Annotated in this window: 93 protein-coding genes and 1 pseudogene; 64 read left to right on the top strand and 30 right to left on the bottom strand. The window is 58.3% G+C overall.

Annotation, left to right across the window (positions count from 1 at the left end; all coding sequences use genetic code 11):
* Positions 1-123 precede the first annotated feature (123 nt).
* From glgD to HOP44_RS17405, 5 genes are all read left to right on the top strand, one after another.
* Positions 124-1227 carry a glucose-1-phosphate adenylyltransferase subunit GlgD gene (glgD, locus tag HOP44_RS17385; RefSeq protein ID WP_172255580.1) on the top strand — a complete coding sequence of 368 codons (1104 nt, stop codon included), beginning with the start codon at positions 124-126 and terminating at the stop codon, positions 1225-1227.
* A 249-nt stretch (positions 1228-1476) separates the two neighbouring features.
* Positions 1477-3930, top strand: a complete 2454-nt coding sequence (locus tag HOP44_RS17390; protein ID WP_172255582.1) for a glycogen/starch/alpha-glucan phosphorylase — start codon at positions 1477-1479, stop codon at positions 3928-3930.
* Between the two features lie 279 nt (positions 3931-4209).
* A complete protein-coding gene (locus tag HOP44_RS17395) occupies positions 4210-4731 on the top strand; it encodes a GNAT family N-acetyltransferase (protein WP_172255584.1) in 522 nt (173 codons plus the stop codon).
* Positions 4732-4752: 21 nt separating this feature from the next.
* Positions 4753-5943 (top strand): GGDEF domain-containing protein, encoded by a 1191-nt coding sequence (locus tag HOP44_RS17400; protein WP_172255596.1) that lies wholly within the window; start codon positions 4753-4755, stop codon positions 5941-5943.
* Between the two features lie 143 nt (positions 5944-6086).
* Positions 6087-7508 carry an MATE family efflux transporter gene (locus HOP44_RS17405; RefSeq protein WP_172255598.1) on the top strand — a complete coding sequence of 474 codons (1422 nt, stop codon included), beginning with the start codon at positions 6087-6089 and terminating at the stop codon, positions 7506-7508.
* 23 nt (positions 7509-7531) lie between these two features.
* Here HOP44_RS17405 and HOP44_RS17410 read toward each other — a convergent pair whose 3' ends face one another.
* Positions 7532-7909: a hypothetical protein gene (locus tag HOP44_RS17410; RefSeq protein ID WP_172255600.1), complete on the bottom strand. Its 378-nt coding sequence runs from the start codon at positions 7907-7909 to the stop codon at positions 7532-7534.
* A gap of 340 nt (positions 7910-8249) precedes the next feature.
* Between HOP44_RS17410 and HOP44_RS17415 the strand changes: the two genes are divergently transcribed.
* From HOP44_RS17415 to HOP44_RS17425, 3 genes are read left to right on the top strand one after another with little or no spacing between them, the layout of a single operon-like run.
* Positions 8250-8903: a ThuA domain-containing protein gene (locus HOP44_RS17415; RefSeq protein ID WP_172255602.1), complete on the top strand. Its 654-nt coding sequence runs from the start codon at positions 8250-8252 to the stop codon at positions 8901-8903.
* Positions 8904-8929: 26 nt separating this feature from the next.
* Positions 8930-10093, top strand: a complete 1164-nt coding sequence (locus HOP44_RS17420) for a Rossmann-fold NAD(P)-binding domain-containing protein (protein ID WP_172255604.1) — start codon at positions 8930-8932, stop codon at positions 10091-10093.
* A 16-nt stretch (positions 10094-10109) separates the two neighbouring features.
* Positions 10110-10859 carry an SDR family NAD(P)-dependent oxidoreductase gene (locus HOP44_RS17425; RefSeq protein WP_172255606.1) on the top strand — a complete coding sequence of 250 codons (750 nt, stop codon included), beginning with the start codon at positions 10110-10112 and terminating at the stop codon, positions 10857-10859.
* A gap of 123 nt (positions 10860-10982) precedes the next feature.
* Here HOP44_RS17425 and HOP44_RS17430 read toward each other — a convergent pair whose 3' ends face one another.
* The 3 genes from HOP44_RS17430 to HOP44_RS17440 all read right to left on the bottom strand — a co-directional run bounded on the left by HOP44_RS17430 (position 10983) and on the right by HOP44_RS17440 (position 15520).
* Positions 10983-13337, bottom strand: coding sequence for a M13-type metalloendopeptidase (locus HOP44_RS17430; protein WP_172255608.1), 2355 nt, complete (start codon positions 13335-13337; stop codon positions 10983-10985).
* Between the two features lie 250 nt (positions 13338-13587).
* Positions 13588-14535: a mannose-6-phosphate isomerase, class I gene (gene manA / locus HOP44_RS17435; protein ID WP_172255610.1), complete on the bottom strand. Its 948-nt coding sequence runs from the start codon at positions 14533-14535 to the stop codon at positions 13588-13590.
* A gap of 82 nt (positions 14536-14617) precedes the next feature.
* The gene (locus tag HOP44_RS17440; protein WP_172255612.1) at positions 14618-15520 is read right to left on the bottom strand and encodes an ROK family protein; all 903 of its coding nucleotides are present in this window, start codon (positions 15518-15520) and stop codon (positions 14618-14620) included.
* Between the two features lie 128 nt (positions 15521-15648).
* Here HOP44_RS17440 and HOP44_RS17445 point away from each other — a divergent pair, with 128 nt between their 5' ends.
* Together HOP44_RS17445 and HOP44_RS17450 are read left to right on the top strand one after the other, a co-directional pair.
* Complete coding sequence (locus tag HOP44_RS17445; RefSeq protein WP_172255614.1) at positions 15649-16689, top strand: LacI family DNA-binding transcriptional regulator; 1041 nt, start codon at positions 15649-15651, stop codon at positions 16687-16689.
* A gap of 223 nt (positions 16690-16912) precedes the next feature.
* Complete coding sequence (locus tag HOP44_RS17450; protein WP_172255616.1) at positions 16913-17407, top strand: copper amine oxidase N-terminal domain-containing protein; 495 nt, start codon at positions 16913-16915, stop codon at positions 17405-17407.
* A gap of 185 nt (positions 17408-17592) precedes the next feature.
* On the opposite strand, the gene HOP44_RS17455 is transcribed toward HOP44_RS17450, so the two are convergent.
* On the bottom strand, positions 17593-19164 hold the full coding sequence (locus HOP44_RS17455; protein WP_172255618.1) for a serine hydrolase domain-containing protein: 1572 nt from the start codon (positions 19162-19164) through the stop codon (positions 17593-17595).
* Positions 19165-19476: 312 nt separating this feature from the next.
* On the opposite strand from HOP44_RS17455, the gene HOP44_RS17460 reads away from it, so the two are divergent.
* The 11 genes and pseudogenes from HOP44_RS17460 (at position 19477) to HOP44_RS17510 (ending at position 32166) form a co-directional block, all read left to right on the top strand.
* Positions 19477-19761, top strand: coding sequence for a hypothetical protein (locus HOP44_RS17460; protein WP_172255620.1), 285 nt, complete (start codon positions 19477-19479; stop codon positions 19759-19761).
* Between the two features lie 149 nt (positions 19762-19910).
* Positions 19911-20117 carry a hypothetical protein gene (locus tag HOP44_RS17465; RefSeq protein ID WP_172255622.1) on the top strand — a complete coding sequence of 69 codons (207 nt, stop codon included), beginning with the start codon at positions 19911-19913 and terminating at the stop codon, positions 20115-20117.
* A gap of 159 nt (positions 20118-20276) precedes the next feature.
* A complete protein-coding gene (locus HOP44_RS17470; protein WP_172255624.1) occupies positions 20277-21236 on the top strand; it encodes an oxidoreductase in 960 nt (319 codons plus the stop codon).
* Positions 21237-21466: 230 nt separating this feature from the next.
* Positions 21467-22990 (top strand): beta-N-acetylhexosaminidase, encoded by a 1524-nt coding sequence (locus HOP44_RS17475; protein ID WP_172255626.1) that lies wholly within the window; start codon positions 21467-21469, stop codon positions 22988-22990.
* 138 nt (positions 22991-23128) lie between these two features.
* A pseudogene (locus tag HOP44_RS17480) lies at positions 23129-23797 on the top strand (response regulator transcription factor); the annotation flags it as partial.
* Positions 23798-23940: 143 nt separating this feature from the next.
* A complete protein-coding gene (locus tag HOP44_RS17485) occupies positions 23941-24945 on the top strand; it encodes an ATP-binding protein (RefSeq protein ID WP_172255630.1) in 1005 nt (334 codons plus the stop codon).
* An 88-nt stretch (positions 24946-25033) separates the two neighbouring features.
* Positions 25034-25804 (top strand): ABC transporter ATP-binding protein, encoded by a 771-nt coding sequence (locus tag HOP44_RS17490; protein WP_172195007.1) that lies wholly within the window; start codon positions 25034-25036, stop codon positions 25802-25804.
* Positions 25779-27737 carry an ABC transporter permease gene (locus HOP44_RS17495; protein WP_172255632.1) on the top strand — a complete coding sequence of 653 codons (1959 nt, stop codon included), beginning with the start codon at positions 25779-25781 and terminating at the stop codon, positions 27735-27737. Before HOP44_RS17490 ends, HOP44_RS17495 begins: the two co-directional genes overlap by 26 nt.
* A gap of 144 nt (positions 27738-27881) precedes the next feature.
* On the top strand, positions 27882-28949 hold the full coding sequence (locus tag HOP44_RS17500; protein ID WP_172255634.1) for a hypothetical protein: 1068 nt from the start codon (positions 27882-27884) through the stop codon (positions 28947-28949).
* A gap of 173 nt (positions 28950-29122) precedes the next feature.
* The gene (locus HOP44_RS17505) at positions 29123-30163 is read left to right on the top strand and encodes an ABC transporter substrate-binding protein (protein ID WP_246369892.1); all 1041 of its coding nucleotides are present in this window, start codon (positions 29123-29125) and stop codon (positions 30161-30163) included.
* Between the two features lie 218 nt (positions 30164-30381).
* A complete protein-coding gene (locus HOP44_RS17510; protein WP_172255636.1) occupies positions 30382-32166 on the top strand; it encodes a helix-turn-helix domain-containing protein in 1785 nt (594 codons plus the stop codon).
* Positions 32167-32264: 98 nt separating this feature from the next.
* On the opposite strand, the gene HOP44_RS17515 is transcribed toward HOP44_RS17510, so the two are convergent.
* Positions 32265-33320, bottom strand: coding sequence for an ArsR/SmtB family transcription factor (locus HOP44_RS17515; RefSeq protein WP_246369893.1), 1056 nt, complete (start codon positions 33318-33320; stop codon positions 32265-32267).
* 159 nt (positions 33321-33479) lie between these two features.
* Between HOP44_RS17515 and HOP44_RS17520 the strand changes: the two genes are divergently transcribed.
* From HOP44_RS17520 to HOP44_RS23295, 3 genes are all read left to right on the top strand, one after another.
* Positions 33480-35261, top strand: a complete 1782-nt coding sequence (locus HOP44_RS17520; RefSeq protein ID WP_172255638.1) for a glycoside hydrolase family 2 protein — start codon at positions 33480-33482, stop codon at positions 35259-35261.
* 380 nt (positions 35262-35641) lie between these two features.
* Positions 35642-37522: an amidase family protein gene (locus HOP44_RS17525; protein ID WP_172255640.1), complete on the top strand. Its 1881-nt coding sequence runs from the start codon at positions 35642-35644 to the stop codon at positions 37520-37522.
* Positions 37523-37738: 216 nt separating this feature from the next.
* Positions 37739-39583 carry a GNAT family N-acetyltransferase gene (locus HOP44_RS23295; protein WP_172255642.1) on the top strand — a complete coding sequence of 615 codons (1845 nt, stop codon included), beginning with the start codon at positions 37739-37741 and terminating at the stop codon, positions 39581-39583.
* A 219-nt stretch (positions 39584-39802) separates the two neighbouring features.
* Here the strand turns inward: HOP44_RS23295 and HOP44_RS17535 are convergent, their stop codons facing one another.
* Positions 39803-40225: an RrF2 family transcriptional regulator gene (locus HOP44_RS17535; RefSeq protein WP_172255644.1), complete on the bottom strand. Its 423-nt coding sequence runs from the start codon at positions 40223-40225 to the stop codon at positions 39803-39805.
* A gap of 207 nt (positions 40226-40432) precedes the next feature.
* Between HOP44_RS17535 and HOP44_RS17540 the strand changes: the two genes are divergently transcribed.
* Together HOP44_RS17540 and HOP44_RS17545 are read left to right on the top strand one after the other, a co-directional pair.
* Entirely contained in the window at positions 40433-40852 is a 420-nt protein-coding gene (locus HOP44_RS17540; RefSeq protein ID WP_172255646.1) for a GNAT family N-acetyltransferase, read from the top strand.
* Between the two features lie 153 nt (positions 40853-41005).
* Entirely contained in the window at positions 41006-41500 is a 495-nt protein-coding gene (locus HOP44_RS17545; protein ID WP_172255648.1) for an HXXEE domain-containing protein, read from the top strand.
* Between the two features lie 127 nt (positions 41501-41627).
* On the opposite strand, the gene HOP44_RS17550 is transcribed toward HOP44_RS17545, so the two are convergent.
* From HOP44_RS17550 to HOP44_RS23030, 4 genes are all read right to left on the bottom strand, one after another.
* Positions 41628-42839, bottom strand: coding sequence for a CynX/NimT family MFS transporter (locus HOP44_RS17550; RefSeq protein ID WP_172255650.1), 1212 nt, complete (start codon positions 42837-42839; stop codon positions 41628-41630).
* Positions 42840-42889: 50 nt separating this feature from the next.
* Entirely contained in the window at positions 42890-43600 is a 711-nt protein-coding gene (locus HOP44_RS17555; protein ID WP_172255652.1) for a FadR/GntR family transcriptional regulator, read from the bottom strand.
* Positions 43601-43789: 189 nt separating this feature from the next.
* On the bottom strand, positions 43790-44410 hold the full coding sequence (locus HOP44_RS17560) for a lipoprotein BA_5634 family protein (RefSeq protein ID WP_172255654.1): 621 nt from the start codon (positions 44408-44410) through the stop codon (positions 43790-43792).
* A 241-nt stretch (positions 44411-44651) separates the two neighbouring features.
* Positions 44652-44777 carry a hypothetical protein gene (locus tag HOP44_RS23030; protein WP_281358077.1) on the bottom strand — a complete coding sequence of 42 codons (126 nt, stop codon included), beginning with the start codon at positions 44775-44777 and terminating at the stop codon, positions 44652-44654.
* Between the two features lie 304 nt (positions 44778-45081).
* Between HOP44_RS23030 and HOP44_RS17565 the strand changes: the two genes are divergently transcribed.
* Positions 45082-46041 (top strand): cation diffusion facilitator family transporter, encoded by a 960-nt coding sequence (locus HOP44_RS17565; RefSeq protein WP_172255656.1) that lies wholly within the window; start codon positions 45082-45084, stop codon positions 46039-46041.
* Between the two features lie 182 nt (positions 46042-46223).
* On the opposite strand, the gene HOP44_RS17570 is transcribed toward HOP44_RS17565, so the two are convergent.
* Positions 46224-47129 (bottom strand): DMT family transporter, encoded by a 906-nt coding sequence (locus HOP44_RS17570; RefSeq protein WP_172255658.1) that lies wholly within the window; start codon positions 47127-47129, stop codon positions 46224-46226.
* Between the two features lie 225 nt (positions 47130-47354).
* Here HOP44_RS17570 and HOP44_RS17575 point away from each other — a divergent pair, with 225 nt between their 5' ends.
* Both HOP44_RS17575 and HOP44_RS17580 read left to right on the top strand, forming a co-directional pair.
* Positions 47355-48734: an aminotransferase-like domain-containing protein gene (locus HOP44_RS17575; RefSeq protein WP_172255660.1), complete on the top strand. Its 1380-nt coding sequence runs from the start codon at positions 47355-47357 to the stop codon at positions 48732-48734.
* 79 nt (positions 48735-48813) lie between these two features.
* On the top strand, positions 48814-50856 hold the full coding sequence (locus tag HOP44_RS17580) for a Na+/H+ antiporter (protein WP_172255662.1): 2043 nt from the start codon (positions 48814-48816) through the stop codon (positions 50854-50856).
* Positions 50857-50968: 112 nt separating this feature from the next.
* On the opposite strand, the gene cydC is transcribed toward HOP44_RS17580, so the two are convergent.
* From cydC to HOP44_RS17605, 5 genes are all read right to left on the bottom strand, one after another.
* Positions 50969-52717, bottom strand: a complete 1749-nt coding sequence (gene cydC / locus HOP44_RS17585; RefSeq protein WP_172255664.1) for a thiol reductant ABC exporter subunit CydC — start codon at positions 52715-52717, stop codon at positions 50969-50971.
* Positions 52714-54504, bottom strand: coding sequence for a thiol reductant ABC exporter subunit CydD (gene cydD / locus HOP44_RS17590; RefSeq protein ID WP_172255666.1), 1791 nt, complete (start codon positions 54502-54504; stop codon positions 52714-52716). Before cydD ends, cydC begins: the two co-directional genes overlap by 4 nt.
* 14 nt (positions 54505-54518) lie before the next feature.
* Entirely contained in the window at positions 54519-55532 is a 1014-nt protein-coding gene (locus HOP44_RS17595; RefSeq protein WP_172255668.1) for a cytochrome d ubiquinol oxidase subunit II, read from the bottom strand.
* Positions 55529-56911, bottom strand: a complete 1383-nt coding sequence (locus HOP44_RS17600; RefSeq protein ID WP_172255670.1) for a cytochrome ubiquinol oxidase subunit I — start codon at positions 56909-56911, stop codon at positions 55529-55531. Before HOP44_RS17600 ends, HOP44_RS17595 begins: the two co-directional genes overlap by 4 nt.
* 386 nt (positions 56912-57297) lie before the next feature.
* Complete coding sequence (locus tag HOP44_RS17605) at positions 57298-59361, bottom strand: S9 family peptidase (RefSeq protein WP_172255672.1); 2064 nt, start codon at positions 59359-59361, stop codon at positions 57298-57300.
* A gap of 270 nt (positions 59362-59631) precedes the next feature.
* Here HOP44_RS17605 and HOP44_RS17610 point away from each other — a divergent pair, with 270 nt between their 5' ends.
* Positions 59632-60408 carry a hypothetical protein gene (locus HOP44_RS17610; RefSeq protein ID WP_172255674.1) on the top strand — a complete coding sequence of 259 codons (777 nt, stop codon included), beginning with the start codon at positions 59632-59634 and terminating at the stop codon, positions 60406-60408.
* Positions 60409-60508: 100 nt separating this feature from the next.
* Here the strand turns inward: HOP44_RS17610 and HOP44_RS22875 are convergent, their stop codons facing one another.
* The 3 genes from HOP44_RS22875 to HOP44_RS17625 all read right to left on the bottom strand — a co-directional run bounded on the left by HOP44_RS22875 (position 60509) and on the right by HOP44_RS17625 (position 65684).
* The gene (locus HOP44_RS22875; RefSeq protein ID WP_246369894.1) at positions 60509-61954 is read right to left on the bottom strand and encodes a GNAT family N-acetyltransferase; all 1446 of its coding nucleotides are present in this window, start codon (positions 61952-61954) and stop codon (positions 60509-60511) included.
* 33 nt (positions 61955-61987) lie between these two features.
* Positions 61988-62956: a GNAT family N-acetyltransferase gene (locus HOP44_RS17620; RefSeq protein ID WP_172255676.1), complete on the bottom strand. Its 969-nt coding sequence runs from the start codon at positions 62954-62956 to the stop codon at positions 61988-61990.
* 376 nt (positions 62957-63332) lie between these two features.
* A complete protein-coding gene (locus HOP44_RS17625) occupies positions 63333-65684 on the bottom strand; it encodes an FAD-dependent oxidoreductase (protein ID WP_172255678.1) in 2352 nt (783 codons plus the stop codon).
* Between the two features lie 228 nt (positions 65685-65912).
* Between HOP44_RS17625 and HOP44_RS17630 the strand changes: the two genes are divergently transcribed.
* From HOP44_RS17630 to HOP44_RS17680, 11 genes are all read left to right on the top strand, one after another.
* Positions 65913-66878: an AraC family transcriptional regulator gene (locus tag HOP44_RS17630; RefSeq protein ID WP_172255680.1), complete on the top strand. Its 966-nt coding sequence runs from the start codon at positions 65913-65915 to the stop codon at positions 66876-66878.
* Positions 66879-67105: 227 nt separating this feature from the next.
* Positions 67106-69019 carry a cache domain-containing sensor histidine kinase gene (locus HOP44_RS17635; protein WP_172255682.1) on the top strand — a complete coding sequence of 638 codons (1914 nt, stop codon included), beginning with the start codon at positions 67106-67108 and terminating at the stop codon, positions 69017-69019.
* Positions 68991-69947: a response regulator gene (locus HOP44_RS17640; protein ID WP_172255684.1), complete on the top strand. Its 957-nt coding sequence runs from the start codon at positions 68991-68993 to the stop codon at positions 69945-69947. The genes HOP44_RS17635 and HOP44_RS17640 overlap by 29 nt, the downstream gene beginning before the upstream one ends.
* A gap of 216 nt (positions 69948-70163) precedes the next feature.
* Entirely contained in the window at positions 70164-71522 is a 1359-nt protein-coding gene (locus tag HOP44_RS17645) for an ABC transporter substrate-binding protein (protein ID WP_246369896.1), read from the top strand.
* Between the two features lie 216 nt (positions 71523-71738).
* On the top strand, positions 71739-72620 hold the full coding sequence (locus HOP44_RS17650; RefSeq protein ID WP_172255686.1) for a carbohydrate ABC transporter permease: 882 nt from the start codon (positions 71739-71741) through the stop codon (positions 72618-72620).
* A 123-nt stretch (positions 72621-72743) separates the two neighbouring features.
* The gene (locus HOP44_RS17655) at positions 72744-73529 is read left to right on the top strand and encodes a carbohydrate ABC transporter permease (protein ID WP_246369914.1); all 786 of its coding nucleotides are present in this window, start codon (positions 72744-72746) and stop codon (positions 73527-73529) included.
* A 143-nt stretch (positions 73530-73672) separates the two neighbouring features.
* Positions 73673-74698: an AraC family transcriptional regulator gene (locus tag HOP44_RS17660; RefSeq protein WP_172255690.1), complete on the top strand. Its 1026-nt coding sequence runs from the start codon at positions 73673-73675 to the stop codon at positions 74696-74698.
* A gap of 208 nt (positions 74699-74906) precedes the next feature.
* The gene (locus HOP44_RS17665) at positions 74907-75350 is read left to right on the top strand and encodes a DUF6376 family protein (RefSeq protein WP_172255692.1); all 444 of its coding nucleotides are present in this window, start codon (positions 74907-74909) and stop codon (positions 75348-75350) included.
* Between the two features lie 353 nt (positions 75351-75703).
* Positions 75704-76972, top strand: coding sequence for an MFS transporter (locus HOP44_RS17670; protein ID WP_172255694.1), 1269 nt, complete (start codon positions 75704-75706; stop codon positions 76970-76972).
* A gap of 347 nt (positions 76973-77319) precedes the next feature.
* Complete coding sequence (locus HOP44_RS17675) at positions 77320-78831, top strand: methyl-accepting chemotaxis protein (RefSeq protein ID WP_172255696.1); 1512 nt, start codon at positions 77320-77322, stop codon at positions 78829-78831.
* Positions 78832-79029: 198 nt separating this feature from the next.
* Complete coding sequence (locus HOP44_RS17680; RefSeq protein WP_172255698.1) at positions 79030-79827, top strand: formate/nitrite transporter family protein; 798 nt, start codon at positions 79030-79032, stop codon at positions 79825-79827.
* Between the two features lie 116 nt (positions 79828-79943).
* Here HOP44_RS17680 and HOP44_RS17685 read toward each other — a convergent pair whose 3' ends face one another.
* A complete protein-coding gene (locus HOP44_RS17685; protein ID WP_172255700.1) occupies positions 79944-82244 on the bottom strand; it encodes a S8 family serine peptidase in 2301 nt (766 codons plus the stop codon).
* A gap of 362 nt (positions 82245-82606) precedes the next feature.
* Between HOP44_RS17685 and iolE the strand changes: the two genes are divergently transcribed.
* From iolE to iolI, 4 genes are read left to right on the top strand one after another with little or no spacing between them, the layout of a single operon-like run.
* Positions 82607-83512 (top strand): myo-inosose-2 dehydratase, encoded by a 906-nt coding sequence (iolE, locus tag HOP44_RS17690; RefSeq protein WP_172255703.1) that lies wholly within the window; start codon positions 82607-82609, stop codon positions 83510-83512.
* A 16-nt stretch (positions 83513-83528) separates the two neighbouring features.
* On the top strand, positions 83529-84986 hold the full coding sequence (locus HOP44_RS17695) for a sugar porter family MFS transporter (protein WP_172255919.1): 1458 nt from the start codon (positions 83529-83531) through the stop codon (positions 84984-84986).
* Between the two features lie 49 nt (positions 84987-85035).
* A complete protein-coding gene (gene iolG, locus HOP44_RS17700; RefSeq protein ID WP_172255706.1) occupies positions 85036-86070 on the top strand; it encodes a bifunctional inositol 2-dehydrogenase/D-chiro-inositol 1-dehydrogenase in 1035 nt (344 codons plus the stop codon).
* Between the two features lie 44 nt (positions 86071-86114).
* A complete protein-coding gene (gene iolI / locus HOP44_RS17705) occupies positions 86115-86963 on the top strand; it encodes a 2-keto-myo-inositol isomerase (protein ID WP_172255922.1) in 849 nt (282 codons plus the stop codon).
* 265 nt (positions 86964-87228) lie between these two features.
* On the opposite strand, the gene HOP44_RS17710 is transcribed toward iolI, so the two are convergent.
* Both HOP44_RS17710 and HOP44_RS17715 read right to left on the bottom strand, forming a co-directional pair.
* Entirely contained in the window at positions 87229-87618 is a 390-nt protein-coding gene (locus tag HOP44_RS17710; protein ID WP_172255710.1) for a tautomerase family protein, read from the bottom strand.
* Between the two features lie 49 nt (positions 87619-87667).
* Positions 87668-88417, bottom strand: a complete 750-nt coding sequence (locus HOP44_RS17715) for a DeoR/GlpR family DNA-binding transcription regulator (RefSeq protein ID WP_172255713.1) — start codon at positions 88415-88417, stop codon at positions 87668-87670.
* Positions 88418-88800: 383 nt separating this feature from the next.
* Here HOP44_RS17715 and iolA point away from each other — a divergent pair, with 383 nt between their 5' ends.
* From iolA to fba, 6 genes are all read left to right on the top strand, one after another.
* Positions 88801-90264, top strand: a complete 1464-nt coding sequence (gene iolA / locus HOP44_RS17720; RefSeq protein ID WP_172255925.1) for a methylmalonate-semialdehyde dehydrogenase — start codon at positions 88801-88803, stop codon at positions 90262-90264.
* Between the two features lie 25 nt (positions 90265-90289).
* Entirely contained in the window at positions 90290-91108 is an 819-nt protein-coding gene (gene iolB, locus HOP44_RS17725; protein ID WP_172255716.1) for a 5-deoxy-glucuronate isomerase, read from the top strand.
* Positions 91109-91157: 49 nt separating this feature from the next.
* Positions 91158-92144 (top strand): 5-dehydro-2-deoxygluconokinase, encoded by a 987-nt coding sequence (gene iolC, locus HOP44_RS17730; protein WP_172255719.1) that lies wholly within the window; start codon positions 91158-91160, stop codon positions 92142-92144.
* A gap of 95 nt (positions 92145-92239) precedes the next feature.
* Positions 92240-94153 (top strand): 3D-(3,5/4)-trihydroxycyclohexane-1,2-dione acylhydrolase (decyclizing), encoded by a 1914-nt coding sequence (gene iolD, locus HOP44_RS17735; RefSeq protein WP_172255722.1) that lies wholly within the window; start codon positions 92240-92242, stop codon positions 94151-94153.
* A gap of 261 nt (positions 94154-94414) precedes the next feature.
* A complete protein-coding gene (locus tag HOP44_RS17740) occupies positions 94415-95281 on the top strand; it encodes a sugar phosphate isomerase/epimerase family protein (protein ID WP_172255726.1) in 867 nt (288 codons plus the stop codon).
* A 33-nt stretch (positions 95282-95314) separates the two neighbouring features.
* The gene (gene fba / locus HOP44_RS17745; RefSeq protein WP_172255729.1) at positions 95315-96229 is read left to right on the top strand and encodes a class II fructose-1,6-bisphosphate aldolase; all 915 of its coding nucleotides are present in this window, start codon (positions 95315-95317) and stop codon (positions 96227-96229) included.
* Between the two features lie 212 nt (positions 96230-96441).
* On the opposite strand, the gene HOP44_RS17750 is transcribed toward fba, so the two are convergent.
* Positions 96442-97194, bottom strand: a complete 753-nt coding sequence (locus HOP44_RS17750) for a DeoR/GlpR family DNA-binding transcription regulator (RefSeq protein ID WP_172255732.1) — start codon at positions 97192-97194, stop codon at positions 96442-96444.
* Positions 97195-97530: 336 nt separating this feature from the next.
* Here HOP44_RS17750 and HOP44_RS23035 point away from each other — a divergent pair, with 336 nt between their 5' ends.
* Positions 97531-97662 carry a hypothetical protein gene (locus tag HOP44_RS23035; RefSeq protein WP_281367809.1) on the top strand — a complete coding sequence of 44 codons (132 nt, stop codon included), beginning with the start codon at positions 97531-97533 and terminating at the stop codon, positions 97660-97662.
* A 35-nt stretch (positions 97663-97697) separates the two neighbouring features.
* Positions 97698-97934, top strand: a complete 237-nt coding sequence (locus tag HOP44_RS17755) for a hypothetical protein (protein WP_172255735.1) — start codon at positions 97698-97700, stop codon at positions 97932-97934.
* Positions 97935-97956: 22 nt separating this feature from the next.
* Here HOP44_RS17755 and HOP44_RS22880 read toward each other — a convergent pair whose 3' ends face one another.
* Positions 97957-98421: an MGMT family protein gene (locus tag HOP44_RS22880; protein WP_172255738.1), complete on the bottom strand. Its 465-nt coding sequence runs from the start codon at positions 98419-98421 to the stop codon at positions 97957-97959.
* A 39-nt stretch (positions 98422-98460) separates the two neighbouring features.
* Complete coding sequence (locus HOP44_RS17765) at positions 98461-98676, bottom strand: monothiol bacilliredoxin BrxC family protein (RefSeq protein ID WP_246369897.1); 216 nt, start codon at positions 98674-98676, stop codon at positions 98461-98463.
* A gap of 201 nt (positions 98677-98877) precedes the next feature.
* Between HOP44_RS17765 and HOP44_RS17770 the strand changes: the two genes are divergently transcribed.
* The 8 genes from HOP44_RS17770 (at position 98878) to HOP44_RS17805 (ending at position 107692) form a co-directional block, all read left to right on the top strand.
* Positions 98878-99765: an S-layer homology domain-containing protein gene (locus HOP44_RS17770; RefSeq protein ID WP_172255741.1), complete on the top strand. Its 888-nt coding sequence runs from the start codon at positions 98878-98880 to the stop codon at positions 99763-99765.
* A gap of 687 nt (positions 99766-100452) precedes the next feature.
* Positions 100453-101610 carry a YhgE/Pip domain-containing protein gene (locus HOP44_RS17775; protein ID WP_172255744.1) on the top strand — a complete coding sequence of 386 codons (1158 nt, stop codon included), beginning with the start codon at positions 100453-100455 and terminating at the stop codon, positions 101608-101610.
* A 181-nt stretch (positions 101611-101791) separates the two neighbouring features.
* Complete coding sequence (locus HOP44_RS17780; protein WP_172255747.1) at positions 101792-102487, top strand: TetR family transcriptional regulator; 696 nt, start codon at positions 101792-101794, stop codon at positions 102485-102487.
* 9 nt (positions 102488-102496) lie between these two features.
* Positions 102497-103093: a restriction endonuclease gene (locus HOP44_RS17785; RefSeq protein WP_172255750.1), complete on the top strand. Its 597-nt coding sequence runs from the start codon at positions 102497-102499 to the stop codon at positions 103091-103093.
* A 271-nt stretch (positions 103094-103364) separates the two neighbouring features.
* The gene (locus HOP44_RS17790) at positions 103365-104597 is read left to right on the top strand and encodes an ATP-binding cassette domain-containing protein (RefSeq protein ID WP_172255753.1); all 1233 of its coding nucleotides are present in this window, start codon (positions 103365-103367) and stop codon (positions 104595-104597) included.
* Complete coding sequence (locus HOP44_RS17795) at positions 104594-105307, top strand: ABC transporter permease (RefSeq protein ID WP_172255755.1); 714 nt, start codon at positions 104594-104596, stop codon at positions 105305-105307. The genes HOP44_RS17790 and HOP44_RS17795 overlap by 4 nt, the downstream gene beginning before the upstream one ends.
* A 4-nt stretch (positions 105308-105311) precedes the next feature.
* Complete coding sequence (locus tag HOP44_RS17800) at positions 105312-106736, top strand: GldG family protein (RefSeq protein ID WP_172255758.1); 1425 nt, start codon at positions 105312-105314, stop codon at positions 106734-106736.
* Positions 106733-107692 carry a DUF4340 domain-containing protein gene (locus HOP44_RS17805; protein WP_172255761.1) on the top strand — a complete coding sequence of 320 codons (960 nt, stop codon included), beginning with the start codon at positions 106733-106735 and terminating at the stop codon, positions 107690-107692. Before HOP44_RS17800 ends, HOP44_RS17805 begins: the two co-directional genes overlap by 4 nt.
* Positions 107693-108221: 529 nt before the next feature.
* On the opposite strand, the gene HOP44_RS17810 is transcribed toward HOP44_RS17805, so the two are convergent.
* Positions 108222-109478: a cation:proton antiporter gene (locus tag HOP44_RS17810; protein ID WP_172255764.1), complete on the bottom strand. Its 1257-nt coding sequence runs from the start codon at positions 109476-109478 to the stop codon at positions 108222-108224.
* 246 nt (positions 109479-109724) lie between these two features.
* On the opposite strand from HOP44_RS17810, the gene HOP44_RS17815 reads away from it, so the two are divergent.
* Both HOP44_RS17815 and HOP44_RS17820 read left to right on the top strand, forming a co-directional pair.
* Positions 109725-110108, top strand: a complete 384-nt coding sequence (locus HOP44_RS17815; protein ID WP_172255766.1) for a TSUP family transporter — start codon at positions 109725-109727, stop codon at positions 110106-110108.
* A gap of 40 nt (positions 110109-110148) precedes the next feature.
* Positions 110149-110739 (top strand): TetR/AcrR family transcriptional regulator, encoded by a 591-nt coding sequence (locus HOP44_RS17820; RefSeq protein WP_172255769.1) that lies wholly within the window; start codon positions 110149-110151, stop codon positions 110737-110739.
* A gap of 5 nt (positions 110740-110744) precedes the next feature.
* Here the strand turns inward: HOP44_RS17820 and HOP44_RS17825 are convergent, their stop codons facing one another.
* From HOP44_RS17825 to HOP44_RS17835, 3 genes are read right to left on the bottom strand one after another with little or no spacing between them, the layout of a single operon-like run.
* Positions 110745-111524, bottom strand: coding sequence for an ABC transporter permease (locus HOP44_RS17825; protein WP_172255772.1), 780 nt, complete (start codon positions 111522-111524; stop codon positions 110745-110747).
* Complete coding sequence (locus HOP44_RS17830; protein ID WP_172255775.1) at positions 111525-112292, bottom strand: ABC transporter ATP-binding protein; 768 nt, start codon at positions 112290-112292, stop codon at positions 111525-111527. It abuts the gene before it with no gap.
* Positions 112293-112305: 13 nt separating this feature from the next.
* Positions 112306-113184, bottom strand: a complete 879-nt coding sequence (locus tag HOP44_RS17835) for a pentapeptide repeat-containing protein (protein ID WP_172255778.1) — start codon at positions 113182-113184, stop codon at positions 112306-112308.
* A gap of 303 nt (positions 113185-113487) precedes the next feature.
* Between HOP44_RS17835 and HOP44_RS17840 the strand changes: the two genes are divergently transcribed.
* Positions 113488-115257 (top strand): oleate hydratase, encoded by a 1770-nt coding sequence (locus HOP44_RS17840; RefSeq protein ID WP_172255781.1) that lies wholly within the window; start codon positions 113488-113490, stop codon positions 115255-115257.
* Positions 115258-115343 lie beyond the last annotated feature (86 nt).

Consider the following 115343-nt stretch of genomic DNA (forward strand, 5'->3'; position numbering starts at 1 on the left):
ATGGATCAAATCATTGATCACGAGCGGAGCTTATTGCCGGAAACGGCGATACGCCTTATTGACCAATCGAAAAGACAAGCCGATTTTTCGGAATAAAGAAAGCAGAAAAGGGACGGTGGAACCATGAAACTTATGGGTGTAATCAATTTGGATCACGAGCTCGACCAGTTAAAAGAACTGACGTATTTCCGCGCGGGCGCGGCTGTTCCCTTCGCGGGACGTTACCGGCTGATCGATTTCGCCTTGTCCAATATGATGAGCGCCGGCGTTCAGGATATCGCGCTGTTCGTGCGGCGGAAATACCGTTCGCTGCTCGATCATCTGGGCGAAGGACGTCCTTGGGACCTCGACCGCAAGCGCGGCGGACTGTTCGTTCTGCCTCCGGACTGGAACGATCCGACCGATATCTCGTCCGGCGACCTGCAGCATATGCACAATAACCGGGACTTCTTCGATCGCAGTTCGGGCGAGTACGTGGTGCATGCCGGCAGCCAGCATCTGTCCAAAGTGGATTTCTGCGACCTGGCCGAGCAGCACAAAGCGTCCGGTGCGGACGTTACGGTCGTTTACAAACACGTGGATCTGCTCGAACCCGAACACGACGCCTGCTTCCGGGTGGATGTGGATGAAAACGGCTTTGTGAACGGTATCCATAACGAGAAGGGGCACCATAACCTCTATATCGAGCTTTTCATTATGGAAAAAGGACTGTTTATGCAGCAGATGGAATACTGTATCGCTCATGGAGACAGCTACTTTTTCCGCGATGCGATCCTGCGGAATCCGAGCGGCCTGAAAATCGCGGGCTACGAGTACAAAGGCTACCATGCGGTCATCAATTCGGTCGAAAGCTATTACAAAAACAGCCTTGAGCTGCTCGATCAGGAGAAATACAAACAGCTCTTCTCGCCCGAGATGCCGGTGCATACGAAGATCAAGTATGAAGCGCCGACCAAATATCTCGAAGGAGCGGACGTCAAAAACTCGCTCGTGGCCAACGGCTGCCTGATTGCGGGCGAAGTGGAAGGCAGCGTTCTGTTCCGCGGCGTCAAAGTGGAAAAAGGCGCGAAAATCATCAATTCCATCATCATGCAAAAATGCGTGATCGAAGCGGGAGCGATCGTGGAGAATGTCATTATGGACAAAGACGTGCAGCTCTCCGAAAATCGTACGCTTGTCGGCGATTCGCGCAAACCTTACGTCATTGCCAAGCGCAGCATTCTGTAAGGATTTGCTGTAAAAATTCGACATGATTCGCAGCGAGCCCCTATTAAAAATTCTCCGAATCTGCCGATATATATCAAAACCACGGGTCTTCTAGACCGCTTCCTTATCGGAAGGCGGTTGTGGAAGGCCTTTTTCTGTCCTGTTATACTCATAACGATGCCATATGGCTGAGTCGTTTGTAGATAGAACCATACTTTATTCGTCCGCCGCCGGACGAAAGACCGGCGAAACGGGAAAGGGGCTCAATCCATGTTCACAGATAAAGAGCTTTTCAAACAGGAATTCAAGCAGCGGCTGATCGGTACAAGCGGCCGCCAAATGCACGAGGTTACCGAAGACGACATCTATGCCGCGCTCGGAAGCATGATTCGCGAGCGGATCGGCCAGGATTGGGCGGCAACGAACCGCACCTATAAAGAGCAGGGCGAGCGTCAGGTCTATTATTTCTCCATGGAGTTTCTGATGGGCCGCCTGCTCGGCAACAACCTGCTGAATCTGGGCGTACTGGAAATGGTGCGCGAAGGACTCGGCGAGCTTGGCTGGGACCTTGAAGAGATTGAAGAATACGAAGCGGATGCGGGACTCGGCAACGGCGGTCTCGGCCGTCTGGCGGCCTGCTTCCTTGATTCGCTGGCTTCGCTCGGCTATTCCGGGCACGGCAACGGCATCCGCTATAAATACGGATTGTTCGAACAGAAGATCATCAACGGCCACCAGGTCGAACTTCCGGACTATTGGCTGCAAAAAGGCAATGTCTGGGAAGTTCGCCGCGACGACAAGAAATTGAACGTTCGTTTCTGGGGCAATGTCGAAGTCGTCGAAAAAGAAGACGGCAACTATGTGTACGAAACGAAAAACGGCGAGGACGTCTGGGCGGTCCCTTACGACGTTCCGATCGTGGGCTACGAAAATTCGGCCGTCAACACGCTGCGTTTGTGGAGCGCGGAATCGGCGGCCGATCCGACCAAAGGCTTCGGCGGTCCCGATGGCAGCTACTACAACTTCCTCGACTATAAGCGTTCGGTCGAGACGGTATCGGAATTCCTCTATCCGGACGATTCCCAATACGAAGGCAAACTGCTGCGCCTGAAGCAGGAATATTTCCTGTGTTCGGCCGGCGTGCAAAGCGTGCTTCGCACATTCGACAAACTCGGCCTGCCGTACGACCGTCTGCCCGAGAAAGTCGCGATCCATATCAACGATACGCATCCGACGCTCGTGATTCCGGAGTTGATGCGCATTCTTTTGGACGAAAAAAGTTTCGGATGGCAGGAATCGTGGGATATCGTATCCCGGGTCGTATCGTACACCAACCACACGATCCTGAGCGAAGCGCTCGAGACCTGGCCGGAACAGATGGTTCGCGATCTGCTGCCGCGTCTTTACATGATCATCGAAGAGGTGAACAGACGCTTCTGCGCTTCGCTGCTCGAAGAGAATCCGAAAGATCAGGACCGCGTTTCCCGAATGGCGATCATCGCGAACGGGCAGATCAAGATGGCGCATCTGGCGATCCACGGAAGCCACAGCGTCAACGGCGTCGCCGCGCTGCATACGGATATCCTGAAGAAACGCGAGATGAAAGATTTCTACGAGCTGTATCCGGATCGTTTCAACAACAAGACAAACGGCATCACGCACCGCCGCTGGCTGATGCATGCCAACCCGGACCTGATGAACGTGATCGACGATACGATTGGTTCCGCCTGGAAGACGCAGCCCGATCAGCTGAACAATCTGCTCAAGTATTCCAAAGACGCGGTTGTCCAGGAAAAGATCCGCAGTGTCAAACGCAAGAACAAAGAGCGTCTGGCTTCTTATATCTATAAAAAGCACGGAGTGGCCGTCGATACGAATTCGATCTTCGACGTGCAGGTCAAGCGTTTGCATGCGTACAAGCGCCAACTGCTGAACGCTCTGCACATTATGGACCTGTACAACCGGATCAAAGAAAATCCTTCGCTCGACCTGACGCCGCGTACGTTTATTTTCGGTGCCAAGGCGGCTCCTGGTTATTATATGGCCAAGCAGATTATCAAGCTGATCAACAATATCGCCGATACCGTGAACAACGATCCGCAGACCAAAGACCTGCTGAAAGTGTTCTTCCTGGAGAACTACTCGGTGTCCCTGGCCGAGAAAATCGTTCCGGCCGCCGACGTCAGCGAACAAATTTCGACAGCGGGCAAAGAAGCTTCCGGTACCGGCAATATGAAGCTGATGATGAACGGAGCTCTGACGATCGGTACGCTTGACGGAGCCAACGTGGAGATGTACGAATCGCTGGGCGACGAAGGCATGTATCTGTTCGGACTGCGGATCGAAGAAGTCGAGCAGTACTATCGCGAAGGCGGATATTCCGCCCAGTCGTTCTATCAGGGCGACGAACGGATCAAGCGCGTACTGGATCAGCTGATCCAGCCGGGGCCTTTCTGCCAGAACGGTCAAACTTTCGATTCCATTTACCATTCGCTGCTCAGCCACAATGACGAATATTTCGTGCTGAGAGATTTTTCCAGCTATGCGCGGTCCCAAGATCAGATCGGACTCGATTACCGGAACTCCAAACTTTGGACCGAGAAATCGATTCTGAACATTGCCAAGTCGGGCCGTTTCGCAGGCGACCGTACGATCCACGAGTATGCGACGGAAATCTGGGACATCCAACCGGTCGGTATCGGAAGTCCTTCGCACACCCGCTGATCGCCGAATAGCCGGACCGTTTTGCCTGACAGCCTGCAGGCCGCTCCTTTTGGGAGCGGCTTTTTTGGCGTGCCGTGCCCGAAAGATCCGTCCAGCGCTCAGGAAGGGTTGGAAATAACTTGCTTCTATCGGCAGGAATTTGAAGAAGCGCGCCGAATCCTATACGCTTAACCTATTCGTTTTTGAAGCTTATCGACCGCTTACGAATCGTCCCGGCCGCCACAATGCGGAGCGGGTCTGCCTTGTCGACTGAATTCTTTTGCAGAGGAGCTATCCCACATGAAGATAAGATTCGCCAGACCTGAAGATGCCGCAGGCATTGCGCAAGTTCACGTCGACAGCTGGAAGACCACTTACAAAGGTATCGTTGCCGATGCTTATCTCGACAGACTGTCCGTGGAAGAACATTGGAACCGTTGGGAGAAAAGATTGAAGCATCCCGAACCCGGGGAAGGCGTTATGGTAGCGGAGAACGAGCGCGGACAAGTTTGCGGATTTCTCGATTATGGAGTGGATCGCGAAACCGGGCGGGTGCATGAAGCCGAATTGTACGCCGTGTACCTACTGCAGAGCGAGCAGCGCAAAGGCATCGGAAGCGAGATGTTCCGGCAGATGCTGGAAGAACTCCGGACCGCAGGGTACCGTTCGCTTATGGTCTGGGTGCTCGAACAGAATCCGGCCGTTCACTTCTATCGCAAAGTCGGCAGCGAAGAATTTGAACGCAAAGAGATTCGGATCGGGGAAGAAACGTTTACGGAAATCGCTTTGCGTTGGAACGATATTGCCCGGCTGACGATCTGAAGGGAAGAGTGAGAACCGGCCATGATTTTTCATCTGGACCCGCAGACCGTCTATATTTCTTTGATCTGCGGGCATGTGTTTACCGTCGTGCTGCTGAGCGCGTATCACCGAAGCGAGAGCCGGGACCGCTCGATCTCGATCTTTTTCACGGCCAAGCTGGTGCAGTCCGCCGCCTGGCTGTTAATGCTGCTCAAAGGAAGCCTCGGCGAATGGGCGGTCATCTCCGCTTCCAATACGCTGATCTTTCTCGGGACAGCGCTGGAAGCGGCGGCGCTGCTCCGGCTGCAGGGCACACTGACTCTCCGGGTCAAAAAGATCGGCGCCGTGCTTGTGCTGGCCGCCGTTCTGACATTCGATACGGTCATGCTTCTTCGCAATACGGAAGAACTGCGCATCGTTGTGGCTTCCGTGTTTGCGGCTCTGCTAATTGCGCCTCCCGCACTGGGCCTGCTCATGTTGAAGAACGCCACGATGCTGCGCAGGATGATGGGAGCGCTGTATACTTTTGTGGCGGCGATCCTTCTGATCCGCGCGCTGGCTGCGCTGTTCGCCGGCGAAACGGCCGCTCTGCTGTCTGCGGGGGTGACCGATACGCTGTTCTCGATCTCGGCTTATATGACCATGATGCTGGGCAACACCGGCTTCGTGCTGCTCGCCAAGCAGAAATCGGACGAAGAATTGTTCAAGCTTGCCAGCCTCGATGATCTGACGCAGATCTGGAACCGGCGCGCTTTTCTGGTCAGAGCCGGGGCGGTACTGGACCGCTTTGCGAAGACCGGCCGCCCGGTTTCTTTTTTGTTGTTCGATATCGACGGGTTCAAAGGAATCAACGATACATACGGGCACGATATCGGCGACCGCGTGCTGCGCGAAATGAGCGATACCGTGTCGGGGCAGCTCGGTCCGGAAGACCTGTTCGGCCGCTACGGCGGCGACGAATTTGCGGTGCTGCTGCCCGATTCTTCCCGGGCCGAATCCACGCGGCTGGCCGAGCGCATTCGGGCAGCGGCGAGAGGCTCTTGCACGCTGAGTATCGGCGCGCTGACTTTTATTCCCGAACATCGTTCCGATCTGGAACGGATCTACAAATGCTGCGATCTCGCTTTGTACGAAGCCAAGCGTGCCGGACGAAATCGGGTGCAGCGTGCCGAAGCCCACTTTGATTCGCCCGACCCTGCGTCCGTGAGCGACCTGGAACGCGTAAGAGGATAGGGAAAAGATATTCAAAAAGGGAAATCGCTGTGATTTTCATATAATTTTCAGGAAATTTCAAAAAAGGGGCTGCATTTTCATCCTTGCCGTGCTAAGATACGTTTTGTTTTTAATAAAACAAACGATCGAAGGAGGGTGAAGAGATGAAAACGAAAAACGGGACCGCTGCGGCAAAACTTCCGCTGGAGCGTGAATTCAATCTGTTTCGTTTGACCTGGCCGATATTCCTGGAAGTGTTTTTGTTTATGTTAATGGGGATCACCGATACGATGATGTTGAGCGGAGTATCGGATGATGCGGTAGCGGCCGTCGGCGCGGCCAACCAGGTCATCTCGATCGCCATCCTTATTCTCGAAGTCGTGGGTAACGGCGCCGCTATCGTTATCGCGCAGTATCTGGGGGCACGCAACCATTACGAGGCCGCCAAGATTTCCGGATTGTCGCTGACGCTCAATCTGATGCTGGGCCTGACCATGAGCGCGTTCTTCCTCGTGTTCGGCCATCATATGATGGTTGCCCTGAACCTGCACGGCGATATTCTCGTCTACGCCAAGTCGTATATGCATATCGTCGGCGGAGCGATCTTCCTGCAGGCTCTGATCAATATGCTGTCGGCTACGATCCGGACCTACGGACAAACGAAGCTGACCATGTTCGTGGCACTTGGCATGAATATCCTCAGCGTGGCCGGCGGTTACGTGATGATCTTCGGCCATATGGGCTTCCCGGCCATGGGCGTCGAAGGGGCCGCGATCTCGACGGTCATCAGCCGCGCCGTTGCGGCAGTCGTCTTGTTCTGGATGCTGTATCAGGTCATGGAAGTCCGGATTCAATTCAAGTTTTATATCAACCTGACCCGTGAATATATCATGAAAATTTTGCGTATCGGCGTACCGTCCGCACTGGAGCAGATTACGTACCAGTCGTGCCAGATGATCTTCTTCTTCTACGCGACGTTCCTCGGCGCCCAGGCGCTGGCCGCGCGTCAGTACGCGACGAACATCTCGATGTTCATCTATCTGTTTGCGGTCGCCGTGGCGATCGGAACAGGTATTATCGTCGGCCGTCTGGTCGGCGCGAACCGCAAGGAAGACGCGTACCATCAAGTATGGAACAGCGTCAAACGGGCGCTCGTCATCACCGTGATCGTCGATCTCGTCGTGATCCTGCTGCGCCATCCGCTCGTGGGTTTGTTCACCGACGACGCGGACATCATCCGTATGGCGACGCAGGTTCTGGTACTGAGCATCGTGCTGGAGACCGCCCGCACGTTCAACATGATCGTCATCGGTTCGCTCCGCGCCGCCGGCGACGCCAAGTTCCCGGTCTATGTCGGACTTGTCTCCATGGTCGGCATCAGCCTTCCGCTCGGGTATGTGCTGGTATTCCAGATGAATATGGGGCTGCCCGGCATCTGGCTGGCGATTGCGGCGGACGAATGGATTCGCGTTGCCGTCATGTATATGCGCTGGAAAAGCCGGGTCTGGAAAAAGCACTCGCTCATCCAGCACAATGAATCGGAGCAGGAAGAGAAGCTCGCTTCTCCTACCGCTCCATCGGCCTGAGCGCCCTCTCCAAACCGCAAGCTTTATTCCATACAAACCCGCCGCATCTCCCGGACAACCGGGAAGTGCAGCGGGTTTTTCGGTTTGCGCAGCCTGGAACCCTGTTCTTCCGAAAAAGCCGTAACGCCAAAAAATCCGTACGCATACTCGGTGTAACTGCGAATCGCTTCTTCCGGACTGATCGGCCGCAGATGGACGGCCCGCCGGGCCCGGAGATCGAGAAATCGCCCGCAGTGGGCCAGCATCGCAGACTCCAGCGCCTGCCGATCGAGATGTTCCGAAGGAGGATAGACTTCGAGGGCGGCGGCTCCCATTTCCAGAATATCGCGCAGACGCTGTCGGAACCGACGAAGGTTTTGGCCAGCCCTTCGCCCCGGTCGTCCGGCCGATCGTAAATCCATACGCAGTCGCCGTTCTCCGATTCGTCCAATCCGTAGAAGCCCCACCACAAATTCAACGATGTCGTCACGATATATACCTCGGAGTTTGTCATCGCGTTCTCTCCTTTTTTTGGACTGCCGTATCGGATTTCCTTCATTATTCCCCGGGAATTCTTGAGAATTCAAGCTTTTTTGCTTGTTTTTCTATCGGGCAAGAAAAGAAATCCCGGCTGCGCAGAGATAATCCGGTCATTCAAGTGTAATAACGTTACGTATACCCGAACTTACATAGCGGACGGTCGCGATTCGAACGGAAAGCGTATACGCTTCGGCCGCTGGATCAAGGAAAGGAGCAAACGAGATGGAAGTATGGGTCATTTGCGAAGATCGCTGGCATCCGGCGGAAACGATCCGGCAGGGGTTGGAGAAGCTGGACCGGACGGAATTTCGGTTTACGATAACCGACCGTGCGGAGGATTTTGATCCCGCGCGTCTGAAGGATTACCCGGTTGTGCTGGTCTGCCGCTCCAACAGTCAGTCCAAGCAGGAAAAAGAATACTGGATGAACGAATCGGTTCAACAGGCGTTCGAGCATTACGTGGAGCGGGGAGGCGCGCTGCTGGCCGTGCACGCGGGCACGGCCGGATACGACAAGGAAGAAGGGCCGTTTCGCCGTCTGCTCGGGGGCGTCTTCACGCATCACCCCGAAGCGTGCAAAGTCACGGTTCGTCCGGACAAGCAGCATCCGATTGCCGAAGGGATCGAAGAATTCACGGTACACGACGAGCATTATTTTATGGACTGGGACGATCCGATCGCGGACCTGATTATGACGACCGTATCGGAGCACGGTGCGCAGCCCGGCGGCTGGACCCGAACTTACGGCCGGGGCCGCGTAGCGGTGCTGACCCCCGGACACGAGCTCGGCGTATGGACGCATCCGATGTATCTGCGTTTGCTGCGCAATGCGCTGTACTGGTGTGCCAAGCAGGCCGAGCCCGGAAGCGAGAATTGAGCCGATAAACGAAGGAGGCAGCGATCATGAACAGAACCGCATGGATTCTCAATTTGCACGAGCCGTTCGGAGCCGCGTTGGGACGGGAATTGATGTCCCGCGGCTGGAACGTGATCGGCGGCGAACCGACCGATCCGGACACGCGGGAAGAACGTTCGGCAGCCGCGAAGAACGGAAGCGGCGAACTGCCCGAACCAAGGGCGGCCGACGACGGTTGGGGAAGCACGATTGCTCCGGAATCCGTGTCTCCGCCCGTTCCGGGAGGCGACCTTTCGGATGAAGAAGAACGGCCGAGCGGATGGACGCACGGCGCCCACATCGGAGAGAATCGCGATATTCCAACGGGAACCGGCAGTTCGGGGCTTGAAGATTTCGAAGGTTCGGTCGCTTTTGGACCGGAAAGCAATGCGAGGCCCAAAGCCGGGACAACGGACCCGGCCTATGCCGAGGAAACGCAAGCTCCGTCCCACGGGGCAGATCCGAATGCGTCGAACGAAGCCGGAGCTTTCGTCCCGGCGGAACCGGAAGACGGGAATAGCGATCGAACCGGCGGCTCCGCTGCGGCTTCCTCCGAGGCCCGCACGTCCGGTGCGGCAAGCCGAATCGACCTGCTGGTATTGAATGCGGGCGAAATGGCGCCCGTATTCGGCCATCCGTCATCTCGTTCGATTGAAGGGAAGACGGATGAATCTTCGGTGCCGGGTGGCTGGCCTGCCGACAGCGCCGGACAGGAGGATACCACGGCCGGACGTCTGCAGGACTACGAGACGTACGCGCTGACCCCGCTGCGCGCCGTCGAGCGGCTGCTGCCGCGGATGAACGCGGAGGGCGGGCTGAAGCGGATCTGCTTCATCTCGTCCCGCGAAGGCAGTATCTCGGTAGGCGAGGCCCATATGCCGATCGGCCGTGCCATGGCGCATACGGCTTTGCATATGCAGGCCAAACTGCTGTTTAACGACCTGCGCCGGGAAGGTTACACGTTCCGGCTGTATGATCCCGGTTTGAGACCGAAGCTTTCGGGCGGTTCGAATCCGCAGACGGGGTCATCGGCTTCCGATTCGCCGATGACCCCGCTGTCGGCTCCGATCGCGGAATCGGCGCGATTTGCCGCCGGACTGTTTGCCAATCCGCATGCCAACGAAGACAGACTTGTGCTGACGGGAAGCCGCGGCGAAGAATGGCCGTTCTGAGAGGAGCTGAACAGAGATGAGTACTTATCACGCTGTGATTACAGGCGCCGATCGGGGATTGGGTTTCGCATTGGCCGAAGGCCTGCTGGAGCGGGGCTGGCGCGTGTTCGCGGGCAGCTACCTGCCCGACTGGCCGCAGCTCGGCGAACTGCAGGAACGCTACCCCGATCTGCTGATCGTTCTGCCGCTCGATGTCTCTTCCGATTCTTCCGTGCTGGCGGCTGCCGCCGCCGTGGAAGAACGGACGCGAAGCCTCGATCTTCTGATCAATAATGCGGGCGTCATTACGGACAAGAACGAAGATTCCATTCGCACTTCGCAGGATTACGACGAGATGATCCGTCTTTATCAGGTGAATGCGCTGGGGCCGATCCGAACCAGCGAAGCTTTCCTGCCGCTGCTCGAGCGGGGCGAATTAAAGCGGCTCTGCTTCGTTTCTTCCGAAGCCGGCAGTATCGGCAAAGCCGAACGAACCGCCTGGTTCGCCTACTGCATGTCCAAAGCCGCGCTGAACCGCGGCGTCCGTCTGCTGTTTGACCGGAGGCGTCCGGAAGGATTTACGTTCCGGCTGTATCACCCGGGTTGGATGCGCACGTACATGTCCGGCGAACGCAATACCGAAGCGGAATTGGAACCGTCCGAATCGGCGGCGTCTGCACTGGAATATTTCCTCGGCAGCGCGCTGCCGTGGGACGACAAGCCGCACGCGATCGACGAAGACGAGCTGGTCATGCGCGATTGGCAGGGCCGGGAGTGGCCGTGGTAATCGTCGGTATCCTTCGCAGCTCCGCGCTCGGAGCCGCAAGCCGGATTACAGGTCCCTGTGCATAAAAAGAAACACCGAAGCCCCGGGGCTTCGGTGTTTTTGGATTGCGCCAAGCTTCTCTGTTTACCAAATGCTTACGCGATCTTCCGGAGCGACGTACATCGCGTCTTTCCCCGTAATTCCGTAGGCTTCGTAGAATTCCGCGAAATTGGCGATCGTGCGGTTGACACGGACCTTGTTCGCCGAATGTGTGTCCACGGTAGACATGTAAGCGGCGGTTTCGGGGCTCATTGTGGTGCGCCAGATGGTGGCATACCCTTCGAAATACGCTTTGTAATCCGGGCTTGGCATCTGCGAGAGCACCTGAAGCGAAGCGGCCATACCTCCGAGATCCGCAACATTCTCGCTTACGGTCAGCGTTCCGTTGTTCATGACGCCCGGCATAACCTCGACGCCGTCGTAATAACCGACCACCTGCTGCAGCTTCTGTTGGAACTGTTTATAATCGGCTTCGGTCCACCAGTTGGCCGCATTGCCCTGCTCGTCGTAGGCCGAACCCAGATTGTCGAACGCGTGGCTGATCTCGTGGGCGATGACCATACCGATCGCTCCCATATTCGTTTCGCGTTTGGCTTGGATATCGTAGAACGGAGCTTGCAGGATGCCGGCAGGGAAGACGATCTCGTTGTTCAGCGGATTGTAATAGGCATTGACGGTATATACGCTCATGCCCCAGGCCTCTTTGTCGACCGGCTTATCCAGCGATTCGATTCCTTTCTGCTTGCCCGCTTTGCTGATGGCGATCACATTGTCGAACAGCGACCCTCCGTTTTTAATCGACACGATCGGGACGTTCTTCAGGCTGTCTTCCGCTTTTTCCGGATAACCGACTTTGACCTTCATCGTATCGAGCTTCTTCAGGGCTTTGGTTTTGGTCGTTTCGGACATCCAGTCCAGCTTCTCGATCCGCTGCTTGTAGACGCCGATAAATTGATCCACCATTTTCTCTACGTCCTGCTTGGCCTCGGGACTGAAGTAACGGTCTGCAAACTGCAGACCCAGATAGTCGCTCATGACGCTTTGGGTCAAAGCGACCGCTTTCTGCTGACGGGTCTTCTCGCCGGTTACCCCGTACATTTGCGCCTGGAAGTCCTGGGCCGCTTTCTCGAATTCTTCCGTCAGCGTACCTCCCGTATTACTGAGCAGGAGGGCTTTGGCATAAGCTTTGAGCGCCTCCAGATTCTTGTCGGTCAGCATGCCGGACAGTTTCTGTGTCAGCTTCACGTCCGTCACGATCACTTTGTCGGCTTTTTCGAGTCCGAGTTGGCTAAGCATTTTGTTCATATGGATCGTTGGGAACAGCGCTTCGAAATCTTTTTTCGAATAGGGATTGTAGTATTTGGCCACGTCGCCCTGATCCTGAATGTCCATCGACGCGGCGGCAAGTTCTTTTTCAAAAGCGTACATCGTCTCGGCTTCCGTCTGCGCGGTTTTATCGTCGCTGCCGCCAAGCTTGAACAATCGCTTCAGATAAGCGGTATACACTTCTTTGATCTTGGGGTCTTCGGACATATAGCTGTTTTTGTCGAGCGAGAGAGTCAATGCGCCGAAATAAAGCGAGTTGGCGCTGCTGTTCTTTGCGTCGTTGGTGATGCCGAACGACAGGAGCGAGCCGGTTGCCAGTTCGGTTTCCGTTTTCATGGCCGCATCAAAAAGCTGCTGGACCGTAGCCGCGTCGTCGATCGATTTCAGGTAGCCTTTGATCGGCGTGATTCCCTGTTTGTTGCGATGTTCCACATCAAGCGCATTGCCGTAGAAATCCGCGATCTTCTGTTCGACGGAACCTGCGGTCTGCGGACTGGCGGCAATCTTGGCGATCATTTCGCTGAGACGGACTTCGTTGGCCTTGGCCAATTCGTTGAACACGCCGTTGGTCATCTCGCCGGCTTCGACGGAAGAAGCGTTCAGCCAGTCTTTGTTTATGTATTCGTAGTAATCGTCACGCGGATTGGAGCCTTCGAGCGCCATGGCGCGCCGGGTAAAGGCCTGAAGCTGCTCGTAGGTCACGGGATCCCCGGCCCCGAGCTTCCCGTCCGCTGTTCCATTGACGATGCCCGCCTGTGCCAAGCGCTTCAGTTCGCTCTGCGCCCACGCCGGTACGTCGCTGAAAGTCGGCACCTTTCCGATCTGGCGCAGATCGTTGCCGCTTGGCTGCGGCAGATTCGGGAACGCCCGGCCGAGCATAAGCAGCGCTTCGATCCGGGAGATGGAACGCGCTTCGTCGGGATTGCCTGTTCCGTCGCCTTTCAGAATGTCGGACTTGACGATGCCCGGCGCGTAGTCGTCGGTGATGCCGAGCAGATACTCGACCGCCTGGGCGCGCGTGAGCGTGGATTCTTCCGCGGAAACGAGGCTCGGAGCAGGCAGCGCGGACAGCAGCAGGGATGAGGCGAGAATGATTTTTGCAGATTTTTTCACTTGATATCCTCCTAGAAAACGATGAAATGGGACGAACGGGAAAAGCAGGCCGTGCCGGGATGTTCGCTGGCCGGAATTTGCTTGCTTTCTGTCGTCTATACGCTTTGGAGAAATAGGAGGTTTCGAAAAAATTGACCGCCAGCAAACAAGAGAAGGGAGAAATGGAAAACCCGTCCGCTTATGCGGACGGGTTTCGGTGAAAAAGAATAAAAATGAAAAGGCGTTCGACCGTTTGGTCTGCCGGATTCTTCTATTCCCAGGACGTGATCGTCGTCAATGTGCCTTCGATCGTATAAGGTCCGAATCCGGCCGGCAGGATGAAGTGATCGCCTTTGGCCAGCTGGGATTCGCCGGATTCGCTTTGCAGTTTGCCTGCGCCGTCCAGAATGCTCACGATCGTGTAGCGCTCGCGGGCGTCGAACTTGGCGCTGCCGTCGACTTCCCATTTTTGCACGGTGAAAAAGTCGTTCGAGACGAACTTGGTCACGGTCACGCCGTCCAGACGATCGGTCTCGTACGCGCCGCCGGCGTAGGACTGCGGCACGGTGGTCACTTCGATCGCTTTTTCCAGATGCAGCTCGCGGCCCTGGCCATTGGCATCTGTGCGGTCATAGTCGTACACGCGGTATGTTGTATCCGAACTCTGCTGCGTTTCCAGCACGACGATGCCTTTGCCCAGGGCGTGAATGGTTCCGCTCGGCACGTAGAAGAAATCGCCCGGCTTTACTTCGATCTTCGTCAGCAGCTCGTCCCACCGACCGGCTTCGATCATCGAACGCAGTTCTTCGCGGGACTGCGCGTTATGGCCGTAAATGATAGACGAACCCGGCTCGGCATCGACGATGTACCAGCACTCCGTCTTGCCCAGCTCGCCGTTCTCGAACTGGCGCGCGTACGCATCGTCCGGATGCACCTGGACCGACAGATCGTCGGAAGCGTCGAGAATTTTGGTCAGCAGCGGGAACACGTCGGACTGCGAATCGCCGAACAGCCCGGGATGTTCGTTCCACAGATCGCCGAGTTTCGCGCCCGCGTAAGGGCCGTTATGTACGAGACTTTGTCCGTTCTTGTGGCCCGACACCGCCCAGCATTCGCCGGTCTTATCGTTGGGAATTTCGTAGCCGAACAGCGTGTTCAGCTTGGTTCCGCCCCAGATGCGTTCCTGGAAAACGGGAGTAAGGAAGATCGGTTCGTTCATGGTTTTGACACTCCTTTTGGATAATGGATTCGGGTTGAAAATTCGCTTCGTCTGCCGCCTTGTTATTACCCACGAAAAGGGATCAATACGCCTGATGCACCAGCGAAGCCGCGCCGATCAGTCCCGCATTCTGGTTCAGTGCCGCGGGAACGATCGCCGTGCGGCGTCCGGCCGGGCTGAGCGCATGCTCCGAGACATAAGAGCGAATCGCGTCAAACAGCGGTTCGCCGATCTGCGACACGCCGCCGCCGATGACCAGCAGCTCCGGATCGAGCGTGTTGATCAGCGAGACGCAGCCCATACCGAGACGCCGGTACGTGACTTCGATCAGCTCCTTCATCCGCGCGTCGCCGCCCGCGGCCAGGTCGAATGCTTCCTTCGTGCCGACCGGACGGCCCAGCAGCTCCGAGGCTTGGCGCGCGATAGCCGTACCCGAGGCGATCTGCTCCCAGTAACCTTCGGTGCCCGCCGCGCCCGGTTCCACCATAATGAAGCCGACATCGCCGGCATTGCCGGACGCACCCGTGATGAGCCGTCCGTGCATGTAGATGCCGGCGCCGATTCCCGTGCTCACCGTGATAAAAATAAAATTGTCCGCCTCCCGCGCCGCGCCCAGCCACTTCTCGGCCAGCGCCGCCGCCGTCGCGTCGTTCTGGAAATGGACCGGCCATGCGCCGAAATGCTTGCGCAGTTCTTCGACGACGCCGAAGCCGTGCCAGGAAGGCAGGTTGGGCGGGCTGTCGAGCCGACCGTGTTTGGCGTCAAGCGGTCCGGGCGCGCCGACCCCGATGCCTTTGACGTCGGACGGGAGGATCCTGCACTGCTCCAGAAGTCCGTTTACCGCCGCCGCCGTTTCTTCGATCAGCGCCGTCGGCGTCTTGGCCGGATCCGTCTTGAGCGATTGCTGCGCGAGTACGTTTCCTTGTTCACCGATAAGCCCTACCGCGATCTTGGTCCCGCCGATATCGATTCCGATTGCAATCATGCGTGTGCCTCCCAGAAGTTCGAATAACTTGACAAAACTTGACGAAATTAAATGTTGTAAAGTAACCTGAAATCAGCATAGCATATCTGCAGGCGCGGGAATAGGGTATTTATCAAGGAGGAATCGTCATGGCCAGACCGAAAAAAATCTCCATGCAGGATATCGCGGATCGGATCGGCATTTCCAAAAATGCGGTCTCGCTGGCTTTGTCGGGAAAAAGCGGCGTAAGCGAGCATGTACGGCTGATCGTTCGGCATACCGCCCAGGAGATGGGTTATAAACCGCCGGCCGCTGCCAAGCAGGCGGAGCAAAAGATCAAAAACATCCTGCTGCTTGTACCGGAAAGAGTGGTCAGTCACGAGGACACCGAACATTTCCGTTTTTTCCATGACATGCTGTGGATTCTGGAAGAGACGGTCAAGGCGCACGGCTGCAGCGCTGTGATCGTCCGGATCGATCGCGAAATGGAACAACGGTTGGAGCTGCCGCCTTTGTACGGAGACCTGCCGCATATCGGCGTCGTCTTGTTCGGTATTATCGCCAAGCCTTATGCGCACATGGTCTGGGAGACGGGAGTGCCGCTGGTTATGCTCGATTCGTATTATAGGGACTTGGCCTGCGCGGCAGCCGTATCCGCCAATACGGAAGGCGCTGAATCGATCGTGCGTCTGCTGATCGAACAAGGGCACGAGCGGATCGGATTTATCGGACCGGCCAATCTGACGACGAGTCACGAGGAGCGCTGGTTCGGCTATTGGCGGGCCATGCGGGAAGCGGGACTTCCTATCGACGATCGGCATGTGCTGCTGGAAGCGGACGATTTCGACGAGGTGAAAAACGAACGCGGGATCGAGATGTTTCTAAAAGAAATCACTGCTGGAGGTGCGCTGCCCACCGCTTTTTTCTGCGGGAACGACCGGACTGCGCTGCTGCTTATTCGCAGGCTGCGCGCGCTTGGGATCTCCGTGCCGAAGCAGGTGAAGGTGACCGGTTTCGACGGATTAGAAGAGGCCTGCACACCGGATTCCGGATTGTACGCGACCGTTCGAGTGGACAAGAAACGAATGTGCCGGGCGGCGATTCGGCTTCTGCTGGACGGATACGGCGATCATCGACATGCGGTAAGATGGACGGTACAGGGCACAAGATTACTTTTGGAAGATTTTTGAGAGTAGTCCATCAAAAAAATGATGATTTGGCTTGAGAAATCGAAGAGGTGAAAATGTCGACTTAAAGCGGCCGCAAGACCGGAGAGAAGCGAGGGATTTACAAAAGTTTTCCCGGAGAGTATCAGAACTGCAACTAAATGACCCCGGGAAAGGTTTATATATAGAAGGTAGGGTGTTTTTTGCCGCATCCCAAATTGTACTTATAATGAGGAGGACGTTTGACATGAAAAAAATTCTGATCGCATCGCTGCTGGGTTCCGCCGTATTGGGGGCATCCGCTGCACAAGCCGCTCCGGCGACAACACCGGCAGCCGCGCCTACATCCCAACCCGCCGCCGCAGCGACCGTATCCGAACCGGCTGCCACCATTTACGGCAACAACGGTGTCGTAAAACCGAGCGCCTATCCGTTCTTCATCAAGAGCACGCTGTATGCGACGTCCGACGTCATCAAGCAGCTCGATATCGAAGGTCTGAGCATCTCGTGGGACAAAAAAACCCAAACGTATACGTATACTCGCGGCGACCATACCGTCAAAGTCATGGCCGACAGCAATATCGCCTGGGTAGACGGCAAAGAAGTGAAGCTGCAGGGGTCGCCGACATTCAAACGCGGCGTGCTGCGCGTTCCGGTCGGCATCATCGTCAGAGGCGTAGGCGAGTCGATCAAATGGGATAAAACGACCCAAACGCTGTGGGTCGGCGATTCGATCAAGTAAACTCCGGCGTTTCGCAGCCGCCGCCGCGTAAACCGAAAACAAGCCCGCTTCCGCAAACTGCCACAGGGCAGAACGGAAGCGGGCTTTTTCGTCGAGAGAGAATTAAGCATCGCGCTAATTTTAATACCAATTCCAAATACCTGCACAGTACCGCTTATTTGACCTGGATTTTTCTGTGCGATACTTCACGCTGCTTGGCCGGCTGCGGACGAAGACGCCGGGCGCTTGGCCGTCAACATGGCCCGGACCATAAGCGCCAGCTTGATTCCGCCGGTAAGGAACAGCAGCCACGGGAGCGCGATCATGCCCCAGCCTAGGCCCGGTGCCCAGGCGACGACGACATCCCACGGAGCCAGTCTCGACACGAAGCGGATCAGCAGCAGCGGGAAAGCGATATTGCAGAAGAACAGCAAAGCGAAGTTCAGCGTGATTCTGCGTCCGGTCGGACGGAACGCTTTTCTCCAGCGCAGCAGGCTGAGCAGCGACCATAGAAACAGCAGGGCGACCACGGCCGCGACCCCGTCGGCGATCGCGTACAATTTGACGAAATCCGGCAGGCTTTCCTGGGAAGGCATACGTCCGTGCAGGATATCGTCGATACCCGGCACGATCCCGCTGTAACCGACGATCAGGGGATCGACGGAGTTTGCGAGTACGAAAATGCCGTAGCCGTCGCGGATACGCATTTCCGAGTACGTATTTTCGGTGGTTCCGTTATGTCCGGCCGTATCGCCCGTGACGACCCAACCCATGCCGTAAAAGGAACCGTCCCGCATATCGGCGGCAGGCTTGCGCATCTGTGCGACGCTATCGGCGGACAGCAGGCGTTCGCCTTCGAACGTGCCGCCTTCCGTCTGCATGATCAGATACTTCGACATGTCTTCGGCCGTGGAGACGAGATAGCCCGACGGAATCGTTCCCGTATGGCCCGCCGCCCGGGTAGGTACGGCCCAGCCGAACAGGAATTGATGGCCGGAAGCAGGGCGCAGATCGGATCGCTCGGCGGCGGCCGTTTTGGCCCGTTCCGGCGAAGAGAAGCTGTGGGTCATGCCGATCGGCGCGAAGATCCGCTGCTGGATGTAATCTTCGTACGAAAGTCCCGATACCTGTTCGACGATCGCGCCGAGGATATTGTAATTCAGGTTCGAATATTCGTACGCCGTGCCGGCAGGCCGCTTCTGCGGAACGTCCGCCAGATCGGCGATATGCTGCATCAGCGTACCTTTTCCTTTGGCCAAAAAAGCGATCCCTTGGTAGGTGGACAATCCGCTCGTCTGGTGCAGCAGATCCGACACCGTAATGGCGGCGGACATCGACGGATCGGCCAAGCGGAACGACGGCAGATAATCGGTGACCGGAGCCTCCGGATCGACTTTCCCTTCTTCGACCAGCTGCATGATCGCAAGCGCGGTAAACGATTTGGTCGTCGAGCCGATCGCAAGCGGCGTCTGCGGCGTCATCGGCCCCGCGCCCGGACCGGCGCTGCCGTAGCCCCGGGTGTACTGCACTTTGCCGTCTTGAACGATTCCGACGGCAAGCCCGGGGATATGCAGACGCTGCATAGCGGCTTCTGCATAGGTATCGATCTGCTCCGGTGTCCAGGACCGGGCAGGCGATACGGCGGATTCGCCGGACGGCGCTGCGGTCGCACCGGCAGCGATTCCGCCGGCCGCTGCGGCGTGTACGGAGGATACGAGGAGGGAGGATCCGAGCAGCATACTGCCCAGCAGACTTCCCAATCGTTTGATAATTTTCATAGTTCAGCCTCTTTTCTTATACGTTCTTTCCCGATAAAGGCGCACAAAGCGTCCCGTTTCGCTGTCTTGTCTTAGTGTAAAGAAGAATGGGAAGATCGGAATCGGGCGTTCGCCCGGACTTGGTTTCCGCCTCGGGTCACCCGCAGGCCTGGACCAGAGGCGGGGGGGGGGGGTTGGTATACCGACCTGTTTAGGCAGGGCTTTTACGATTTCCCCGAACTTTTTTCCCGCTTTGAGCGTCTGTGAGGTTGCAGGATTTTCACGGGAGCACCCCGGACGGAGAGCGAAAAAAAGCAAAAGGAGGCGGAAAGGATGAGGGTGTCTTTGGAAGGGATGGGCGGACTGCTGTTTCTGGCCGTACCGGTCGCAGTCCTCTGCGTGATCGGCTATTTTATCGCCAAAACGGCATTCGGAAACTCCAGGGTCACGAACGAAATTTATTCGCTGCGGATGGATCTGAGTGAACTCGAACGGCGCCAGACCGAGCGGTTTACCGTGCGGGATGCCCATCTGCAGGAGCAGAATGCGCTGCTGCGGGAGCAGAACGAACATATGCGCAGAGCCGGAGATGGAGTGGGAGTAGGACACGGGAATTGAACGGACGCGAAGAAGCGCGCTTCGAAGCCTTCGGCCGCCCATAGGCGTCCGAAGGCTTTTTTCGCAAAAAATTCGAAAAGCCCGATTCCGGGTACAATAGGAAGAAACGGACCCTTCGTCCGAATCCGGAACTTGAGGAGGAGACCCGAATGTTTTTGCTGATCGGAGTCTTTTTGCTGCTGTGTCCGCTGGTGATCGCCCGTCCCGACCGGATTCTTCATCCGCTGCGCGATCCGGCCGGGGGAGAGCTGTATGAACCGGAGCGTTTCCAATCCCAGGCTTTTCGAGCTCTGGGTCTGCTGCTGCTGCTCGTCTCGCTGTCGCTTGGCGTGCTGATGATGCTCGCTGTGAGCTGAATAGGCGGATGACGGGGCGTTTCCTGCGGGAAGCGTCTTTTTGCGCGGGATTCGTACGGAAGGGACAGGTTTGAAAAATCGCGCTTATTCAGGCACACTGAACATACGGACGAAAGAGGTCGGCCCGAACGATCGGGAAGACACAAGGAGGAAACGGAAATGAACGGACAATGGACGATCGACAATATGCCGGATATGAGCGGGAAACGGGTAGTCATTACGGGAGGAAGCGGCGGTCTGGGACTCGAGACGGCTTACGGATTCGCGCAGAAAGGCGCGGAGGTCGTGCTGGCCGTGCGCAATATGGAAAAAGGACAGCAGGCCGCCGACGGACTGCGCAAAAAGTTTCCTCAGGCGACAGTGGAAGTCATGCGGCTCGATCTGGCGGATCTGTCGAGTATCGAAGCGTTCGCGGCAGGCTTTATCGGCAAGTATGACGCGCTGCACGTGCTGGTGAACAACGCGGGTGTCATGATTCCTCCGTACGGCCGCACGAAAGACGGTTTCGAGCTGCAGTTCGGCAGCAATCATCTGGGTCATTTTGCGCTTACGGGCCGTCTGCTGCCCCTGCTGCTTCGTACAACGGGCGCACGCGTCGTGACACTGAGCAGTATCGCCGCCAAAAGCGGTTATATGTACTTCAACAACCTGGACGGACGTATCGGTTACAGCGCAATGAAATTCTACGGTCAGAGCAAACTGGCCAATCTGCTGTTCGCCCGGGAACTTCAAAATCGCCTGTCGGCCGTAGGGGCGAACACGATCAGCGTAGCCTGCCATCCCGGCGTGTCGAATACGAACCTGATCTCGCGCGGATCGGGCAAACAGGCGGGACGTGCGGTCGCTTTCCTCTGGAGCTTGATGAGCCAGCCCGCGGCGATGGGCGCGCTGCCGACGCTGTACGCGGCAACCGAACCGCTGTATGGCGGCGAGTATATCGGTCCGACCGGCAAAGGCGGACGCAAAGGATATCCCGGCTTCGACCTGTCCGTCGATCACAAAATGAACGGGGACACGATGGCAAAGCTGTGGCGCGTATCCGAAGAACTGACCGGAGTGAGCTACGATTTCAGCCGGGCCGAAGACGAAGAATGGGCGCGTCTGAATATTCGGATGTAGCCGCAGTCCGGTCCGAACCGCTATCCTCCGTCTCCGAAACTGCATCCGATCCAAGTTCTGCCTAGCGGCAGGACTTTTTTCTTTTGCAAATAAATGTCCGGTCTGTCCGTTAAAGTTTTTGTATACAGTCCGGGAGCAAGAGGCTCCTGCGTTTTTTTTGGGGAAATTTCAAATAAGCGTTATACTAACGAAAAAGAAAGATCCATTCCCAATCGAAGAGGTGAATCGAGATGAACGCAAACATTCATAACAGCGGCACGGTGCCGGGAACCCGAAGGTATCTGATGACGGAAGAAGGGACCTGGAAGCCGGAGGCCTGTTCGTCGCTGCTGGTCTTCAGGCAGGAACCCGGCGAAGCGGCTGAGTATCCGAACCTGCTGCTCGGCGTGCTGGGAGCGGCGGAAGACTTTCGCGGCGAGTTTGCGGGTTTTGGCGCATTTGCCGCGCCGGCAAGGCTGGGCGGCGTCCACGAAGCGGCAGCCGGCGACCTGCTGCTGATTCTGGGCGAGGTCCCCGGCACTTCCCATCCGGAAGCCTACCGGCTGGAGATCGGCGATTTCGTTACGCTGACTGCGGCAAACGACCGTTCGGCGCTGCACGGCCTGCGGACGCTGCGGCAGCTGCTTTTTTCCAGCGGCGGAGAGCTTGCCTACGGAGTCATCGAAGACGAGCCGCTGGTCGGCGAGCGTGCGCTGCATCTCGACATCGGCCGCAAGTTTTATCCGCAGGAATGGATTGTTGCGCGGATTCGCGACATGGCGGAATTGAAGCTTAATACGCTCCAGCTGCATTTTTCCGAACATGAAGGCTTCACCTTCGAGAGCGAACGGCACCCCGAAATCATGTCGGAGTCTTATCTGACGAAAGAGCAGGTTCGGGAGATCATCAAGGAAGCGCGGCGGCATCGGATCACGCTGATTCCTTCGCTTGATTCGCCGGGGCATCTGGGCTGGGCGCTGCGGAACCATCCGGAGTGGCTGCTGGCCCGGGCGGACGGCGAACCGGCAAGAGGCGCGCTGGACATTACATGTCCAGAAGCGGTCGCCTTCGCACTGGATCTGATCGACGAATATGCGGAGCTGTTCGAAGGCAGTCCGTATTTCCATATCGGGGGAGACGAATTTATCGATTTCGGTACGTTCGCTTCGTACCCGCAGCTTGGCCTTTATGCGCGCGAGACGCTCGGGATCGAAGGCGGCACGGAGGTGGACGCTTATATCGACTATCTGAACAAGGCGGCGGAGCGTCTGGAAGCCAGAGGATTCACCGTGCGCGTCTGGAACGACGGATTGTACCGGGAAGACCTGGAGCAGCGAGTCGCGCCCAAGCCGTCCATGCAGGTCGCGTATTGGACCAAATGGGACCGCAAGATGGCTCCGGCGCAGACGTTTCTGGATCAGGGACACGAGATCGTCAATTTCAACGACGCTTATTTCTATTACGTCCTCGGCGAACATGCGGGATACGTCTATCCGAGCGGAGCCAAGATTTACGACGGCTGGCACCCCGGACTGCTGCCGCGCGCCGGCGAACACGAACCGCAGGAATGGATGCCGCCGTATCCCGAAGGCCTGCTCGGCTGTTCGTTCTCCGTCTGGTCGGACAAACCGGAAGCGCAGACGATCGAAGAAGTGGAACGGGGGCTGAAGGAACCGCTGCGCGCCATGGCGGAAAAAGCCTGGACCGGCGAACGGCGTTACGCGGATTATAAGGCTTTTGCGGAAGCCTGCGCGGCGGCGGGCCTGGATCGATAACGGGCGCGCATGTGAAGAAAGCGGCAGAGTTCCTTCGGGAAATTTGCCGCTTTTTGTACGGAAACTGCATGGGGAGCGTGATTCGGAACGTCTATTGCCGGATAAGTGTTCCAAAACGGGGAAAAGGAGCTTTTAATCATGTATACCATTCTGATCGTGGAAGACGATCCCAAGATTGCGGAGCTGCTCCGAGGAAGTATCGAAAAATACGGCTACCGGGCCAGGGTCGTGAGCGATTTTGAACGCATCATGGAAGAATTCCGGGAATCCGGCGCGCAGCTTGCCCTGCTCGACGTCAACCTGCCCAAATACGACGGGTTCTACTGGTGCCGGCAGATTCGGGCGGAGTCCGTCTGTCCCATTCTGTTCATCTCGGCCCGCGACGGGCAGATGGACCAGGTGATGGCGCTCGAGAACGGCGCGGACGATTATATCACCAAGCCGTTTCATTACGAAGTCGTGCTGGCCAAGATCCGCAGCCATCTTCGGCGCGCCTACGGGGAATATGCGGCGGGGCCGGAAGAGAAGAAGGTCGAAGCGGCCGGGCTGACCCTGTATCCCGAACGTTTCGTCCTGATGCAAGGGGAGCGGACGGCCGAACTGAGCCAGAAAGAATCCCTGCTGCTCGAAGCGCTGCTGCAGCGATCAGGCCGAGTGGTCAGCCGGGACCGGCTGCTCGGGTTGATGTGGGAAGACCATCATTTTATCGACGACAATACGCTCAATGTCTATATCACGCGGGTCCGCAAAAAGCTCAAGGAACTGGAAGCGGAAGCGACGATCGAAGTGGTGCGCGGGGCGGGTTATCTGTTGAATTTCGCGGAAGACGACGAGCAGGAACCGTCTTCCGTGCGGTCTGACGCAGGCGGAGCGGCCGGAGGGAAGGCCGGCGTGTCCCGGAACGGGTACGGCGATGACGGCGCGGCAAGTGCATCTCCGGGAGGCCGGCCGTGAAGCTGTTCTGGCGGGATCAGCTGCCGCTGATCCTGTTCTTTCTGCTGCAGACGGTGCTGGTGCCTCTGCTGTACTGGATCAGCGGCGAAGAAAGGCCGCCGGATATTATCCTCTACGGGATGCTGCTGAGCGCGGCCGTGCTGGCCGCCTATCTGCTGTTTCGCTACATAACGCTGCGTCCGCTGTATATCCGGCTGTCGCAGCCGGGCATGCAGCGCGAGGATCGGCTGCAGCCGCTGGGGGAAGCGCCGCTTGCCGAAGCGGCATCCGAACTGATCCGCCTCTATGACCGCGAGTACGAAGAAGAATTGGCGGCGCGCCGCAGCGCGATGGAGAGGCACGTGACGTTTATCGGGCGCTGGGTGCACCAGATGAAGACGCCGCTGTCGGTACTTCAGCTGTCGGTGCGCGAGATCGAAGACGAGGACCTGGCGGACAGTATCGCCGAGGAGCTGGACCGGATGCGGCGGGGACTGGAGATGGTCATCTATACGTCGCGCCTGGAGAGCTTCGAGCAGGATTTTGCCGCGGAGCGGGTCCGATTGGCGGTTCCGGTTCGCGAAGCGTTGGCGGAGCGGCGCAGGCTGTTTATCAAGCGCCGCATCTCTCCGGTCATCGAGATCGACGAAGGGGCGGAGGTATACACGGATGCCAAATGGCTGAAATTTATTCTGGGCCAGATTCTGATCAATGCCGTGCAGTACACCGAGGGGGCGGGCAAACGGGTGTTTATTCGCGCTTATGCGCGCGGTCCGCATCGGCTGCTCGAAGTGCGCGACGAAGGAATCGGGATTCTCAAAGAAGACCTGAACCGGGTGTTCAATCCTTATTTCACCGGACAAAGAGGGCGCCAGTACAAGGAATCGACGGGGATGGGCCTGTATCTGGTCAGCGAAGTCTGCCGGCATCTGGACCATGGTCTCGAACTGGAATCCGAACCCGAAAGCGGCACGACGGTGCGGATCGTGTTCCGGGAAGCGCCCGAACAGAACCTTAACTGAAATGTAAGACGGCATTAAGACGAATCCCTGGCCGTTTTTGCGGAACTGCTTTAGACTTCAAACCAGAAGCAGGAAAGGGGAGAAACAAATGAACATTTTGGAAGCAAGCGGCTTGAATAAAGTCTATCCCGGCAAAGTGTCGACCCAGGCGCTGACGGATATCCATCTCACGATCGCAGAGGGCGAATTTGTCGGCATCATGGGCCCTTCGGGCAGCGGCAAAACGACACTGCTCAATATGGTCTCGACGATCGACACTCCAAGTTCCGGCACGGTAAAAATCGGAGGCAAAGATCCGTACACGATGCGCAAAAACGATTTGGCCAAATTCCGGCGCCGCGAACTCGGATTCGTGTTCCAGGACTTTAATCTGCTCGACACGCTGACGGTAGCGGAGAATATTGTGCTGCCGCTGACGCTGGACGGCGTGAAATTGAAAGAAATGGACGAGCGGCTGCATCGTATCGCGGAGCGGCTCGGCATCTCGTCGATCCTCAAGAGCCGCACCTATGAAATCTCGGGCGGTCAGCGCCAGCGGACGGCGATCGCCCGCGCCGTAATCACCCACCCGTCGATTCTGCTGGCGGACGAGCCGACCGGTGCGCTCGATTCGAATTCGTCCCGGATCGTGATGGAATCGCTGGAGAGTCTGAACGAGCACGAGCGGACGACGGTCATGCTGGTCACGCACGATCCGCAGGCGGCCAGCTACTGTCACCGCATCGTGTTTATCAAAGACGGACGGTTGGCCGCCGAGATCCACCGCGGGGAAAGCCGCCAAGCCTTTTTCCAGAAAATTATCGATACCCTTTCATTCTGGGGAGGGAACGCACATGAACTTTCCTCGATTCGCGTTTAACAACGTCCGGCGGAACGCGCGCGCCTATTTCGCTTATTTCCTGAGCAGCGCGTTTATGGTCATGATCTTCTTCTCGTTCGCGGTGTTCATTTTCCATCCCGCCATCGAAGGCAGCGAGATGAAACGAATGACCAAAGCCGGCATGCAGGCCGCGGAATACGTGATTTTCGCGTTTGCTTTTTTCTTCGTCCTGTATTCGATCAGCGTCTTTCTGAAATCGAGAAACAAGGAGTTCGGCCTGCTGCTGATGCTCGGCGCCAAGCCGGGGCAGCTTAACCGTCTGGTCTTTCTGGAAAATATCATCATCGGAGCGGGATCGATCGTGAGCGGAATCGGCGGCGGCCTGCTGCTGTCGAAGCTGTTCCTGCTGCTCGCCGCCCGAATGACCGATACCGAAGAACTGCCGTTCTATTGGCCGGTCAAGGCCGCGCTGCTGACGACGGGAGCTTTCGCCCTGCTGTTCCTGAGCATCTCCGTGCTGACGCTGCTGTTCGTGCGCAAGCATAATGTGCTGGAACTGCTCCGGGGCAGCGCCAAGCCGAAAAAAGAACCGAAGGCTTCTATTCTGCTGGCCTTGCTCGGCATAGCGCTGCTTGGAGTCGGCTATATGGCCCTTCAGCGCGACGAAATCGAACCGTCTTCGATCTTTGTCGCGGCCGGAGCCGGAATTGCCGGCACCTACTTCTTCTATTCGCAGCTGTCGGTCCTGTTCATGCGGCTGCTCAAGCGCAACCGGGCGTTCGTCTGGCGGCGGACAAATCTGCTGTGGATCTCGGAGCTGGCCTACAAGATCAAGGACAATGCCCGCATCTTGTTCCTGATCACCGTCGTCACCTCGATTGCTTCGATGAGCACGGGATTCGTCCTGTCGATCAATCGGGAAACGCAGAGGCTGTACGCGGATAACCCGGTTTCTTTTGAATTGAACGTCAGCGAAGAAGACGATCTGGCAGCCGACAAAAAGGCGGTGGACACTTTCATCTCCGAGCGGGGAGTAAACGAGTACAGCGCGGAAGAGGTCCGGCAGATGTATGTGTATATCGAGGGCCGCAGATCCACGGAAGCGATGGGCAAGCTCATCCCGGCTTCGGACTATGCCAAAGTCTCTTTCATCTGGGGCACCCCTTCGTTCGAAGCGGCGGCACCCGGAAATATGCTGCTGCTTGCTCCCGACTCCCAATCCTGGAAAAACCGTCCTGCGCCGGGAGACGCGATCTCCCTCGTCGGAAGCGAAGCCTTGTTTGAAGTTACGGAAGCCGGAGGCGGCAAAACGTTCACCGCCGCGGTCGGCAGTCCGGTTCTCGTCGTCACGGACGAGTCGTTCGACGCCGTTCGGGAAGCTTTGGGCGAAGAAGCGAGCGTAAGCACCCATATCTATTACAGCGTGCCGGCATGGGGGCAGTCGGATACGCTCGACTCCGGCAGCCAAGAAGCGTTGATCGGCTCCAAAATGCAGCGTTGGTGGAGAGGAGAGAACCAGGGCAGCAGCAGCGACCGTCCGATCTCGGGCTATATGAACGTTCGCAGCGCTTCTTACCTGGATTTCAAACAGCAGGTATCCATCTTCGGATTTATCGGCGTGTTTGTCGCTCTCATGTTCTCTCTGTCGTCCGCAAGCTTCCTGTATTTCAAACTGCATTCCGAATTGACGCGCGACAGCCAAATGTACCATTCGCTGTCCAAGACGGGACTCAGTATCGGCGAGATGAAGAAGTCCGCCACCTTGCAGATCGCGCTGCTGTTCTTCATTCCGATTGCCGTATCCGCGATTCAGACGTTCGTCGTGCTGAACCCGATTCTGAAGCTTATGAGTATCCAGAACGTGACGGTTCCGGTATTGATGACCACTGCGGCTTTCCTCGCGGCGCAGACGTTCTACTTCTTCGTCGTGCGGGGCCGCTACTTGAGCCGCCTCAAAAAAGTCATGGTCTAAACGATCGATTGTCCGATGTCTGACCGTGTTCGCCATACTTGCGGGCTGTTTCCGAGCCGTCTGCGGGTACATCATAGAGAGAAAGAAAACGCGCCTTCGGAAAGATTCTTTTCCGCGGGCGCTTTGTGAATGGAGGAATACGCGATGAAAAAGACAGCGGCGAATACGGAGGACACGCTAAAAGGGAGAAACGGTCAAAACGGCCAAAACAAACAGCCGAACGCGATCCGCAGCCGAGACTCCGGCGGTGCGGGGAGCCGGGAACACCGGCTGTCTCCGGCTGCCGACCTGGCACCGGATCTGCAAGGCTGGACGCTCGTTTCGGTATCGCTTGGCCATGACGAACGCGCTTACGTACTGCTGATCGACGAAGAACCGCAGCGCCAACAAGGTTTTGTAGCGGCCGGTTTGAAGCGGACGGTCCGCTACAAGGCGCTGACCGTCGAACTTTGCGGCACAGAGTCCAAGCAGGCGGAAGACGGGCGGATCGGAAGACGGGTCCGGGAAACGATCATCGAAGGCGAAAGTTTCAACTATCACTATCTTCAGCCGCTCGGTGAGGATCTGCTGCTGGTCGGAGCGCGCTGCACCTATTACGGCCGGGATCGATACGATCTGAATGCCGCGGTGTTCACCCGGGAAGGGCGGCCGCTGCGCCGCTTTCTTCTCGGCGACGGGATCCGGAACGTCCAGACGACGGCGGGCGGGCTGATCTGGACCGGTTTTTTTGACGAAGGGGTGTTCGGCAATTACGGTTGGAGCCGTCCCGTCGGAGAGAGCGGACTGATCGCCTGGGACAGCGCCGGTATCCGGGTATTCACGAACAGCGAAGCGGATATCGCCGACTGCTACGCCCTGAACGTCGTATCGGACGAAGAAGTCTGGTTCTATTATTACACCGGCTTCAAGCTGTGCCGGTTATCGGGTCCTGCGGCGCAGCCGAAAGTTTCTTTTCTCGATCCGCAGCTTGCCGGTTCCTCCGTATTCGCCGTACACGGCGGCCGGTTTCTGCTGGATGACGGCTACGGCAGGCACGGGGAGTATACGCTGATGCAGCAGAGTGCAGAGTCGCTTATTCATATGGAAACCCTAATCTTCACCGACCCCGACGGCCGCCGCCTGAAATCGCCGAGAAGCGATGCCCGGAGCGCCAAGCTGCTGCTGATGGAGGACATGAAGCTGTATCTTTTCTCGCTGGAGGAAGCCGAATAGAAAGTTGTTCAAGGCCGGGACCGGTGCGGGCATGCATCCAAACGGCGCGCAATCTTGACGCTTCTCCCGAGTTTGTGCAAAAAGTTTCCCCGGATGTGCATTGTCTCCCGAATCGGCGAAAGCTAGAATGGGAAACAGACAATGAGAATGAAAATCAATTAGGGGGAAACAGGATGAGAGAGATAAGATTCGCAACCATGAAAACAGGCGTTTTGGCCTTGATGATGGCCTGCAGTGCAGCTTTGGCAGGCTGCGGCGCAGGCGGAGAACCGGAAGCGGCGGCCGACAGCCAGATTTCTTCGCAGCCGATGACAAGCGATTCGAGTACCCCGGCTACCGGCAAAACCGAAGAAACGAAGAACGCGGAAGCCGCAGCTGCGGAGACCCGTACCGTACAGGGCGAGTTCGGCGAAGTGGTTCTTCCCGCACATCCGCAGCGCGTAGCGGGCATCTATCTGGAAGACTATCTGTCCGCGCTCGGCGTAACGCCGGTTGTACAGTGGTATCATCCGAACTGGGGGATTCAGGATTATCTGAAGCTTGATGTGCCGCAGTTCGATACCAGCGGAAGCCCGGAAGCCCTTCTTGCACAGAAGCCGGATCTGATCATAGTCGACGGAGGTGCCGATCTGGCGGCTTACGAGACGTATTCGAAAATCGCTCCTACTTACCGTCTGCCGGAAAGCATTCTGCAGGACTCGAAACAGATCCTGCTTGCCGTAGCCGACGCGCTTGGTATTCCCGAAAAAGGCAAAGAAGTGTTGGCGAAGTACGAGCAGACCGTGGAGAAGGACAAAGCGAAGCTTCAACAAACGGTCGGCAGCGAGACGGTCGCGGTGGTGCGCTTAAACGGAGGAGAAAAGACGCTTGCGCTGTTTGGGGTCAAGAACCGCTTCGTCGGCTCCCTTTACAGCGAGCTGGGTCTTACCCCTCATCCGTTGGTAGGGAATATGGAAGATTATCAGCAGATTATCTCGGAAGAAGGTCTGGCCGATCTGGACGCGGACCATATCTTCGTCTTCCCGGCCAACGGAGACTGGGATTCGGCGGAGAACACAGAAGCGCGCAAAATCCTGGACCGTCCGATCTGGAAATCGCTCAAAGCCGTACAAAACGACCAGGTCTATGTGGTTGAGCGCTCTTATTGGCAGTCGGGAGCCATCCAGGCCAACTTGTTGAAGTTCGATGACGTGATGGAGCATCTGGCTCCGTAATCGCCGGAGGCCCTGCAGTACCGGTTCCTTGGCTATTCTTCTCTAAAGCGCCGAAATGTCCTCACGGGATTTTCGGCGCTTTGTGCTGTGCCTGTTCCGCTGCCGATTCCGGTGTCCAAACGTTCCGTACGTGTTCGGATTGCCTGCGGAGGAGGAATCGCGTATACTAAGCGCCAGACTACAATGAGAAAGATTATCAATAGAAGGTGGGCTGGAGCGTGGAGCGAATCGCCTTGACCTACATCCTGACGGATATCGGGTACGAAGAGATTGGACAGGAAGAGCCGGGGATTGACCGCTGCGAAGAAACAGGCGGCAGACGTGGGGCAGAAGAGACCGCCCTGCATCAGCAGGGCGAACCGGGCAAAGCCGGAGCCGAGCTGTGGGTCGTTACCGGAGGCCGCGGATCGGTAGGCTGCGGAGGCCGTGTCTATGAACTGGGCCGGGGCCGAATCCTGCTCGGGCCGCTGGAAGGGATTCGCGCCGAAGCGGCCGGATCGATCGGACAAACGCAGATCGGGGAACAACTGGGGCAGCCGATGCAGCTTCTCCGCCGCGATCGGCCGGACGCCGGAATAAGCGTGCCGGGGCCGAAGCCGGAGAAGGCGGCGGACAGCGGTCCGCTGACGCTGTACCGGCTGGCTTTTCGCGCGGCGGACAGCACGGGAGCGCCGCTGCCGCCGGGCGAAGCGCTGCCTTTCGTGGGCGCGGCGGACTGCGCGCCGTTCTCGTTCTGCGCGGAGAGGGCGCAGAAGCTGTATGAGCGCCGCGCGGAACCGGGCGCGGCTGCGGCGCTGGAACGCCAGATTGCGTTCCAGGAGCTGCTGCTCGCCGCCGTGCGGCAGCGCGAGGAAGCTCCGAGCGGGGCCGGCGCCAATGCGGCTCCGGATAGGCGCGAAGCGGTGCGGCGTTCGGTCGCGCGGATCGAACGCGATTACCGGGAGCCGTTTACGGTCGAATCGCTGGCCGCTTCGGCCGGGATCGGACGCTGGACGTATACGAATCTGTTCAAGGAAGCGACCGGCACCCTGCCGCTCGATTATTTGAACAGAATTCGGATCGCGCAGGCCAAGCGGCTGCTGCTGGCTACGGAAGACCGGCTGGGCGAGATCGCCCAGCGTGTCGGCTTCAGCAGCGAGTATTATTTCAGCCGCCGCTTCAAACGAGAAGCCGGGCTGTCGCCCGGTCAATACCGGCGGCTGCACCGCCGGGAAGTCCGCGTCTTCGCGCCGTATCTCGAAGACGCCCTGCTCGCGCTCGGCATCGTGCCGATCGCCCAGTACAGCCACCGCGCCTGGGGCGTGCAGGAATACCTGCCGCTTGAAGGAGTGCCCGCGTTCGATATCGCGGACGGAACACGCGAAGATCTGCTGCGCCTGAAGCCCGAACTGCTGCTGTTCGACGACGGCTTCGAACGCTGGAGCCTGGATCGGCTGTCCGGCGTCGCGCCGAAGCTGATCCTGCAGCAGCCGGGAGAAGCCTGGGCGGCCAAGCTGCGCGGAACGGCCGCCTTGTTCGGCCGCGAAGCGGAGGCGCAGCGGATTCTTCGCCGCTACGGCGAAGAAACGCGCGAAGCGGGCGCACGCCTGGCCGCAGCCGCCGGCGGAGCGGCATCGCGCGGTTCCGTCGCGTGCCTGCGCGTGTCGGCGCGGCATATCCGGCTGTATGCGGAGCGAAGCGGCTACACCGGACCGCTGCTGTACGGCGACCTCGGCCTGCGGCCGCCGGAGATCCTGCGGCACCTGCCCGAAGCCGAGCGGAGCCTGCCGCTGCGTCCCGAAGAACTGGCGCGGCTGGATGCCGATCATTGGTTTGTCGTCTTCGACAAATCGGAGAACCGCTACCCGGGCGAAGAACGCAGGCTGCTGGAACATCCATGTTGGCTCGGTCTGCCTTCCGTTCAGGCGGGACGCGTCTACGAAGCGGATTTCTTCGCCTGGATGAACTACGGCGTACTCGCGCACGGACGCAAGATTCGCGATGTGCTGAATGCGCTGGTGTAGCCCGAAAAAGCCCGAAAATCCACAGGAGATCCTGTCGATTTTCGGGCTTTTTCGCTTGCGTTCCCAAGGTTTGCAGCGCCGAATAAGAGAGTAACGCCCTATTTCGAAGAGGCGTTCGGGCCGCGGCGCGGTTCGGCACCGTCCGCGAACTTCACCGACACTTCGATATCGCGGTCGTAATTGCCGAAACCGCGGCCGAACAGGCTGACGCCGCCGGGGTGCTCGGCGTCCGAACGGCTCTCGATCCGCAGCGCGATTTCGCGGCCCGCGGAAGAGGAAGCCTGCGAAGCGCCTGCCGCCTTGACCGCGGTTTTGCTGCCGCCCGCAGGATGCTGATCGGCCGCTTTGCTATCCGCGGCCAGACCGTTCATGGCCGAAATATTCAGATCGGCCGCGGTCACGTCCGACAGCTTCATGCCGTCCATAAACGTGCCGTCTTCGCGTACGGACAAAGTCTTCAGCAGCCCGTATTGGCTGCTGTGCTCGCTCCACCATTCGGGCGTATGCAGCCCGCGCCTGCCGCCGAAATTGCCGGGGCACGTCCAGGTGCCCACGTGCACGCCGCCGATCCGAAACGAGATATCGGACGGCCAGTTCGGGTTGTAACCGGGCGCTTCGGAGCCCAGCTCAAGCGTCACCGAGACTTCGCGCACGGTCTGCGCGCCGACCAGATAGTTCGGAATCCGGTACTCGACGTAACCGGAACCGAACCACAGATGCCGCGCCCCGACGTGATCGGGATCGGCGAAGTACCGCGGGTCGTCCATCATGCCGATCAGCCGCCGGTCCGAAGCGAGGCCGCAGGTCGGACGGACTTCGTGTTCGGCGTATTGGCCGACGGGGATCGAGACCGCGTAGGCGCTGCGGTCTTGTTCCGAGGGGGACGATCGGAAATTCAGCGTCAGGCTGTCCACGGCGAGCCGGCACATTTTGCGGCGGCCGCGCGTGCCGGTGACGCTCTCGGAGGCCAGCAGCCCGGCGGTTTCCATCTTCTGAATATGTTTGGTGACGATGGCGGACGACACGTTCAGTTCTTCCGCCAGCTCGCCGATGCTCATGGGACGTTCGCCGAGCAGCTCGAAGATGCGCACGCGCGTCTCGGAAGCGAAACATTCAAGCAGCGGCAGGTTTTCCAGGGTTACGGATCTTTGCATAAGGTTCTCCTTCGGATGATTTTCTGCAGCCTGATTATATAACTTATAAGTTAATTAATCAACTTATATTGACTTGATTAATCGGATACGGCATACTGTCTTCGAGAGATGTAAGCGTTATTTTTATAACTCGGAAGTTAACACAAAGGAGCGATAAAAATGGGCACCAATCCGAACAAGACAAAAGAAATTAGCCGTCCGGAATATCCGCGGCCGCAGTTTCAACGGGATCAGTGGGTCAACCTCAATGGCGAATGGGAATTTGCGTTTGACGACGATAACCGGGGCGGCGAAGCGGGATGGTCGGGAGGCAAACGGGCTTTGGAGGGGAAGATCCAGGTGCCGTTCGCGTACCAGAGCCGGCTTAGCGGAATCGGGGAGACGGATTTTCATGACAATGTCTGGTACCGCCGCCTGTTCGAAGTACCGGAATCGTTCGCGGACGGACAGGTGCTGCTGCACTTCGGAGCGGTCGATTACGCGGCCCGGGTCTGGGTGAACGGCGTGTTCGTTGCTTCGCACGAAGGCGGACACACGCCGTTCAAAGCGGATATTACCCATGCGCTGAACGGGGACGGAACGCCGAATACGCTGGTTGTGCAGGCACTTGACGAAAGCCGAAATCTGGAACTTCCGCGCGGCAAACAGTTTTGGAAAAAAGATTCGGCCAGCATTTTCTATACGCGCACGACCGGAATCTGGCAGACGGTATGGATCGAGGCGGTGCCCAAGATCTATCTGGACAAAGTCAAACTTACCCCGGACATCGACCGCAAATGCGTAGAGATCGTGCCGCATATCGCGAACTTCGCGCCGGGCCGGGATCTGCGGCTGCGCGTCTCGATTGATTTTCAGGGCGTGCGCGTGACCGAGCAGACCTACGACGTCACCGGACGCACGATGACCCATACGATCGGACTGCATAACTTCAACGCGCAGGAACGCGAAACGCTGTGGGCGCCGGAGCATCCGAACCTATACGATATTTCGTATACGCTGCTGGACGGCGACAGCGAAACGGATCGGGTGGACAGCTATTTCGGCATGCGCAAAATATCGGTCGAAGGCGGCCGGCTGTGCCTCAACAACAGTCCGTACAAAATGAAGCTGGTGCTGGATCAAGGTTATTTCCCGGACGGGATTCTGACGCCTCCGAGCGAAGCGGCGATCCGGCGGGACATCGAATTGACGAAAGAAATGGGCTTCAACGGCGCGCGCAAGCACCAGAAACTCGAAGATCCGCGTTATCTGCACGGGTGCGACAAGCTCGGCCTGCTGGTCTGGAGCGAAGCGGCCAACGCGTACAGCTATTCGGACGAGTACGTGGAACGCTTCAACCGGGAGTGGATCGAATCGGTCGACCGCGATTACAATCATCCGTCGATCGTTGTCTGGGTACCGCTGAACGAGAGCTGGGGCGTGCCGGATCTGGCGCGAAATCCGGTCCAGCAGCATCATTCGCTCTCGCTCGTCTACCTTACCAAGTCGCTCGATCCGATGCGTCCGGTCATTTCGAACGACGGCTGGGAGCACACGGTCAGCGACCTGGTCACCATTCACGATTACGAGTGGCGGCGCGAAGTGCTCGAAGAACGGTACACGGCAGCGGAAAAAGCGCTCAGCCTGGTTCCCGGCGGCCATGCGGTGATGGCGCAAGGCTATTCGTACAAGGGAGAGCCGCTGCTGGTGACGGAGTTCGGCGGAATCGGCTACCAAAAAAGCGAATGGGAAGGCTGGGGCTACTCCGGCGCAAGCAGCGACGAAGATTTCGAGGAACGTCTGCGGAATGTAATCGGGCCGCTGCTGGCATCCGAGTTGGTGCAGGGCTACTGCTATACCCAACTGACCGACGTCGAGCAGGAGATCAACGGCCTGCTGACGTACGACCGGGTGCCGAAGATTCCGCTGGAGAAGATTCGGGCGATCAACGAAGGACGTTAAACGTGCCGCGCTCGGACTGTTTGGATTTGCTGCTGGATGCCGCAAGCATTCAAGAATACGAATAACAGGTTGGACAGAAAAAGAAAGCCGGTTTTGCCCGCAATAAACAGCCTTCTCCGGCAGACGGAGGGCTGTTTTTGCGGGCAATTTTTTTCTGAAAAAAGAATAATGTCCAACGATCCGGCGTCCAATCGGGAAAACACTGCGAATTCGAGCTTTTTTCGCGGCCGTCGTGTTACCCTTTAAAGGAACAAGTTGTGCAAGAAACGGCGGATCATTCGCTCCGTACAAGGGTACAAAATGAGAAGAGAGCGATTCGGTTCCGCGCGGATCGGCTCGATCAGAGATAAATCGATATTTCGACGAAAAGGATGAGGCCGATGTCGCAACGCAAAAAAACAAACGAATCCGGCCGTAAGGGACCGGCCGAGCGCAAGCCGCCCGATCCGCGCGGGATTCCCGTAGAAAACGAAGTGGCTGCGCCGCAGCCCGATGCCCGCTTCTCGAAAGGTCTGGATATCGCCGAAATCCTGGAAGCTTCGGTCGCGGCGTTTGTCACGGACGAAGGTTGGGTTCGCAAGACCGCCCCGACCGGAACGTCCGCGAATGCAAGCAAAAATGCGGGAGCCGTTTCTTCCGGATATCCGGCGAAAAAGTCTTCCGGCGGCGCAAAGCCGGCGGCTTCGTGCGCACGGGTTCCCGAGGCCTTTTCCGCCTCCGCTTCTGCCGCAAGCCGGACGGCGCTGCAGCCGCCGTCCCCGGAAAGCGAAGAGGTTCCGGAAGCCCCGCCTCATCCCGATCGCGACAAACTCCGCTCGAATGCGGCCCATGATCGCGAAGAAATCACGGACGAAGACTTGGTCGAACTGACGATCGAACAGTTCAAAGAGAAGCTGCAGAGCGGCCGCTGGACCTGTCTGCAGCTGACGGAAGCTTATTTGGCGCGTATCGAGCGGCTGGACGGGAAGCTGAATGCGGTCTTGGAAGCGAATCCGGATGCCGCTGCGCTGGCCAAGCAGCTCGACGATAACTTCGACGAGTTGGGTTCGCTGCCGCTGTACGGTGTCCCGATTCTGCTCAAAGACAATATCGATACGGCGGACCGGATGACCACTTCCGCGGGTTCGCTGGCGCTTGAAGGGCGCCGGGCCAAACGGGATGCTTTTGCAGTCGCCAAACTGCGCGATGCGGGCGCGATTCTGCTCGGCAAAGTCAATATGACGGAATGGGCGAATTACATGTCGGAAGATATGCCGTCCGGCTACAGTTCGCGCGGCGGTCAGACAAACAATCCGTACGGCGACCATCCCGTCGGCGGTTCCAGTACCGGCAGTGCCGCCGCCGTCTCGGCCAACTTTGCGCTCGGAACGATCGGGTCGGAGACTTCGGGTTCTATCGTAAGCCCGGCCGCGGCGCATTCGGTTGTCGGCATCAAGCCGACCGTCGGTCTGATCAGCCGCAGCGGGGTGATTCCGCTATCTTTGACGCAGGATACGCTCGGTCCGATTGCCCGTACGGTACTCGATGCCGCATTGATTCTCGAAGCGATGGCTTTCGGCGACGAAGCCGACGCCTGCACGCTGCTGCCGCAGCGTCCGATGTCTTTTCTGCCGGGACGAATGGAACTGCCCGGCCGCTTGAAGGTCGGAGTCGTCTCGGCCTTCGCCGATTCGCTGGGCGCGGAGACTTCCGCCGTTTTCGAGCGGGCGCTCGGCGGATTGGAAGCCGCCGGAATCGAAGTGAAACGGGGCCTTGAACTGCCGGCCTATGAGGACGAATGGGACGGTACCGTGCTGCGGCGCGAATTCAAGGCGGCGATCGACGCTTTCCTGGCGGATCAACCCGAAGGACCCGGCGATCTGGCCGCATTGATCGAAGCCAACCGGGCGAATCCGCAGGAGCATCTGCGCTACGGACAGAATTTGCTGGAAGAATCGGAGGAAGCGGGCGGCAGTCTGGAAGACGACGAGTATGTATCGAGCAAGGAACGGGGGGTCCGGCGCGCCGGCGAAGAAGGCATCGATCTTGCGCTTGAGCGGTACGGCGTGCACGCGCTCGTCTTCACGGACTATGCGGGGTCGGACCTGGCGGCCCGCGCGGGTTATCCGCTGGTCTCCGTACCGGCGGGATATACGGAGTCCGGTCGTCCGGTCGGTCTGCTGCTGTCGGGTACGGCGCTGTCCGATCCGCTGCTGATCGAGATCGCTTACCGTTTCGAACGGGCAACCCGCAAGCGTCAAGTTCCCAAAGCTTTTCGTTAGGAACCGGCCGGCTGCCGCGTTCTTTGTATAAGCGGCGGAAATGTCCGGGCCCCAAGCCCCGCAGATCCGCGGCCGAGGCAAGTGCACGGGCCGCCGATCGAACGGTTATACAGGTTTCAAGCAGGAAAACGCAAGGCGGCGGCGAAGGTAGCTGTACGAGCGGGCAGAAGAACGGAACGCCCGAAAGCCGGACTTTTTTAGAGGGAGGAGATAGAGATGGAGACCGAAAAAGAAACGTTCGTGGATGAAGCGGCGGCGGAAGTCCTGATCCGAACGCCGCGTCTGGTGATCCGCAGATTCGGTCAGGGAGAGTGGCCGCAGCTGCTGAAGTATCTGCAGGACGACGGCGTCGCGGATTATTTCCCGGAAGGCGCCTACACCGAGCAGCGGCTGCGCGACATGACCGCCGATCCCTATCTGTACGCGCTGGTTCTGCACGATGACGAAGAAGTGATCGGCCATGCCTTTTCCCGTCCAGGCCTTCAGCCTCTGACGGGAATGATCGGGCTCGGCATCCGTTCGGATTATCGCCGATGCGGTCTGGGCAGCGAGACGGCCCGCGCTTTGTTCCGGCACGCTTTTGCCGAACAGGGGCTGCACCGGATTACGGTATCTTGTACGCCGGAGAACCTGGCGCTGCGCGCCATGCTGGAGAAGCTCGGACTGCGCATGGAAGCCTTTTTCCGCAAAAGCGTGCCTACGGTAGACGGCGAATGGCGGGACGAATGCGTGTACTCGCTGCTGGAAGACGAGTGGCTGATCGGAGAAAGCCTGCTTGCGCTGCGCGAGAACGGTGAACGTTTCCGCCTGGAAGATCTGCTGGCACCGGCTTTGGAACAACCGGGTACCCAGCCGCAGGACGAACGCACGGAAATCGCCGTGTACACGGTATCAGCCGGCGATCCGCCTGCAGCGGATGAAGACGAAGACCCGGATTCTCCGAGCTGGCCGGAAGCGGCCGCTTTGGTCGATGAAGAGCTTCACCATCCCGCGGCCGAAGAGGAGACTTTTCCTGTGGCCGATCCGTTTGACGAACCGGACTTTCCTCAGGTCACGGCTGCCATCGGCAGACCCGACGGCTCGATTGCCGCGCCATTCGTTCCGATCATGCCGGCTTCGGTCGTCGCTTCCGTAATCGAACCGGATACCTCGACCCCGACAGTCGAAGGGACCGTGGTCGGCGTCGAACGGTCGACGGAGACCGATCCGATGGACGGACTGATCGAACAGCGGATCGACGGCGTGCCTTTCGTGCTGCGCAGGCTGCACGATTTCAACTGGCTGGCGCCTTTTGGCCGAGTCTTTCGCGTATGGGACCGTCAGGATTCCGGCAATCTCTCGTTCGGACTCGAGATCGAAGACCAGCATGTTTTCATCAAATACGCCGGAGCATCTACCGCGGATTATGCCGGCCATCCGGCCGATGCGGTGAAGAGGCTGAGAGAAGCGGCGGATCTGTATGAAACGCTGCGCCATCCCGCACTGACCCAGGTGCTCGACCATTTTGAAACGCAAGGCGGGTATGCGGTGCTGTTCGAATGGGCGGAAGGCCAACTGCTGCGTCCCGGCGCGGACGAGGACGGCGATACCGTTATTTCCCGCTTCCGCAGACTGCCGATCGCCGAGCGGATGGAGGCGATGGAGACGGTATTCGAATTTCATGCCCATGTCGAAGCGCTCGGCTATGTCGCCATCGATTTCTACGACGGCAGTCTGATCTACGACTTCTCGACCGGCCGGCTGACGATCTGCGATATCGATCTCTACCGGCCTGCTCCGTATGTGAACGAAATGGGCCGGATGTGGGGTTCTTCCCGCTTCATGTCTCCGGAAGAGTATGAACTTGGCGCCGTTATCGATTCCCGAACGAATGTGTACGCGATGGGAGCCATGGCGTTCTGCCTGCTCGGCGGAGAACGGGACCGTTCGCCCGAGCTGTGGGACGCCGGGGAAGCGCGCTATCGCCTGGCACTCCGCGCCGTCTCGCCGGACCGCGAAGACCGCTTTTCCTCTGTCCGCGAGATGCTAGAGGCCTGGAGAACCGCCGGCCCGCTCCGATGACGAACGAAGCGCGGCCGCTCATTCGGCCGTGCCTGCTGCGTCCTATCGCCTATCGCAAAAGATCCGGTTTCTCCGGGTTTTCGAATCCGACCCCAAGCGCAGACGGCGCAGAGACAGATTCGAAAGCCGATCGGAGAAACCGGATCTTTTTGGTGCATAACCACAAAACGATCAGACCCGATACGAAAACAACAGAAGAATAACAGTGGAAGAATACGCTTATTCGATGTGCCCGGCCGCATGCCCGGAAACGATCATCTCGTCCGCCACCTGGCCGATTGTCGTCGTGCGCAGATGCTCGTCCATTTTGCGTTCGGATTCCCGCATGACCGCATCGACGAGGCAGCCCGGACCGTTGGAGTCGCAGCCTTTGAACAGCGGCGTTGTGCCTTCGATCGCCTGAATGATGTCGAGAAACGAAATTTCGTGTTTGCTGCGGCGCAGACAGTACCCGCCCTGGGCGCCGGAATAGGAATCGATCAATCCGGCTTTGGCCAGCTTGGTCAGGATTTTCGACAGGTAGGTCGGAGAGACATTTTGTTTGGCCGCCAGCTCCTGTACGCCGACCTTGAGTCCGGGCGTTCGCGCCGCAAGATCGAGCATGGTGTGCAGCGCGTAGTTGGTACCTTTGGAATAATTCATCGTTTATCATCCTCAATCCTGAATTGGAATACCGATTGCAAGGGGTTGACCCGGCGGAACTCGAACCGGAATCGCTCTTTTTCTATTGTCGCAATCCTGGGATGCCCCGTCAATCTTCTTCGAAACGGGAAAACATTTGCCGGGGGACTAGGTGACGGCGGTGCAGAGTGATATAATCTTGGAAACTACGAAGCGGGAGGCGTTTATATGACCACTATCCAGTATCTCGACAGTCTTGAATCGATCCAGCAAGATTCGTTCGCCGAAGGCTTTTTCGACGGTTGGCCGAATCGGCCGAGTCCGGAGACGTTTGTCCGTATGCTGCAGGGATCGGCTTATGTGGTCCTTGCGCAGGATTCGGACACCGGGAAGATCATCGGGTTTGTGAATGCGCTTTCCGACGGCGTATTGAGCGCGTACATTCCGCTGCTGGAAGTCGTGCCGTCGCATCAGGGTCAGGGAATCGGGCGCGAACTTGCACGGCGTCTGCTCAAAAAGCTGGATGCCTATTACATGGTCGACTTGATGTGCGATCCGGAACTGGAAAGTTTCTACGCCCGGCAGGGCATGCGTCCGGCGAACGGCATGACGCTGCGCAATTACAAAAATCAAAAAGGCATCTCGTAAAACGATCCCGATCCTCCCTCTTCAAAGAGGCCGTATCATGAGGGGAATAAGGGATCGGCGCAGCCGGGGGCGGGCGGAGACAGGGATTCATACCGTCTTCCGCCCGTTTTCGCGTGGTTTCTTTTTGCGGAAGCATACAAGGAGGGAGGATCGATGGACGCTTATCCCATCGTATTTTTTTGTTTGGCTATTACACTCCACAATAGCGAAGAAGCAATTTGGCTGCCCCGATGGTCACAGCAAACTTCGGAATTTCAAAAGCCGGTTACTTCCAGTGAATTTCGTTTTGCCGTTATTTGCATAACTGTGCTGGCTTATTTGTCGGCTTTTAGTTTTGCCTATAGGCCGGAATCGGATGCAGCGAAATGGATGTTTACAGGGTTTTTGGGCTCCATGGTTGTGAATGCTATTTTTCCTCATCTGATTGTGACTCTTTTGACGAAAAAGTATGCACCCGGACTCTTGAGCGGCTTACTGCTCAATCTTCCAATAAATTCGCGGGTGATCTGCCGGATGTTTGCGGACCATTCCATAACATGGAAAGAATTAGTTCTGTCTACACTCGGAGTAGGGATCGGTTTATTGACCTTGATTCCTGTCTTGTTTAAAATCGGCGGACACATCGCTTCTTCCGAACCGGTAGATTAAGTAATCAGTATGGGCGAACAAAAAAAGGGAAAACCCGCTGCTGCGGGTTTTCCCTTTTTGGTGCCGCTTGTTATCGCTAGGCGCTTGCAGCCGGACCTGCTTATCCTTGTAAGGAAGCGGAGAACGCTTACTCGTGCACGTAACGTCCGCCGCGTCCCGCGGCGAGTCCGGTCAGCAGGTAGACGGCGACAATGCCGAACATGACATAGTACGGAGTCTGCCAGCCGCCTGTCGCGTCGTGCAGCGCGCCGTACAGCAGCGGGCCGCAGCCGGCGAGCAGATAGCCGACCGATTGGGCCATGCCGGACAGATCGGCCGCTTCGGAAGCGTTTGTGGTGCGCAGCGAGAAGAACATCATGATCAGGCTGAACGAGAATCCGCCCGAGAGGCTGAAGAAGACGATAGAAGCGATAATCAGCGGCAGCGACCCGTCGGCATACAGGAAGCCGAAGATGCCGACGATGTAGCAGGCTGTCGTCATGATGACGAGCGAGCGCTGATCTCTCATTTTGGCGGCGATGATCGGAGCGATGAAGTTGATCGGGATCATCAGCATCTGAAACAGCGACAGCATGTATCCGGCAACCACCGGATCAAGATGCTGGGCATGCATCATGTTCGGCAGCCAGGCGACCATGATGTAGTAAATAGACGACTGCATCCCCATATTGACCGTAACCATCCAGGCCAGCGGCGAACGCCAGATACTGCGCTTGGGCATATCGGGCGCATTGGAGAGGACGGCGCGGGTATTGCGCCGCAGCTGCGGCAGCCAAGCGATTAGGCCGGCCGCGGACAGGATCGTCCAGATCAGCAGCGCGCCGCGCCAGCCCAGGCCGGTGCTGGCGACCGGTACGCTGATCGCCGCCGCGACCGAAGCGAAGATGCCCATCATGATCGAATACAAGCCGGTCATGACGCCGATCTTAAGCGGGAATTCGCGCTTGATGATACTCGGAAGCAGGACGTTGAAGACGGCTACGGCCAGACCGATCAGGAAAGTCCCCGCCATCAGCGGAACTATACCGCCGAACGGGCGGAAAAGGCTGCCGATGACGATCAAGACAAGCGAGACGAAGATCAGCCGTTCGGTTCCGAAGCGCCGGGCCCACTGCGCAATAAAGGGGGACAGCAGCGCAAAAGCCAGCAGCGGCAGGGTCGTCAGAAAGCCCGCCATCGTATTCGACAGCGAGAGAGCGTCCCGGATCGTATCGATGATCGGGCTGAGCGAGGTAATATGGGTGCGCAGATTGGCCGCAACCAGCAGAATGCCGGCGAGCAGCAGATAATAGACGCGGTTCGACACGTCCTCGGTGCGCGGGATTTCGGTTTTTTTCATGGTGGACAAGACTCCGTTCCTGCCGCCCTGCGGGGCGGCATCAGATGAATTCACTGCGGATCGTGCGGATGCAGGGCGTCCGTCTTCCGCTCGTGCGGGGCTTTGAAGCGTGCGATATAATCGTCGACGGCCTGAGCCGCGCGCTTCGCGTCGCGTGCCCGGATCGCGGCGATCAGCTCGGGGTGGCCGACTTCGTAGCGGCTTCCGGCTATGCTGCGGTTGACCTCGATCGAGATCTGCAGTTTCTCGAACAGACTCTCGTACAGATCGGCGAGCAGACTGTTGCGCGAAGCCGCGATTACGGCGCCGTGCAGATTCCAGTCGGCTCTTTTGAACAAATCGTGGTCTTCGGCTTCGCCGCCCAGCGCTTCTTGGCATTGGGCACTGAAATGTTCCATCCGCTGCAGATCTTCTTCCGTACGATGCTCGCAGGCCAGTACGGCGGCTTCCCGGTCCAGCGCATGCTGGACTTCGAGCGCTTCTTGAACAGACGAACGGCGCATGCGTTTGTTCAGGATCGCGCTCAGTTCGCTGCTGGCCGTGACGAAGGTTCCGTCTCCCTGCCGGGTCTCCAGCAGACCGACCTGCACCAGACCCCGAATCGCTTCTCGCAGCGTATTGCGGCTGACGCCGAGGTGCTGCATCAGATCCGCTTCGCGCGGAATACGGCTGCCGATTTCCCAGGAGCCTTCCTTGATCAGCGTTTCGAGCCGGTCGTAGACCCGGCCGGAAAGCGTTTGTTTCTCCAGTTTCTCGAACATGCAAAGCTCCTTCTCCAAAGGTAGGATGATTGGATGTTTCACTCGGCTCAGTATAAAAGGTTTGGATAAGCTTGTAAAGACAAAAATGCCCTTTGGCGCACAAGGCGCAAAGGGCTGGGCGGCTGCCGCTGCGGGCTGCCTTTTTTCATTCGTCGCAATCGGATCTTTCACAGAACCCTGAATTTCGAGTTATTTCTTTTTTTGATCCATCTTCACAAGGCGCGAACCTTCCGGGAAATCGCCGACTTTCTCGCTCGCATCCTGGAACAGACCGAATTTGAGCAGGGTTAGCTGTTGTTCGGGCAGCGATACGGCTTCATAACGTTCATCGGGCAGAACGACAATTGCGGATTCCGTCAGTCTCAGATTGCCCAGGAAGTAATCGCCTGCATAACCCAGATTGGATGGACTGCCGTTCAGGGGAAAGCCTTCTGCGGCCGCTTTGTCTTTGTCGGCGGCAAACAGCAGGCCTTCCGCTTCTTCCGGACGGGTCGGCAGCTCGGCGAGCGCTTCGCGCTTGTCCGCGTTCTTGGGCGCTTTGCGCAGAATCAGCTGGCGCTGCGTCCATTCCCGGGCCGTCGTTTCGCTGACGATCAGCGTTTTTTCTTCCCATTTGACCGGATAATCCGAGCGTTTGTCCTGCCCGGCATCGACCTTTTTGACGTCGGCTTCGATCTGCTTGCTGCTGCCGACCAGCAGAATGCCGTTCGCCCGGTCATTCAGTACCGGAACGACAACGAAGAAGTAGACGACGGGAAGGGTTACGAGAACAACCAGGCCCGCCAATAGGATAAGTGCAGGTTTTTTCATCGAAAATCTCTCCTCTGTAGGGGGCGTCTGGCGCCTCCGAATACCTGTATTGTACGGGGAAGAGAGAAAGGGCCCTATCGATCTGTCTTAACGCAGCCTTACATTGTCGTTAAGGATCGCACGCGGCAAAAAGGAAGCCTCCGCAAGGAGGCTTCCTTTAAGTGGGGCGATGAGGCGTTCACGCGGCAAGCTGCGGATCGTCAACGCCTGTTGCTGTGCGCTTCGGGTCCGAGACCGGACGCTACTTCGCGCTTCGCTTGCCCATCGACTGGAGCTGCGACATCAATTTTGTACGGGAGTCTTTGTTTCTGAGCAGATAAGCGGCTCCGAGTCCCACGGCGGCGGTCATCAAAGAAGATCTTTTCATCATAAATTCCTCCTCAAAGTCTAAGTTGTGGATGTTGATGTCGTACCTTGTTCAGAAATTACCCGTTTGAGCCATGCTGAAACCTTTTTGTATTCAAAAGAAATCGGATGAGGTATAATAGTACGTCTTGACGGAGTTTCAACGAATAGATCACCCTAACGGTTCGGAGACGATACCCATGCCTATAGATGAAAAACAGAAAATTGCTGCATACGGCGTTTTTTTGAGAAAGTTCGCGGGTCTACGGACCGGTCGGACTTTTTTTGTTTCCTTGGGGCAAGAAAAGTGACGGAGGGAAGAAGAGATGGAAGAGGCGAAAAAACAATCGATCTTCGCAGCCTGGATCAGCCTGATCAGCAATGTGCTGCTTACCATTTTGAAAACGGTGGTCGGACTGCTGTTCAACAGCCAGGTTCTGATTGCGGACGGGGTGCATAACGCGGGAGATGTCATCGCCTCCGCGGCGGCACTCGGTTCCATGCGCATTTCCAGCCGTCCGCCCGACGAAGACCATCCGTATGGGCACGGCAAAGCGGAAGTGATCGGCGCAAGCGTCGTGGCAACCATTCTGCTGCTGGCGGCGCTGTACGTGGGCTACCACTCGATCGCGGCGCTGCTGGCTCCGATCCCGGAAGCGCATGTCGTGGCCCTGGTCGCGGCCGCGCTGTCGCTGATCTGGAAGCTTGTGCTCTACGTGTATACGATCAGAATCGGCCGCCTCGCGAACAGCAAAGGTCTGATTGCGACGGCGCAGGATCATCTGGCGGATGTCTACGCATCGGGCGCGGCGGTTATCGGAATCGGGCTGGGGCTGCTCGGCCAAATGCTGAATATGCCGGTGCTCGCTTATGCGGACCCGCTCGCGGGGATCGTGGTCGCGGTGCTCGTCTTGAAGCTGGCTTGGGACATGGCACGGGAATCGATCGATATTTTGATGGAAAAAGCGATCGGTTCGCATGAACTTGCCGCGCTTGAGCATATTGTCCGCGGAATCGAGGAGGTCAAGCGGATCGACCGTATCCGGGCACGCGAGCACGGGCAGTACATCATTATCGATCTGCGGGTCGGGGTCGACGCGCAGATGACGATCCAGCAGGGGCATGACGTCATCCGCAAGATCAAACAGGCGATTCTGTCCGCCCACCCCAATGTCAGCGAAGTCATGATCCACTTGAATCCCTGGTATGCAGGCGCTCCCAAAGCCAGCGAAGCCGAACCTTCCGTAAGCATCGGGGATTCGGGCGGGGTACGAGTCGAAGAATAAATACGGATAAGCCGGGCACTGCCAGACCGACGCCCAGACCGCCCGAGGCTCGAAAGTGCAGCTCAAGTGCCGAGCGGTCCGCCCTGCTTTTTCTATTCGAAAAGCCTTCCGTTGGCCGCAGAAGCGGTCTCGGAAGGCTTTTTTGGTTAGGCGTTTCTGCTGCGATTGATGCGCAGGACCGTCTAGCGGCGCCGGGCCAGCGCGGAACCGACGACGCCGGCCAGAATGGCCGCCGCGCCGACCAGAGCGGCCGGGCCGACCTGTTCGCCGAGCAGCAGCGCGCCGGCTGCAAGCGCGACGACGGCGGACAGGCTGCCGAATACGCTCATGCGGGAAGCTTCGATCCGCGACAGCGCGTAATTGGACAGGTACGAAGTCGCCAGCGAAGAGAGGACGCCGAGGTAGAGCACCGCGGCCAGAAAAGAAGGCGAAGCGAGCGGCGCGGCAAGTTCCGGCAGCGTGCCGGCTGAAGCATGACGAATCAGCGCCAGCAGCCCGAACGTGGCGAAGCCGAGCAGGTTCATGAAATAGGTCAGTTCCTTGGGGCTGTAGCTTCCGCTCAGCCTGCGCGCCAGCACGTTATAGCCGGCCTGCGAGAAAGCGGAGCCAAGCAGAAGCCCGATGCCGATCAGGCTGGCGGAGAAAGCCGCGCCTTCCCGGCCTGCGAACAGGCAGGCGACGCCGATGACGGACAGCAGCGTAAAGACTTTCTGCATGGAGCTCGACCGTTCGCCGAGCATAAGTCCGGCGAGAATAAGCGTGAACACGGGCACCGCGCCCTGAATCATGCCGGCTTCGGCCGAGGAAGCGTAGAGCAGGCCGAACGTCTGCAGGCTGAAAAAAGCGACGGGGTAGAAGATCGTGACCGGCAGAATGCGCAGGGCGCCGCTGCGGATCTTGCGCAGGCCGCTGCGCTTGGGAAAAGCAAACAGGGAAGCGGCGGCAAACGCAAACAGGAAACGGTAAGCGAGAATATCGAGCGGGTCGGCGGTTTGGAGCGCGATTTTGACGAACAAAAAAGAAAATCCGATAATCAGCGCGTTCAGAATCGCGGCCGCGTAAGCCCGATTTGCAGGCCGGGTAGGCATGGGCAGTCAACCTCCGAAGCGTAAATGTCCGAGGGACGAAAGCGGGTACGGAGCCGGCGTTTATCCGGATACTCGGGAGATCGGGAAACGCCGGGCATTCCCGGATCCGTACGATCTCGGCAGGCAGTGCGGCCGCATCTGCACTTTTTATTCTAAACATCGCCCCGGCATGCTACAATAGACATAATGATGATCTGTACCGGTACAGATAGGGGGAGACGCAGCATGTACAAATATATGGAGCTGCTGAACGAGCTGGAAGGGATGATCGCAGGTTCCATGAAGGAAGGAGACAAGATCCCTTCGATTCGGACCCTTTCCGAACGGTATGTCTGCAGCAAGAGTACGGTGATCCGCGCCCTGTCGGAACTTGAACGCACCCATCTGATCTACGCTTCGGCCAAAAGCGGCTATTATGTGCTCGGCCGGGCCGCGAAGACGGAGCGGCGCAGCCGGACGATCGATTTGGCCCATTCCGCGCCGGATCCCGAAATTTTCCCGTACCTCGATTTTCAACAGTGTCTGAACAAAGCGATCGACACCTATCGGAACGATCTGTTCCTATACGGAACGCCCCGGGGACTGCCTTCGCTGATCCGGGAAATGCAGCGCCATCTGGCGGGGTATCAAGTATTTGCGGAGCCCGAGCGCATCTTCATCACTTCCGGTGCGCAGCAGGCGCTGACGCTGCTGGCCGGCATGCCGTTTCCGGGAGGAGCGGAGACGGTGCTGGTCGAACAGCCGACTTATCCGCTGTTTATCGCGTATCTCGAAGCTCACCGCATCCCCGCCGTCGGCATCCGCCGGGATGCCGACGGTATCGATCTGGATGAACTGGAGCGGATCTTCCGCGGAGGGCGGATCAAATTTTTCTATACGATTCCGCGCTTCCACAATCCGCTCGGCAGTTCGTATACCCGGCGTCAGAAAGAGCGGATTGTGCAGCTGGCCGCCCGGTACGGCGTCTATCTGGTCGAAGACGATTATATGGCCGATCTGGAGCAGGATGCCAAGTCCGATCCGCTGTATGCGTACGACCGGGAAGAGAGAACGATTTATCTGAAAAGCTACTCGAAAATCCTGTTCCCCGGACTGCGCGTCGGAGCGGCCGTGCTGCCCCGCGAACTGTCCGAATCGTTCGGACGCTACAAGCAGCTGCTGGACATCGACAGTTCGATGCTCTCGCAGGCCGCGCTGGAACTGTATCTCAAAAGCGGCATGTTCGATCGGCACCGGGAGAAGATCCGCGCACGCTACAGCCGGCGTTCGGAACTGCTCGGCGCCGCGATCTGCCAAGCCCGCGAAGAGTATCCGGACGTCTTCACGGGCCCCCCGCCTTCGCCCGGAGGGATTCATACGCATCTGCTTCCGCGGACGGCCGCCGCGCTGCCTGCGGTTGTCGAACGTCTGGGCCGCCGGTGTATCCGCGCGGAAAGCGCCGCAGCCCATTATCTGGACGGCTTCCCGGCCGAGGAGATGCTGAAACTGAACGTATCCGGGGTGCGCGAAGAAGATATTCCCGGCGGGGTCGCCGCGGTTGCCGAAGAGCTGGCGCGGGCCGTACGCCGACTGCTGCCTTCGGCTCCGGCCCAAACGCCCGACTGAGCACGGACACTCTTCGGCCGCTGCCGGATTCGCCCGACGAACGTGACTGCCTATCCCACCAAAAAGGAGCAAACGCCGAATGGAGCTTTTTATCAGTATTCTGTTCATGCTCGCGATCATCGGGCTTTCGAACGTGATCAACCGCTTTCTGCCTTTTGTGCCGGTTCCGATCATCCAGATCGGTCTCGGTGTCGCGGCCGAACTGCTCCCGCCGCATATCCATGTGCCGCTGGAGCCCGAATTGTTTCTCGTCCTGTTCATCGCGCCGCTGCTGTTCAATGACGGGCGGATCATTCCGCGCCGCGAATTATGGAATCTAAGAGCCCCGATCCTGCTGCTGGCGCTCGGACTCGTCTTCGTTACCGTTCTCGTGTTCGGCTATTTGATTCATTGGGTTATCCCGACGATGCCTCTGGCCGCGGCTTTCGCCCTGGCGGCGATCTTGTCGCCGACGGACGCGGTGGCGGTCGGCTCGATTGCCGGGCGAATCAAACTGCCGAAAGATATTATGCGGCTGCTGGAAGGCGAAGCGCTGGTTAACGACGCTTCGGGCCTCGTGGCCTTCAAGTTTGCCGTTGCCGCCGCCGTGACGGGCGCGTTCTCCATCTATCAAGCTTCGCTGAGCTTTCTGCTGATCGCGATCGGCGGCCTGCTGGTCGGCGCCGTGCTGTCTTTTGTCATCATCCGGATTCGGGTATTTCTGCGCCGGCTCGGGATGGAAGACGAAACGCTGCATGTGCTGATCCAGCTCGTCACGCCGTTCGTGCTGTACCTGGTCGCCGAGCATTTCGGACTGTCCGGTATCCTGGCGGCCGTCTCGGGCGGCGTCGTGCATGCGATCGAACGCGATCGGGCCGAATCGGTTCGGGTCAAACTCCAGGTGGTCTCGAACAGCACCTGGTCGGTATTCCTCTATGTGCTGAACGGCCTGGTGTTCGTTCTGCTCGGCCTGCAGCTGCCCGAAGTGCTGGGCACGGTCTTCGCGGATCCGGCGATCAGCAGCTTCGGCGCCCTGTGGCATGTCACGTGGATATCCGTCGGGCTGATCGTGCTTCGTTTCCTGTGGATCTATGCCTACTGGTTCTTCACAAGCCGGGGAGGGGGACTTGGCCGCACCGGAAAATCGCTGTTCCAGGCTGCGCTGCAGACGGCGCTGTCCGGTGTTCGCGGAGCGGTCACGCTTGCGGGTGCGTTCTCGATTCCGCTCGTTCTCAACGGAGGGGTGTCGTTCCCCGAACGAAATCTCATCTTGTTCCTGGCGGCAGGAGTCATCTTGTTCACCCTGCTGGCGGCGAGTATCCTGCTGCCGCTGCTGTCGGGCAAGGAAGCCGCCGAGACGCCGCAGGCCGAGCAGCCGCTGAAGCGCCGCATCTTGAGCGCGATTGCGCAGCGGATCGGCCAGGAAGAGCTGGCCGAAGGCCGTTCGGGCGTCAATGCGGCCGAAATTCACGATTTCACGAAATACCTGCAGCGGATGGAGGAGGCGACGAGTGCCTACGCTTCCGATCCCGAAGCACCGCGCCGCGAAGCCGACCTGATGTACGCCGGTATTCGCGCGCAGCGCCGGGAACTGAGCAAGATGGTGCAGGACGGCGATCTCGGCCAGGAAGAAGCGACTCCGGTGTTCGAACATCTGGCCCGGATCGAAGAGAGCATTCCGGGCCGTCTGGAAGCCCGGGTTACCGCGCCGGCGGCCGATATCGGCCGCTTTGCCGCCGCTTTGTTCGCCCGCGGCCGCCGCGGGGAACTTACCGACAAGCATGCGTTCTGTTCGCTGCAGACGGCCAAGACGCGTATGGCGCAGGCCGCGATCGAAGCGATCGACAAGCGTACCAACGATTCCAACCGGGCCGAAGCGAAGCGCCTGACCGACGGCTATAACCAGCTGATCGGCCGGCTGGCGAAGACGGATTTCGGCCTGCTGGGCGAAGAAACCGCGGAAGAACGCGAAGAACGAGAAGAACGGATGCAGGAACGTCTCTCCGCCATTCAGGAGCAGCGCGACCATGTGCAGCGTCTGTTCGAGAAAGGCGAGATCTCGCGCGACCTGGCCGGCCGGCTGCGGCAGTTTATCCGCTACCTGGAGACGGACGTGCCGGAAGAAGAGAATTTCGGGCATTAATTGCGATCGATCGAATCCCCAATGCCAAAAAGCGGGCCGTCCACCAGGGACGGCCCGCTTTTTTTATCGGTCATTCGGATCGGTCCGGCGTTTCCCGGAGCCGGCCGGTCCGTTAGACGGCCCGGGTTCCGCTGCCGGATTGTCCGATCATCTGCCGCTCGATCTGCTTCATTTCGTAGAAATAGCCGCGGCTCTGCATTAGTCCGTCGTATGTGCCCTGCTCCACGATTCTGCCGCGGTCCACGACGACGATCCGGTCCATCCGCTCCAGGCCGGCGAGGCGATGGCAGACCATCACCAGCGTATCGTCTTTCGCTTTGTCCAGCAGCGCTTCGAGCACGCGGCGTTCGGTCACGTAATCCAGCGAGGAGGTCGGCTCGTCGAGCAGCCACAGCCTGCCGCTTTTGAGCAGCGCGCGGGCAATCGCCAGGCGCTGCTTTTCGCCGTCGGACAGATTCTCGCCTTTTTCCAGTACGGGATCCTCCAGCCGCTTATTCGGCAGATCGACCTGCGCCAGTACGCCCAGCAGTTCGCGCTCGCTCCGCGTATCGTCTTCGAGCAGCAGATTTTCGCGAATCGTTCCCCGGAAAAAGTGGCTCTGCTGGAGCACGACGTTCGTGCTCTTCCACAGGTCTTCTTCGCTTAGTTCGCCGATCGGACGGCCGTTCACAAGGACCCGGCCTTCCGTCGGCGCATGCAGTTTGAGCAGCAGCTCCAGAATGCTCGTCTTGCCCGAGCCGCTCGGCCCGACGATCGCGGTCTTGGAAGCCGCTTCGAAGCGAAGCGAGACGCCGCTTAGCACCGGCCGCCAATCTTCCGCGTACCGGAAGACGACCTGGTCCAGTTCGGCGGAGATCGCCGCGTTCTCTTCCAGTTTCCCCGGCGGATCCGTGTCCGGTCCGCTTATGGCTTCGGCGGCGAACGTTTCGTTCAGACGCTTGGCGGCAAATTCGCTGTCCCGCTTATAAGCGGGCAGGGTCGCCATCGCCGCCGATTCGTCGAATACGGTCATCGAAGCCATGATCAGCATGGCGAGGAACACGCCGGCCATAGAGCCGTTCGCAATCAGGCAAGCGCCGAGCACAAGCACGCCCCAGGAAACGAAAAAGGTCATGAAACTGTGCAGCGATTGTCCGCGCAGCAGACGCAGCGCGTCCGCCTGCTGGGCCTGAGTCAATTCCGCGGATGCGGCAGCGAGATGTTCTTCGCGGGATTTCAGCCGCCCGTAGACTTTGAGGTCGATGAAGCCGTACAGCATTTCGGTCGCTTCGGCGGACAGGTCCGCGCGGCTTCGGCGGACCTGTCCATTCGTTCGGCGCTGCCCGACCGTCACCGCGGCAGGAATGGCGAAAGCCGTCACCAGCATTCCGACAACCAGCAGCAGCGCAATCCACAGCGAGAAGAACGAAGCGAAGATCACGGTGGCCAGAAAGACCGACGCGACAATGATCGGCGGGTAGGCGACGCGCAGGAAGTAGAACTGAAGACTTTCCACGTCTCCCACAATCCGTGCGAGCAGGTCGCCGCTGCGCTTGCGGTTCAGGATACCGGGGGTGAGCGGAATCAGTCTGCCGAAGAAATCGGTCCGCAGCCGGCTGAGCAGGGAGAACGTGGCCCGATGCGAAAACAGCCGTTCCCCGTAGCGGCTCGCCGCGCGGGCCAGACCGAGAATTTTGACCAGCGAAGTCAGCAGAATCAGGGTGTACAGCGGCGGTACGAAGACCGTTTTCGCGATCAGGTAGCCGCTGGTCGAGAACAGGACAACCCCTGCGATTCCGGCGAAAAACCCGCCCAGAATCGAAAGCAGAATGTCTTTGCGTTCTTTGAGCATCGCTTTGGCAAAAATGGAAAGTTCGTTCACGCCGTCACCCCTTCGCGCTGAATATCGACCATTTCGGCGTACTGCGGCAGCGTGTTCAGCAGTTCGTCGTGGCTGCCGCTGCCGATCAAGACACCCTGCTGCATAAACAAGATGCGGTCCGCATGCCGGATCGTATGCAGACGGTGGGCGATCGTCAGCACGGTTGCCCCGCGCGACAATTCCGCGATCGCCCGCATCAGAATCTGTTCCGTATGCAGATCGAGACTGACGGTCGGTTCGTCGAACAGCAGCACGGCCGGGCGCTTCAGAAAAGCCCGGGCCAGCGCCAGACGCTGCATCTCGCCTCCGGACAGTCCGCGGCCGCCGTCTCCGATCAATGTGTCGTAACCGTGCTCGAGCTCGGCTGCAAGCTCCGACAGCCCTGCCGCTTCGGCGGCACGGACAATCTCTTCGCGCGACACATCGCGGCCTGCGCCGATCGCTATATTTTCGGCAAAAGTGCCGGTGAACATATACGGATGCTGCGTAATATAGCTGACATGCCGGAACCAGGAATCTTCTTGGGCTGGAGTCAGCCTGCGCCCGCCGACCCGGACTTCGCCGAACGAAGGAGGAAGAAGTCCCGCGATCAGATGCAGCAGGGTCGTCTTGCCGGAGCCGCTGCGGCCGACGATCGCGATCTGCTGGCCCGGCTCGATCCGCAGCGAGCCGGCCTGCAGCCGGAACGTATCCGGACCGTAATCGAAGTCCAGGTCGCACAGCTCAATCGAAGGCGCCGCAGCCTGCGGCAGGGCAGGGAAGATTTCGTCCGCAGCTTCGTTGTCCGCGAATTCCCGGCCGGCTGCGGATTCCGCCAGCGCCGTTTCGATATTGCGGATAGCCCCGAGGCTGGTACGTCCGCCGTGGAAGGCCGTGCCCATATTTTTGAGCATATTATAAAATTCGGGCACCAGCAGCAGGATCAGAAAAGCGGCGTGGAACTGCATGCTGCGGAACACGACGAGCTGCAGGGCCAGTTCGAGCGCCACGATCCCGATGCCCAGCATCACGATCGTCTCCAGCGCAAACGTATTGGTGAACGCTACCCGCAGAATGTCCATGGTCGCATCGCGGTAGGACAGGCTGCTTCGCTCGATCTCCCGCTCCTGCCGCTTGGCCCGCCCGAACAGCTTGAGCGTGACCAGGCCTTGAAGCGAATCGAGAAACGTGCCGGAAAATCGGACGAGCTGTTCGAACTTCTCTTCCGATTTCTGTTGGGTCCGGATGCCGACAAGCGCCATAAACAGCGGGATAAAAGGAGCCGTGAACAGCAGGATCAGTCCCGACGGCACATGCAGCACGAAGACGGCGGCCAGAATCAGCAGCGGCACGATCGAAGCTTCGATCATTTTGGGCGTATATTGGCTGAAATAAGCGTCGGCTTCGTCCACCGTATCGAGGGCGAGGCTGACTTTGCCGCCCGTCTGTCCCTGCCGGGACGCAATCAGCGGATTGGACGCAAGCGCCCGCAGCAGCTTCGCCCGCAGTGTCTGCTTGGCGTCCGCCGCAATGCGCAGGCCGATCCTTCCGTTGGCATAAGCGAGCAGCGTACGGACAGCCATGACGCCCAGCAGCATGGCGAAGATGGCGATCATCGAAGCCGGAACCGCTTTTTCCACGAATACGCGCTGCACCGCCCCGGCCATCAGAACGGCCTGGCCGATCGTCGCGGCCCCGAGTCCGAGCGTCAGCAGCCGGATAAGGCCCGTTCTTTTTTTCTGCGCGGCCATCAGTTCGGCCAACAGGCCGCTTTTTCGGTTTGCGCGTCCGGATTTATTTGTGTTCATGGCCGTCCGCCTCCTCACTTTTTGCCTTTGACATAGTCCGCGTCGAACAGGAACAGCCGGAAGACCAGCGCCAGCGACGGAATCAGCAGCAGCAGGCCGGCAATAAAGACGACCACGAGCGCGATGCCCATCGCTTCCTGCGTAGCCCCGCCCTGAACGGTGATGTACGGGTCGAGAATGTACGGGTAGTGACCGATGCCGTAGGCGAAGAAAGCGCTCAGGAACTGCAGCATCAGGCCGATGAACGCCAAGCCGTAGCGGCGGCCTTTGAACAGCAGCCACAGCACGATCAGGAAAAAGAACACGGACAGTCCGAGCAGCCACCACAGATCCATCATGTTCTGGAAATGGCGGTTGTTATGCTGGCTCAGGTACAGCACGGACGTGAACGCGGCGATGATCGTCGGCGTGCTCCAGAACAGCGCGTAACCGCGCATCAGTTCCAGCGCCGGCTTGTCGTCCGCCCGGGAAGCGTAGAAAGCCAGGAACGACGCGCTGATAAACAAAACGGAGGTCAGAGCAAGACCGACGATGCTCCACGCCAGAGGGCTGGTGAACAGCGCCAGATAGTCCAGCGTCACAACCCTGTTGGTTTCGCTAATAAATCCGCCTTCGGACAGCACCAGCGCCACGGACAGCGAAGCCGGAATGAGCAGGCCGGTCGCGCCGTACAGAAACAGAAATACGATATTTTTCTTCGAGCCGTAGTTCTCGAACGCATAGAACGAGCCGCGGATCGCGAGCAGGATAATGGCGATACTGCCGGGAACGAGCAGCGCCGATCCGTAATAATGCGCCGCGTCCGGGAAGAACCCGATCAGACCGACGAAGAAGAAGACGAAGAACACGTTCGTGATTTCCCAGACCGGAGACAAGTAGCGGGAGATCAGCCGGTTGATCAGATGATCGTTGCCCGTCAGACGCGCATAGAAAGCGAAGAAGCCCGCGCCGAAGTCGATCGAGGCGACGATCAGATAGCCGTACAGAAAGATCCACAAGACGGAAATGCCGAGAATTTCGTAACTCATGATACCGGGTCACCTTCTTCCTGGGCTTGTTCGCTGCGCAGCGAGTCCGGCTTGGCTTTGGCGGCTTTTTCAAGTTCCGCTTCGGCCGGATTGTCCCGGAACAGCCGGCGCAGAACGAATACGCACATCGTGCCGAGCAGGATGTAGAGCAGCAGGAACGCGAAGAACAGGATCATGATGCTCGGCGAAGTCGTGGCGGCTTCTTCGACCCGCATATAGCCGCGAATCATCCACGGCTGCCGTCCGACTTCCGCATAGAACCAGCCCAGCTCGACGCCGAGAAAAGCAAGCGGCACGCCGAATACGATCGCGCGCAGCATCCAGCGGTTGAGTTCATTGCGCTTTTTCCAGAGCAGAAGCAGGAAGAACAGCGCCGACAGCGCCAGCAGCGCGAAGCCGACTCCGACCATGGCATCGAACAGATAATGCACCAGCAGCGGAGGCTGTTCGTCGACCGGGAACTCGTCGAGGCCGGTCACTTCCGCGTTGAAGTCGCTGAAAGCGAGGAAGCTGAGCGCTTTCGGAAGATGCAGGGCGCCCATAATCTCGCGTTCCGCATTCAGCCAGCCGAGGAAGATCAGATCGGCGCCTTGCTCCGTCTTGAAATGCCATTCGGCCGCGGCGAGTTTCTCCGGCTGATGCTGGGCAAGGAACTTGGCCGACGTATCGCCCGCAATCGCGGTCAAAAAGCTGAACAGCAGCAGGACGCCCATCATTAGCTTGAGGCCTTTTTTGGCATAATCGGTCGCGCCTTTCTTGAGAATGGAGAAAGCCGCGATCCCGGCCAGCAGCGCGGCACCCGTCATATAGGCGGAAGCCAGCACGTGGAATACCTTGGACGGCGTCGCTTCGTTGAACATGGCCTGAAGCGGATGCACCGCCATGAATTGGCCCGCTTCCAGCACGAAGCCGCCCGGCTGGTTCATGAAACCGTTGACCGACGTGATGAAGGACGCCGACATGGCGGCTCCCAGCACGATCGGTACGGTCAGCAGCCAATGCAGGTACGGATTGCGGAAACGGTCCCAGGTGTACAAATAAATCCCGAGGAAGATCGCTTCGAAAAAGAAGGCGAATACTTCCATGAACAGCGGCAGGGCGATGACATTGCCCGCCAGCTGCATAAAGTTCGGCCAGACCAGCGCCAACTGCAGCGCGATGGCAGTACCGGTGACCACACCGACCGCCACGGAAATGACGAATCCCCTTGTCCAGCGTTTGGCCATCAGCGTATAATGATTGTCTTTTTTGCGGATCCCTACGAATTCGGCGATAGCAACCATCAGCGGAATCGCGACTCCGATCGTAGCGAATATAACGTGGAACGACAGCGTAAGCCCGGTAACGAGCCGGCTCCACAGTACGGTATCGACGACCATGCGGTAATCCCCTTTCCTGTTCTCTCTATTTCATTTTCTGCAAATGAATTGAGTTCAGTATATCGGGGGTTTTTGCCGGATTAGAGCGCGGAACAAGCAGTTTCAAAAAAGGGTCAAAGCTTTGCGTCGATTTTGTGAAAAAGAAAACAAATGCCCGAACGAGCCATTGTTTCTCGGAGAGGGATGTGGTATTTGAAACTTTTTAGCATAGCAGGGTTGGTGGGGTGGAGGATGTGAGGTAGATCACGAAGTGGAGGGAGGAGAGAGGTAAATGCAGGCACGGCCCACTGCCCAAGCTTCCGACTGTACGCAAAAAGCCTGCCGAAGCGGCAGGCTTGCATACGGAATTGCGACTAGGCGGAGAAGATCCGGCAGGGAAACGAAACCTACAAATGTTCGTCCATCCACCCCGCGATATGCGACAGCCGCGCGACCCGCAGCGACGGATGGCCGCCGCGGGACAGATCGTGGCTGGCGCCCGGGAAGCGGACCAGCCGGGTCTTGCGGCCGAGGCGCTTGAGCGCGATGAACAGCTGCTCGCCCTGTTCGATCGGGCAGCGCAGGTCCTGCTCGCCGTGCAGGATCAGCAGCGGCGTGCGCATCTGCTGCACGTAGGCGAGCGGAGAATGTTTCCAGAGCAGTTCCGTGTCCTGCCACGGATCGCCGCCGATCTGGTCTTCGGTGAAGTACGGTCCGATATCGCTGACGCCGTAGAAGGAGATCCAGTTCGAGATCGAGCGCTGCGTCACGGCCGACTTGAAGCGGTCCGTATGGCCGACGATCCAGTTGGTCATGAAGCCGCCGTAGCTGCCGCCCGTTACGCCGAGGCGCGTCTCGTCGACGTAATCGTAGTTCGCCAGCGCGTGACCGACGATCTCCATCAGATCGCGATAGTCGCCGCCGCCGTAATCGCCCCGGCAGGCATTGACGAACTCCTGCCCGTAGCCATGGCCGCCGCGCGGATTGGAGAAGATCACCGCATAGCCTTTGGCGGCCAGCAGTTGGAATTCGTGCATGAACGTATGGCCGTACATCATATGCGGGCCGCCGTGGATCTCGAGAATCGTCGGCACTTTCGGAGATCCCGCCGAACTCGAAGCCGCCGCGTCGAAGCCTACCGGCTTCATGATCCAGCCCTGCACGTTCCAGCCGTCCTTCGTCTTTACCCAAAACGGTTCCGGCGCGCTCAGCTCCTGTTCGCCCAGCCATTCGCCGTTGGCGTCGGTCAGGCGCGTTTCTTCTCCCGTATCCGGCGAGAACCGGTACAGATCGCCCGGATTCAGCGGATCGGAGATCGCCACGACGAAACCTCCCCGGTGGTCGGGCGTCAATTGGTACACGTCGCGACCGCCTTCCAGCAGCACTTCGTGACCGGAGCCGTCCGCCGCGAAGCGGGCCAGACCGGCGCTGCCGTGACGCGTGAACAGCGCGTACACCGAACGGCCGTCTTCGGAGAACAGCGGTTCGGGCGAACCGAGACCCGAGCGCATATCGCCGACGACAAAGTTGCCGATCAGCAGATCGCGGTCGTCCGCCAGGCAGACGATGTCTCCGCCTTCGGCCGGGATACTGTACAGCCGGTTCAGCGTCGCGTTGTGATAAGAACGGTCGCTTGCGAAGAACGCGATCTTCGAACCGTCCGGCGAGAAGGCCGGCTGCCCGACGCTCCAGCTCGAATCGGTCAGCTTCCGGCGATTGCCGCCGTCCGCGTCCGCGACGTACAGATCGCTTACCAGCAGCAGGTCCGGATCGGTCCCGTCTTCGCCGTCTTCCGGAATGTAGGCGGTATAAGCGATCTTCGAGCCGTCCGGCGACCAGGCGAAGCTGCCGATATCGAACGCGCCGGAGGTCACCGGCTTCGCTTCGCCGCTGGCGGCATCTACGACGAACAAATGATTCCTTCTGCCGTTCCACAGTCCCGAACCGTCGCCTCGGTAGCGGATCCGGTCGACTACCACTTCTTTGAGCGGCTTGTCCGGTCCGGACACGTCTGCGTTCGGTTCGGTGCCCGATCCGCTGCCTGGATAGGGGGCTTCCTCGCCGGAGCCGCCAAGCTCCGCTTCGGACTGCGAAGAGACCAGCAGCCTGGAACCGTCGGGAGCCCAGGCGTAGTCTCCCGCGCCTTCGGGCAGATCCGTCAGCACGCGGGCTTCGCCGCCGTCTGCCGGAAGCAGCCAGACCTGGCGCTTGCCGCCCTGTTTGCGGACAAAGGCCAATCGGCTGCCGTCCGGCGACCAGCTCGGTGAAGCATCCTGCTCGCCCGATGTGAACACCGTATCTTTTGAGCCGTCAGGCGAAAGCATGCGGATTCTTGCAAGGTAGCCGTCTTTCGCTGCGTTGACCGTCCGTTCGGTGTAGACGATGCGTCCGTCCGCTTTCGAGACGTCGGGTGCGCCCACCCAGACGAAGCGGTAGAGATCTTCCGCGGTCAATCCGCGTTTTTCGCTCATGGTATAGCCCTCCTGTGTCGGGGCTGCCCTGGGGCAGCCGGCAAACTTTCTTTTATGATAAAGCAACCGTCCGCGATCGGCAAACCGGACATGACGTTTATTCCGGCGAAAAGGGAGGGGCTTTTTTTATTTTCCCGAAAACGTGTTCTGAGACCATCGATTCATTGGCTGTTGGTTAAATATACAGTAGAATCTATATCAATCGGCGATTGAAAATGGAAATGCTGCACTTTCGGAAAGCGGATGGGCCGATCCGAAAGGGAAGGGTGAATGGAAACTCGAATGAAGGCGACGGAAGAAATTTTACGGGTATGGAAACGTTTTGACGAATTTCCGATGGAGACGATCACGAAAGCCTGGCTGCATGCGAACGGCGAGCCGTTCAAGCCGAGAAGCGTGGCTCGAATGCGCGAACACCGTACCCAGTACGGCACATCCGGGAACTGTTTCGATCTGGCCCTTTGGCTCATGGACGAGCTGCGGAGCGAAGGGGTCGTCTGCTACCCGGTCGGAGAAAATCTGGGTACCGAGGACGCGCATGCGGCCGTGATCGCGATGGATGGAAGCGGAAGACGGTATTTGTGCGACCTCGGCGACCAATGGCTTCAGCCGATACTCGTCGATCCGGATACCGAAGAATACAGCGAATCGCCGCTTTCCGGCTTTTTCCCCGGGGCGGATATCGCGGTTGCTTCGGACGGCGGCAGAGCTCTTATCCGCTATATCCGTCCAGGCGGCAAAGAAAGCCGGGCGGAATTCGATCTGAATCCGGCGGGAGAATCGGAATTTCGGGAAGCCGCCGCTTACTCGCAGAGTCTGCTGTCGCTGCCGCTTGTGGAACGGCGTATTCGCCTTTGTGACGACCGGATCGTGCATTGGGAGTATGAGAACGGTCAATCGCAGATCAGCAGCGACCGCGGATTGTTCCATGAGAGCGATCCGTTCGGGGAAGAGACCTGGGCCCGGCGCATCTCGCGGCGGTCGGGGATCGACGAGCGGATCGTGCAGACGGCGCTGGATCTGTATGCGGCGGAAGGCCTGCTGTAGACGGACGCTTATCCGGGGTTCAAAAAAGGACGGAACGCGGCAGGGGGCCGCGTTCCGTCCTTTTTTGTCTGGGAGCCGCGCGGCCTTCGCCGCGTCTTGCTTAAGCTTCCGGGATGACTGCCGCGGATTGGCCGACCTCGTTGCGGCGGAATTCTTCCAGAAAGCCGGCGAGCCAGTCTTCGCCGAAATCCAGGGCTCCGTCCCACATCGGCGCAAGCTCCGCGTCGAGCCCCATGGTCCAGAAGCGGCGGACGAGCATGAACGTCCCGACAGCCGCTTCATCCGCTTCCGCGAAAGGACGGATGGAACGGTAACCTTCCAGAAACGCCTGCCACAGCGGTTCGATCCGCTCGGCAGACTGCCGCTTGCGGTTCTTGACCTGAGCCAGATCCCAGGCCCGCCAACCGGGCGCGGCAAACTCAAAGTCGAAATGCGCAAACCGATCCGCCTGCCGCAGCGCGTTGTTGTTGCCGTGCATGTCGCCGTGGCACAGTCCGAAGTCCAGCCCGTTCGCCGCGGCTTCGGCAGCAGCCGTCTCCAGCCCCTGCGCGTAGCGGCGCAGAAACGGAGCCTCCGGATGATCTTCGCCGATATAGTCAAGAATGATCCGGAGCGGGCGGCGGAGCAGGGCGTCCATGTCTGCCGGAGCACGCGGCGGCAAAGGTTTTCCGTTGGCGCTATCCGCCCCGGTTCCGGAGGACAGTCTGTCCATCGCTTCGTGCAGAGCAGCGGCGGACTGGCCGAACGCACGGCAGGACTCTTCGCTCTGCAGCGGATCTTCCGTGCCGTCCGTTTCGATCTCGATCATCAGCGCGCGCAGATCTTCCGCATCGTTTTCGGTCGCCGTTTGCAAGCAAAGCTCCCCCGAATGGGGGAGCTGCGCGGATTTGTTTTCGTTTGCGATATCCGGCTGCTCGGTTTTGTCGGGCATCGGTTTTCGCTCGGGGTTTCGGTCCGCCTTGCGCTCCAGCGCGTAGTGCAGAAAACGTCCGTTTTCCAGCATGAGTTCGCCGAGACGTTCGAACCCGCATTTTTGCAGCACGCGGTTCGAAGCGACGTTATTCGGGCGGGCAAGACCGTTGATCAGGCGAATGTCCGTATGCGCGAACAGCCAATCGGCAAGCAGCGTTACGGCCTGCGTCATATATCCTCGGCCGCATGAGGCGGCGGACAGGCCATACACGATCTCGCGGTTAGGCCGGGGAAGCTCGTCTTTGATGCCGGTGCAGCACCAGCCGACGAAACGTCCGCTTGAACGTGCGATCACCGCGAGCCGCAGCATCCGGTCTTCGACCTGCCCGCCCTGCGCCGCCGCTTCGAGGAATTCCCGGCTGCCGGGAATCTCGTAGTCGCGCAGCCAGATCCGCCGCGTTTCCTTGTCGACATGCCAGTCGGGCAGAAATTCGCGGATATGCGGCTCGGCGGTCACGGCGCAGAAATCGTCCAGATCTTCCGGCACGAACTCGCGCAGCAGGATATCCCGGCTTTCCAGCGTGAACGGTGCAGATTCGCCGTGAATCGAGCCGTAAATCGAAGAGTTGTTCATCTTAAACTCCTTTCGCGCGGGCTGGAATCGGCACTACAATTCCGCCGCGTAACGCTGCTCCTCGGTCTCGATCCCGAAGCCTGCCGCCCGGTACACGCGCAGGGCGTCTTCGTTGAGCGCTTCGACGTCCAGCTCCGCATCGGCGCAGCCGCGCGCCCGGATCTCCGACAGCGCCCGGTTCAGCAGAGCCGAAGCCAGGCCGCGTCTGCGATGCTTCGAGCGCGTCAGCACTTCTTCGATCTCGCCCGTCTCGCCGTCCGATATCCAGTACATGAGGCTTGCGGCTGCCGTACCCTCCGCATGAATCTGAAGCATCCGCCAGCCGCTGCGCGACGACAGATCGCCCAGTCGATCCGCCCCGATCGGCGTTTCCGGCCAGATCTCCATGTCCAGCGCCAGATAGTCATCGGCCAGTCCGCTGCTCAATACGTCATATTCGCGCCAGGTGTAACCGTCCGGCAGAGGGAAAGCATTTGTAGCCCCCTCCGTGCCCACGGTTGCGTCGGCGTCCGGCGAGCGTCGCTCCGCGAATGCATGGCACATCCGGTACTGCCGCTTCAGCGGCGAGAATTCCGGGCGCGAGGTGAAGTAACCGGTATTGGCCGCTTCTTCCGCGTAGTTGCCGAAGCCCAGCAGCGTGCCGTGCGTATCGGGAAGAAGGGCTTTGAGTTCCAGCGCCCGGGCATGCAGAACCTCGTACATCGCGCCGAGCAGCTCCGTATCGGTTTCGCGTTCGGGCAGCGTTTTTAAATTGAAAAAGATCCGGTGTTTGCTCGACGGTTTCGCCGTAGGCGGCATGGTGCTGAATACGTCCACCTGGCCTTTGGCGATGATCTTGTCGTCTTCGAACGCGCAGTAGACGTTCGGCCAGTTCTCCGGTTCGCCGACCCACCAGAAGGTGACGCGCCGTCCTTCGGCCGTTTGATTGTAAAAGGCACCGAGTGCCGGGAAGTCGCTTTCGCGGAAGCTTCGGATGGAATATGCAGAGCTATGGGTTTGCATGGAAATTGAGCCCTCCTTGAGAATATCGGAATTCGCAGAATGAGATTGCATCGAAATGGAATTCTCCTTTCCGGCGGGCAGCCCGCCTGCTTACAGTATGCTTCGGAAGAGAAAGGAAAAATGAACCGTTCTTGCGATGATCGGAATAATCGATCCGGGAAAGAAAAAGAATAAGCAAATACGCGCGTCTGATTGCCTGGGGGCAAACAGACGCGCGCTGCATATGAAGGGGAATTACGGTTGGAGAATCGAGCGCGACAGATCGTTTCGCTCATTCCGAATCCGGAATAAGCTTATAACCGGTAGACGGCGCGAGAGACGAATAGAGAACAAAAGGCCGATTGCCGGAATAGAGCCCAAAGCCGACTGTCAACCGTCAATCGTCGGCCCGGCGCAGCTCCGATAAGGCTTCCGGGTCGCGGTCGTATACTCGGATCTCGATCAGTTCCGCATACGGACTGCCGTTGGTCGCTTCGACGACGAGGCGTAGACTGCGGAGCGGGACGGGCTGCGCCAGCTTGTGGACGATTCGCCGGCGGCGGTTGCCCTGCCCGGAAGCGATCGTCGTCCATCCCGCGTTCGAATCCTGCGTGCCGTCCGCTTCGGCGGTTTCCAGCCGGTAATCTCGGACCAGCTCGGGAATAACGTCGAAGTCTGTGCGGTGGTGATGCAGGTTCACCAGGTCTTCGTTCACGTCGTCGTTGAACGTCAGATGAATCTCGGCGACAGTCTGCGGCTCGTTCCAATCGAGCCGCAGCCAGGGTTGGACCGGCGGTACGGAAGCCGGCCTCGTACCCGGGCTGCCGCCGCCGTCCATCCGCTCCGACAGCCACATCTGCGGTCCGGCGAACGGCCGATGATAGCCGTTAATCGCGCGCTCCGGCGCATAAGCTTCCGTCGCCGATTCCAGGCGGAAGCAGAACGGCTTCCGCGCCAGGCCGCGCATCTGCCACTCGACGACCGGCTGATTGTCGAGCCGGTCTTCCAGATCCTGCGAGACGCGCGCTTCGCCGCCGCGCTCGAAAGCCAGCACCCCGCTCAGCGGTTCTTCGGAGCGGTACAGACGTACGGCCGCATTCGCCCGTACGATCAAGAAAGCGTTGCGCGGCGTCTCCGGCCGCCACCGCAGATCGAAGCGCACCCAGTGCGCTTCGCCGCCGCCTTCGACGGAGACGGTCGCCGCCGCCCGCAGCGTATGCGGCACGTAGTTCTCGCCGCGGCCGGTGTCCCACAGCTCGGCCGTTACCTCGGCGTCTTCGTCCGCCGACAGAAGCAGGGACACGCCGGACACTTCGGGGTCCGCCGGGAAGAGCAGGGCCGCGTCCCGGCTCAGCGGGTACGCTTCGCCCGGCCGCTCCAGCGCCAGGCGGCGCAGCGCGCCCGAAGCGCTCGCTGATGCCGAGCGCGCCAGGTCCGCTTCGTCGCCGCTGCGCGCTCCGACGATCGAAGCCCCGCGCCGGATCAGCGTCCGGCGCAGCAGATCCGTATGCCGCGCGCGCAGCTCGCGCGGCGCCACGCCCAGGGCCGAGCACAGCGCGGCCCCCGTGCCCGCGGCCTCGCCGATGGCCGCGCAGGTCGCCATCACGCGCGTCGTGCCGAACGCGACGTGCGAAGCGCTGATGTTGCGGCCCGCCATCAGCATGTTGCTTACGTTCGCGGAATACAGCGACGAGAAGGGGACGTGGTACACGCCGTCCATGTGGTAATGCTTGGAGCCGCTGGCTTCGGCGTACATGCCCTGCGGCGGATGCAGGTCGATCGACCAGCCGCCGAACGCGGCGGCGTCGTCGAATTCGCGCTGCGCGACAATATCGTTCTGATTCAGCACGTAATCGCCGACGAACCGCCGGTATTCCCGTTTGCCCGGCAGCGAACCGACCCATTCCAGCGTCAGGTTCTCCGCGCCGAACTTGCCGGAATTTTTGATATAATCCCAGATGCCGTAGATGACCGAAGCCAGTTCGTCGCGGATCATCTCGTTGTCGTGTACGGTATCATGCTCGCCGCCCCATTCGATCCACCAGTAATGGCAGCCCGAATCTCCGCTTCGAATCACCCGTTTGAGCGGAATGGACGTCTGCGAGATGTCTTTGGCAAAAGACGGCGGAACGAACTTCACCGGCCTTCCTGCGTCCTGCGTATAGAACAGCATCGTGCTGCCCAGCGTGATGCCGTCGGCGATTTCCGGCGCCCATTCTTCGTTGTACGTCTCCCGCGCTTCGCGCCCCAGCATATATTTCGCGCCCGCCAGAAAACCGACCAGCCCGTCGCCGGTGCAGTCCATATACACCTCGCTCTCAAAACGGATACGCCGCTCCGATCCCATCATCCAGCCGGTGACCGAGAGAATACGGCGTTCTTCTTCGGAGCCTTCCGCTTCGACTTCGTGCACGTCCGTGTTCAGGAACAGCGTGATATTCGGCTCGGCTTTGACCGCTTCCAATACCGTGAGATCCCACAGATACGGATTGCCTTCCGGGTTGCGGTACTGGTTCTCGACGAACAGTTCGCCCATGATGCCCGTTTCCCGCGCATAGCGGTTCAAGCCGTGGGCGGTCGCCCCGCAGACCCATACCCGCACTTCGCTGCTGGAGTTGCCGCCCAGCACGGGCCGGTTCTGCACCAGCGAGACCGTACGCCCAAGCCTGGCTGCGGCGATTGCCGCGCAGACGCCCGCAAGCCCGCCCCCGATCACCGTGATATCGCTTTGCACCGTTTCGTTTCGCATGTTCGCACGCTCCTTTTTCGGCTGTGCCGGATTCCGCCGCCGCAGCTTGCGCATAAGGCAGCCCGCGGCGGGTTAACCGCGGATTGGTTTTCCGGCATGTCTTTGCTTTCAGCATAGAAGCAGGAGAGAAGCTTTCGAATGCAGAATTACGGCGAGAGGCATATACTTTATTTCATAAGTCCGCGTAACCGATCTTAAACGGGTGCGGTTTGAACGGAGGAGAAACGGATGAAGCTGAACGAACATATTCATTGGCGGAACAAAGCGCATTTCGATCTGGATGAAGACCGTTACGAAACGTGGACGCTGTTCGCGGTCGAAGAAGGGACGTTCCGTTTCGAGGTCGAACTGCCGCTTGAAGAGCCGGGAACTCCGGAAAAGCCGGAAAGGGAAACGGCGCTCCCGGGCTTTTCCGAAGCGGCACCGAATTCCGGTCCGCAGCAGGCGTCCGGCGGCCGGACGCCTGCTGCGGATGCTTCGCGCCCGGCCGCCGGTTTCCCCGAAGCGGCGAAGCTTCGCGCCGCTTCCCGCTGCGCGCCCGCGCTGCCTCTCGCCGGCGAAGCCGGCTTCGGCTCCGCCGTGCTGTGCCCGCCGGGCGGGCGGCTGCGCCGGCAGACGGTCACGCCGCTTACGTTCCATTACGTCCAATTCGAATGGTCCGAAGAACAGGACGGTCCCTGCCCTTGGGTCCCGGGCCTGCTGGCGTTCGAAGATCTCCGCCGCCTGCGTTCGAACTACGCCCATCTCCGCGGGGCGGAAAGCGACGCTTCCTCCGCGGGCAGGTCCTGGACGCTGCATCTGGCGCTGGACCTGCTGCGCCTGCATCAGACCGAACGCCGGCGCGATCTCCGGCCGGGCGCGCGGTTCACCGAAGACGCGCTCATGGCCCGCGCCGCCGCCGAGATCGAAGCGCGATTCGGCGCGCCGCTGCCCCTGGAAGCGTTGGCCGCGGAACTCGGCCTCGGTCCCGTCCAGTTTACCCGCCGCTTCCGGGCGGCGTTCGGCGAGACGCCTTCGCGCTTCCTGAAGTCGCTGCGGCTTGCGCGCGCCCGCCGCCTGCTCGGCGATACCGAGCTGACGCTGTCCGACATCGCCGAGCGCTGCGGCTACGAGAACGGCTTCTATCTCAGCCGCGTCTTCGCCGCCGAGACCGGCGTATCGCCTTCGGAATACCGCAGGCGCCGCCGGATCTGATTCAGCCGCCCGGATCTTTGTGCGGTCCGCGTTCGATCCATGCCGGAATTTCGCCCGATCATGAATAGAACAAATCTACGCATCCCGCTGACGGATATGCGCGGCCGCGTCGATCCGGTCGCACATATCCACGCAATTTGAACCTTTTGCGCCGGCATCTCTGTTTCCCCGGACGCCGCGATGTATAATGAAGCCACACATCCCGTTCGCGAAGGAGCGAGAAGCCGATGAATCCAGGGTCCGAATTCCGCCGGCCGCGCGGGGCTTACCGCAGAGCGCTTGTCCCGCAGAAATTGAAGCATCGTCTGTTCGCCGCGTTCGTGCTGCTGATCCTCGTGCCGTTCGCGCTGCTCAACGTCTACAATTACCGTCAGATCGAACGTGTCGTCGAAGAGAAGATCAGCCGGCAGAGCCGCGATCAGTTGGTCCAGCTCAACCGTACGCTCGAAGACCAGATGAGTATCGCCTACAAGACGCTGATTTTTCTCGAACAGGATTCGTCGGTACGCAGTGTGCTTCAGCAGCCGCAGGCCCGTTCTTCGCTCGACAATCAGGCGCTGATCGAAGAGAAATTCAAATCGCTGGGCAACAGCTTTTTCCTCTATAACCCTTATGTTTACTTTACGCTGCTGGATTTTCATGAGAGCGTTTACACCTCTTACGCGCCGAGACTGCAGCTCGAATACGCGCCTTACCGCGAACTGTTCGCTTCACAGTTGGGAGAAGGCGGGGAGAGTACGGGAGCGTCTTCCGCCCCCGCCCCCGCCGCCCCGGACGGTCTTTATTACCGCTGGGACCCGCGCGACGAAAATAATATCCTGCGCGAGATTTCCTCGGTGCCTTATCTGCTCTCGCTATACGCCTATATGCGGGATGCCGGCGGAGAGCCTTACGGTTTGGCGAGAATCGGGATCGATTATTCGTCTTGGTTCCGCTCCGCGCTCAAAGACATGCCGGGCAGGCAGGATTATTTCCTGATGACCGGCGGCGGGGAAGCGTTGGCGGCTTCGCCGCAGGACGCTGCGCTGACCGACCGCGTCGTCCGGCAGATTCGCGAAGGCGGCGACCATGCTTACCTGACCGACCGAAAATCCGGCATGCTGGTCAATTACGTCTATATCGAATCGCTGGATTGGTACATGGTCAGCCGGATTCCGCTGAACGTGTTGTTCGCGGAAATCTCGGAACTCAAGAGCCGGTATTTCCTGACTTTTTACGGGTTAACCGCGGCATTCGTCCTGTTCGCGTTCATGATCTCGTCGGCGTTCACGAAGCCGCTGTCGCTGCTGCAGACCCGGATGAAAGAAGCCGCGAGCAAGAATCTGCGCGTTCGGATCTCCGAAGAGCGCAGCCGGGGCGAAGTGCTTGAGCTGACGCGTACGTTCAACACGATGCTGGACGATACGCATGAGCTGATCCGCAAGCTCAAAGCCGAAGAACGGCAGAAAGAAGCGGTGCGCGTGCATATGCTGCTGGCGCAGATGAATCCGCATTTTCTGCTCAACACGCTGAATACGATGAAGTGGAGCTCGATCCGCAGCGGCAGCGACGATATCACGGAGATGTGCGTAGCGCTCGGGAAGCTGCTGGAAGCCAGCTTGAATTCCGAAGTGGAACTGATCTATCTGAAAGACGAGATTGAGCTGGTCCAGGCGTATCTCCATATTCAGCGGATGCGCTACCGGGATTCGTTCGGCGTCACGTGCGAGTTCGACGAGGAGTTGGAGTACGCCCTCGTGCCCAAGCTCAGCTTGCAGCCGCTCGTGGAGAACGCGATCCGGCACGGCGTGTCGCCTTTGCCCCGGCGCGGCGAGATCGCGATCCGCATCCGCCGGGAAAACGGATCGCTCGAGCTTGAAGTGGAAGACAACGGAGTCGGCATGGAAGAATCGCGCCGGTCGAAGCGGAGCGGGGAGCGGCAGGGCATCGGCTTGTCGAATCTGCGGGAACGCCTTCAACTGCTGTACCGGGGCGAAAGCGGGCTGGAGATCGAAAAACGCAGCCCGGGCACGGCGGTGCGCTTCCGTATTCCTTTCCTGCTCTCGACCCCTTACCGTCCGGGCGGCGAACCGCCGATCCGAACCGAATTCGATGAAGAAGGAGGCGACAGCCGTGTGGACCGTGCTGCTGGTGGAAGATGAAGTCTTCGTGCGGGAATCCGTGCGGGAGATTATCTCGTGGGAAGAGTTGGGCTTTCGGGTTATCGGGGAATCCGGCAACGGCGAGGAAGCGCTGGATATCATCCGCCGCGAACGGCCGGACCTGGTGCTGTCGGATATCGTGATGCCGGGACTCGACGGAATCGAACTGCTGCGGCGCGTCCGCGCCGAAGGGGTGCGCAGCAAATTCGTTATGCTGACTTGCATGGGCGAATTCGAATACGTGCGGCAGGCGATGGAGTACGGCGCGTCCAATTACATTCTGAAGCTGTCGATGAGCGTCAATTCGCTGCGGGACACGCTGCGCAAGGTAGGAGCGGAATTGGCCGAATCGGACAAGGCCGGCGGCCAACGCTTTGAGCCGGCGGCCGATCCCGGCGCGGCAGCCGAAGGAAACGCCGCGGCGTTCGGCCTGCGGAATCCGCCGGCAGCGGAAAACCGTTCCGCTGCCGAGCCTCCCGGTCCTTCCGATCCGACGGAGAGGTTCGGCCTCGAACCGGGCGCTTTGGCGGAAACGGCGGCGGGTCCGGGCGACGGGGAGCGGCCTGCGGATCTCGGCTTGTTCCGTCTCTACGCGGAGAGCGATATCGCCCATCCCGAAGTGCGGCGCATCGTGGAACATATCCATGCCCATTACGAGAGCGATATCACCGTCAAGTCCATGTCCCGTTACGTGATGATGGGCGAGAATTACGTCAGTGCCCTGTTCAAAAAGAAAACCGGCCATACGCTGATCCATTATCTGCACGGCGTGCGGATCGCCAAAGCGGCGGAATATCTGCGCGAGACCCGGCTGCCGGTGCACGAGGTGGGACAGCGCGTAGGCTTCGCGAACGACAACTATTTCATCAAGATTTTCAAGCGCTGGACCGGGAACACGCCCAGCCAATTCCGGCATCGTCCGAACTGAAGCCCGGGCTTCGAGACGATTCGGTTTCTGCGGCGGCAGGCGCTTTTCCCGCCTTTGTATGGAAGAAAACGATGCGCCGTCGACAGGTTTGCGTCCATGAACTTCACAGATTTCTTAGGTCCGAAACGTGGATATGTGGCTAAAAAAGAAAACGCTTCCCTGATACATTGAAAAGGAAAAGCCGCAACCACTTCAAGTTTTAGGGAGGTCGAAATCATGAGGGGTCAATCGATGGGACAAACCGCGACCGGCATGAAGAAAAGATGGGGAGCCGCGGTATCGGGTCTGCTGCTGGCATCGCTGCTGGGCGGATGCGTTGGAATGGGCGGAAACCAGCAGGCGACGGGAGCGAGCGGAGAAGCGGGAGAGAAAGCGGAAGGGCCGGTCAAGCTGACGATGTGGGGCGGCGTGCCGCCGGAAAACGGTCCGCAGCAGGTCGTGGACGACTGGAACGCGGAGCACCCGGACATCCAGGTGGAATACGTGCGCTACGTCAACGACGACGACGGCAACCTGAAGCTGGACACGGCTCTTTCGACGGGGCAGAATGTCGATCTGTTCGTCAATTACGCCATGTCTAACCTGGACAAGCGAACCAAGTCCGGCGTGGCGCTGGATATGGCGGAGTTCGCCGATTACGATATCGACAAGATGATCGGCGAAGAAGCGGCATCCTGGAAGATCGGCGATAAGTATTACGGACTGCCGACCACGCGGAACTCCACGTTCGTCGCGCTGAACGCGGACGCGCTGGAAAAGGCCGGCCTGCCGATTCCGCAGGAGTGGACTTGGGACGAAGCGCGCGAATACGCCCGCAAACTCAAAGAATCCGGCTTCCGCTACGGGCTGGTGCAGCATATGGCTTCCTTCTCCGATCCGCTGGATTCAGCCATGGTCGCGGACGGCTATACCAAGCAAGACGGCACGTCGAACATGGACGATCCGCTCGTCGGCAAATGGTTGGAAACGCTGAACGCCATGATGAAAGAAGACGCCTCCACGCCGCCGCTCGGCGAGCAGCTGACGTCGAAGATGCCGGTGGAGAATCTGTTCCTGGGCGGCGACGCGGCGATGCTGAACATCGGGAGCTGGCTGCTGCGCAGCTCGAACAACCAGAAAGACTTCCCGCGCGACTTCAAGATCGCATTTGCTCCGGTGCCCCGTCTGATGGAGAACGCGGACGATTACACGACCAGCGGCGGCGTGGGCGACATGATCTCGATCAACGCCAAGTCTGCGCACAAGGAAGAAGCCTGGCAGTTCCTCAAATGGTACGCCGACGGAGGCATGATGCCGATGGCGCCGGGCGGGCGGATTCCGGCGTCGAGCGCCGCCGACCGCGATGAAGCGCTCAAGCAGATGCTCGGCGATCAGGCAGCCACCTACGATCAAGCTTCGTTGGAGTACGTCATGTTCGGCAGCGGAATTCCGACGTTTACCCGCGAACTGTCGCAGGAGATGGTCGACATGCGGGCGCAGGAATACGAGAAATATTTCCTGGGCTCGCAGACGGTCGAGCAAGCGACGGCGAACATGGTCAAACAGCATAACGCCTGGCTGAAAAAAAGCAAATAGCGTCCGGCTGCCGACGGGAAGCGGCGGGGCATTCGTGAAAAGGTAAGCTCATGCCAGAAAAGCGGCGATGGAACAAATCCATGCGCCGCTTTTTTTCTTGGTCCCGACGCGCAAATGAGTATTTCTGTGACATGAATCAAGGGGTTCTGTTCCTTCCGGGCTCCGGCCGCGAGGCCGTATGCTTAACGGGAAAACAAGCGGAGGAGTTGAGAGTCGATGGGCAAATCGTGGCTGAAACGGCAAAGTCTGCTGGGATACGCGTTTATCGGGCCGAACATGCTGGGCGTGCTGCTGTTTTTCGTCCTGCCGGCCGTCTATTCGTTTTACCTGATGTTTACCGATTACACGTTCATGAACCCGGAGATTCATTTCGTCGGGCTCGACAATATCCGGCGGATGCTGGGCGACGACCTGTTCTACACGGCGCTGCGCAACACGGTCGTGTTCCTGCTGTCGGTGCCGGTGTCGATCATGCTCGCTTTTCTGGTCGCGGCGGCGCTGAACAAGTCGGTCTATTGGAAAAAAACGCTGCGTGCGCTGTACTTCATGCCTTACATCACAAGCGGCGTGGCCGTCGCATTCGTATGGATGCTGCTGTTCCAGCCGGCGGACGGCCCGATCAACGGCTTTCTGCGGGCGATTGGCATCTCGCATCCGCCGGGATGGCTGTCCACGACCGAAAGTTCCATGTTCGCGATCGACATCATCTGGATCTGGTTCATGCTGGGCTACAATATGATCATCTATCTGGCGGCGCTGCAGGAGATTCCGGAAGAGCTGGTGGAAGCGGCCAGGATCGACGGCGCGAAGCCGTGGCAGATTATCCGCAGCGTCGTCTGGCCGCTCGTCAGCCCGACCACGTTCCTGCTGCTCATCACCGGACTCATTATGTCAATCAAGACGTTCGGTATCATCCAGGCGATCACCCAGGGCGGGCCGGGCAGCAGCACGACCGTACTGTCGCTGTTCATCTACCAGAACGCGTTCCGCTATTACGAGATGGGTTACGCTTCCGCGATCTCGTGGGCGATGTTCGCGATCATCCTGCTCTTCACCGTGCTTCAGTGGATCGGGCAGAAGCGTTGGGTCCATTACTAGAAGGAGGCTGCGATTATGGAAAACGTAAAAAGCAATCCGTCCGAAGCGGCAGGCGGCGCCCCGGCCCGGCGGCTGCGGCTCGGCGAAGTCCTCAAGCCGGGCAAAGTGCTGCTCACGCTCCTCATGTCCGCCTTCGCGCTGCTCATGGTCGTGCCGTTCGTCTGGATGATCGGCACATCGTTCAAGACGCCGGCGGAAGTGTTCCAATATCCGGTCAAATGGATCCCGACGACGCTGCACTGGGAGCATCATATCCGCGTCTGGACGGGGCCCGACGGCTTCGCGACCTATTATCTCAACTCGATCAAGATCTCGCTGATCAGCACGGTCGGCGCGGTGTTCCTGTCTTCGCTGGCCGCTTACGGCTTCGCGCGGATCAAATTCAAAGGCCGTGAGCCGCTGTTCCTGCTGTATTTGTCGATGATGATGGTGCCTCCGCAGGTGCTGTTCGTGCCGAAATTCATCCTGTTCGACGCGATCGGCATCTACAATACGCACCTTGCGCTGATCCTGCCCGGCATGTTCACCATCTTCGGCGTGTTCATGATGCGCCAGTTCTTCCTGTCGGTGCCGGGCGAGATCACGGAAGCGGCGTTTATCGACGGGGCAGGCCATTTCCGCATCTTCTTCCGACTGATGCTCCCGCTCGCCAAGCCGGCGATCGCGACGCTTGCGATTATCGATTTCTCTTGGCATTGGAACGATTACGAGAACGCGCTGGTGTTCCTGCTGGACAAGAATCTGTTTACGGTGCCGCTGGGCCTCCAGAACTTTATCATGGAGAATACGGTCGATTATAACGGCATGATGGCCGCGGCGACGGCAGGGATCGTACCGATGCTGGCGGTGTTCCTGATCGGGCAGCGGTATATTATTCAGGGAGTGGCGGGGAGCGCGGTGAAAGGCTGAGCCGATTGTGCCCTGCCGCAGGGAAGTACGGAAACGTCGAACATCCAAACGCCGAAGCTGACGCTTCCGGCGTTTTTTGTTAGGATGAAAGGAGTTAGGTATCCCGGCACGCAGCGGGACAAGGGCGAAAGTGAGAACGGAATATGAACGAGAAAGCGCAGCCTCCCAAACCGAATAGGCAAACCAATTGGACGACAGGCGGGCGGGAACCGGGCAGCAGCCCGCAGGAACCGGCGGACAGCATGCGCCCGGCGGCAAATTCGGGGATTCCGGGCGGAACCGAGACGCTGGAAACGATCGAACTCGTGCTGGACGAAGTCGAGCGCCGACTGACGGACAAGGTCGTCCTCGACGAGCTGGCCGAGCGTGCCTATTTGTCGAAGTTTCATCTGCATCGCTTGATGCGCGCGGCTACCGGGCTTCCGCTGATGGAGTATGTCAGGGCCCGCAAACTGTCGGCCAGCGCGCACGCCCTGCTGGATACAAGAAGCGCGGGTACGGTGCTGGGTACGGCACTGGCGTTCGGCTTCGATCATGAGCAGTCGTATATCCGGGCGTTCAAGCGCCAGTTCGGGGTGACGCCGGCGCAGTTTCGCCGGGGCACCGAAGAGATCCGGCTGGTCGAGCGCTGCGATACGTCGGTGCTCAAGGAAATCCGCCGCGGCGTCGTGTTCGAGCCGATGTTCGTCATGAAGCCGCGAAGCCTGTATGCCGGCCGCAAAGCGACGATTCCGATCGCCGAAAATTTCGAGCGTTATACCGCGAACACGCACGGCGTGACCTTTTTCTACGGAGAGTATGCAAAGATTCCGAACAAGCTCAAGCCCGGCGTCTATATCGGCCTGACCCTGTATCCGCCGGAGCACAGACCGAAAGCGACGGATTATCTGACTTCCGCCGAAGTGTCTTCGCTGGAGGGCCTTACGCCGGAGTGGGACACTGCGGAGATTCAGGCAGGGAAATACGCGGTATTCAAATATATCGGCCGCTTTCACCCGGAACATCTGACCATCCATGAGCTGAACGAGATCTGGAATTACATGGACGAATGGCTGCTGCGCTCGCCGTACGAGCAGGCCCACGGGCATCATTTCGAATATATCGATATCGCGCTGGCGCGGGATGATTACTGCGAAGCGGATTTGTATGTGCCGATCCGGGATCTTTGAGCGGCAGTCCGGGAGCCGAAGCGGCCGGCATTTGACGGGTTCGGCACGGGTACACGAGGGATTCGGCATTTTTCTCATCGATTTCTAATGTGCCGGATTGAAACTTCATCCGGCCATGCGGAGTATGTAACGCAAACAGACGCGAATTCCCCGCCGGCGCCGAGCCGCAAGGCGGAGGGATGCGTGCAGCGAGGAGAGTGTATGTATTATGAAGAAGATTATTTTGGCCCTGACCCTGTTCGCCGTTCCGGTTGCAGGCTGTTCGGCGGTCGAGGAAGTGAACCGTTCCGTCGGTTATACGAGCGACGCCGTCTCTTATATCAATGATGCGTCGCAGTGGGCGCAGGATATTCCGCAGCTGGCGCAGAATGCGGTCAACGATCCGCAGGCCCAGGAGAAACTGTCGCAGGAACTGGACCGGGTGCAGCAGAGCATTGCCGATTTTGGCAAGACCGATGTGCCGGAGTTCGCGCAGGGGCTGCACGGACAGCTGACCGGCTACAATGCCAGTCTGAATACGCAGGTCGACGAACTGCAGCAGCGGATCGAAGCGGGCGAGTTTACGCCGGAACTGCTGCAGAATTCCGAAGTGATGCAGACGATTCAGAAAATCCAAGGATTGATGGATCAATTCAAGCAGTTGGGACAGTAAGATCCGGCCGGATTCCGCATAGAGCGGAATCCGGTTTTTGCGTATCCGGAACGGGCCGAACACCTGAGAGAACCGAACAAACGCGCTTTTCGATCTGAGGCCTCCGCGAACCCGCCGACTGCCGAATTCCGCAGGTCCCGGCGGCCTGCGCCTATCCATAAAAGGTACTTTTGCAAGTTGTAAAATTTATTGCGGTATTTTCTTGAAAACCACTGTACGAGTCATTTAATTTCGGTATAATCTTTCATGCAAACCGTTTTCGCAAAAAGAAAGCTCAGCGCATATCGGATCGAGCGAACAAGCCGTTCCGACTATTCCGTATACGGATACATTGAAGGAGGATTGAATACCGTTTGAAAAAGCTCGTCTGGATGGGCAGCCTGTTCTATCTGCTCATGGGGTTCATCAAAGTGACCGTCGCTTCCATCATCACCGTACTGCTGCCGCTGTACGATCGCGTCTATACGGACGCCGGAGCCCTGATCTTTATCGAGTTCGGCGCTTCGATCTTCGGGATGCTGATCCAGCCGTGGCTGGCGAACCGCATGTCCAAAAAAGCGATGCTGCATATCGGCGCGTGGGGTGTGGCGGCTTCCTACCTGATGATCGCTTTCCTGCCGTCTTGGCCGCTTCTGCTCGCCGGATTCGCCGCTGCCGGATTCCTCGGAGGCATTATCGAATCGGTGATTGCGGCCGTTATTCTGGAAGGCCTGCAGTCCAATGCCGCAGTTGCCATGAGCCGCCTCGAAGTCGCTTTCGGCGTAGGCTCGCTGCTGCTGCCGCTGACCATCGGCGTGCTGATCGTCGACGGTCTGTGGAATTACGCTTTGTTCGGCATCGCCGCCTACTGCGTCTTCCTGTCCCTGTTCGTGCGCTTTACCCGCTTCGGCGACGCGGAAGCGCTGTTCCGGCCGGCTCATAAGAACGAAGTGCCGAACGCCGTTCCGGCCGGTGCCGCTTCCTCCGGTCCGGTCGGGGCCGTCGTAGCCGCCGCGGCGACCAACCATCCGTCCGCGCGTCTCAAGCGGGTTCTGCGCTCGCCGGGCGCGCTGATGCTGCCGGTTTTCGTGCTGCTGTTCTTCTTCTACGGGGCAACGGATATCGGACTGGTCAACTACCTGCCTTCCCTGATGCTGGAGACCGGCATGGCCGACGCCGCAACCGCGCCGATCAGTGTTACCGTATTCTGGGCTGCGATGATCGCAGGGCGGATGTTCGCGGGTTACGAAGCGGAGAAATTGGGCTACCGCAAATATCTGTTTATCCATTGGGGCGGCATGGTCGTGCTCCTGTCGCTGTTTGCGCTCAACCGCAGCGCGGCGGTCGGCTACGTGCTGATCGTGCTGCTCGGCCTTACGCTGTCCGGGTTGTATGTCGTCACGCTTGTCTATGCCAAGACGCTGATGCCGCGCAATATCGCGCGCAACACCAGTATCCTGATGGCGGGCTGCGCCGTCGGCGGAGGATTGTTCTCCGTGACGGCCGGCCGGATGCTCGATGCGCTGCCGGCGTCCTACGTGCAGTGGACCATGGCGGGAATCGCCATGTTGAGCCTGCTGACGTACGTCGTTTATGCCAAAGAGCGCCGGGTGGAGTCGGCTGCGAAGCTGGCCCAGGCTTAGGTTCGAAGGCTCAAATGATCAAAAAAATGTCGATCGCATCCGATTTTCGAGACACGAATCGGCCGCCGCGCTTTCGGGCGCGGCGGCTTTTTTTGTTTTGCCGCGGCGATAAATGGCTCGGCTTCAAAGCTGCTTTTACCGGCGTTCCTGCGCGTGCCGGATTAAAGTCTCCATAATATTTGATCAAATTCGACAAAATGCGAGTTTATCTACAATTTTATTTTCGAACGACGATAAATAAAGAGAAAGCTCAAGGACTGATTGCACAAAGTTTGTATTGTCCGATTGTTAGGTCTCCCAAGCGCGGAATATTTGATCATCGACATGAATAGGAAGGATTTGAATGTATGTTTAGAAAAGACAATCACAGCTTCGACCTTACATCATTACTGCAGGAAAGCCGCCTATTGATACAAAATGCCGAAAAGGGAGACTCTGCGGAGTTCGCTTCTTCTCCGGGCTATTCCCCTCAACTTCAAGAATTCATTCAAAATTTAAATCAGGCTTTGCACATCGCGAAAAAGCGCGAGGAGCATATAGGCGTACGTTTGCGGCTTGTTACGCAGGCTATTCAGGTCGGGTTGTGGGACATGGACGTAGTGGCAGGGGATCCCGTTAATCCCAACAATACTTTTACCTGGACCGACGAGTTCCGCGCCATGGTCGGATTCAGGGATGAAAAAGATTTCCCCAACGTGCTGGACAGCTGGGCATCCAGACTGCATCCCGAGGACTATCATTGGGTTCTTCAAGCTTTTGCCGACCATCTGCTGGATCACACGGGCAAAACCCCCTACGACATTGAATACCGGCTCCAATTGAAGAACGGCGGCTACCGCTGGTTTCAGGCTACCGGAACGACCGTCAGGGACGGGAAAGGCATTCCTCTTCGCGTAGCGGGAGCCCTTTTCGATATCCACGACAAGAAAATAAAGGAACAGGAACTTGCGGATTACGTGGACCGTTACGAATTGATCAATCGGGCTTTGGTCGAGGCGCCTTGGGACATGACGGTCGTTGCGGGAGACGTCGTCAATCCGAACAACGAATTTTGGTGGTCGCCCCAATTCAGAAAGACGCTGGGATTCCAGAACGAAAATGATTTCCCGAACGTTTTCAACAGCTGGAGCAGCCGGCTTCATCCTGAAGATGCCGAACGGACGATTCAGGCGTTTGCGGAGCATATGAACGATTATTCCGGCAGAACGCCTTATGACCTGGATTACCGGCTGCAGCTTAAAAGCGGCGAATATCGGTGGTTTCATGCCGGCGGCGAAACGATCCGCGATGCCCAGGGAGTTCCGCTGCGCGTAGCCGGTACTATTCGGGACGTGACGCTCGAGCGGAAAAAGCGCGAAGTTTCGACGGCCATGAACGGCCGTATGCAAGAGCTTTCCTATTCGATGGACGAAATGGCAAGCGCGATCGAATCGGTATCCAGCCAAGCACAGGAAATGGCCGGAGCTCAAGAAAAATCGACGCAGGCCGCAAAAGAGGCCAAAAAAAGCGCGGACGCGACCCGCAGCATCTCGGATTCGATCAGGGAAATTGCCAATCAATCCAATCTGCTCGGCCTGAATGCCGCCATTGAGGCGGCTCGAGCCGGAGAGCTCGGCAACGGTTTTGCGGTTGTTGCCGGCGAAGTGCGCAAGCTGGCTATTCACAGCGCGGAAGCCACGAACAATATCGACAAGGTTTTAAACGAAACGAAAATGCTCATTGACGAAATTTTGGAGCATATCGGCAATATGACCTCGTATACGCAAACGCAAGCGGCGTTGACGGAACAAGTGAACGCCTCCATGGACGAAATCAACATGATGACGAAATCGCTGGTCGATACCATCCGGGAATTGTAACCCCTATCCGAAGCGTCGGACGTTCAGATCCGGCGCGGACGTTAAAATCATTCGTGTTCCTCTACCTGTCGTCTCCGCTCTCCGTTACAATGGGGAAATGATTCAAAGGCAAACGGACGTGTTAAGCATAAAACAATCGCATCAGCTTAACTTTTTTCCGGTCCGTACCTACAAAATCCAGGGATAGCGGAGGTTGACATGGAAACAGAGGCTCTCAGGAACGTGGAGTTATTGGCACTCAAAAAGCACAAGATTTACAAGCAAAGCGTCGTCCGCTATATCCTGCGCTCGATTCTGGCCAGCATGTTTATCGGGTTTGGCGTTATCGTCGCTTTCCGGGCAGGCGGCTTTTTCTACCTGGTCGAATCGCCGATGGCTTATCCGATGGCGGCGATCACGTTCGGCGCGGCGATCATCCTGATCTCCTACGGAGGCGGCGATCTGTTTACGGGCAATACATTCTATTATACGTATACGGCGCTGCGCAAAAAAATGAAATGGACCGAAGTCTTCAAGCTGTGGGTCACGAGTTACGCAGGCAATCTGATGGGAGCGGCGCTGTTCGCGGGATTCATTTTCCTGACGGGGCTGTTTGCTTCGCCGGATATCAACGGATTTCTGCTCAACGTGGTCCAGCACAAGATGGAAGCGCCGACGAGCCAGCTGTTCTTCCGCGCGATTTTGTGTAACTGGCTGGTCTGTATGGCGTTCTTCGTGCCAATGTTCATGAAGGAAAACGGAGCGAAGATGTTCGCGATGATGCTGTTCGTGTTCTGCTTCTTCATCTCGGGCTACGAACACAGTATTGCCAACATGTGTACGTTCGCGATCGCGCTTGTCGTTAACCATCCGGCGGAGATTTCCATGGCGGGCGTCGTACACAATCTGGTTCCGGTTACGCTTGGCAATCTGGTCGGCGGCGCCGGACTGATGGGGTTCATGTATTTCTACGTCAATAAGCCGTTTTTGAACGAAGAAGAAGCGGGCAAGCACTGAACGGTTTGAAAAAGAACGCGTCTGCAGGCAGGCAAAGCGGAATTTGCCGAATGACAAACCAAAGAACGGCACACCGATCAAGTCGGTGTGCCGTTCTTTTTGGGTCGGGGCAGATCCTACTTCAGGCTGCCGCCGCCTTTCTCTGTCAGGTTCTTGATGAACTGAAGCGCTTCGGCCCGCGTAAGCGTAGCGTTTCCTTTGAACGAAGCGACCGTTTTCTGCGTCTTGCTGCTGCCGCTGGCGATCCCGGAGGAGAGCACGTAACGGATCGCATCATTGCCGGTGCGCTCGACGCCGTTGGCGGATGCGAGCAGCTCGGCGACCTGAACGCGGGTCAGCTTCTGGCCGCGCGCCGTTTTGGACGAATAGCCTTTGAGCGGCAGATTCAGCTGTTTGGCGCGGGTGTAATACGTGTTCGACCATGTGCCGGAAACGGCATTTTTCACTTCCGGCTCGAACGCGCGGATCAGCATGGCCAGGAATTCGGATTCCGTTACCGTGCTGCCCGGCTTGAACTGGCCGTCGGCATAGCCTTTGACCAGGCCGCGCTCAAAGCCCCAGACGATCGTCTCGCGTCCCCAGAAGGTCGGTTTGATATCCGGGAAAGGCAGGGCGACCGAAACGGAAGGCGCCGCGGGAGGTTGGGCCGGAGCGGAGACGACCGGTGCCGGAGGCGTTACCGCCGGCTGGGCCGCAGGCTTGGCCGGTACGACGGCTGCCGGTACTGCCGGAGCGGGTGCTGCCGGAGCAGGTGCTGCCGGAGCCACAGGTGCCGGAGCGGCTGCTCCGCCACCGCCACCACCGCCGCTACCGCCCGAAGGGATCTGCGCGCTGCCGCCCGAAGGGGCCGGCGTCACCGTAACAGGAGCTTGAACAACGGCAGGTGGAGCATCCGGAGCCGCAGCGGGTTCCGTCAAAGTCGGTTGAACCGGAGTCTGAGCTATTTCGTTCTCAGCCGGAAGAAGTTGTGTTCTTCCCGAAACCGTAACGCCCAATGATTCGTTGCCAGCTGTATCGACTGTAGTGAGACGGAACTGGTAAGCGGTATCGGGATTCAGGTTTGTGGCTTGATAAGTGATGCCTGTTACCGTCGTCGGTTGAATAGAAGGTCCATTATATACGCGAACTTCTTTAAAGTCGTAATCAGCAGGAAGCGTCCACCCCAGTGTCAGGCTATCCGAAGTGGAGGAGACGACGCCTGCATCTTTGACTTCGGACGATGCAGTCGTATCGGCTGTCGATTTAAACGTTACCAAGCCTTCTCCATACAAGCGATCACGGCCGGCGGTTCCGAGATCAACCGTATAATCTTTCAGCAGTTGGCGCAGAACGGCAGGAGAGGCCGAAGGGTTTTTCTCCTTGAGCAGAGCCAGCTCGCCGGCGATGTGAGGAGCCGCTTGGGAAGTGCCGCTCATTCCGCGATAAGAATAACCGAGAGCAGATGGATACGTCGATGCGATTGCAACGCCAGGAGCGGAAAAGTCCACTCTAGGTCCAGCCGATGAAAAGGCTGCATGTTCCAGGTTTTGGTCAACTGCAGCTACAGAAATAACACTTTCATATTTGGCCGGATAGTTAACCGTATCTTCATTTACGTTCGAAGCTGTTCCGCTGTTGCCGGCGGAAGCGACTACCACGATACCTTTATTGTAGGCCTTATCGACCATATCGTGCAGAGCCTTCGAATCATCGGGAGTGCCGAGCGAGAGGTTGATGATATTCATATCGTTCTCGATTGCCCAGTCCAAGCCTTCCAGCACATCTTGAAGCGTGCCTGTTCCGCCTGAATCCAATACCTTGACGCCGTAGAGAGAGATACCGGGAGCCATACCTGTGACTAAACCTGCTCCGCTATCGGCAGCGATAATGCCGGCAACATGTGTGCCGTGACCGTTATCGTCTGCGTAGTTGAGGTTTGTGCCGGGGCCAACGGAAGAAATGCCCCCTGCAATCTTAAACTCCGGGTGAGGAGAAATACCGGAATCGATGACGGCGACTTTGACGCCTTGTCCGGTAAAGCCCTGCTGCCACATCATATTGGGGGCAACGGTTTGATAGTTCCAACGCGACTGCTCGTCGAAGTTCGCGGAAGGAGTCGTACCCATCCCTTCAATGTCGGTCGTCTGGAAAGAGATATTGCGTTCAATATAGGCGATATCCGGGTTCTGCGCGAGATCCCGGAGTTCTTCCGGACTGACGGCGGCCGATACGGCGGGAACCGTTTCGAACTCGTGCCGGATTTCTTCGCTTTGTTCGAGGGCGGCTTCTTTGCCGTCCTCGTTTTTATAGACGATCACCACTTCTTGATCCGGACCGTCTGCGGCAAAAGCCGTTGGAGCCGACGGTGTACCGGACGGAGCCAGTAAAGGCAGAACGAGCAGGGAAGACAGGGCGACAGACAGATGCTTTCTATTCATGGTGTATGTTCTCCTCCTCGTAAATTCGACAAATTCGGTCAAATACATATATCGGCGTCGATGAAGCCGAATTTTAGCGTTTGCTACACGATTGTGTGAAATATTCATTTTTAGACGGACAAAGAGAAAGCAGGTTTGAATGCTTTACCATACATGTGATCAAGAGTTGACCATTAATAGGTATTTTGATGAATGAAATGAAGGGTTATCGTTTCTTTTTTTCGAAATAGCGAAATTTTTTTAGAAAAAAGTTGACTGTAAGCGCTTTTAGAATTACTATATAATCACATAATGATCAAAAGTTAATCAATACATCATCGAAAAAGGCAAGCGCATTCATATTACTGCAAAGGGGAACGGTCATGAGAGAACAAGACATCGCCTGGGGTATTGCGCCGATTGGCTGGCGGAACGACGACATACCGGAGATCGGCGCGGGCAATACGCTGCAGCATTTGTTAAGCGACATTGTCGTAGCCGGATTCGAAGGAACGGAAGTGGGCGGCTTTTTTCCGGAAGCCCGTATTTTGAACAAAGAACTCGGGCTGCGCAATCTCCGGATTGCCGGCCAATGGTTCAGCAGTTTCATCGTCCGCGACGGACTTGATCGGGTCGTCGGCCCGTTCCGGACGCAGTGCCGCTATTTGCAGGACGTAAAAGCGGACGTAATCGTCGTTTCCGAGCAGACAGGCAGCGTCCAGGGATCGGAGCTCAACGTTTTCGCCGAAAAACCGAAGTTCGACGACGCGGAATGGGACGCGCTGTGCGAAGGGTTGAATGAACTGGGGGGCATCGCTCGGGAATACGGCCTGCGTCTCGCGTACCATCATCACATGGGAACGAGCGTCCAGACGGCGGAGGAGATCGATCGCCTGATGAATGGCACCGATCCGGCGCGCGTGCAGCTCTTGTACGATACGGGACATATTTTCGTGTCGGACGGGGACTGCATGACGGTTTTGCGCAAACATATCGGCCGCATCGGCCATGTGCATTTCAAGGATGCGCGCCAGAATGTGCTGGACGAGTGCCGGGGAAGCGGAAAGTCCTTTATGCAATCGTTCCTGAGCGGCATGTTTACGGTGCCGGGCGACGGTTGCATCGATTTCAAGGAAGTGTTCGACTTTCTGATTGCCGGCGGGTACAAAGGTTGGATCGTGGTCGAAGCGGAACAGGATCCCGAAGCGGCGCATCCGCTGGAATACGCTTTGATGGCAAGGCGCTATATTAATGAAAGGCTGCTGGCGCAGACTCCAATCCAGACTTGAGAGAGAGGCGATCGACATGCAAAAAGGCACGGCTCAAAAGTCTTTCCTGACCAAAGTCATTCTGATTTCGACACTCGGCGGACTGTTGTTCGGTTATGATACCGGCGTGATCAACGGCGCGCTACCTTATATGTCCGATCCCAGCCAGCTTAACCTGAACGCGCTCGGACAAGGGATGGTGTCCAGTTCGCTGCTCTTCGGCGCCGCGATCGGCGCGGTATTCGGCGGCCGCTTGTCCGACCGCAACGGCCGTCGCAAAAACATTATGTGGCTGTCGATCCTGTTCTTCTTCGCCACGCTGGGTTGTACGCTGGCTCCGAATATGGAAATCATGATCGTAGCCCGCTTTATGCTCGGCTTGGCGGTAGGCGGCGCATCCGTAACCGTGCCGTCCTATCTGGCGGAAGTAGCGCCTGCGGACCAGCGCGGCGGCATCGTGACCCGCAACGAGCTGATGATCGTCAGCGGCCAATTGGCGGCTTTCGTCATCAACGCGATTCTCGGTTCGTTCATGGGCGAACATCCGCACGTTTGGCGCTACATGCTCGTCATTGCCGCGCTTCCGGCTATCTTCCTGTTTATCGGCATGTTCCGCGTGCCGGAAAGTCCGCGCTGGCTGGTCGCGAAGGACCGGACGAACGACGCGCTCGGCGTGCTGCGCAAGATGCGCAGCGAAGGCGAGGCGCAGGAAGAACTGATGCAGATCGAGACTACCGTGCATCAGGAACGCGGACTGCAGAAAGCGAGCTTCAAAGATCTGGGTACACCGTGGATTCGCCGGATCATGCTGATCGGCATCGGCATCGCGATCGTGCAGCAGATCACCGGCGTCAATTCGATTATGTATTACGGCACGGAAATTTTGAAAGATGCCGGATTCGCTACCCGAGCAGCGCTGATCGGCAACATTGCAAACGGTATCATTTCCGTCGTCGCCACCTTCGTCGGCATCTGGCTGCTAGGCCGCGTCGGACGCCGTCCGATGCTGATTACCGGACTGATCGGCACGACGTGCGCGCTGCTGTTGATCGGCGTGATGTCGTCCGTGCTCGAAGGATCGGCAGCGCTGCCTTACGTCGTGCTGTTCCTGACCGTTACCTTCCTGGCTTTCCAACAGGGCGCGATTTCTCCGGTGACGTGGCTGATGCTGTCCGAGATTTTCCCGCTTCGTCTGCGCGGCATCGGAATGGGCACGACCGTCTTCTTCCTTTGGATGATCAACTTTGCGGTCGGCCTGCTGTTCCCGGTGCTTCTCGCCGGAATGGGGCTGTCTGCGACGTTCTACATCTTCGCGGCGCTCGGCCTGGGTGCAATCACCTTCGTCAAGATGTTCCTGCCCGAAACGAAAGGCTTGACGTTGGAACAAGTCGAAGAGAATTTCCGGAATCACGGCAAATCCGCTTCGGAAAGACAGGCCGTGGATCAGGGTTATACCGCCAAAGCCGCTTCGGTCTCCGACAGCACGCTGAAATAAAGAAGCTCGTTTAAACGGCATTCATACGAATTCGAGGAGGAAGATGGATATGGCATTGAACATCGGGGTAATCGGTACGGGAGCGATCGGACGGGAGCATATCCGGCGCATTGCGCGCAATCTGTCGGGAGGCAAAATCACGGCGGTTACCGACGTGAATCAGGAGGCCGCGAAGGCGGTCGTGGAAAATTTCGGGCTGGACGCTCAGGTGTTCCCGGACGATAAAACGCTGCTGGCGCAGGGCAACGTCGACGCGGTGCTGGTCACGAGCTGGGGTCCGGCGCACGAGCAGAGCGTGCTTGCCGCGATCGAAGCGGGTAAATACGTCTTTTGCGAAAAACCGCTCGCCACGACGGCCGAAGGCTGCCGCCGGATCGTCGACGCCGAAATCCGCCATGGCAAACGTCTCGTGCAGGTCGGCTTCATGCGCCGCTACGACAGCGGATACGTGCAGCTCAAAAAGGCGATCGACGAACGCTTTATCGGCGAGCCGCTGATGATTCGCTGCGCGCACCGCAATCCGGAAGTGGGCGACGGCTACACGACGGACATGGCGATCACCGATACGTTGATCCACGAAATCGACGTGCTGCATTGGCTGGTTAACGACGACTACAAATCCGTGCAGGTCGCGTTCCCCAAAAAATCGCGTCACGCTTCCGGCCATCTGGGCGATCCTCAGGTCGTTACGCTGGAAACGCACGGCGGCATCCTGATCACGGCCGAAATCTTCGTCAACTGCCGCTACGGCTACGACATCCAGTGCGAAGTCATCGGGGAAGAAGGCATAATCAAGCTGCCGGAACCGTCGAGCATTTCCTTCCGCAAGCAAGCGACGCGGGGAACGGACATCCTGATGGATTGGAAAGACCGCTTTATCGACGCTTACGATCGCGAGATTCAGAACTTTATCGATTCGGTCGGAAACGGCGGGGAACCGCAGGGACCGACGGCATGGGACGGCTATATCGCGGCGGTAACGGCGGATGCCTGCGTCAAAGCGCAGCAGAGCGGCGGACGCGAAGAAATCGAGCTGGGCGAGAAGCCGGCGCTGTACGAAGAACGCACCCCGAGCCAGGCTTAAGCCCGGCTCTCTCCACACTATTTTAAGAAAAGGCGGGAATGACAATGAGACTGTGCTTCAATCAGGCGACGACGCTCAACAACTCGAACCTGGAAAAGGACCTGGAGCTGTGCGAAAAACACGGCTACGATTATATCGAAATCCGCACGATGGACAAACTGCCGGAATATTTGGAAAGCCATTCGCTCGACGATCTGGCCGTCTATTTCGAATCGCATCATATCAAGCCGCTGGCATTCAACGCGTTGGTGTTCTTCAACAACCGCAGCGAGGAAGACCATGACAAAATTATCGACGAGTTCAAACTGATGATGGAATGGGGCTCCAAGCTCGGCGTCCGCTACGTTGTCGCCGTACCGCTCGTGACCGAAGAGAAAATCACGCGTTCGGAGATCCGTTCCAGCAGCGTAAGCGTGCTGCGCGAGCTGTCGGATATCGCGAAGCCTTACGGCATCGGCATCGCCGTCGAATTCGTCGGCCATCCGCAGTGCACGGTCAATACGTTCGGCGAAGCGTACGACATCGTTGAAGAAGTGGACCGCGACAATGTCGGCTTGGTACTGGACTGCTTCCATTTCCACGCGATGGGCTCCAAACGCGAGGATCTGGAGCGCGCCGACGGTTCCAAAATCTTCATCCTGCATATCGACGACACCGAAGATTTCCAGATCGGACTGCTGACGGACGAAGACCGCGTATGGCCGGGGCAAGGCGCGATCGATCTGGATTACCTGCTGTCCACGCTGCGCACCAAAGGTTACGGCGGTGCCGTGTCCGTCGAACTGTTCCGTCCGGAATATTACGAGCTGGAAGCCGAGGAAACGATCCGTACGGCCAAGAAAACGACGCTCGAAGTCGTGTCCCGCCATTATCCGATCGAAGCGCTGGCTTAAGATTCCGTTCTGCCCGAATTTCTCCACCGGGCTGCTTCCGTCCCCCGCACTCGACTCTGCGTTTCATCGGAACCATTGAAATCCGTCAACGGACGAAGGTCCGTTAACGGGTTCTTTTTATCCCCAGCGTCGTCCTCGGCGCGCCCACCTGGTGCTAGTTTCATGCGCGCGTCATCGCTTCAGCTCGCTTTAAAGCCCAAAAAGCGGGTGCGTTTGCCGACTAAGCAAATGCACCCGCTTTTTCACCTCCCCTACAGCCTTCCTCTCATAATAGGCCTTCCAAAAACTGAGCCTTGCCCAGTCCGAAGCACCAATCCGCGTCCCCGTTCTCGGCGATCGAGACCATAAGGTCGGTCGGAGCGATACCGCAGTCGCGCTGCAGATACTCGGCGAGCAGGGCATACAGCTTTTTTTTCTGCTCCGGCGTACGGGTCTTGCTTACGACGCTGATGATGACGATGTCGCGGGTACGGGGGTAACCAAGGCCGGTGTCTTCGATGACCAATTCGTGGGCGGGATGCTGATGCACGATCTGATAGCGGTCGGAAGCAGGGACGCCAAGGGCTTCGACCATCGCCTCGTGGGCGGAATCCAACAGCTTTTTCAACTCCTCGGGGCTTCTTCCTTCCTGAACGTCAAAACGCAATAACGGCATACAGGTTCCTCCTTCAATGATAACGGGATTCGGGTAAGTCGGCGAATGTTTAAACCTGACGCAGCGAGATTCCGCCGGACCGGCACGATTCGAGATACTCCTGCGGCAGATCGCGGGACGTGACCAGCACGTCGAGATCCGCGAAAGAAGCGTAGGTAAGCAGGGTGGAGCGGCCGAATTTGCTGGCGTCCGCCAGCAGAATAAGCTTTTCCGCCCGGCCGGCGATCGATTTCTTGATCTCGTATTCCAGCAGATCGGAATTGGTCAGGCCGTGCACCAGACTGACGCCGGTGGCGGACATGAACGCTTTGTTGACGTTGTACTTTTCCAGCATCCGCACGTCGTCGACGCCGACGAACGAGCGGGTTTTGCGTTTGTACGTGCTTCCCAGCACGAGCAGATTGACGTTCGGCATATTCGCCGCTCCGTCAATGACGTCGAGACTGTTGGTCAGAATGGTCAGGTGTTTGTCGGGGTCGAGATAGCCGACCATGTTGCAGGTCGTCGTTCCCGAATCGATGAAGATCAAATCGTTCTCCTCGACGTACCCGGCGGCGATCCGACCGATTTCGGCTTTTTCGTTTGGATGCTTGATATTGCGGTTTTCGAAAGGAACCAATTCCGTGACCGACACGACGCCTCCGTAAACTTTCTCGATCGAGCCTTTTCGCAAAATCTGGTTGATGTCGCGACGGATCGTGTTTTTGGAGACGTCGAAGGCCGAGCACAGTTCGTCCAGCGTGACATTTTTCCGGTCATGAATGTATTCTTCGATATCCTGGAGTCGTCTGGCTTTCATAGGCATTCTCCTGTTGGTTTGATACGCAAAATTATAAATGATATCCAAAAGTTAATCAATAGTTAATTATATATGATCAATACATACTTAATAATGACCCTTTAAAAAGAATGGGGATAAAAATGGTAACGGATACAATTTGAAAACCAAGACGAATAAAATCCGCTTCTGACAAGGTTATGATAAAATCAAAGCATAGAAATCCAGCATTTTTCATGATTTTTTAAGCAGAATGATTATTTTTCATGTTGATTTGGACTTGACGGGCATGTTTGGTTTGGATATGATAAAAACATAACCAAGATATGATCAAACGTGACAGCGGTTTTGGTGAGCGGCCTGCAGCCAGGAGCGACTGCGAGAGGAGAACGAATATGTCCACGATGGCGACCACAAGAAAGCTAAAGAACTATATCGGCGGCAAATGGGTAGAGAGCAAGACGACTCAATATGAAGACGTTTACAATCCGGCGACGAAGGAACTGATCTGTCAGGTGCCGATTTCGACCCGGGAAGATGTAGAGTATGCGGCCCAGGTTGCGCAGGAGGCATTCGACAAGTGGAAAAAGGTAGCCGTTCCCCGGCGCGCCCGCATCCTGTTCAACTATCAGCAGCTGCTGACCAAGCATAAGGACGAGCTGGCCCGCCTGATTACGATCGAGAACGGCAAAAGCCTCAGCGAGGCGTCCGGCGAAGTGCAGCGCGGCATCGAGAACGTCGAGTTCGCGGCCGGTACGCCTTCCCTGATGATGGGCGACTCGCTCGCCTCCATCGCGACGGACGTCGAAGCGGCGAATTATCGCTATCCGATCGGCGTGGTCGGCGGCATCGCTCCGTTCAACTTCCCGATGATGGTGCCGTGCTGGATGTTCCCGATGGCCGTTTCCCTCGGCAACTCGTTCATCCTGAAGCCGTCGGAACGCACGCCGCTGCTGACGGAAAGACTGGCGGAGCTGTTCACCGAAGCGGGGCTGCCGGACGGCGTATTCAATATCGTGTACGGCGCGCACGACGTCGTGAACGGCATTCTGGAGCATCCGGAAATCAAAGCGATTTCGTTCGTCGGTTCCAAGCCGGTCGGCGAGTACGTTTACAAAAAGGGCAGCGAGAACCTGAAAAGGGTCCAGGCGTTGACCGGAGCGAAAAACCATACGATCGTACTCAACGACGCCAACCTTGAAGACACGATCACGAACGTCGTGTCGGCGGCTTTCGGTTCGGCCGGCGAACGCTGCATGGCCTGCGCGGTCGTGACGGTCGAAGAAGGCATCGCGGACGAATTCATCGCCAGGCTCAAGGAGAAAACGCTCGGCGTGAAAATGGGCAACGGTCTCGACGACGGCGTATTTCTCGGTCCGGTGATCCGCGAAGAGAACAAGGCGCGCACCCTGGCCTATATCGAAAAAGGAATCGAAGAAGGCGCGACGCTGCTGACCGACGGACGCGAGAGAATGTCGGACGACGGCTATTTCATCGGGCCGACGATCTTCGAAGGCGTGACGCCGGACATGACGATCTGGAAAGACGAGATTTTCGCGCCGGTGCTGTCCGTCATCCGCGTCAAAAACCTGAAAGAAGCCATCGAGGTCGCCAACAAGTCGGAATTCGCCAACGGCGCCTGCCTGTTCAGCGGCAACGCGCATGCGATCCGTTACTTCCGCGAGAATATCGACGCCGGCATGCTCGGCATCAATCTGGGTGTACCCGCCCCGATGGCGTTCTTCCCGTTTTCCGGCTGGAAGTCTTCGTTCTACGGCACGCTGCACGCGAACGGCAAAGACAGCGTCGACTTCTACACCCGCAAAAAGGTCGTGACGGCGCGTTATACGGAGCCCCGGTTCGAATAAGCTTCAACAAAAAGGAGGAATAAACGTGGCAAGCCATCTGCAGCGCAAACCGCTGAACGAGCAGCGGGGAGAAGTCAAGATCGTGCAGGAAGTCGTGAAGCGCGATTCGCGGCTGAAATACGTGGAATTCCGGCTGATCGAATTGGAACCCGGAACAGTCTACGAAGAAGCGCTGGAAGCCGACGAATGCTGCATCGTGGCACTGACCGGACGGATTACCGTCACCGAAGGCGAGCATGTTTTCGAAAATATCGGAACGCGGGAAAGCGTGTTCGAGCGCAGACCGACGGACAGCGTATTCGTATCGGACGGCCGGTCGTTCCGGATCGAAGGGAAGTCGAAAGCGAGAGCGGCGCTCTGCTACTCGCCTTCGCTCCTGTCGCTGCCGACCAAGCTGATCAAAGCGGACGAAGTTGGCACCGAGCAGCGTGGCAAGTATCAGAACCGTCGCACGGTCCACAACATTTTGCCGGATTCGGATCCTTCGGCCAGCAGCCTGCTCGTCGTGGAAGTGTATACGGAAGGCGGCAACTTCTCCAGCTATCCGCCGCACAAGCATGACCAAGACAATCTGCCGGAAGAGTCGTTCCTGGAAGAAACGTATTACCACGAGATCGATCCTGGCCAAGGTTTCCTGTTCCAGCGCGTATATACGGACGACCGCAGCTTGGACGAGACGATGGCCGTCGAACACGGCGATGTCGTGATCGTGCCGGCCGGCTATCACCCGGTGGGCGTGCCCGACGGTTATGCTTCTTATTACCTGAATGTCATGGCCGGACCGAAGCGCGTCTGGAAATTCCATAACGATCCCGACCACGAGTGGATTTTGAATCGCGAATAGCGAATAGCGTATCGATCCGTATCAATAACGCCAAAGGGGCTGTGAACATATGAGCAGTGCGGCAAACGGCAAAACATTCGACCTGATCGCGATCGGGCGGGCCTGCATCGACCTGAACGCGACGGAATACAACCGGCCGATGGAAGAGACGATGACGTTCACCAAATACGTCGGCGGCTCCCCGGCCAATATCGCGATCGGCTCCGCGAAGCTGGGGCTGAGAGCGGGCTTCATCGGCAAACTCGCCGACGACCAGCACGGCCGCTTTATCCGAAGCTACATGGAGAAAGCCGGCATCGACGTATCGGGCATGGTCGTCGATACGGAAGGACGCAAGACGGGCCTTGCGTTCACGGAAATCAAAAGCCCGGAAGAATGCAGCATCCTGATGTACCGGGACGATGTGGCGGATCTGTATTTGAGGGCGGACGAGGTACGGGAGGATTACATCAAACAGTCCGGCATGCTGATCGTGTCCGGCACGGCGCTGGCGAAGAGCCCTTCGCGCGAAGCGGTACTTAAAGCGATCCGGCTGGCGAAAAAGAACGATGTCAAAGTCGTGTTCGAGCTTGATTACCGTCCCTATACGTGGAAGTCGGCGGAAGAAACGTCGGTCTACTATTCGCTCGTGGCAGAGCAGTCGGACATCGTGATCGGCACCCGCGACGAATACGACATGATGGAAAACGCCGAAGGCGGCTCCAACGGGCAAACAACGGCTTATCTGTTCGCGCATTCGGCGCAGACCGTCGTCATCAAGCACGGCGTGGAAGGCTCTTGCGCTTACACGCGGGAAGGCGGTGCGTTCCGGGCGCACGCCTACAGGACGAACGTGCTCAAAACGTTCGGCGCGGGCGATTCGTACGCTTCGGCGTTCCTGTACGCGCTCGTGACCGGCAAAGATCTGGAAACGGCGCTTAAATACGGCAGCGCTTCGGCTTCGATCGTCGTCAGCCGTCACAGTTCTTCCGACGCCATGCCGGGCGTCGAAGAGATTGAGGCCTTGATCGCGAACCAACCCGTTCTGAATTCCTGACCCTTTGCCGGCACAAGAGGGCATGCGACGCCCGCGGACGATCCCGATGCAAAGACGCGGGCCGCGCATCATTTCAATCAAAGGTGGATTTGCATATGGGCCAAACAATCCGTTTGACGACAGCGCAGGCGCTGATCAAATTTCTGAACCAGCAGTATATCTCGGTGGACGGCGTGGAGACGCCGTTCGTCGAAGGGATCTTTACCGTATTCGGTCACGGCAACGTACTCGGCATCGGCCAGGCGCTCGAGCAGGACGCGGGCCGTTTGAAAGTGTTCCAGGGCAAAAACGAGCAGGGCATGGCGCATGCCGCTATTGCCTACTCCAAGGAAAAGCTCCGCCGCAGCATTTATGCGGTAACCGCTTCGTCGGGTCCCGGCTCGGCCAATCTTGTGACGGCGGCCGCGACGGCGCTGGCGAACAATCTGCCGGTGCTGCTGCTGCCGGCCGACACGTTCGCGACGCGCCAGCCGGATCCCGTGCTCCAGCAGTTCGAACAGGAATCCAGCTTCGCGATCACGACCAACGACGCGCTGAAGCCGGTATCGCGGTATTGGGATCGGATCACCCGTCCGGAGCAGCTCATGAGCAGCCTGCTGCGAGCGTTCGAAGTGCTGACCGATCCGGCCCGCAGCGGCCCGGCGACGATCTGCATCTGCCAGGATACCGAAGGCGAAGCATTCGACTACGACGAAGGATTTTTCCGTAAGCGCGTCCATTACATCGACCGGCTGCAGCCTAGCGAGCGGGAACTGGACGCGGCCGAAGAACTGATCCGCGCAAGCAGGAAGCCGCTGCTGCTCGTCGGCGGCGGAGCCAAGTACTCGGACGCCCGCGAAGAATTGATTGCTTTCTCGGAAGCTTGCGGCATTCCGCTCGTGGAGACGCATGCCGGCAAATCGACGGTCGAATACGCGTTCGTCAACCACTTGGGCGGCACGGGCATTCTCGGCACGTCGGCCGCCAACGCGGCGGCGCGAGAAGCCGATCTGATCATCGGCATCGGCACCCGCTACACGGACTTCACGACCTCGTCCAAGACGGCGTTCGACTTCGAGAAGACCCGCTTCCTGAACATCAACGTCAGCCGCATGCAGACGTATAAGCTCGAAGGGCTTCCGGTCGTGGCCGACGCCAAGCTTGCGATCGCCGCGCTGCACGAACGGCTGGGCGGATACAAGACCGAATTCGGCTCCCGTATCGCCGAGCTGAAGTCCGCTTGGGACGCCGAACGCGCCCGCTTGGGCAGCGTGAAGTTCGCGCGTTCCGGCTTCGAACCGGAGATCAAAAAACAGTTCTCCCAAGAGATTCTGAACGAATACGCCGACGCGCTCGGCACCGAATTCGCGCAGACCGCCGCCCTGATCGCGATCAACGACGCGGTCGACAAAGACGCGGTCGTCGTGTCTTCGGCGGGCTCGCTTCCCGGCGATCTCCAGCGGCTGTGGAATGCCGAAGTGCCGAATACGTACCATCTGGAATACGGTTACTCCTGCATGGGCTATGAGATCTCGGGCGCCCTGGGCATCCGGCTCGCGAAGCCGGAGCAAGAAGTCTACAGCATCGTCGGCGACGGCAGCTTCCTGATGCTGCATTCCGAGCTGATTACCGCTATTCAGACCGGCAACAAGATCAATATCATGCTGTTCGACAACTCCGGCTTCGGCTGCATCAACAATCTGCAGATGGAGAACGGCAGCGGCAGCTTCCACTGCGAATTCCGCGACCACCGCGGCCAGGTCATGAACATCGACTACGCCAAAGTCGCCGAAGGCTACGGCGCCAAAGCCTACCGCGCCAATACGGCCGAAGAAGTGAAAGCCGCCATCGAGGACGCCAAAAAGCAGACCGTTTCCACGCTGATCGAAATGAAAGTCCTGCCGAAGACCATGTCCGACGGCTACGACGGCTGGTGGAACGTCGGCGTCGCCGAAGTATCCGAGAGCGACAGCGTGCGTGAGGCTTATGCCCGCCGCGCCGAGAAACTCGAATCGGCGAAGAAATATTGAGTCGGCGAACGTTCAGCGCCGGAGCGGATAGCAGCGATCCTATAAGCTTTTTTCGAACAACGTATTGGACATTAATCCATCAACCCCACGACAAGTATAAAGCTGCTTGGCGGAGGGGAGAGCTCGCGGAGGAATGAAAGGTTCGCCTTTGCCATCGAAAAGTCTCATCGCGGCCTAATCCGGCTTCCCGATTGCAGCACGCGACCGGAACGAGCTTTGCCCGCAGCCTCTCCGCCCAAGCAGCTGAATAGGAGGAGAACCATGAAACTCGCCTACGACCCGTCGCATTTGCGCCATTCACATTCTTTGGAAGAAATGATTTTCAAAGTGGCCGATCTGGGCTACAAATACATCGAACTTTCGCCGCGCGAAGACTTCTGCTGGTTCTACGAATATCCGAAAGTCGACAAGCACAAGATCAAGCAGGTCAAAAAGTGGATGAGCGAAGCGGGGCTGGAATTCTCCTCGCTGCTGCCGCTCTATAACTGGGCCGGCCCGGATGAAGACCGCCGCGAGGCGGCCGTCCGTAACTGGAAACGCGCGATCGAAATCGCCGTCGAGCTGGACGTCGACCTGATGAACAGCGAATTCAGCGGGTCCAAATACGAGCCGCTGATCTGCGAAGAGAAGTTCGTCAAATCGATGGACGAGCTGATCCCTGTGTTCGAGCGCGAAGGCGTCCGCCTGAATTTGCAGGCGCACCCGTACGACTTTATCGAGACGAATACGGGCGCGATCAATATGATCCGGGCGCTGGACCGCGATTGGATCAAGCTGGTCTACTCCGTGGCCCACACTTTCTTCTACGACGACGGCGCGGGCGACATCGCCAAAATGCTGGACGAAGCCGGCGACCTGCTCGATCACGTTCTGTTCGCCGACACGTTCAATCACAAAGCCGCCTACGGGCTGCGTTATATCGTGAATCCGCCGGACGCTCAGGTAACGGTGCATCAGCATTTGAACATCGGCGAAGGCGACGTGGATTTCGACACGCTGTTCCGCAAGCTGCGCGAAATGAAGTTCGACGGCATCGCGACCAACGCGGTATTCGCTTACGGCGACAAAGTGGATTGGTCCAACGAGATCACGTTGAGAAAAATGAAAGAAGGTCTCGGGCTGGCGTAAGGCAGACCGGCCTAACGAGCGGAGGTGGAGGGCATGACCCTGGTATCCATGAAAGAGATGCTGGAGCGGGCGAAAAAGCAGCGGTACGCCGTCGGCCAGTTTAACGTGAACGGTTTGTCCTGGGTGCACGCGATTCTGGACGGGGCGCAGGAAGAACACGCCCCGGTCATCGTCGCGGCGTCGGACCGGCTGATCGATTTCCTAGGCGGATATCGGCTCGTCGCGAACATGGTGCGGACGCTGGCCGAAGAAAAAGGCATAACCGTTCCGGTGGCGCTGCATCTGGATCACGGCAAAAGCGTGGAAAGCTGCTTCCGGGCGATCGACGCGGGCTTTACGTCCGTCATGTACGACGGATCGCATGATCCGATCGGGATCAACATCCGCGATACGAGAAAAGTCGTCGAATACGCGATGGCACACGGCGTTACGGTCGAAGCGGAAGTCGGCACCGTCGGCGGGATGGAAGACGGCTTGATCGGCGGCATCTCTTACGCGGATCTCGGCGAATGCGTCCGTATCGTCCGGGAGACCGGCATCGACGCGTTAGCCGCGGCGCTCGGCTCGGTGCACGGCAAATACGTCGGCGAGCCGAAGCTCGGCTTCGCGGAGATGGAAACGATCTCGAAAGCCGTCGGCGTGCCGCTTGTGCTGCACGGGGCGTCGGGCATTCCGACGCATCAGCTCCATCGGGCGATCGAGCTCGGACACGCGAAGGTCAATATCAACACGGAATGCGTGACCGTCTGGTCCGAGCAGCTGCGCCGTACGTTGGCGGAAGACGCGGAGACGACCGAGCCGCGAAAGATTCTGACGCCGGCGAGGGACGCGATCCGTGAAGCGGTACGCGAGAAAATCCGCGAATTCGGCTCGGGCGGCCGCGCGGACTCGGCGGCCGCGGCACCGATAGAAGCGCTGGAAAGCACCGGCACGCAGCCGCTGGCGTAACCCGGGCACGGAGGCCGCCGCCCGGCCCCGACCGGATAGAAACCGGGGTCGGCATCCGGCGCCATACATAAAACGTCGTCCAAATCCGAAAAAGACCCGTAGGCACAGGAAGCGATTTCCTGTGCCTACGGGTCTTTTAGGCGTCCGGCGGCTAGAGCGAGGGCCTGTCGCGGGAGATGTTTTTTTGTTCGGCGAGCGCGCCCGCATAAAGCTTAGGGAGTCACGATCTTGATCCGATGCTCTCGGGCGTACTGCGCATAGGCATCGCTCGGCATGCTGTTCGTCACCAAATAATCGATATCGCTCAGCGAACAGTAAGTGGTCAGCGCGTACTTGTCGAATTTGCTGTCATCGATCATCAGGAACACGTTCAGGCTTTTTTGCACGACCATGCTTTTGAGATCCGTTTCCAAGGGCGAGGAGTTGGTCACGCCGTTGGTGAGCGAGATGCCTGTCGAAGCGACGAACGCTTTATTGATATTGTATTTTTTCAATAGCTCGATGCTCTGGAACCCGACGAAGGAATCCGTTTTGCGTTCGAACATGCCGCCCGTCGAGAAAATGGTCAGCCCCGGATAAGGCTTGGCCTGATGGATAAAATCGAAGTTGTTGGTGACGACGGTGAGCTGCTTTTGGCTGATATATGGCAGAATTTCGAGCGTCGTCGTGCCGGAATCGATAAAGACGACGTCTCCGTCTTCCACGAACTGCGCCGCCAGGCGGCCGATCTCCTGTTTCTTGGTCAAGTTTCGGTCTTTGCGTTCGTCGAACACGATCAAGGTGGAATGGTTGACCGAGACCCCGCCGTATACTTTGCGCAGAACGCCGGAATCGACGAGGTCCTTCACGTCGCGTCGGATGGTATTCATCGATACGCCGAAATGCTCGACCAATTCCTCCAGCGAGACGGACTCGTGTTCGAAAACGTATTCCTTGATTTGGTTAATGCGCTGCGATTTGATCATTTATGCGTCTCCTAAGAAGGAATTTTGTGAGATGTTGATAAAGTTCGTCTTCCCTTTATTCTATACGCAAAACGTTAAAACCAAAAGAGAAAGCGCATAAATAGTTTATCGAATAGCAAAAAAATGAGGAATTGCAGATAAATGTTTTGCTAAGTGTTGGGCAAGTGTGCAGGAATCTATTGAAGGAATAAAGCATGATTCTGGAAGTTTGACGAAAAGAAAGGGGAGAACGCGGGAATTCGTGCGGATTTTGCCTGCCGGCTCCCGTTGCTGCGATAATAAGGAACGAAAAGCCGCCTCTGCCGGACCGAAACCGTCAGATCGAAAGAAGTCTGCATGAACATCTACAACAACCCTTCCGGGGAAGCTTATAACCGGTTGATCGATGATGCGACGGAGGTCTGCGAGACGTTTTCGCTGGTGGACGCCCGGGCGCCCGGAGGCATGATCTGCTCGAAGCCCGTTTGATGTTAAGGGGAGCCAATCAGCCGGATTAAGACAAAATGTACGGCGGTTACCGCCATGCCCGGCTGCCCCAGCCGGATTCCGACCGGGAAGGCCTTCCCGAAAACGATCGGATCGCCGCGCTTCAGGCCTTTTACCTGAAGGTGTTGGAGGCCAACGTCTCGATGCCCGGCGTATCGGACCTGATTTCTGGGATGACCTGGACGCCGAAGAAATCGTCGATCGGACTTCGGCATACCGTCCGATCGTCCTTTCGCCCGGCTGAATCGGAATGACGACCGGCCTGGCGGGGCAGCCTTATTCTGCCTCGCCGGCTTCGTGCCGGCAGCGCCGCAGATCGATACGGCCGCCCAGGCCGAATTCGACGCCTTCGGCTTCCAGACGCTTCCGCTGCTCGCTTCCGCCTCCGGCTTCGTCCAGCGCAATCTCGCCGCGGATATTAACGACCCGGTGCCAGGGAAGCCCGTATTTGCGGCTGAGGGAATGCAGGATACGCACGACCTGGCGCGCGCCGCGCGGGCTTCCCGCCGCGGCAGCAACTTGGCCGTAGCTCATGACCCGCCCGCGGGGAATGGAGCGGATCGTTTCGACGACGGCGCGGGTAAAAGGCGCAAGGTCCGCCAGTTCGTCTTCGGCGGCTTTTTTGCCGTTCTTTTCGTCCTTGGCCGAACTTGCCGCTGCTGCGCTTGCCTCGTCCGCCGCCGCCAGATCTTTCAGAAACTCCGCGTCGAACTCGGCGCGAAGCTTTTCTTGATCATTCATAATCAGGTTCCTTTCTGATCGGAAAAAGGTTCGCGCCGTTCAAGCTTTCGGAATCCGCGCGTTGACTTGCTGCTCGATCTGCTCGTAGCTGATGTTCCCATGCGAGGCGTGCCAGAGCACTTCTCCGCCCCGGATAAGCAGAATTTGCGGCGATTCGTGTTTGACGCCAAGATTGCCTTCGATCGCGTTCGATACGGGTCGGGATTCAATCGCTTTGAATCCTTTGAAAGCGGCCCCGCTGATCGGACAGGCCATACCGTGCTTGAGCAGCGGAGCGTTCGCCGGATTGCTTCAGCAGGGCTTCCCATTGTTCGGTCGAGTCGATCTCCAAATTATTTGGTTTCATGTAAGTTAGGCTGCTTCCGCATGTTATGATAACGGAAGAGAACGAGATCCGCCAGCCCGGTTTACCGTGCGGGCGGACGATCATCAAGAAATCCCGGGAGGAGAATCATCATGACTGACAAAAACCGGACCCGCATCCTGGCGGCGGCCGCCGCTGCCGGGTTGCTGCTGAGCGTGACGCCGGCTTACGCTTTTTCGGATATCAAAGATGGCAAGCAGGCGGCCATCGTGCAGTCGCTGCAGGATAAAGGGCTGATTAAAGGCGTCAGCGCCGACAAATTCGCCCCGAATGCCAAACTGACGAACGTGCAGGCCGTGAAGCTGATCGTCAACGCGATCGGTCTGGATTCGGCCAAAAAGAAAACCGACGCGCCGTCCTGGTTCCGGTCGGTGCCTCAGGACGCTTGGTATGCCGGAGCGCTGAAAACGGCACTGGAGCGCGGCATCGTGATCGACGGCACCTGGGATGCGAACGCGGTGCCGACGCGGCAGCAGTTTGCCAAACTGCTGTACCTCGGGCTGCTGCAAAAAGGAAACTATGCCAACGTCAGCAAATATACGTCGATCGCCGATGCCAAGCAGATCGCTTCGAAGAACCGGGTGGCGGTCGAGTATCTGCTGCTGACGAAAGTCGCGTCGCTCGACGGCAAAAAAAACTTCCGTCCGACGGCGGCGATCACCCGCATGGAAGCGGCGGAAATGATCTATAACGCCGAACGCATGGTCAATAAAAGTTATGCGTCTTCGGACAAAGCGACGGTAACGTACAAAGTCGAGAACGCCGACCCGGAGTTCAATAAAGTCACGCTGACTCGCGGCAATCTGCCGGGCGCGGGCTACGGGTTGAAAATCCGCCGGATCGAATTCGTGTCCGACACGGAAGCGGTCATCACGTACGCGCCTACGTCCCCGTCTTCTGGCGGATCCGGCACGACGTACCCGGCCAGCGCGGTTGTCTACGTGCCCGTCGTATACGACATTACCGTCAAAGCGGAATAGGAGAACCGGAGCGGTTGGTGGCATGACGGTGTTCCGGAAGCGTATGGCCGGGCGCTGCGCAATCCGGACGTCGATCCGGCATCTGCACTCGGGCGGTTTTACCGCCATGCGGAAGACTCGCCGACGTTTCGGAGCCGGAATCGCGAAATTTACCAGATCTGCTGGTTCGCGTCGAATACGGATGGTGAATCGTCGGTGCGCAGCGCTCCCTAAATGCTCGGTTTGCGGGAAGGGTACATTCCGCTGGACGGCTTCAAGGGAGAAGGCGGCTGTTGGCATACCCGCGCAACAGGCGAGGTTGCCGATGTATCCTTGGGCGAACCGCTTCGGGGCTGAACTCCGGCGGCGGCCGTCCGCGACAGGCCGATTCCAACGCTTTTCTGGAACGGTTTTTCGAGCTGGAAGAGCCCGGACGGTTGTTTTCCGATCCGACGAAAGTCAATTTTGAAAATGAAAGAAAATGATGCATTGTGCAAAAAAAAGTCCGCGAAACTCTGTTTCATCGGACTTTTTTTGCGCCTAAAATACCGTAATAGCGCTATTTGTAAGAAGAAAATTAAAATTGAAAATATTTCTTGACCCCTGTCTGTTCTGTCATATATAATTCAAAAGCAAAGTTTAAAACAAATGTTTTAAACAATAGTTTAATCGGAATCCGCAGAGCGGAACCGGGAATAGGAGAACCGTATGGGACAGGTATTCAAAGCTTTCTTGAAGCTGCCGACAACCAAGGTGGGGATGATTACCGCCGTGCTGTTTCAGCTGATTTTCACCGTAATATGGATGACGGGGTACCAGGGAATGACGGATCGGATCGACCGTCTGAACGTTGCGATCGTAAACGGGGACGAGCGGATGGGCGCGGCAATCGTGCAGAATCTGAAAGAAAATCTGCCGGTCGGCGTCAAGACGGATATGACGCTTGCCGAAGCGCAGGACATGCTGCAAAATCGCGAGGTGCAGATGATCGTCGAGATTCCGGCGGATTTCGCATCCGCGGCGCAGTCGCAGGAACCGGCGGTACTGAACTATTTTATCAACGAGTCCAACCCGGTCATGATCAAGAACATGATGACTTCGGTCGCGGACACCATCACGGCGGGCGTCAACAAACAGGCGATCGCGGGAGGCCTGACGGGTATCCTGTCGACTCAGGGCAAACTGCCGGCGGAAGCGGCGCAGACTGCGGCGGGCGTCCTGTCCGAGCGCGTCGTGTCCAACGTCGAGTCGGTCAATGTCGTTGAAGGGATGAACAACCAGATGGTGCCGATGATGATGGTGCTGGCTTCGTACGTCGGTGCCATGATCATGGGACAGAACTTCCAGGTCTCGTCGATGGCGCTTGGCGCCCGCTTCGGCCGCTGGCAGCGGATGGCGGTCCGCCTGGTCGTAACGGCCGCCGCATCGGTAGTCGTCTCGCTCGTCGGCACGTCGCTCGTCGCGGCGTTCGGCGGACAGATGGCACACGGCTTCCTCGCACTCTGGGGCTTCCAGGCCCTGTTCCTGCTGACCTTCATGTTCGTGGCCCAGATGTTCCTGTTCCTGTTCGGAATGGCGGGCATGCTGTTCAACATTCTGGTGCTGTCGGTGCAGCTCGTCTCGTCCGGCGCGATGATGCCGCGCGAGCTTCTGCCGGACTTCTATCAGAGCATCGGCAGCATCTTCCCGGCCACCTATGCGGTCGACGGACTGATGAATACGCTGTTCGGCGGACCAAGCGCCGGCGGAGACGCCGCTGCGCTGCTGCTGATCCTGGCCGCCGCTCTGGTGCTGATCGTCGGTTCGACGGCGCTTCGCCGCGACAAGGCCCCCGTGCCTCCGGTTGTAGCGGCAGCCGAAGCATAATGGTATGATTGAGATCTGAGCGTACGGAACACAAGAACGAAGCATGCCAGGCCGCCGCGGATGCGGCGGCCTTTTTTTGAAGCGTCAATCGACCGGGATCGAAGCGTCGGAGCGCTGGACTTCGGTATATTCCGCGCGCCGTTACGCAGACGATTTCTAACGGGAGAAGGAGCGCATGGGCATGGAAGAAGAACACGTAAAAGCAAGAATCGTACGGGCGGCCAAAAAGCTGACGGCGCAAAAAGGATTCGAAGCGACGACCGTGCGGGAGATCTGCGCGGAAGCCTGCGCCAATCTGTCGCTCGTCTCCTACTATTACGGAGGCAAGGAGCACGTGTACGAAGCGGTGCTGGATGCGTTTATTCCGATCGGCGAAGCAAGCCGGATTCTGGAAGAGATGCAGCTGGAGCCGGTCGAAGGCATCTGCACGATGGTGCGGGAAATCGTGCTGTTTCGCAGCGCCGATCCCGAAATCTCGCGCATTATCCATCAGGAGATGGTCCGGCAGACGCCCCGCACGGCACTTGTCCAACAGCGGGTAATGCCGGCCTGGAAGCTGATTCGCGGATTTTTGGGAACAGGGCGGGAACAGGGCGACTTCCATTTCCGTTCGCTGGACATGACCATGGTGCAGCTGCTCGGGAGCGTGCTGTTCGGGGATAACCGGAGCGGACTGACCCCGATCATGGCGGAAGAGTTTCCGGATACGGAGACTCAAATCGAAGATGTGCTGACCTTCATCCTCCGCGGGATCGGTTACACGGGAGATGTGCGTTTTGCGGGCGAACCGATCCTGCAGCGTCTGAAGATCGACGAAGCTTCGTGCTGCGAGTCGGCGGATCGGGGCACTCCGGAGAATCCGGACGGGGAGGAGTGAGCGGACGGTATGAATACATGGGAACAACTATCCGCCAAGCTGCCGGGCGGCCCGCTTCCCTGGATCGTTCTTGGTACGCTGCTTCTTCTGCTTCTGCTCGCGCTTCGGCTGGCCGCGCTGCGCCGGCGCCGGATACTTCGCCAGCTCGATCCGCGCCGGATCACGCTCAAGGATATCGACGGCATGCTGGACGGATCCGACTTCGAGCGCTATCTGCACCGGCTGTTCGGCGAACTCGGCTACCGCGAAGTACGCAAGACGACCGCAAGCGGGGATTTCGGCGCGGATCTGGTGTTTGAAGATCGCTACGGGGCGAGAACCGTGCTTCAGGCCAAACGTTACGCGATGAGCAATCCGGTAGGTTTGTCGGCGGTGCAGGAAGTCTACGGCTCCATGCGCGTATACGGGGCGCAGCGCGCGGTCGTGCTGACGTCCGGCCGATATACGGCCGCGTGCCGCAAACTCGCCGCCTACAACGGCGTCGTGCTGCTCGACCGCGAAGATCTGGCAGAGATCATCGCGGCGTTCAAATCCAGGAAGCCGGAAGATGCGATGGAGACCATCGAACGCGAGCCGGAAGACGCCCCGGACGAGCTGCGGATATAAGCCGGCTTGCGTCATCGCTTCTCTAGCGAATAGGACTTTCCGGACAAAAAAGGACCTCCCTTTACCGGGAGGTCCTTTTTTGTCCGCAAAAAGATCGATTCAGCGAGAAACAGCGAAAACCTACGTGTTCACAATTTGGACACATTTTTTTAAGCCGCGATTAAAGTCCGTTTAAGTTTCTTTTATGTTTTCCGGCCTATAGTGAGGAAAGTTTGGACGCCTGCTTGCAGGCCTAGGCTCTACATAAAGAACGAAGAAGGGATGAAGCGCAGTGCTCGAAGTGAAGCGGGTAAGCAAAAGGTATGACGGCGGACGGGGCGTGCGGGAGATCGACTTTTCGATGCAGCGCGGCGAGATCGTCGGTTTTCTCGGGCCGAACGGTGCGGGCAAAACGACGACGATGCGCATGATTACCGGTTATCTGTATCCGACGGAAGGAACGGTCACGGTCGACGGACTGTCCGTCCACGAAGAAGCGAGGAAAGCGAGATCCAAGATCGGCTATCTGCCGGAAACGCCGCCGCTGTATCCGGATCTGACAGTCGAGGCGTATTTGAAATTCGTCGCGAAGCTGCGCGGCGTGCCGGCGCGGGAGCAGAAGCTTCGTACGGCGGAAATGGTCGCAAGGCTCGGCCTCGGCGGACGGGAACGGCAGTCGATCCGGCATCTGTCCAAAGGCTACAAACAGCGGTTGGGATTGGCCCAGGCGATTATTCACAAGCCCGATCTGCTCGTGCTCGACGAACCGACGTCGGGCCTTGATCCGAGCCAGATTATCGAGATTCGCAGTCTGATCCGGGAGTTGGGCGAGAACCATACGGTGCTGCTCAGCACGCATATTTTGCAGGAAGTGGGCGCGCTGTGCGACCGGCTGCTGATTATCAACCGCGGCGAACTGGTGATGGACGGAGCGCCGGACGAGATCGGAGCCCGGATGGAAAACCGCTTCGCGGTAACGCTGGAAGTCTACGGACAGCGCGAGCGGATCGAATCCGTGCTGGGCGGATGGGCCGGATCGCGCGGAATCACGGCCGAGATCCGGGGAGTTCCCGAGCCAAAAGGACAAACGTCGGAAATGGAACCGTTAGAGAGTGAACAGTCGAAGAACCAACAGTCGGATAACGAACGGACATTGGCCGGTAACGGGCCGGACGCGGCGGCCGCTTCGCATGAACCGCTCGCGCAAACAGAACCGTTCGTAGAAACGGAGCCGGTCGCTGCGCCGCCGCAGAGCCTTGACCTTTTTGCTTCGTCCTCCGAAGCGGTACGCGCCCTTCTGACCGCGGACGGGCAGGAAGATTTCCGGCTGGAGCTGTTCCGGCTGCTGGCCGAAGCCGATCTGCCGATTCTGGAACTGCACAAAGAAAATCCGACCCTGGAAGACGTCTTCCTGAAACTGACAACGGAAGACCGGGCGGACGGGCTTGTCGACAAGGACGGCCTGGGTACGGACGGCGGCGTCCGGGTTGAAACGGGTACCGGGAGCGGGGAGGAGCGCGCATGAATCGTATTTTGGCCATTTCGGGCAAAGAACTTCGGCTGTACTTTTTGACGCCCACTTCGTATTTCGCATTCGCCATTTATATTCTGATGTCCAGCTTCATGTTCTATGTCGATTTCGTGACTTATCAGCCGAGCATCCTCGATTACCGGCTGATTCTGAGCGATATGCTGTTCATGCTGCTGATCGTGATTCCCATTCTGACGATGCGGCTGATTTCCGAAGAATTTCGCCAGGGCACGGACGAGCTGCTGCTCACTTCCCCGGCCAGCGTGACGGAAGTCGTGTTGGGCAAATATCTGGCTTCGCTCGGGGTACTGACGATGCTGCTGGTATGCAACCTGGCCTATCCGGCGATCATGTCGCTGTTCGGGGATCTGAACCTGATGACGCTGTGGCTGTCCGTACTTGGCGTATTTCTGATGGGGGCCTCGATGATGGCGATCGGACTGTTCGCTTCGTCGCTGTCGCAGCATCAGATGGTATCGGCCGTGGCGGGTTTCGTGCTGCTGCTGATGTTCTGGCTGGCCGGTTCGATGACTTCCCAAAGCGAGAAGCTGTCCGCCTGGATCGAGCCTTTTTCGCTGCCGGACCGTATTTCGAATCTGACCAAAGGCGTCGTGAACGGTCCGGACGTGATCTTTTACGTGTCGCTGGCGGCGCTGTTCGTCGTGCTCAGTATCCAGGTGATCGAACGGAAACGGTGGAGGTAGAACAATGAACAAACAAACGGGATCATCCCCAAACCAATCGCGGCGTCTGCTGCACCATGCGAATACGCTTGTCGTGGCGCTCGTTTCGATCGGCTTGTTCGCGCTGCTGACCGTCGCCTTGACGAAGGCATCGGAATTCCAGCTCGATCTGACCGCCAACAAACAGTACACCCTGTCCGAGCAGACCCACTCCGTGCTGGACAGACTGCCGGGCAAGGTCAAGCTGGAAGTCTTCACGAATCCGGATACGGACGGCGAACTGGTGACGCGCGAGATTACCGACCTGGTGCAGGAATACGCCAAAAAAAGCGGCAAACTCGACGTGCATACCTACAGTCTGGTGCAGCAGCCGGAACTGGCCCGTCAATACAATCTATCGTCGAGTTCGGTCGTGCTGACCTACGGCGAGAAGACGCAGAGTATTCCTTTTCAAGAAATGTTCGGCTCGGGCGACAGCAGTTCCTATACCTTCCTGGGCGAATCCAAACTGACCGGAGGATTGAACTCGCTGATCTCGACCGAAACGCACAAAGCCTATCTGCTGGCGGGTCACGGCGAGTTCGATGCCTCGCATCTGACGCAGCTGACCGCCGGTCTCAAAGCCGACAACACCGAGATCGAACCGCTGCAGCTGTATCAGGCGGGCCAGATTCCGAAAGACGCCGACCTGCTGATGATCGTGGCGCCCGAGACCGATCTGAGCGCCGAAGAGCTGAAGCTGATCGAGACTTATCTGGACGGAGACGGGAAGCTGTTTCTGTCGCTCGGCTTCAACCCGGACATGAAGACGGATTGGACGAATATCGATGCGCTTATGAAAAAATACGGAGTGGTCGACGAGCATGCGATCGCGGTGGACAAAAACAATACGCAGCTCTACGATCCGCTGACCGTCGTACCGGGCTATGAATCGCATGCCATTACGGAAAAACTGCAGAGCGGCAAGGTCTACCCGATGACTTATCTGTCCGTTGCACTGAGTGCAGCCGGGAAAGCGCCGGAAGGCCTGACCGTCTCGCCGCTGCTCAGCACCTCCGCGGAAAGCTACGGGGAAACGGATCTCGCCGGGCTGCTGCAGTCCCAGAGCGAATATGCGGAAGGCACCGATCTGAGCGGACCTCTGCATCTCGGTTATGCCGTGGACGACGCGGAAGGCAAGCCCAAAGTCGTCGTGATGGGTACGTCCTATTTCCTGACCGACGATCAGATCGGCGAGCAGGGCAACAAGGACTTTGCGCTCAACAGCCTCAATTACCTGAGCGGCAATCAGAACGATCTGACGATCCGGGCCCGTGAACAGCAGCAGTACGAGACGGCTTATCTGACCGCTCCGCAGGCCCGCTACATTCTGATCGGCACCATGGTCTTGTTCCCTCTGGTATTCGTTCTGGCCGGCGTGCTGCTCTGGTGGAGAAGGAGACGCGTATGAGAAAATATATCCCGACTCTGATTCTGGTGCTGCTCTTCGCCGGCGGTCTGGGTTATGCGGTCTCGCAAAATTGGTTCGGCGAAGAAACGGAGCCTCCGGCCGCCAAGCTGACCGATGTTGAAACGTCCAAGATCGCCGGTATCCGGATTGCCAATGGCGATCTAACCTATCAATTGGTGAAAACCGGCGGAGAATGGGCGTTTACCGAACCGGACAAATATCCGGTGAATCACTATGCCGTCGACGCCTGGCTCGATACGCTGACATCGGCCGAGCAGGGCGGCGTTGTGGAAGAAGCTCCCGCAGATCCGGCCAAGTACGGACTCGATCTGACGAAAAAAGGCATCACGCTGACGCAGGAAAACGGCGCCGTCGTTACGCTTGCCATCGGCGATCCGCTGCCGACCGGCAGCGGGAATTACGCTCGGCTCGGCGGGGGAGCGGTGATCCGGCTCGATGCCAACGCCGCATCGTCGCTGCTGCCGAGCATCACGACATGGGTCGATACGTCTCCGTTCCAATGGGACGACGCCGATCTGAAAGAGCTGGCCTACAAGCGCGGATCGGCATCCTGGACATTGAAAAATTCGGCTGCAGCCGGCGCTTCCCCGGCTTGGACGCTGGACGGCAAAGCGATCGAAGACGTACAGGCGACCACCGTATCCGGCTCGCTGAAGTACATCGCCAGCGACCGTCTGCCGGTGAAAGCCTCGACGCTTGCTTCGGCGGAGACCGACTTTACGCTGAAGCTTGTGACAGCGGAAGACGGTGCGGACAAGACCCGGAGTTTTACCGGCAAAAAAGATCCCGACGTCGATACGCTCGTCTGGGTCACACGGGAAGGCAGCGAGTGGGCGTATGCCGTGAAGCCGGAAGATTTGCAGAAAGCGGAAACGCAGACGGCTGCGACGGGCACCGGGACCGATAGCGGAGCGCAGGACGGAAGCGGAAAGTAGGCCGGTAGCGGGACGCAGAACGGAAGCGGGAAGTAGGACGGTAGCGAAACGTAAGCCGTAAGCGGCGGGTAAGGAACGGGGTTGGGTGTGCCGGGAGACAGGCGCACCGTCTCGCCGGGAAGCTGCGCGGCCCGCGGAGAATCGCGGCTCCTTTTGAACGCTTTTCCGAAATAACTGCGAGGCGGCTCTTATTTTCCTCCAGGACGCTTTTTTGAAGAAAATAACTGCAGGAGAGCCTTTAAAGATCCCGTCGAGCGTCTTTGGCAGTCCTTTCCCCAAAATAGCGGTTCGGATGCAGCTATTTCACGAATTCACAAGCTACCCATGTAAATAACGGTTCCTGCGCAGCTATTTGTTCGGGGAACCGGCGGAAGCTTTGGATGAACCGGTCTGCGATCTGCCAAGGAAACAGACAAAAGAAGCCGGGCCTCTGCGCACGCAGAGACCCGGCTTCTGAGCAGTACCTTAAGCTCCCTGATGAGATCGGGGCGCTTTTTCCTTGGCAGGCTTCGAATGAGATCCGTTGAGATCAAGCGTCTTTCTCGGCCGGCCGGTCTTTGTTTATCCGGCGCGGTGCGGCACCAAGCTTCAGAACAAGCTTCTCGATCGATAAGCCCTGGATCAGCAGCGAGAACAGTACCACGCTGAATGCCAGCACCAGAATGTCTTCACGGCCTTCGAATTCGATCGGCAGACTGAGAGCGAGTGCGATCGACAGGCTGCCTTTGAGGCCGCCCCAGTTCAAAATATGCTTGAACTTGTTTTCGAATCCTTTGACCCCGGCCAAGCTGAGATAGACGGCTGCCGAACGCGCAATCAGCACGATCAGGATCGCGAGGAGCAGAACCGGCCAGCGGCCGCTGAAATCGATATTGCGAATTTCCAATCCGATCATCAGGAAGATCAACGAGTTGGCGATGAGGGCAATCGTATCCCAGAACGTATCGATATTGGTGTGGGTGGTCTCGGACATCCCGACTTTACGTCCGTAGTTGCCGAAGACCAACCCGCCGACCACGACAGCGATCACGCCCGAGACATGCATATGCTCCGCGATAAAATAACATCCGAAGAAGAGAACGGCCGACAAGGCCGTTTCGAACGGATAGTCATCGTAATAAACGATGATGCGAGAGAAGACGAAGCCCAGGATCAATCCGACGATCGTACCGCCGACCGCAAACTGCAGGAACAGCAGCAGGCCGCTGCCGACGCCTCCCCAGCCCATTTCCATATAAGACAGCAGGTAAATGGAAGAGATCTGGAACAAAACGACGGCGATCCCGTCATTCAGCAGCGATTCGCCTTCGATCACCGTCGTCAGTTTCTTCGGTACGCCGAGCGACTTGAAGATCGAGATCACACTGATCGGATCGGTGGCGCTCATCAGCGCGGCGAAAGTACAGGCGACGACAAGCGGCAGCCCCAGCAGATAATAACCTCCCAGCGCGATCAGCCCGAAGGAAATCAGCGTTCCGCCAAGAGCAAGCGCGATAACCGGTTTGGAATGTTCGCGCAGATGCGAGAACGGCAGTTTGAGCGAAGCGTCGCCGAGCAGGATCGGCAGAAACAGCGAGATCACAATCGCCTGAAACACGTTGCTCTGCGTAATATACGTTTCGGCATGCTCCAGCACGGGGATATGGATCATGCCAAGCAGCAGTCCGACCAAGACGAGAGCGATCGAATAAGGGCGATTCAGCTTCTGGGCGATGCCGATAACGGCCAGGGCGATGGCGAGCAGAACCAGGATCTGAATGAAAATTTCGTTAAAATGATGAACCATGACAGGCCTCCTGTACGAATAAGCTTCATCAGAACATTACCCAAATACGTACGCAGACAAAGTGGGGTTTCGAAAATCCCTTTCTCTGATCCCGTGCACAGCAGGCAATTTCGGCTGAGCCGGCATACAGACGCCTCCGCACACGGACGAACAAGCCCGGCCCCCTAAACGGTGGGCCGGGCTTTGCGTCTTTCTTGTTCTTCGGCAAATGAGCTATGATGGAAACATCGGGAAGCGTATCAGGCGGTGCCGATCCGCAGCGAACGGACGGCTTTTGCGACGGCGGGGCTGCCCAGCGGACTGCTGAACGGCAGTATCTCGGTCAGCGGCCCGCCGCTTGCGCTGATCCTGTCCAATCAGGGCATGAGCAAGCAGGCTTTTCGCGCCAATTTGGCTTTGAACGGCGTCGTCTTGAATATCGTCAGTGTTCTCTCGTTCGCGGCGGGCGGGCTGCTGGATTCGGGAACGGGCCATTTCCTGCTGTGGACGCTTCCGGCTATGGGGCTTGGCGCCTGGGCCGGCGCAAGAGCGGTCACCCGGTTCGACGAAGCGCGGTTTAAGCAGGTCTCGCTCTGGCTGATTCTCGTTTCCGGCTTATGGACGGCGCTCAGCGGGTTGGGTATCGGGTAAGCGGCGGATCGGATGTCTTTTGTAGGAACGGAGGGATCTTATGACGCAAATGACGAAGCGGGCGCTGGCCGCCTCGCTCAAAAAGCTGCTGTCGCAAAAAACGCTCGACAAGATCACGGTCATCGATATTGCCGAAGACTGCGAAGTCAACCGGCAGACTTTTTATTACCATTTCAAAGACATCTACGATCTGATCGACTGGATCTACACGCACGAAGCTTCCAAAGCGTTAAACGGCAACAAGACGTACGAGACCTGGCAGCAGGGTTTCCTGCATATTTTCGAATATATCCAGAGCAACCGGAACTTTGTGCTGAATACGTATCACTCCGTGAACCGCGAACATCTCGAGCGCTATCTGCATCAGGAGACGCATGCGCTGCTGATCGGCGTGATCGAGGAAAAAGCGGCCGGCCGCAGCGTGCGCGAAGACGACAAAGCGTTTATCGCCCATTTCTACAAGTTTGCGTTCGTCGGATTGATCCTCGATTGGATCGGCCGCGGGATGCGCGAAGAGCCGCTTGCGATCGTAAAGCGCCTGAGCGTATTGATCCACGGAGACTTCGCCGGTGCGCTGGAGCGATTCGAGAGCGGTGCGCACCCGGGAGGTCCGCGTCCGCCGTCCGGCTGAACGGATCAGCGTACCGCTTCCGTCCGGCGTTTGTAGACCCGCATTGCAAAGGCGTACGCGACGAGCAGAATCCCCAGGCACCAGGCGAGCGCGGTCCAGATCTCCGCTCCGACCGGCTGCCCGCCGAGCAGGGAGCGCAGCGCTTCGACGATAGCGGTGACCGGCTGGTGTTCGGCAAAAGCGCGCACCGGTCCCGGCATCGATTCCGTCGGCACAAAAGCGGAACTGACGAACGGCAGCAGGATGATCGGATAGGAGAAAGCGCTCGCTCCGTCTACCGATCCGGCGGACAGCCCGGCGATGACGGCGATCCAGGTCAGCGCCAGCGTGAAGAGAGCGAGAATGCCGATCGCGGCGAGCCATGCCGGTACGCCTGCCGGAGAGCGGAAGCCGATCAGCAGCCCCGCAGCCACAATAACGGCGAGCGAAATGGCGTTGGATACGAGCGAAGTCAGCACATGCGCCCACAGCAGGGAAGACGGAGCGATCGGCATCGAACGGAACCGTTCGAACAGCCCTTCCTGCTTGTCGATAAACAGGCGGTAAGCCGTGTAGGAGATGCCGGTTCCGATCGCGATCAGCAGGATGCCGGGCATCAAATAATTGACGTAATGGCCCGTCCCGGTGTGGATGGCGCCGCCGAATACATAGACGAACAGGAGCATGAACGCGATCGGCATGACGGTTACGGTAAGGATGGTATCCAGACTGCGGAACGTATGGCGCATGGAACGTCCCAACAGTACGCCGGTATTGCCGAGAAATCCGCTTTTTACGGTTTGCATTTACTTCGCCTCCTTGGAGCCGACGATCGAGAGGAAAATCTCTTCGAGCGTCGGCTGTTTTTCGATATATTCCGTTCGGGCGGGCGGAAACATCCGCTTCAATTCGTCGAGCGAGCCGTTGGCGATAATGCGTCCCTGGTGCAAAATGGCGATCCGGTCGGCAAGCTGCTCGGCTTCTTCCAGAACCTGCGTGGTCAGCAGGACCGTTGTGCCGGTATCCGCGAGCTGCTTGACGACCTTCCGGACTTTGATCCTCGATTCGGGATCAAGCCCCGTCGTCGGTTCGTCCAGAAACAGGATATCCGGCCGGCCGATCAGGCTCATGGCGATATCGAGTCTGCGCCGCATACCGCCCGAGTAGGAAGTCGCCCGCCGCCTCGAGGCTTCCGTAAGCCCGAAGCGTTCCAGCAGCTCGTCCGCCGATTGGCTCGGCTGCTTCAACCGTCGCAGCTTGGCGATCAGGATCAGATTTTCGCGTCCGGTCAATACGCCGTCGACCGCCGCGAACTGTCCGGTCAGGCTGATCGACCGGCGCACCGCATCGGGCTGCGAAGCCGGATCGAATCCGTTGACGGACACGCTCCCGCTGTCCGGACGAAGCAGCGTGGAAAGAATCTTGATGGTGGTGGTCTTGCCGGAACCGTTGGAGCCGAGCAGCGCGAAGATCGTACCCCGGCGCACTTCGAAATCGACGCCGGTCAGCACAGGCAGATTCGGATAAGACTTGTGCAGGTTCTGCACGGAGATGGCCGTTTCGTGAATAGACATGGAAATTCCTCCTTTAGGGGTCGATCAGAGTGATTCCGCTCAGATCCGCTTTGCCGCTTTTCAGGAACGAATACGTCAACCGGTCTGCCTTACAGTCGATAAATCGGACTTTTTTGAGGGTTTTGTTCTTGAAAAAGGTTCGCGTAAGCGTCGTATTGCGGAAGGCGACATCGGAGAAGACGCAGTTCTCGAACGAACAATCTTCGAACATGCCTTCCAGCACAAGTCCGGTAAGATGGGTGCCGTGAAACCGGGTGCGTGTCCAGACGACGCCGGTCAGCGTGCAGTTCTGCAGCTGCGAAGATTCGAAGCCCGTTTCCGTCAGGTTGGCGCCCGACAAATCGCAGCCTGCCAGATGGCTTCCGGCAAAGACCGTTCTCGTCAGGGAAGCGTTCAAAAACAAGCTGTTCGTCACATGCGTATGCTCGAAGCGGCTGCCGCCGAGTTCCGCGTTCGAGAAGTCGCATTCTTCCACGTAATTGCTTTTGAGCAGCAGATCCGGAAGCCGGGCCCCGACAAACAGCGAACGCCGGATAAAGGAAGAACCGAACTGTTCGTGCAGCCCTTCCAGACCCGAGAAGTCCGCATCCACCCAGCTTCCTTCCGACATGTTCCAGGCCGGCGCGGCAGTTTCCGGCGGCTTCGCCGGTTCCGCGTTCGAAGGCTGCTTCGCAGCAGTCTGCCGGAAATGCTGGGAGAAATGGTTCAGGTCCAGATCCAGAATTTGGGCGAGGCGGTCCAGCGTGAGAATATCGGGCATCGATTCGCCGCGCTCCCATTTTCCGACTGCCTGGGGACTAAGCGACAGCTGGCGGGCCAGCAGGGCCTGGGACAAGTTTTTGGCTTTGCGGGCTTCCGCGATTTTGTTTCCGATCTCGATCGGGGTGAACATGAAGGCACCTTCTTTCTCGGAGTTTCGTCGACGCCATCAGCTTAACCGGATTCCCCGGGGGAAGGAAACAAAAAACGCGCAACCGCCGGTTGTTTTTCCGCTACTTTTGGTAGGATGCCCGTTTTCCGGGCGATTCGGGCGGACAAACAGGCGAAAAATACCCCGAATATAGACAATTCCCGCTCCGTGTCCAAACTTTCGACATCGGGCAGGGATTGTCTATATTTGCTTTTTGCTAAAAAGCCTATGCTGAAATCAGCTTCAGAGTGTGTTCAAAATCCTGGAAATGTGGAGGGAATACTCATGTACTACAGCAGCGGCAATTACGAAGCGTTCGCAAGACCGATGAAACCGGAAGGCGTGGACGGCAAATCGGCGTACCTCGTCGGAGCGGGACTGGCCTCGTTGGCGGCAGCCTGCTTCCTGATCCGCGACGGACAGATGAAAGGCTCGCATATTCATATCCTGGAAGAGTTGAAGATACCGGGCGGCGCGCTCGACGGCAGCGAAGAAGCGGGCAAAGGGTTCGTCATCCGCGGCGGCCGCGAGATGGAAGACCACTTCGAATGCCTGTGGGATCTGTTCCATTCCATTCCGTCGCTTGAAGTCGAAAATGCGTCGGTGCTGGATGAATTCTATTGGCTGAACAAAAAAGACCCGAACTACTCGCTGATGCGCGCCACGGTCAACCGGGGCGAAGATGCGCACACGGACGGCAAATTCACGCTCAGCGAAAAAGCGTCGATGGAGATCGTCAAGCTGTTCCTGACCCGCGACGAGGATCTGTACGATCTGAAGATTACGGATGCGTTTACGGAAGAATTCTTCGCTTCGAATTTCTGGCTGTACTGGCGCACCATGTTCGCGTTCGAAGATTGGCACAGCGCGCTTGAGATGAAGCTGTATATCCAGCGGTTTATCCACCATATCGGCGGACTGCCGGACTTCTCGGCGCTCAAGTTCACCAAATACAACCAATTCGAGTCGCTTGTCCAGCCGATGCTGAAGTATCTGGAAGAACACGGCGTGCAGTTCGTATACGATACCCGGGTCACCAACGTGGTCTTCGAACGGCGCGGAACACGCAAAGTCGCGGCGAAGATCGAATGTATGCGCGGCGGACAGCCCGAATCTATCGATCTGACGGAAGACGATCTGGTCTTCGTGACCAACGGCAGCTGTACGGAAAATTCGTCGCTTGGCGACCACCATCATCCGGCGGTACTCAAGACGGAGCCGGGCGGCTGCTGGGAACTGTGGCGCAGCATCGCGGCCCAGGACGAATCGTTCGGACGTCCGGACAAGTTCTGCACGAATATCGACGAGACCAAATGGGAATCGGCGACGATCACGACGCTGGATGGCCGGATTCCGCCTTATGTCGAGAAGATCTGCCAGCGCGATCCGTTCAGCGGCAAAGTGGTCACCGGCGGGATCGTCAGCGTCAAAGACTCGAGCTGGATGCTGAGCTGGACACTGAACCGTCAGCCCCATTTCAAGAAACAGCCCAAAGACCAACTGGTTGTCTGGTTCTATGCCCTCTACACGGATGTGCCGGGCGATTATATCAAGAAGCCGATCAGCGCATGTACCGGGGAAGAGATCACGGCCGAATGGCTGTACCATATGGGCGTGCCGGAAGCCGATATCCCGGAAATGGCCGCGAATTCCGCCAACTGCATTCCGTGCATGATGCCTTATATCACGGCGTTCTTCATGCCCCGCACGGCGGGCGACCGGCCCAAAGTCGTTCCGGACGGCTGCGTAAACTTCGCCTTCATCGGGCAGTTCGCCGATACGGAGCGCGATACGGTGTTCACGACCGAGTATTCGGTGCGCACGGCGATGGAATCGGTGTATACGCTGCTTGGCGTAGACCGCGGCGTGCCGGAAGTATTCGCGTCCGAATACGATATCCGCGTCCTGCTGGATTCGACCTCGAAGATGATGGACGGCAGGAAGCTGGCCGAACTCAAACAGCCGATGCTGCTGAAACTGCTGGAACAGGGCGCGCTGAAAAAAGCGTCGGGTACCGTGGTCGGCGAACTGCTGAAAAAGTACGGGATTGTGTGACGACACCTCCGGTTTTTCCTGGAATCTGAACAAAGCACCCAAAAGCATGGCCCGATTCGACAAAGCGTATCCTGCGCGTTGTCGAA

The sequence above is a fragment of the Saccharibacillus deserti genome, from assembly GCF_013618475.1.
Classification (GTDB): Bacteria; Bacillota; Bacilli; order Paenibacillales; family Paenibacillaceae; genus Saccharibacillus; species Saccharibacillus deserti.

What these genes read in the sequence shown, in the direction of transcription:
- HOP44_RS17680 (WP_172255698.1), top strand. Translation starts at nt 79,030, where the DNA reads ATGGAAACAGAGGCTCTCAGGAACGTGGAGTTATTGGCACTCAAAAAG.
- HOP44_RS23030 (WP_281358077.1), bottom strand. Translation starts at nt 44,777, where the DNA reads ATGAAAAGATCTTCTTTGATGACCGCCGCCGTGGGACTCGGAGCCGCT.
- HOP44_RS17805 (WP_172255761.1), top strand. Translation starts at nt 106,733, where the DNA reads ATGAGAAAATATATCCCGACTCTGATTCTGGTGCTGCTCTTCGCCGGC.
- HOP44_RS17655 (WP_246369914.1), top strand. Translation starts at nt 72,744, where the DNA reads ATGTCCGCCTTCGCGCTGCTCATGGTCGTGCCGTTCGTCTGGATGATC.
- HOP44_RS17750 (WP_172255732.1), bottom strand. Translation starts at nt 97,194, where the DNA reads ATGATCAAATCGCAGCGCATTAACCAAATCAAGGAATACGTTTTCGAA.
- HOP44_RS17535 (WP_172255644.1), bottom strand. Translation starts at nt 40,225, where the DNA reads ATGAATTATTCCAAAGGTACCAACTACGCGCTGCACACCATGCTCGAT.
- HOP44_RS17460 (WP_172255620.1), top strand. Translation starts at nt 19,477, where the DNA reads ATGAGGGTGTCTTTGGAAGGGATGGGCGGACTGCTGTTTCTGGCCGTA.
- iolE (WP_172255703.1), top strand. Translation starts at nt 82,607, where the DNA reads ATGAGAGAACAAGACATCGCCTGGGGTATTGCGCCGATTGGCTGGCGG.
- HOP44_RS17455 (WP_172255618.1), bottom strand. Translation starts at nt 19,164, where the DNA reads ATGAAAATTATCAAACGATTGGGAAGTCTGCTGGGCAGTATGCTGCTC.
- HOP44_RS17395 (WP_172255584.1), top strand. Translation starts at nt 4,210, where the DNA reads ATGAAGATAAGATTCGCCAGACCTGAAGATGCCGCAGGCATTGCGCAA.
- HOP44_RS17800 (WP_172255758.1), top strand. Translation starts at nt 105,312, where the DNA reads ATGAACAAACAAACGGGATCATCCCCAAACCAATCGCGGCGTCTGCTG.
- HOP44_RS17675 (WP_172255696.1), top strand. Translation starts at nt 77,320, where the DNA reads ATGTTTAGAAAAGACAATCACAGCTTCGACCTTACATCATTACTGCAG.
- glgD (WP_172255580.1), top strand. Translation starts at nt 124, where the DNA reads ATGAAACTTATGGGTGTAATCAATTTGGATCACGAGCTCGACCAGTTA.
- fba (WP_172255729.1), top strand. Translation starts at nt 95,315, where the DNA reads ATGACCCTGGTATCCATGAAAGAGATGCTGGAGCGGGCGAAAAAGCAG.
- HOP44_RS23295 (WP_172255642.1), top strand. Translation starts at nt 37,739, where the DNA reads ATGGAGACCGAAAAAGAAACGTTCGTGGATGAAGCGGCGGCGGAAGTC.
- HOP44_RS17555 (WP_172255652.1), bottom strand. Translation starts at nt 43,600, where the DNA reads ATGTTCGAGAAACTGGAGAAACAAACGCTTTCCGGCCGGGTCTACGAC.
- HOP44_RS17780 (WP_172255747.1), top strand. Translation starts at nt 101,792, where the DNA reads ATGGAAGAAGAACACGTAAAAGCAAGAATCGTACGGGCGGCCAAAAAG.
- cydD (WP_172255666.1), bottom strand. Translation starts at nt 54,504, where the DNA reads ATGAACACAAATAAATCCGGACGCGCAAACCGAAAAAGCGGCCTGTTG.
- iolC (WP_172255719.1), top strand. Translation starts at nt 91,158, where the DNA reads ATGAGCAGTGCGGCAAACGGCAAAACATTCGACCTGATCGCGATCGGG.
- HOP44_RS17685 (WP_172255700.1), bottom strand. Translation starts at nt 82,244, where the DNA reads ATGAATAGAAAGCATCTGTCTGTCGCCCTGTCTTCCCTGCTCGTTCTG.
- HOP44_RS17415 (WP_172255602.1), top strand. Translation starts at nt 8,250, where the DNA reads ATGGAAGTATGGGTCATTTGCGAAGATCGCTGGCATCCGGCGGAAACG.
- HOP44_RS17405 (WP_172255598.1), top strand. Translation starts at nt 6,087, where the DNA reads ATGAAAACGAAAAACGGGACCGCTGCGGCAAAACTTCCGCTGGAGCGT.
- HOP44_RS17580 (WP_172255662.1), top strand. Translation starts at nt 48,814, where the DNA reads ATGGAGCTTTTTATCAGTATTCTGTTCATGCTCGCGATCATCGGGCTT.
- HOP44_RS17420 (WP_172255604.1), top strand. Translation starts at nt 8,930, where the DNA reads ATGAACAGAACCGCATGGATTCTCAATTTGCACGAGCCGTTCGGAGCC.
- HOP44_RS17620 (WP_172255676.1), bottom strand. Translation starts at nt 62,956, where the DNA reads ATGCAAACCCATAGCTCTGCATATTCCATCCGAAGCTTCCGCGAAAGC.
- HOP44_RS17410 (WP_172255600.1), bottom strand. Translation starts at nt 7,909, where the DNA reads ATGGATTTACGATCGGCCGGACGACCGGGGCGAAGGGCTGGCCAAAAC.
- HOP44_RS17550 (WP_172255650.1), bottom strand. Translation starts at nt 42,839, where the DNA reads ATGAAAAAAACCGAAATCCCGCGCACCGAGGACGTGTCGAACCGCGTC.
- HOP44_RS17710 (WP_172255710.1), bottom strand. Translation starts at nt 87,618, where the DNA reads ATGCCGTTATTGCGTTTTGACGTTCAGGAAGGAAGAAGCCCCGAGGAG.
- HOP44_RS17785 (WP_172255750.1), top strand. Translation starts at nt 102,497, where the DNA reads ATGAATACATGGGAACAACTATCCGCCAAGCTGCCGGGCGGCCCGCTT.
- HOP44_RS17425 (WP_172255606.1), top strand. Translation starts at nt 10,110, where the DNA reads ATGAGTACTTATCACGCTGTGATTACAGGCGCCGATCGGGGATTGGGT.
- HOP44_RS17810 (WP_172255764.1), bottom strand. Translation starts at nt 109,478, where the DNA reads ATGGTTCATCATTTTAACGAAATTTTCATTCAGATCCTGGTTCTGCTC.
- HOP44_RS17715 (WP_172255713.1), bottom strand. Translation starts at nt 88,417, where the DNA reads ATGAAAGCCAGACGACTCCAGGATATCGAAGAATACATTCATGACCGG.
- HOP44_RS17625 (WP_172255678.1), bottom strand. Translation starts at nt 65,684, where the DNA reads ATGCGAAACGAAACGGTGCAAAGCGATATCACGGTGATCGGGGGCGGG.
- HOP44_RS17545 (WP_172255648.1), top strand. Translation starts at nt 41,006, where the DNA reads ATGGACGCTTATCCCATCGTATTTTTTTGTTTGGCTATTACACTCCAC.
- HOP44_RS17490 (WP_172195007.1), top strand. Translation starts at nt 25,034, where the DNA reads ATGAACATTTTGGAAGCAAGCGGCTTGAATAAAGTCTATCCCGGCAAA.
- HOP44_RS17520 (WP_172255638.1), top strand. Translation starts at nt 33,480, where the DNA reads ATGGGCACCAATCCGAACAAGACAAAAGAAATTAGCCGTCCGGAATAT.
- HOP44_RS17820 (WP_172255769.1), top strand. Translation starts at nt 110,149, where the DNA reads ATGACGCAAATGACGAAGCGGGCGCTGGCCGCCTCGCTCAAAAAGCTG.
- HOP44_RS17475 (WP_172255626.1), top strand. Translation starts at nt 21,467, where the DNA reads ATGAACGCAAACATTCATAACAGCGGCACGGTGCCGGGAACCCGAAGG.
- HOP44_RS17795 (WP_172255755.1), top strand. Translation starts at nt 104,594, where the DNA reads ATGAATCGTATTTTGGCCATTTCGGGCAAAGAACTTCGGCTGTACTTT.
- HOP44_RS17825 (WP_172255772.1), bottom strand. Translation starts at nt 111,524, where the DNA reads ATGCAAACCGTAAAAAGCGGATTTCTCGGCAATACCGGCGTACTGTTG.
- iolA (WP_172255925.1), top strand. Translation starts at nt 88,801, where the DNA reads ATGGCGACCACAAGAAAGCTAAAGAACTATATCGGCGGCAAATGGGTA.
- manA (WP_172255610.1), bottom strand. Translation starts at nt 14,535, where the DNA reads ATGAACGAACCGATCTTCCTTACTCCCGTTTTCCAGGAACGCATCTGG.
- HOP44_RS17660 (WP_172255690.1), top strand. Translation starts at nt 73,673, where the DNA reads ATGAACGAGAAAGCGCAGCCTCCCAAACCGAATAGGCAAACCAATTGG.
- HOP44_RS17575 (WP_172255660.1), top strand. Translation starts at nt 47,355, where the DNA reads ATGTACAAATATATGGAGCTGCTGAACGAGCTGGAAGGGATGATCGCA.
- HOP44_RS17610 (WP_172255674.1), top strand. Translation starts at nt 59,632, where the DNA reads ATGGAAACTCGAATGAAGGCGACGGAAGAAATTTTACGGGTATGGAAA.
- HOP44_RS17515 (WP_246369893.1), bottom strand. Translation starts at nt 33,320, where the DNA reads ATGCAAAGATCCGTAACCCTGGAAAACCTGCCGCTGCTTGAATGTTTC.
- HOP44_RS17770 (WP_172255741.1), top strand. Translation starts at nt 98,878, where the DNA reads ATGACTGACAAAAACCGGACCCGCATCCTGGCGGCGGCCGCCGCTGCC.
- HOP44_RS17755 (WP_172255735.1), top strand. Translation starts at nt 97,698, where the DNA reads ATGTACGGCGGTTACCGCCATGCCCGGCTGCCCCAGCCGGATTCCGAC.
- HOP44_RS17390 (WP_172255582.1), top strand. Translation starts at nt 1,477, where the DNA reads ATGTTCACAGATAAAGAGCTTTTCAAACAGGAATTCAAGCAGCGGCTG.
- HOP44_RS23035 (WP_281367809.1), top strand. Translation starts at nt 97,531, where the DNA reads ATGAACATCTACAACAACCCTTCCGGGGAAGCTTATAACCGGTTGATC.
- HOP44_RS17595 (WP_172255668.1), bottom strand. Translation starts at nt 55,532, where the DNA reads ATGAGTTACGAAATTCTCGGCATTTCCGTCTTGTGGATCTTTCTGTAC.
- HOP44_RS17645 (WP_246369896.1), top strand. Translation starts at nt 70,164, where the DNA reads ATGAGGGGTCAATCGATGGGACAAACCGCGACCGGCATGAAGAAAAGA.
- HOP44_RS17765 (WP_246369897.1), bottom strand. Translation starts at nt 98,676, where the DNA reads ATGGCCTGTCCGATCAGCGGGGCCGCTTTCAAAGGATTCAAAGCGATT.
- HOP44_RS17500 (WP_172255634.1), top strand. Translation starts at nt 27,882, where the DNA reads ATGAAAAAGACAGCGGCGAATACGGAGGACACGCTAAAAGGGAGAAAC.
- HOP44_RS17570 (WP_172255658.1), bottom strand. Translation starts at nt 47,129, where the DNA reads ATGCCTACCCGGCCTGCAAATCGGGCTTACGCGGCCGCGATTCTGAAC.
- HOP44_RS17560 (WP_172255654.1), bottom strand. Translation starts at nt 44,410, where the DNA reads ATGAAAAAACCTGCACTTATCCTATTGGCGGGCCTGGTTGTTCTCGTA.
- iolI (WP_172255922.1), top strand. Translation starts at nt 86,115, where the DNA reads ATGAGACTGTGCTTCAATCAGGCGACGACGCTCAACAACTCGAACCTG.
- HOP44_RS17540 (WP_172255646.1), top strand. Translation starts at nt 40,433, where the DNA reads ATGACCACTATCCAGTATCTCGACAGTCTTGAATCGATCCAGCAAGAT.
- HOP44_RS17830 (WP_172255775.1), bottom strand. Translation starts at nt 112,292, where the DNA reads ATGTCTATTCACGAAACGGCCATCTCCGTGCAGAACCTGCACAAGTCT.
- HOP44_RS17450 (WP_172255616.1), top strand. Translation starts at nt 16,913, where the DNA reads ATGAAAAAAATTCTGATCGCATCGCTGCTGGGTTCCGCCGTATTGGGG.
- HOP44_RS17465 (WP_172255622.1), top strand. Translation starts at nt 19,911, where the DNA reads ATGTTTTTGCTGATCGGAGTCTTTTTGCTGCTGTGTCCGCTGGTGATC.
- HOP44_RS17665 (WP_172255692.1), top strand. Translation starts at nt 74,907, where the DNA reads ATGAAGAAGATTATTTTGGCCCTGACCCTGTTCGCCGTTCCGGTTGCA.
- HOP44_RS17835 (WP_172255778.1), bottom strand. Translation starts at nt 113,184, where the DNA reads ATGTTCACCCCGATCGAGATCGGAAACAAAATCGCGGAAGCCCGCAAA.
- iolG (WP_172255706.1), top strand. Translation starts at nt 85,036, where the DNA reads ATGGCATTGAACATCGGGGTAATCGGTACGGGAGCGATCGGACGGGAG.
- HOP44_RS17600 (WP_172255670.1), bottom strand. Translation starts at nt 56,911, where the DNA reads ATGGTCGTCGATACCGTACTGTGGAGCCGGCTCGTTACCGGGCTTACG.
- HOP44_RS17740 (WP_172255726.1), top strand. Translation starts at nt 94,415, where the DNA reads ATGAAACTCGCCTACGACCCGTCGCATTTGCGCCATTCACATTCTTTG.
- HOP44_RS17650 (WP_172255686.1), top strand. Translation starts at nt 71,739, where the DNA reads ATGGGCAAATCGTGGCTGAAACGGCAAAGTCTGCTGGGATACGCGTTT.
- HOP44_RS17445 (WP_172255614.1), top strand. Translation starts at nt 15,649, where the DNA reads ATGGCCAGACCGAAAAAAATCTCCATGCAGGATATCGCGGATCGGATC.
- HOP44_RS17495 (WP_172255632.1), top strand. Translation starts at nt 25,779, where the DNA reads ATGAACTTTCCTCGATTCGCGTTTAACAACGTCCGGCGGAACGCGCGC.
- HOP44_RS17400 (WP_172255596.1), top strand. Translation starts at nt 4,753, where the DNA reads ATGATTTTTCATCTGGACCCGCAGACCGTCTATATTTCTTTGATCTGC.
- HOP44_RS17605 (WP_172255672.1), bottom strand. Translation starts at nt 59,361, where the DNA reads ATGAGCGAAAAACGCGGATTGACCGCGGAAGATCTCTACCGCTTCGTC.
- HOP44_RS17505 (WP_246369892.1), top strand. Translation starts at nt 29,123, where the DNA reads ATGAGAGAGATAAGATTCGCAACCATGAAAACAGGCGTTTTGGCCTTG.
- HOP44_RS17840 (WP_172255781.1), top strand. Translation starts at nt 113,488, where the DNA reads ATGTACTACAGCAGCGGCAATTACGAAGCGTTCGCAAGACCGATGAAA.
- HOP44_RS22880 (WP_172255738.1), bottom strand. Translation starts at nt 98,421, where the DNA reads ATGAATGATCAAGAAAAGCTTCGCGCCGAGTTCGACGCGGAGTTTCTG.
- HOP44_RS17775 (WP_172255744.1), top strand. Translation starts at nt 100,453, where the DNA reads ATGGGACAGGTATTCAAAGCTTTCTTGAAGCTGCCGACAACCAAGGTG.
- HOP44_RS17635 (WP_172255682.1), top strand. Translation starts at nt 67,106, where the DNA reads ATGAATCCAGGGTCCGAATTCCGCCGGCCGCGCGGGGCTTACCGCAGA.
- HOP44_RS17630 (WP_172255680.1), top strand. Translation starts at nt 65,913, where the DNA reads ATGAAGCTGAACGAACATATTCATTGGCGGAACAAAGCGCATTTCGAT.
- HOP44_RS22875 (WP_246369894.1), bottom strand. Translation starts at nt 61,954, where the DNA reads ATGAACAACTCTTCGATTTACGGCTCGATTCACGGCGAATCTGCACCG.
- HOP44_RS17470 (WP_172255624.1), top strand. Translation starts at nt 20,277, where the DNA reads ATGAACGGACAATGGACGATCGACAATATGCCGGATATGAGCGGGAAA.
- HOP44_RS17565 (WP_172255656.1), top strand. Translation starts at nt 45,082, where the DNA reads ATGGAAGAGGCGAAAAAACAATCGATCTTCGCAGCCTGGATCAGCCTG.
- HOP44_RS17525 (WP_172255640.1), top strand. Translation starts at nt 35,642, where the DNA reads ATGTCGCAACGCAAAAAAACAAACGAATCCGGCCGTAAGGGACCGGCC.
- HOP44_RS17440 (WP_172255612.1), bottom strand. Translation starts at nt 15,520, where the DNA reads ATGATTGCAATCGGAATCGATATCGGCGGGACCAAGATCGCGGTAGGG.
- iolD (WP_172255722.1), top strand. Translation starts at nt 92,240, where the DNA reads ATGGGCCAAACAATCCGTTTGACGACAGCGCAGGCGCTGATCAAATTT.
- HOP44_RS17695 (WP_172255919.1), top strand. Translation starts at nt 83,529, where the DNA reads ATGCAAAAAGGCACGGCTCAAAAGTCTTTCCTGACCAAAGTCATTCTG.